The organism is Planctomycetaceae bacterium (assembly GCA_039680605.1).
Classification (GTDB): Bacteria; Planctomycetota; Phycisphaerae; order SM23-33; family SM23-33; genus JAJFUU01.
Map to the genome: position 1 here is coordinate 1 of JBDKTA010000034.1, position 114,760 is coordinate 114,760.

General features: G+C 64.7%; 103 protein-coding genes and 1 tRNA gene (1 of these 104 cut by a window edge). 62 read left to right on the plus strand and 42 right to left on the minus strand.

What is annotated here, in order from left to right:
* Positions 1-292 precede the first annotated feature (292 nt).
* Positions 293-1,222, minus strand: coding sequence for a twin-arginine translocase subunit TatC (tatC, locus tag ABFD92_10045; GenBank protein ID MEN6504870.1), 930 nt, complete (start codon positions 1,220-1,222; stop codon positions 293-295).
* Positions 1,223-1,345: 123 nt separating this feature from the next.
* Here tatC and ABFD92_10050 point away from each other — a divergent pair, with 123 nt between their 5' ends.
* From ABFD92_10050 to ABFD92_10070, 5 genes are all read left to right on the plus strand, one after another.
* Positions 1,346-1,567 (plus strand): hypothetical protein, encoded by a 222-nt coding sequence (locus tag ABFD92_10050; protein ID MEN6504871.1) that lies wholly within the window; start codon positions 1,346-1,348, stop codon positions 1,565-1,567.
* Between the two features lie 32 nt (positions 1,568-1,599).
* Positions 1,600-2,565, plus strand: coding sequence for a tyrosine recombinase XerC (gene xerC, locus ABFD92_10055; GenBank protein ID MEN6504872.1), 966 nt, complete (start codon positions 1,600-1,602; stop codon positions 2,563-2,565).
* Positions 2,566-2,699: 134 nt separating this feature from the next.
* Entirely contained in the window at positions 2,700-3,566 is an 867-nt protein-coding gene (locus ABFD92_10060) for a Rossmann-like and DUF2520 domain-containing protein (protein MEN6504873.1), read from the plus strand.
* A 1-nt stretch (position 3,567) separates the two neighbouring features.
* Positions 3,568-4,545: a bifunctional 5,10-methylenetetrahydrofolate dehydrogenase/5,10-methenyltetrahydrofolate cyclohydrolase gene (locus tag ABFD92_10065; protein ID MEN6504874.1), complete on the plus strand. Its 978-nt coding sequence runs from the start codon at positions 3,568-3,570 to the stop codon at positions 4,543-4,545.
* Positions 4,546-4,733: 188 nt separating this feature from the next.
* Positions 4,734-6,323, plus strand: a complete 1,590-nt coding sequence (locus tag ABFD92_10070; protein MEN6504875.1) for a hypothetical protein — start codon at positions 4,734-4,736, stop codon at positions 6,321-6,323.
* 86 nt (positions 6,324-6,409) lie between these two features.
* Here the strand turns inward: ABFD92_10070 and ABFD92_10075 are convergent, their stop codons facing one another.
* The 10 genes from ABFD92_10075 to ABFD92_10120 all read right to left on the minus strand — a co-directional run bounded on the left by ABFD92_10075 (position 6,410) and on the right by ABFD92_10120 (position 17,313).
* Positions 6,410-7,324 carry a methylenetetrahydrofolate reductase gene (locus ABFD92_10075; GenBank protein MEN6504876.1) on the minus strand — a complete coding sequence of 305 codons (915 nt, stop codon included), beginning with the start codon at positions 7,322-7,324 and terminating at the stop codon, positions 6,410-6,412.
* The gene (locus ABFD92_10080) at positions 7,324-8,007 is read right to left on the minus strand and encodes a methylenetetrahydrofolate reductase C-terminal domain-containing protein (GenBank protein ID MEN6504877.1); all 684 of its coding nucleotides are present in this window, start codon (positions 8,005-8,007) and stop codon (positions 7,324-7,326) included. The genes ABFD92_10075 and ABFD92_10080 overlap by 1 nt, the downstream gene beginning before the upstream one ends.
* A gap of 122 nt (positions 8,008-8,129) precedes the next feature.
* A complete protein-coding gene (locus ABFD92_10085) occupies positions 8,130-10,202 on the minus strand; it encodes an FAD-dependent oxidoreductase (protein ID MEN6504878.1) in 2,073 nt (690 codons plus the stop codon).
* A gap of 131 nt (positions 10,203-10,333) precedes the next feature.
* Complete coding sequence (locus ABFD92_10090) at positions 10,334-11,236, minus strand: tyrosine recombinase (GenBank protein MEN6504879.1); 903 nt, start codon at positions 11,234-11,236, stop codon at positions 10,334-10,336.
* 183 nt (positions 11,237-11,419) lie between these two features.
* On the minus strand, positions 11,420-11,866 hold the full coding sequence (locus ABFD92_10095) for a helix-turn-helix domain-containing protein (protein MEN6504880.1): 447 nt from the start codon (positions 11,864-11,866) through the stop codon (positions 11,420-11,422).
* 141 nt (positions 11,867-12,007) lie between these two features.
* Positions 12,008-12,808, minus strand: a complete 801-nt coding sequence (locus ABFD92_10100; GenBank protein ID MEN6504881.1) for a sugar phosphate isomerase/epimerase — start codon at positions 12,806-12,808, stop codon at positions 12,008-12,010.
* A gap of 76 nt (positions 12,809-12,884) precedes the next feature.
* Positions 12,885-14,051 carry a uroporphyrinogen decarboxylase family protein gene (locus ABFD92_10105; GenBank protein MEN6504882.1) on the minus strand — a complete coding sequence of 389 codons (1,167 nt, stop codon included), beginning with the start codon at positions 14,049-14,051 and terminating at the stop codon, positions 12,885-12,887.
* 130 nt (positions 14,052-14,181) lie between these two features.
* Positions 14,182-15,126, minus strand: coding sequence for a carbon-nitrogen hydrolase family protein (locus ABFD92_10110; GenBank protein MEN6504883.1), 945 nt, complete (start codon positions 15,124-15,126; stop codon positions 14,182-14,184).
* A gap of 211 nt (positions 15,127-15,337) precedes the next feature.
* Positions 15,338-16,390: a zinc-binding alcohol dehydrogenase gene (locus ABFD92_10115; GenBank protein MEN6504884.1), complete on the minus strand. Its 1,053-nt coding sequence runs from the start codon at positions 16,388-16,390 to the stop codon at positions 15,338-15,340.
* 179 nt (positions 16,391-16,569) lie between these two features.
* Positions 16,570-17,313 (minus strand): sugar phosphate isomerase/epimerase, encoded by a 744-nt coding sequence (locus ABFD92_10120; GenBank protein ID MEN6504885.1) that lies wholly within the window; start codon positions 17,311-17,313, stop codon positions 16,570-16,572.
* A gap of 286 nt (positions 17,314-17,599) precedes the next feature.
* On the opposite strand from ABFD92_10120, the gene gnd reads away from it, so the two are divergent.
* The 14 genes from gnd to ABFD92_10190 all read left to right on the plus strand — a co-directional run bounded on the left by gnd (position 17,600) and on the right by ABFD92_10190 (position 30,949).
* The gene (gnd, locus tag ABFD92_10125) at positions 17,600-19,051 is read left to right on the plus strand and encodes a decarboxylating NADP(+)-dependent phosphogluconate dehydrogenase (GenBank protein MEN6504886.1); all 1,452 of its coding nucleotides are present in this window, start codon (positions 17,600-17,602) and stop codon (positions 19,049-19,051) included.
* Positions 19,052-19,060: 9 nt separating this feature from the next.
* Complete coding sequence (locus ABFD92_10130; GenBank protein ID MEN6504887.1) at positions 19,061-19,882, plus strand: SDR family oxidoreductase; 822 nt, start codon at positions 19,061-19,063, stop codon at positions 19,880-19,882.
* A 157-nt stretch (positions 19,883-20,039) separates the two neighbouring features.
* Entirely contained in the window at positions 20,040-21,887 is a 1,848-nt protein-coding gene (locus ABFD92_10135) for a beta-L-arabinofuranosidase domain-containing protein (protein ID MEN6504888.1), read from the plus strand.
* Between the two features lie 223 nt (positions 21,888-22,110).
* On the plus strand, positions 22,111-22,407 hold the full coding sequence (locus ABFD92_10140) for a metalloregulator ArsR/SmtB family transcription factor (protein MEN6504889.1): 297 nt from the start codon (positions 22,111-22,113) through the stop codon (positions 22,405-22,407).
* A gap of 56 nt (positions 22,408-22,463) precedes the next feature.
* Entirely contained in the window at positions 22,464-23,999 is a 1,536-nt protein-coding gene (locus ABFD92_10145; protein MEN6504890.1) for a permease, read from the plus strand.
* Between the two features lie 10 nt (positions 24,000-24,009).
* On the plus strand, positions 24,010-24,411 hold the full coding sequence (locus ABFD92_10150; GenBank protein ID MEN6504891.1) for a putative zinc-binding protein: 402 nt from the start codon (positions 24,010-24,012) through the stop codon (positions 24,409-24,411).
* Positions 24,408-24,638 (plus strand): thioredoxin family protein, encoded by a 231-nt coding sequence (locus ABFD92_10155; GenBank protein ID MEN6504892.1) that lies wholly within the window; start codon positions 24,408-24,410, stop codon positions 24,636-24,638. The genes ABFD92_10150 and ABFD92_10155 overlap by 4 nt, the downstream gene beginning before the upstream one ends.
* 152 nt (positions 24,639-24,790) lie before the next feature.
* Positions 24,791-26,062: an organomercurial lyase gene (gene merB / locus ABFD92_10160; protein MEN6504893.1), complete on the plus strand. Its 1,272-nt coding sequence runs from the start codon at positions 24,791-24,793 to the stop codon at positions 26,060-26,062.
* Between the two features lie 19 nt (positions 26,063-26,081).
* Positions 26,082-26,546, plus strand: coding sequence for a nitrophenyl compound nitroreductase subunit ArsF family protein (locus tag ABFD92_10165; protein ID MEN6504894.1), 465 nt, complete (start codon positions 26,082-26,084; stop codon positions 26,544-26,546).
* Between the two features lie 65 nt (positions 26,547-26,611).
* A complete protein-coding gene (locus ABFD92_10170; GenBank protein ID MEN6504895.1) occupies positions 26,612-27,046 on the plus strand; it encodes a nitrophenyl compound nitroreductase subunit ArsF family protein in 435 nt (144 codons plus the stop codon).
* Positions 27,043-27,768, plus strand: coding sequence for an aromatic aminobenezylarsenical efflux permease ArsG family transporter (locus tag ABFD92_10175; protein ID MEN6504896.1), 726 nt, complete (start codon positions 27,043-27,045; stop codon positions 27,766-27,768). Before ABFD92_10170 ends, ABFD92_10175 begins: the two co-directional genes overlap by 4 nt.
* Positions 27,769-27,786: 18 nt before the next feature.
* Complete coding sequence (locus tag ABFD92_10180) at positions 27,787-28,956, plus strand: efflux RND transporter periplasmic adaptor subunit (protein ID MEN6504897.1); 1,170 nt, start codon at positions 27,787-27,789, stop codon at positions 28,954-28,956.
* The gene (locus ABFD92_10185; protein ID MEN6504898.1) at positions 28,953-30,164 is read left to right on the plus strand and encodes an ABC transporter permease; all 1,212 of its coding nucleotides are present in this window, start codon (positions 28,953-28,955) and stop codon (positions 30,162-30,164) included. The genes ABFD92_10180 and ABFD92_10185 overlap by 4 nt, the downstream gene beginning before the upstream one ends.
* Positions 30,161-30,949 (plus strand): ABC transporter ATP-binding protein, encoded by a 789-nt coding sequence (locus ABFD92_10190; GenBank protein ID MEN6504899.1) that lies wholly within the window; start codon positions 30,161-30,163, stop codon positions 30,947-30,949. The genes ABFD92_10185 and ABFD92_10190 overlap by 4 nt, the downstream gene beginning before the upstream one ends.
* Here ABFD92_10190 and ABFD92_10195 read toward each other — a convergent pair.
* The gene (locus ABFD92_10195; protein ID MEN6504900.1) at positions 30,862-31,296 is read right to left on the minus strand and encodes a DoxX family protein; all 435 of its coding nucleotides are present in this window, start codon (positions 31,294-31,296) and stop codon (positions 30,862-30,864) included. The two genes, ABFD92_10190 and ABFD92_10195, sit on opposite strands and share 88 nt — an antisense overlap.
* 373 nt (positions 31,297-31,669) lie before the next feature.
* On the opposite strand from ABFD92_10195, the gene ABFD92_10200 reads away from it, so the two are divergent.
* From ABFD92_10200 to arsM, 4 genes are read left to right on the plus strand one after another with little or no spacing between them, the layout of a single operon-like run.
* Complete coding sequence (locus tag ABFD92_10200) at positions 31,670-32,038, plus strand: metalloregulator ArsR/SmtB family transcription factor (protein MEN6504901.1); 369 nt, start codon at positions 31,670-31,672, stop codon at positions 32,036-32,038.
* Positions 32,039-32,040: 2 nt separating this feature from the next.
* Positions 32,041-32,490, plus strand: coding sequence for an arsenate reductase ArsC (locus tag ABFD92_10205; GenBank protein ID MEN6504902.1), 450 nt, complete (start codon positions 32,041-32,043; stop codon positions 32,488-32,490).
* Entirely contained in the window at positions 32,487-33,677 is a 1,191-nt protein-coding gene (arsB, locus tag ABFD92_10210) for an ACR3 family arsenite efflux transporter (GenBank protein ID MEN6504903.1), read from the plus strand. Before ABFD92_10205 ends, arsB begins: the two co-directional genes overlap by 4 nt.
* 12 nt (positions 33,678-33,689) lie before the next feature.
* Complete coding sequence (gene arsM, locus ABFD92_10215; protein ID MEN6504904.1) at positions 33,690-34,478, plus strand: arsenite methyltransferase; 789 nt, start codon at positions 33,690-33,692, stop codon at positions 34,476-34,478.
* Positions 34,479-34,487: 9 nt separating this feature from the next.
* On the opposite strand, the gene ABFD92_10220 is transcribed toward arsM, so the two are convergent.
* Positions 34,488-35,720: an MFS transporter gene (locus ABFD92_10220; protein MEN6504905.1), complete on the minus strand. Its 1,233-nt coding sequence runs from the start codon at positions 35,718-35,720 to the stop codon at positions 34,488-34,490.
* Between the two features lie 138 nt (positions 35,721-35,858).
* Positions 35,859-36,986 (minus strand): uroporphyrinogen decarboxylase family protein, encoded by a 1,128-nt coding sequence (locus ABFD92_10225; protein ID MEN6504906.1) that lies wholly within the window; start codon positions 36,984-36,986, stop codon positions 35,859-35,861.
* Positions 36,987-37,187: 201 nt separating this feature from the next.
* Between ABFD92_10225 and ABFD92_10230 the strand changes: the two genes are divergently transcribed.
* Positions 37,188-38,240: a hypothetical protein gene (locus tag ABFD92_10230; protein MEN6504907.1), complete on the plus strand. Its 1,053-nt coding sequence runs from the start codon at positions 37,188-37,190 to the stop codon at positions 38,238-38,240.
* 168 nt (positions 38,241-38,408) lie between these two features.
* Here ABFD92_10230 and nadB read toward each other — a convergent pair whose 3' ends face one another.
* Together nadB and ABFD92_10240 are read right to left on the minus strand one after the other, a co-directional pair.
* Positions 38,409-40,049 (minus strand): L-aspartate oxidase, encoded by a 1,641-nt coding sequence (gene nadB / locus ABFD92_10235; GenBank protein MEN6504908.1) that lies wholly within the window; start codon positions 40,047-40,049, stop codon positions 38,409-38,411.
* 33 nt (positions 40,050-40,082) lie between these two features.
* Positions 40,083-40,586 carry a hypothetical protein gene (locus tag ABFD92_10240; protein ID MEN6504909.1) on the minus strand — a complete coding sequence of 168 codons (504 nt, stop codon included), beginning with the start codon at positions 40,584-40,586 and terminating at the stop codon, positions 40,083-40,085.
* A 114-nt stretch (positions 40,587-40,700) separates the two neighbouring features.
* On the opposite strand from ABFD92_10240, the gene ABFD92_10245 reads away from it, so the two are divergent.
* Positions 40,701-41,084 (plus strand): response regulator, encoded by a 384-nt coding sequence (locus ABFD92_10245; GenBank protein MEN6504910.1) that lies wholly within the window; start codon positions 40,701-40,703, stop codon positions 41,082-41,084.
* A gap of 239 nt (positions 41,085-41,323) precedes the next feature.
* Here the strand turns inward: ABFD92_10245 and ABFD92_10250 are convergent, their stop codons facing one another.
* The gene (locus ABFD92_10250) at positions 41,324-43,267 is read right to left on the minus strand and encodes an ATP-binding protein (GenBank protein ID MEN6504911.1); all 1,944 of its coding nucleotides are present in this window, start codon (positions 43,265-43,267) and stop codon (positions 41,324-41,326) included.
* A 142-nt stretch (positions 43,268-43,409) separates the two neighbouring features.
* Here ABFD92_10250 and ABFD92_10255 point away from each other — a divergent pair, with 142 nt between their 5' ends.
* The 6 genes from ABFD92_10255 to mutY all read left to right on the plus strand — a co-directional run bounded on the left by ABFD92_10255 (position 43,410) and on the right by mutY (position 49,169).
* Positions 43,410-44,480, plus strand: a complete 1,071-nt coding sequence (locus ABFD92_10255) for a M42 family metallopeptidase (GenBank protein ID MEN6504912.1) — start codon at positions 43,410-43,412, stop codon at positions 44,478-44,480.
* 113 nt (positions 44,481-44,593) lie between these two features.
* Positions 44,594-44,677: transfer RNA gene (locus tag ABFD92_10260), tRNA-Leu, on the plus strand.
* Between the two features lie 87 nt (positions 44,678-44,764).
* Positions 44,765-45,661, plus strand: a complete 897-nt coding sequence (dapF, locus tag ABFD92_10265) for a diaminopimelate epimerase (protein ID MEN6504913.1) — start codon at positions 44,765-44,767, stop codon at positions 45,659-45,661.
* A gap of 91 nt (positions 45,662-45,752) precedes the next feature.
* Positions 45,753-47,399, plus strand: coding sequence for a hypothetical protein (locus ABFD92_10270; protein MEN6504914.1), 1,647 nt, complete (start codon positions 45,753-45,755; stop codon positions 47,397-47,399).
* Positions 47,399-48,022 (plus strand): class I SAM-dependent methyltransferase, encoded by a 624-nt coding sequence (locus ABFD92_10275; protein MEN6504915.1) that lies wholly within the window; start codon positions 47,399-47,401, stop codon positions 48,020-48,022. The genes ABFD92_10270 and ABFD92_10275 overlap by 1 nt, the downstream gene beginning before the upstream one ends.
* Positions 48,015-49,169 (plus strand): A/G-specific adenine glycosylase, encoded by a 1,155-nt coding sequence (gene mutY / locus ABFD92_10280; protein ID MEN6504916.1) that lies wholly within the window; start codon positions 48,015-48,017, stop codon positions 49,167-49,169. The genes ABFD92_10275 and mutY overlap by 8 nt, the downstream gene beginning before the upstream one ends.
* Here mutY and speB read toward each other — a convergent pair.
* Positions 49,163-50,038, minus strand: coding sequence for an agmatinase (speB, locus tag ABFD92_10285; protein MEN6504917.1), 876 nt, complete (start codon positions 50,036-50,038; stop codon positions 49,163-49,165). The genes mutY and speB overlap by 7 nt on opposite strands.
* Positions 50,039-50,233: 195 nt before the next feature.
* On the opposite strand from speB, the gene ABFD92_10290 reads away from it, so the two are divergent.
* On the plus strand, positions 50,234-51,043 hold the full coding sequence (locus ABFD92_10290) for an alpha/beta fold hydrolase (protein ID MEN6504918.1): 810 nt from the start codon (positions 50,234-50,236) through the stop codon (positions 51,041-51,043).
* Positions 51,044-51,152: 109 nt separating this feature from the next.
* Here the strand turns inward: ABFD92_10290 and ABFD92_10295 are convergent, their stop codons facing one another.
* The 4 genes from ABFD92_10295 to ABFD92_10310 all read right to left on the minus strand — a co-directional run bounded on the left by ABFD92_10295 (position 51,153) and on the right by ABFD92_10310 (position 54,979).
* Positions 51,153-52,268, minus strand: coding sequence for a deoxyhypusine synthase family protein (locus ABFD92_10295; GenBank protein ID MEN6504919.1), 1,116 nt, complete (start codon positions 52,266-52,268; stop codon positions 51,153-51,155).
* A 19-nt stretch (positions 52,269-52,287) separates the two neighbouring features.
* On the minus strand, positions 52,288-52,839 hold the full coding sequence (locus ABFD92_10300) for an arginine decarboxylase, pyruvoyl-dependent (protein ID MEN6504920.1): 552 nt from the start codon (positions 52,837-52,839) through the stop codon (positions 52,288-52,290).
* A 330-nt stretch (positions 52,840-53,169) separates the two neighbouring features.
* Positions 53,170-54,348: a sialate O-acetylesterase gene (locus ABFD92_10305; GenBank protein MEN6504921.1), complete on the minus strand. Its 1,179-nt coding sequence runs from the start codon at positions 54,346-54,348 to the stop codon at positions 53,170-53,172.
* A 52-nt stretch (positions 54,349-54,400) separates the two neighbouring features.
* A complete protein-coding gene (locus tag ABFD92_10310; GenBank protein MEN6504922.1) occupies positions 54,401-54,979 on the minus strand; it encodes a hydrolase in 579 nt (192 codons plus the stop codon).
* Positions 54,980-55,252: 273 nt separating this feature from the next.
* On the opposite strand from ABFD92_10310, the gene ABFD92_10315 reads away from it, so the two are divergent.
* Together ABFD92_10315 and ABFD92_10320 are read left to right on the plus strand one after the other, a co-directional pair.
* The gene (locus tag ABFD92_10315; protein MEN6504923.1) at positions 55,253-56,005 is read left to right on the plus strand and encodes an XDD4 family exosortase-dependent surface protein; all 753 of its coding nucleotides are present in this window, start codon (positions 55,253-55,255) and stop codon (positions 56,003-56,005) included.
* A 130-nt stretch (positions 56,006-56,135) separates the two neighbouring features.
* On the plus strand, positions 56,136-57,113 hold the full coding sequence (locus ABFD92_10320) for a uroporphyrinogen decarboxylase family protein (GenBank protein ID MEN6504924.1): 978 nt from the start codon (positions 56,136-56,138) through the stop codon (positions 57,111-57,113).
* Positions 57,114-57,185: 72 nt separating this feature from the next.
* Here the strand turns inward: ABFD92_10320 and ABFD92_10325 are convergent, their stop codons facing one another.
* A complete protein-coding gene (locus tag ABFD92_10325) occupies positions 57,186-58,385 on the minus strand; it encodes a squalene--hopene cyclase (protein MEN6504925.1) in 1,200 nt (399 codons plus the stop codon).
* 255 nt (positions 58,386-58,640) lie between these two features.
* Here ABFD92_10325 and ABFD92_10330 point away from each other — a divergent pair, with 255 nt between their 5' ends.
* On the plus strand, positions 58,641-60,152 hold the full coding sequence (locus ABFD92_10330; GenBank protein ID MEN6504926.1) for a Do family serine endopeptidase: 1,512 nt from the start codon (positions 58,641-58,643) through the stop codon (positions 60,150-60,152).
* Between the two features lie 175 nt (positions 60,153-60,327).
* A complete protein-coding gene (locus tag ABFD92_10335; protein MEN6504927.1) occupies positions 60,328-60,618 on the plus strand; it encodes a DUF3862 domain-containing protein in 291 nt (96 codons plus the stop codon).
* 76 nt (positions 60,619-60,694) lie between these two features.
* On the opposite strand, the gene ABFD92_10340 is transcribed toward ABFD92_10335, so the two are convergent.
* The 5 genes from ABFD92_10340 to ABFD92_10360 all read right to left on the minus strand — a co-directional run bounded on the left by ABFD92_10340 (position 60,695) and on the right by ABFD92_10360 (position 65,180).
* On the minus strand, positions 60,695-61,474 hold the full coding sequence (locus tag ABFD92_10340; GenBank protein MEN6504928.1) for an ABC transporter ATP-binding protein: 780 nt from the start codon (positions 61,472-61,474) through the stop codon (positions 60,695-60,697).
* The gene (locus ABFD92_10345; GenBank protein MEN6504929.1) at positions 61,471-62,535 is read right to left on the minus strand and encodes an iron ABC transporter permease; all 1,065 of its coding nucleotides are present in this window, start codon (positions 62,533-62,535) and stop codon (positions 61,471-61,473) included. Before ABFD92_10345 ends, ABFD92_10340 begins: the two co-directional genes overlap by 4 nt.
* Positions 62,532-63,143 (minus strand): hypothetical protein, encoded by a 612-nt coding sequence (locus ABFD92_10350; protein MEN6504930.1) that lies wholly within the window; start codon positions 63,141-63,143, stop codon positions 62,532-62,534. Before ABFD92_10350 ends, ABFD92_10345 begins: the two co-directional genes overlap by 4 nt.
* A complete protein-coding gene (locus ABFD92_10355) occupies positions 63,140-64,318 on the minus strand; it encodes an ABC transporter substrate-binding protein (protein ID MEN6504931.1) in 1,179 nt (392 codons plus the stop codon). Before ABFD92_10355 ends, ABFD92_10350 begins: the two co-directional genes overlap by 4 nt.
* Before the next feature lie 61 nt (positions 64,319-64,379).
* The gene (locus ABFD92_10360) at positions 64,380-65,180 is read right to left on the minus strand and encodes a prepilin-type N-terminal cleavage/methylation domain-containing protein (protein MEN6504932.1); all 801 of its coding nucleotides are present in this window, start codon (positions 65,178-65,180) and stop codon (positions 64,380-64,382) included.
* Positions 65,181-65,351: 171 nt separating this feature from the next.
* Here ABFD92_10360 and ABFD92_10365 point away from each other — a divergent pair, with 171 nt between their 5' ends.
* Both ABFD92_10365 and ABFD92_10370 read left to right on the plus strand, forming a co-directional pair.
* A complete protein-coding gene (locus ABFD92_10365; protein ID MEN6504933.1) occupies positions 65,352-68,165 on the plus strand; it encodes a hydantoinase/oxoprolinase family protein in 2,814 nt (937 codons plus the stop codon).
* 397 nt (positions 68,166-68,562) lie between these two features.
* Positions 68,563-72,441, plus strand: coding sequence for a HEAT repeat domain-containing protein (locus ABFD92_10370; protein ID MEN6504934.1), 3,879 nt, complete (start codon positions 68,563-68,565; stop codon positions 72,439-72,441).
* Positions 72,442-72,451: 10 nt separating this feature from the next.
* Here ABFD92_10370 and ABFD92_10375 read toward each other — a convergent pair whose 3' ends face one another.
* Positions 72,452-73,324 carry an SDR family oxidoreductase gene (locus tag ABFD92_10375; protein MEN6504935.1) on the minus strand — a complete coding sequence of 291 codons (873 nt, stop codon included), beginning with the start codon at positions 73,322-73,324 and terminating at the stop codon, positions 72,452-72,454.
* 123 nt (positions 73,325-73,447) lie between these two features.
* Here ABFD92_10375 and ABFD92_10380 point away from each other — a divergent pair, with 123 nt between their 5' ends.
* Complete coding sequence (locus ABFD92_10380; GenBank protein ID MEN6504936.1) at positions 73,448-74,074, plus strand: OmpH family outer membrane protein; 627 nt, start codon at positions 73,448-73,450, stop codon at positions 74,072-74,074.
* A 128-nt stretch (positions 74,075-74,202) separates the two neighbouring features.
* Here ABFD92_10380 and ABFD92_10385 read toward each other — a convergent pair whose 3' ends face one another.
* Positions 74,203-75,321 carry a hypothetical protein gene (locus ABFD92_10385; GenBank protein ID MEN6504937.1) on the minus strand — a complete coding sequence of 373 codons (1,119 nt, stop codon included), beginning with the start codon at positions 75,319-75,321 and terminating at the stop codon, positions 74,203-74,205.
* 172 nt (positions 75,322-75,493) lie between these two features.
* Between ABFD92_10385 and ABFD92_10390 the strand changes: the two genes are divergently transcribed.
* The 12 genes from ABFD92_10390 (at position 75,494) to ABFD92_10445 (ending at position 83,683) form a co-directional block, all read left to right on the plus strand.
* Entirely contained in the window at positions 75,494-75,631 is a 138-nt protein-coding gene (locus ABFD92_10390) for a hypothetical protein (GenBank protein ID MEN6504938.1), read from the plus strand.
* A 237-nt stretch (positions 75,632-75,868) separates the two neighbouring features.
* Positions 75,869-76,966 (plus strand): prephenate dehydratase, encoded by a 1,098-nt coding sequence (gene pheA, locus ABFD92_10395; protein MEN6504939.1) that lies wholly within the window; start codon positions 75,869-75,871, stop codon positions 76,964-76,966.
* Between the two features lie 14 nt (positions 76,967-76,980).
* Positions 76,981-77,739 (plus strand): triose-phosphate isomerase, encoded by a 759-nt coding sequence (gene tpiA, locus ABFD92_10400; GenBank protein ID MEN6504940.1) that lies wholly within the window; start codon positions 76,981-76,983, stop codon positions 77,737-77,739.
* A 29-nt stretch (positions 77,740-77,768) separates the two neighbouring features.
* On the plus strand, positions 77,769-78,332 hold the full coding sequence (gene secG / locus ABFD92_10405; protein ID MEN6504941.1) for a preprotein translocase subunit SecG: 564 nt from the start codon (positions 77,769-77,771) through the stop codon (positions 78,330-78,332).
* Positions 78,333-78,355: 23 nt separating this feature from the next.
* Positions 78,356-79,237, plus strand: a complete 882-nt coding sequence (locus tag ABFD92_10410; GenBank protein ID MEN6504942.1) for a YicC/YloC family endoribonuclease — start codon at positions 78,356-78,358, stop codon at positions 79,235-79,237.
* Positions 79,238-79,257: 20 nt separating this feature from the next.
* Positions 79,258-79,839: a guanylate kinase gene (gene gmk, locus ABFD92_10415; protein MEN6504943.1), complete on the plus strand. Its 582-nt coding sequence runs from the start codon at positions 79,258-79,260 to the stop codon at positions 79,837-79,839.
* Entirely contained in the window at positions 79,836-80,057 is a 222-nt protein-coding gene (locus ABFD92_10420) for a DNA-directed RNA polymerase subunit omega (GenBank protein MEN6504944.1), read from the plus strand. Before gmk ends, ABFD92_10420 begins: the two co-directional genes overlap by 4 nt.
* Before the next feature lie 132 nt (positions 80,058-80,189).
* The gene (locus ABFD92_10425; GenBank protein ID MEN6504945.1) at positions 80,190-80,783 is read left to right on the plus strand and encodes a flavoprotein; all 594 of its coding nucleotides are present in this window, start codon (positions 80,190-80,192) and stop codon (positions 80,781-80,783) included.
* A 15-nt stretch (positions 80,784-80,798) separates the two neighbouring features.
* The gene (locus tag ABFD92_10430) at positions 80,799-80,996 is read left to right on the plus strand and encodes a type II toxin-antitoxin system HicA family toxin (GenBank protein MEN6504946.1); all 198 of its coding nucleotides are present in this window, start codon (positions 80,799-80,801) and stop codon (positions 80,994-80,996) included.
* Entirely contained in the window at positions 80,993-81,202 is a 210-nt protein-coding gene (locus ABFD92_10435; protein MEN6504947.1) for a type II toxin-antitoxin system HicB family antitoxin, read from the plus strand. Before ABFD92_10430 ends, ABFD92_10435 begins: the two co-directional genes overlap by 4 nt.
* Positions 81,203-81,212: 10 nt before the next feature.
* A complete protein-coding gene (locus tag ABFD92_10440) occupies positions 81,213-81,848 on the plus strand; it encodes a phosphopantothenoylcysteine decarboxylase (protein ID MEN6504948.1) in 636 nt (211 codons plus the stop codon).
* A 35-nt stretch (positions 81,849-81,883) separates the two neighbouring features.
* Entirely contained in the window at positions 81,884-83,683 is a 1,800-nt protein-coding gene (locus tag ABFD92_10445; protein MEN6504949.1) for a metallophosphoesterase, read from the plus strand.
* A 145-nt stretch (positions 83,684-83,828) separates the two neighbouring features.
* On the opposite strand, the gene ABFD92_10450 is transcribed toward ABFD92_10445, so the two are convergent.
* A complete protein-coding gene (locus tag ABFD92_10450; GenBank protein ID MEN6504950.1) occupies positions 83,829-84,488 on the minus strand; it encodes a YkgJ family cysteine cluster protein in 660 nt (219 codons plus the stop codon).
* A 186-nt stretch (positions 84,489-84,674) separates the two neighbouring features.
* Here ABFD92_10450 and ABFD92_10455 point away from each other — a divergent pair, with 186 nt between their 5' ends.
* On the plus strand, positions 84,675-85,766 hold the full coding sequence (locus tag ABFD92_10455) for a Gfo/Idh/MocA family oxidoreductase (protein ID MEN6504951.1): 1,092 nt from the start codon (positions 84,675-84,677) through the stop codon (positions 85,764-85,766).
* Between the two features lie 290 nt (positions 85,767-86,056).
* The gene (locus tag ABFD92_10460) at positions 86,057-86,740 is read left to right on the plus strand and encodes a VWA domain-containing protein (protein ID MEN6504952.1); all 684 of its coding nucleotides are present in this window, start codon (positions 86,057-86,059) and stop codon (positions 86,738-86,740) included.
* A 109-nt stretch (positions 86,741-86,849) separates the two neighbouring features.
* Here ABFD92_10460 and ABFD92_10465 read toward each other — a convergent pair whose 3' ends face one another.
* From ABFD92_10465 to fba, 3 genes are all read right to left on the minus strand, one after another.
* Complete coding sequence (locus ABFD92_10465; protein MEN6504953.1) at positions 86,850-88,652, minus strand: ABC transporter ATP-binding protein; 1,803 nt, start codon at positions 88,650-88,652, stop codon at positions 86,850-86,852.
* Between the two features lie 107 nt (positions 88,653-88,759).
* On the minus strand, positions 88,760-90,646 hold the full coding sequence (locus tag ABFD92_10470) for an ABC transporter ATP-binding protein (GenBank protein ID MEN6504954.1): 1,887 nt from the start codon (positions 90,644-90,646) through the stop codon (positions 88,760-88,762).
* 111 nt (positions 90,647-90,757) lie between these two features.
* Complete coding sequence (gene fba / locus ABFD92_10475; GenBank protein ID MEN6504955.1) at positions 90,758-91,807, minus strand: class II fructose-bisphosphate aldolase; 1,050 nt, start codon at positions 91,805-91,807, stop codon at positions 90,758-90,760.
* A 316-nt stretch (positions 91,808-92,123) separates the two neighbouring features.
* On the opposite strand from fba, the gene ABFD92_10480 reads away from it, so the two are divergent.
* Together ABFD92_10480 and ABFD92_10485 are read left to right on the plus strand one after the other, a co-directional pair.
* Positions 92,124-92,594, plus strand: coding sequence for a VOC family protein (locus ABFD92_10480; GenBank protein ID MEN6504956.1), 471 nt, complete (start codon positions 92,124-92,126; stop codon positions 92,592-92,594).
* A 243-nt stretch (positions 92,595-92,837) separates the two neighbouring features.
* Positions 92,838-93,476 carry a cyclase family protein gene (locus ABFD92_10485; GenBank protein MEN6504957.1) on the plus strand — a complete coding sequence of 213 codons (639 nt, stop codon included), beginning with the start codon at positions 92,838-92,840 and terminating at the stop codon, positions 93,474-93,476.
* 164 nt (positions 93,477-93,640) lie between these two features.
* Here ABFD92_10485 and ABFD92_10490 read toward each other — a convergent pair whose 3' ends face one another.
* Positions 93,641-94,522, minus strand: coding sequence for an aldo/keto reductase (locus ABFD92_10490; protein MEN6504958.1), 882 nt, complete (start codon positions 94,520-94,522; stop codon positions 93,641-93,643).
* Between the two features lie 157 nt (positions 94,523-94,679).
* On the opposite strand from ABFD92_10490, the gene ABFD92_10495 reads away from it, so the two are divergent.
* Complete coding sequence (locus ABFD92_10495; GenBank protein MEN6504959.1) at positions 94,680-96,422, plus strand: alpha-galactosidase; 1,743 nt, start codon at positions 94,680-94,682, stop codon at positions 96,420-96,422.
* 78 nt (positions 96,423-96,500) lie between these two features.
* Here ABFD92_10495 and ABFD92_10500 read toward each other — a convergent pair whose 3' ends face one another.
* From ABFD92_10500 to ABFD92_10520, 5 genes are all read right to left on the minus strand, one after another.
* The gene (locus ABFD92_10500) at positions 96,501-97,379 is read right to left on the minus strand and encodes a hypothetical protein (protein ID MEN6504960.1); all 879 of its coding nucleotides are present in this window, start codon (positions 97,377-97,379) and stop codon (positions 96,501-96,503) included.
* A 61-nt stretch (positions 97,380-97,440) separates the two neighbouring features.
* Positions 97,441-98,625 carry a hypothetical protein gene (locus ABFD92_10505; protein ID MEN6504961.1) on the minus strand — a complete coding sequence of 395 codons (1,185 nt, stop codon included), beginning with the start codon at positions 98,623-98,625 and terminating at the stop codon, positions 97,441-97,443.
* A 480-nt stretch (positions 98,626-99,105) separates the two neighbouring features.
* On the minus strand, positions 99,106-100,413 hold the full coding sequence (locus ABFD92_10510; protein ID MEN6504962.1) for an aminoacetone oxidase family FAD-binding enzyme: 1,308 nt from the start codon (positions 100,411-100,413) through the stop codon (positions 99,106-99,108).
* A 54-nt stretch (positions 100,414-100,467) separates the two neighbouring features.
* Entirely contained in the window at positions 100,468-102,240 is a 1,773-nt protein-coding gene (locus tag ABFD92_10515) for a LamG domain-containing protein (GenBank protein MEN6504963.1), read from the minus strand.
* A 403-nt stretch (positions 102,241-102,643) separates the two neighbouring features.
* Positions 102,644-104,476 carry a hypothetical protein gene (locus tag ABFD92_10520; protein MEN6504964.1) on the minus strand — a complete coding sequence of 611 codons (1,833 nt, stop codon included), beginning with the start codon at positions 104,474-104,476 and terminating at the stop codon, positions 102,644-102,646.
* Between the two features lie 191 nt (positions 104,477-104,667).
* On the opposite strand from ABFD92_10520, the gene ABFD92_10525 reads away from it, so the two are divergent.
* Both ABFD92_10525 and ABFD92_10530 read left to right on the plus strand, forming a co-directional pair.
* Entirely contained in the window at positions 104,668-106,863 is a 2,196-nt protein-coding gene (locus tag ABFD92_10525; GenBank protein MEN6504965.1) for a GreA/GreB family elongation factor, read from the plus strand.
* Positions 106,864-107,077: 214 nt separating this feature from the next.
* A complete protein-coding gene (locus tag ABFD92_10530; GenBank protein MEN6504966.1) occupies positions 107,078-108,220 on the plus strand; it encodes a substrate-binding domain-containing protein in 1,143 nt (380 codons plus the stop codon).
* Between the two features lie 319 nt (positions 108,221-108,539).
* Here ABFD92_10530 and pgl read toward each other — a convergent pair whose 3' ends face one another.
* Positions 108,540-109,313 carry a 6-phosphogluconolactonase gene (gene pgl / locus ABFD92_10535; GenBank protein ID MEN6504967.1) on the minus strand — a complete coding sequence of 258 codons (774 nt, stop codon included), beginning with the start codon at positions 109,311-109,313 and terminating at the stop codon, positions 108,540-108,542.
* A 32-nt stretch (positions 109,314-109,345) separates the two neighbouring features.
* Positions 109,346-110,875 carry a glucose-6-phosphate dehydrogenase gene (gene zwf, locus ABFD92_10540; protein MEN6504968.1) on the minus strand — a complete coding sequence of 510 codons (1,530 nt, stop codon included), beginning with the start codon at positions 110,873-110,875 and terminating at the stop codon, positions 109,346-109,348.
* Between the two features lie 176 nt (positions 110,876-111,051).
* Here zwf and ABFD92_10545 point away from each other — a divergent pair, with 176 nt between their 5' ends.
* The 4 genes in view from ABFD92_10545 to ABFD92_10560 are tightly spaced (at most 34 nt apart) and all read left to right on the plus strand, a layout consistent with a single transcriptional unit that may run on beyond the window.
* Positions 111,052-111,519, plus strand: coding sequence for an N-acetyltransferase (locus ABFD92_10545; GenBank protein ID MEN6504969.1), 468 nt, complete (start codon positions 111,052-111,054; stop codon positions 111,517-111,519).
* Positions 111,516-112,331: an ATP-binding cassette domain-containing protein gene (locus ABFD92_10550; GenBank protein ID MEN6504970.1), complete on the plus strand. Its 816-nt coding sequence runs from the start codon at positions 111,516-111,518 to the stop codon at positions 112,329-112,331. The genes ABFD92_10545 and ABFD92_10550 overlap by 4 nt, the downstream gene beginning before the upstream one ends.
* A 10-nt stretch (positions 112,332-112,341) precedes the next feature.
* Positions 112,342-113,346 carry an MlaD family protein gene (locus ABFD92_10555; GenBank protein ID MEN6504971.1) on the plus strand — a complete coding sequence of 335 codons (1,005 nt, stop codon included), beginning with the start codon at positions 112,342-112,344 and terminating at the stop codon, positions 113,344-113,346.
* A 34-nt stretch (positions 113,347-113,380) separates the two neighbouring features.
* On the plus strand, positions 113,381-114,760 hold the 5' portion of the coding sequence (locus ABFD92_10560) for an MMPL family transporter (GenBank protein MEN6504972.1). 870 nt of this gene lie beyond the right edge of the window; only the first 1,380 of its 2,250 coding nucleotides appear in the window; its start codon is at positions 113,381-113,383; its stop codon lies beyond the right edge, outside the window.

The following is a 114,760-nucleotide window of genomic DNA, read 5'->3' on the forward strand; positions in this document are numbered from 1 at the left end:
CGTCGCACATTGCCAACACACGCTTACGTAAATCCATTGAGTATGCTTTCATTTCAAGCCTCCATGCTTGACCCAAGCATACACAACTTCTTCAGAGGGCGCTAGATGTGTTCGTGACTTGCTCTAACGTCGCCGTCGGCCTTAATCCGAAAAAACAGACTGTCCATGCGGCCCGCTTCCGTAATTTTCTGCAAGTCTTTTCCATCTAAACATATCTGCGGCCTCTGCGATCTCCGCGGTGAAATATCTGGATTAGCGGAGAACCTCATCGTAACTGCCGACGGAATCTTGACTACCCTGCTGCGATCTCTTCCCGCCTGGCTTTTCGCTCCACCAGCAGCCACGCCAGCAGCACGCCTAGTTCGTACAGGAGCTGCATGGGAATGGCCAGCATGAGCTGGTCGAGCGGGCTGGGGGACGGGGTCACGATGGCGGCCACCACCAGCACGGCTACCACCACGTGGCGGCGGTACTTGTTGAGGCTCTTCACGCTCACCAGGCCGACCTTGGCCAGCACCAGCACGGCTAGCGGAAGCTGGAAGCACAGGCCAAACACCACCATCGTCCAGGTCACAAAGTCGATGTAATCGTCCAGCCGGAGCATCATCCGAACGTTGATCTGGTCGGCGAACCAGATCAGGAATCGGTACATCGGCTCGGCCATCACGAACATGAAGAACAGGGCCCCTGTGACGAACAGCGCCGCGGAGAACGGGACCGAAAAATACACGTACCGGCGCTCGCGCTTGTACAGCCCGGCGGCGACGAACTTCCAGAGCTGCCAGCAAATCCATGGCGCCGCCAGCACCAGACCGGCCACCAGGCACACCTGGAAATAGATCGACACCGGTTCGACCAGCGTCTGGGTGATGAAGTCCGGGTCCTTGTGCAGCGAGCGCATGATGTCGTCGAAAGGCTTTCGCAGGAATGTCAGCAGCCAGTTGCCCCACCAGAGCGTGACGCCCATCGCCACGGCCAGGCCGACGATCGCCCAGATCAGGCGGCGGCGCAGCTCTTCGAGGTGCTCGCCGAGGCTCATCCGCGGACCGCCGGCCTCCTCGGGGTCGTCCTCGTCCGCCTCGTCCATGCGCGCCAGCGGGCGCGCGGGCTGCGGGTAGTCCGGCGCGTCGGCCGGCGGCGCGAGCTCGGCGGCCGGAGATGCCTCAGGCGGCTCCGGTGCGGGCTCGGGTATCAGATCGTCATGGTCGCTCAGGTCGTCCACTCTATGAGTATATCACGCCTGAATGGTCCGTGTGCAGCCACTTAAACTGCAGGTGCGCCGGTTTTCGTCCGATAACTCCTACGTGGTCAGCGGTCGCCGCTGACCTATTTCAGGAGTTGGGCGATGTCCATCAAGCGTACGTTGAGTCTGGAGAAGCAAGGCCACACCTACCTCTTCACGTACGCCCCCGGCAGCGAGAACCAGATCATCGACGAGTTGATGCGCCTGGCCGACGACGAGCAGTGTACCCTGGACTGGATGGACGCCGCGTCGCTGAGTTTCCAGGTGGCCCAGGGCGTCGTCGAGATGGCGGCGGCCTCGGCTATCATGCAGAGCAAAACCTAGCCGCCCCGTGCGGCCCGGCCATGGAAGGCCAAATGCACGATCTACCTCTCATCCGGCAGTTTCTGGACTACATCGCCAAGCAGCGCAATTTCTCCGAGCACACCGTTCGCTCGTACCTGGCTGACGTGACGCAGTTCTGCTGCTTCCTGGCCGCCCGGGCCGCCGATCCCACTGCCGTCCTGACGGCAGAGGATTTACCCGCCCCACAGGACGTGCCCCCGGCGGCGATGGGGGACCAGTTGCTGGCCGTCACGCCCGTGACGGTGCGGGCGTACCTGGCGATGCTGCGCAACAGTCAGTACTCCAAGGCCACCACCGCCCGCAAGCTCGCTTCGCTGCGGAGTTTCTACAAGTACCTCGTGCGGGGCGGGCAGTTGCAGGCCTCGCCGGTCAGCGTCGTTCGCACGCCGCGCCAGGATAAGCGTCTGCCCAAGTGCCTCGACGTGCAGCAGATCGACGCCCTGCTGACCGCCCCCGACACGCACACCTTCCTGGGCGCCCGCGACCGGGCGATTCTTGAGACGATCTACTCCTCCGGTCTGCGCATCAGCGAACTGTGCGGGCTGAACATCGAAGACCTCGATGAGTTCTCCGAAGCCTTGCGCATCCGCGGCAAAGGCAAGAAGGAGCGCCTCGTGCCGCTGGGCAGCAAGGCCATCGAGGCGATCAATGCATGGCTCAAGGCTCGCACGGGCGAGTTCGGCGCCGCCGAGCACGGGCCGCTGTTCGTCAACCGCAGCGCCCAGCGCCTGACGGACCGTTCGGTGCGTCGCAAGCTGGACAAGTACCTTCTGATCGCGGGGATTCCGCTGAACATCAGCCCCCACGCGCTGCGGCACAGTTTCGCCACGCACATGCTCAACGCCGGAGCGGACCTGCGCTGCGTGCAGGAGCTGCTCGGCCACGCGAGCCTCTCGACCACGCAGATCTACACGCACCTGACAACGACGCGTCTGAAGGAAGTCTACGACAAAGCGCACCCGCTGGCGGCGAAGTAATATGGAGTGCGGCAGCCTTAGCTGCCGCTTTGGAAGTTTCTCAATTCCAAAAACTGCGAAAGCGGCAGCTAAGGCTGCCGCACTCCAAAGGCTGCGCTTGACGCCAACGCTCTTGTGGCGATACTGGACGATTCATGGCCGAATCATTCGACATCGCAATTGTCGGCGCGGGCAAGGTCGGGACGGCGCTGAACGCACTGGCAAGCATTAGTGGTTTGCGCGTCGCGCTTGTGCGGCGGGGCGAGGCGATCCCTCCTGTGGAACTGGTTCTGCTGACGGTGAATGACGACGCCATTGAGCCACTCTGCAATCAGCTTGCCGATGCCAAAGCTTTTAAGAGTGGCGCTGTGGTAGCTCACTGCAGCGGGGCGCTGGGCAGCGATGCTCTGATTTCTGCGCGAGAGCAATGCGGCTGTCATGTCGGCTCGATGCATCCGCTGCAGACGTTTCCGACGGTCGAGGCCGCTGTTGAGACGCTGCCCAAGGCGTATTGCTTCTGCGAGGGCGACGCGCCGGCGGTCGAGGCTCTCTATGCGTTCGCCGCCCGCATCGGCAGCAAGGCGGTTGTCATGGACAGCGGCGGCAAGGCGCTATACCATGCCGCGGCCGTCATGGCCTGCAACTACCTGACGACCCTGCTGGAGTGCGGGCTGGAGCTGATGGCCGCTGCGGGGGTCGACCCCAAGCTGGCCGCAACCGCCCTGCTGCCGCTGGTTCAGGCGACGCTGGATAACAACGCTGCGATGGGACCGGCAGCCGCCCTGACGGGCCCGATCGCCCGCGGCGATGTGGCGACGGTCGCGCGGCATGTGGCGGCGCTTCGGCAGGCGGTCGTGGCTGTCGGTCCTTCGGACCTCCCGCCACGGCACCCGGGGGCGACGCTGGCGCTGTACCGCGCCGCCGGATTACGAACGATTGAACTGGCCCTGAAGAAGGGAACGATAGACGCCGCCAAGGCCGACGCCTTGCGGAAGATACTCAGCGAAGGAAAAGAGGACTGACATGCCCGCGAAGATTATTGACGGAGAACCCTTAGCCGCGAAGATGCTCGAACAGGTCGCCGCCGACGCCCAGGTCCTGACCGCCGCGGGCAACAAGCCCAAGCTGGCCGCCCTGCTCATCGGCGACAGCGCCCCCAGCAAGATGTACGCCAAGAGCCAGGCCCAGCAGTGCGCGGCCGCCGGGATCGACTACGAGCTGATCGAACTGCCCGAGAACATTTCGCAGGCCGACGCGCTGGCGCGGGTGCAGCAGATCAATGCCGACCGCTCGATCAGCGGCCTGCTGCTGCTGATGCCCTTCCCCAAGCAGATCGACGCGCGCCTGGTGCAGCAGACCATCGCCCCGTCCAAGGACGTCGAAGGCATGGGTCCGGCGAACATGGGCAAGCTCTTCTACGGCGGCGGGATCGTCTCGCCATGCACCGCCGCGGCAGCGGTCGAGCTGCTCAAGGCCACCGCCGGCAGCCTGGCCGGGCTGGAAGTGGTCGTCGTCGGACACAGCGAGATCGTCGGCAAGCCCATCGCGGCGATCCTGCTGCAGAGCCTCAGCGAAAGCCCCACCGTCACCGTCTGCCACGTCGCGACGAAGGACCTGGCGTTCCACACCCGCCGCGCGGACGTGGTCTTCGTGGCCACCGGCGTGCCGCAGGTGCGCTGGAACGCGTACAGCCGCAAGAAGAAAGCCGGCGAAAACCCGCCCCTGCCGGACCTCAAAGGCCTCATCAAGGGCGACATGCTCAAGGACGGCGCCATCGTGATCGACGTGGCGATCAACCGCATCCCCAAGGCGCTGGACGCTGAAGGCAACCCCGTCCTCAACGACAAGGGCAAGCCGGCGATGATCACTGTCGGCGATGTGGACTTCGACTCCGCCAAGGACAAAGTCGGCGCCATTACGCCGGTGCCCGGCGGCGTGGGCCCGGTGACGGTGGCGATCCTGCTGCGCAACACCATTGCCTGTGCGAAGGCAAACGCATAGTGGGGAAAAACGAACTGATAGAATGGTGGACTGCTGGCGCGGGCCGGCGTTCCGCGGCGGAACTTGTTCCGCGCGGTTTCTTCCCTGATTCCAGGATGCGCGTAAGGCAGATCGCACTGCAGAACGCGCGGGGCAAGCCCCGCCGCTAAAGGCTATACTAATTGCCCGTGCTTAAAGCAAATTACCAAATGCCGGCAAGTCTCCGCTGGTTGGCGATGGCGATCCCGGTCGCATTGGCGATAGCGGCGGCGGCGGGAGTTCTTGGCGCCACGGAACCGCGTGGCCCGGGCATCACCTCCGACAGCGTCCATTATATCAGCATCAGTCGCCAGCTCGCCTGCGGGCACGGGTTCCGATGGGGCTGCAGCGCCAACCCCTGCGCGCTGTGGCCGCCGGGATACCCCGCCGCGTTGGCGGGGGCGGCTGCATTGGGCGTGGCGCCCGACGCGGCGGCGCGATGGATCAACGCCATTGCGATGGCGGCCATCGTTTTGGTCTCGGCGGCGTTTGTCTACAGGCACTCGCGATCGATGCTCGCCGCCGTGGCTGCGGCGTGGCTGATCTACGCCTCGGCAATGCTCTTGGAGACGGCGTGCTATGCCTTGTCGGACACGGCGTTCATTCTGGCGGTCATGGTCTTCCTGTACTTTGCCGACACGCTGCTGAAAGACCTGTCGCCGGGGCCTTTGGCGGCCTTGGCGTGCGCGATCACCGCCGCGTTCATGCTGCGGTACATGAGCGTGGTGCTGCCGCTGGTGGCGGTCCTGCTGCTGCTGATCAACCGCAGGCAGCCCTGGAGCGTCAAGCTTCGCCGCGGCGGGGTCTTTCTTGCCGGCTCCTGCGCGATTCCGGCGGCATGGCTGGTACGCAATTACGTGCTGACGGGAACGCTCACAGGCCCCCGCCCGCCGGCGGCGGCGACCCTGGGCGAGAATTTTCTCGATGCCGGGGCGACGCTCGCCCGCGGTTTCCTGCCGGGCAACGGGTCATCCTATATCAGTGCCGAGGCGGCTATGGCCGTCTTCCTGGCGCTGGTGGCAGCTCTGCCCGTCGCCGGGATCCTCATGCGGCGTCGGCTCAGCGGGCCCGACGACTCTCCCGGCGCGCCGGCGTCGGTGGGCGCATCGTTGCTGCCGGCGTACTTGCTGACCATCGTCTACGTCGTCTACGTGATAGCAGCCGCCTCGCTCGCCGCGGTCGAGCCGATCTCGACTCGGTACCTGGCGCCGGTGTATCCGATCGTGATCTCCGCGACGGCGATCGCGTGCGGCCGCATGATCGCGGGCCTGGGCCTATCGCGGCGGGGTGCGGTGGCGGTGGCCGCCTTCGTCATCGCAAGCGCCGGAATGTTCCAAATCCAATCTCTTTACGCCGCCTACATCGTGAACTGGAGCCGCCAGGTGGGCTTGGGGTACAACGACCAGCGTTACCGCCAGTCGCCGCTGCTTCAGTATGCTGCCGCCCGCGCAGACGACGGAACCATGCAGGCGAGCAACTATCCCGAACTGGTCTGGCACGTGACGGGGCAACCATGCATCAACCTGCCCCGCCGCAGCGGGTACCGCTCGCGGAACGACATCCGCACCGCATCGCTTGATGATTTCGGTCACGCGCTGGATCGCTTCGGGACCCTGCGGGTGATCTGGGTGGAACCTGCGCCGGAAGATTTCATGCCGGTGGCGGAATTGGCAGGATACGTCAAATTAGATCTTCAGGCCTGCCTGAGCGACGGGGCGGTCTATCGGGCGAGCAAGCGGACACAGGCGCGTCCGAACTGACGCCTCGCCGCAGGCGATTCTCAAGCCCACGCGCGACATCGCGCTCTAATCCGTAATCCGCAATCCCAAATCCGCGATCGCGGTTGTTACGCCAGTCCCGCCTGCTGGATGATCGCCGGGACGCAGTGGTCCCATCCCAGCGTCATGAAGTGCGTGCCCTGGCACATGTCCTTCATCTCGCGGACGAGCTGGGCGCAGATCTCGATCGAGACCTTCTCGCGGTCTTCCTTGGCGCAGTCGGTGAGCTTCTGGATGATCCAGTCCGGCACGACGACGCCCGGGACCGACTTGTTCATGTACTTGCCCATGCCCGCGTTCTTGAGCATCACGATGCCCACCAGCACCGGGATCTTGAGGTGCTGAATCTTGTTCATGAACTTCTCGAACGCCGCGGGCTCGTAGACGGCCTGGGTCTGGACGAACTGCGCGCCGGCCTCGACCTTTTTCTCCAGCTTGATGATCTGCGGCTCGACCTCGTCGGCGCAGGGCGTGACGCAGCAGCCTTTGAAGAACGTCGGCACGCCGTCGAGCTTGTTGTCGTTGCCCTTCATGTCCTTGCCCAGGTCGGTGCCGGCCTCGAGCTTGCTCATGGCCATCAGCATGCCGACCGAGTCGAGGTCGTAGACGGGCTTGGACTGCGGGTGGTCGCCCATGGTGACGTGGTCGCCGGTGAGCACCAGGACGTTCCGCACGCCCAGGGTGTACGCGCCCAGGACGTCCGACAGCAGCGAGATGCGGTTGCGGTCGCGCGTGACCATCTGCAGCACCGGCTCGATGCCCTTGTCCAGCAGCAGCTTGGCCCCGGCCATCGAGCAGGCGCGCATGACGGCCGTCTGGTTGTCGGTGACGTTGACCGCCGAGACGATTCCGCTGTGGAGATACTCGACGGCCTCATGGATGACCGGCTCGATGTTGACGCCCTTGGGCGGGCCGATCTCGCCGGTGAAAACGAACTTGCCTGCCAGCAGGTCGGCCTGGAACTTGCTCACGGGTGCGGTCATTACTTGCTCTCCTGGTCGTCGGTCATCTCGGCCAGCACCATCCGGCGCACGCCGTTGCCGCGGTCTTTTCGATAATCCGGGGCTGCACGCAGCTTGCGGTACTCGTCCAGGCGCCCGGTCTCATTGAGTCGTTTGTAAATCAGCAGCCAGCCGCAGTCCATGTCGGCTTTGACTTCGCACTTGCCCTTGTTGGTCCCGCCGCAGGTGCCGTTGACGAGGCTCTTGGAGCACTTGGCCACGGGGCAGATCCCGCCCGTCCAGCCGAGCATGCAGTCGCCGCAGCCGCGGCAGTATTCTTCCCAGATGCCCTTGGCGACGTTGCTGGCCAGGAACGTGGTGTTCATGCCCGGCAGCACGGGGGTGGCCGGGGCCTGCTCGCCGCTGTACTGGATGCCCGCCCCGCACGCGATCGACAGCACCGCGTCGTAGTCGCCCAGGGGCTTCTTGAGGTTGGCGAAGAACTCCTTCTCGCACTGGCGGGTGATGCAGTCGAACTCGACGGTCATCTCCTTGCCCGCGGCCTTGGCGGCCATGCGAAGCTGCGTCGCCAGCACTTCGGCCTGGCGCTCGCCGCCGGTGAGGCAGACCGCCACGCACCCGCCGCAGCCCAGCACGAGCACCTTCTTGTACGGAAGGAGCATCTGGAGAATCTCGTCCATCGGTTTGCGTTCAGCAACGATCATTTCTAGCTCCTGAAATCGGGCCCTTTGGAGTGCGGCAGACATAGCTGCCGCTTTGGAAGTTGTTCGGTACCGAGAAACTGCCAAAGCGGCAGCTAAGGCTGCCGCACTCCATAATGGTCCTTCTATGTCTTGATCTTATCAGCCGCGGCGGCCATCGCTTCTCGCATGGCGGTGCGGCCCTGGTCGGCGGCGTCGACGACCTGCACCATGTCGGGCGACAGGCCGATGTCTTTTAGCAACTGCTGTACCTGCGCGGCGCGCTTGTGAACTCGCTCGGTCGCGCCGGGATAGCGGTCGGCCCCGCTGGTGCATGAGACCACGATCACGCCGTCGGCGCCGTTCTCGATGGCGTGGAGCATCTCGGCTGCCGAGAGGCGGCTCATGCTCGGCAGATAAATCTCCGCCACGCCGGCGATCTTGTCCTCGAGCGTGCCGGCCCAGGCGGCTGCGGGGCTGTGATGCCCGCAGACGTAGGCGACGATCTTTCGCGGCCCGCTCATCGAGGCCAGTTCGGACTTGGTGTGGTCAACCAGCGCCTGCGTGTCCCAGCCGCGTGCAATGATGGCGTTGCCCGGGCACTCGGCAATGCACATCCCGCAGGCCTGACACAGGGCCGAGCTGATCCGCGCGACGTCCGTCACCACCGGAATGTCGAACGGGCAGACGCGCAGGCACGTCAGGCAGGCGACGCACTTGTCGACCAGCACCTCGGCGCCGGCGCCGCAGGACATGCAGCGGCGGGCCTCGGCCAGGGCGGCGTCATCCGAGTAGTTGTGATCGGTCTCGGTCCAGACCTTGTTGCGAATCTCGGGCGGCTCGGTCGGCACGGGGTTGCGGGCGACCTTCTTGACTAGCGCCGCGGTTTCGGCGTCGATCTTTTCGATCGCCGGAGGCAGCGCGTCGTCGATGGCGATCGCGCGACCCGACAGGAACATATCCACGGCCTTGGCGGCCCGCTGGCCCGAGGCGCAGGCCTCGACCACCGAGCCGGGCTTGGTGACGATCTCGCCGCAGGCGAAGACGCCCTCGACGTTGGTCTGCTGAGTGGCGGGGTTGAACGTCAGCCGCCGCCCGTCGACCACATCGAGCCCGCTGCCCTGGGCAAAGCCCCAGTCCGGCGCCTGGCCGATGGCAAAGACGATCGTGTCGCACTCGAGGGTCTGCACGTCGGCATCGTCATACGCCGGGGCGAACCGCTTCTGCTCGTCGAACACCCGCGTGACGCCGCGGGTCTTCAGACCCGTGATTTTGCCGCCGCTGGTCACCACCTCGACCGGTCCGCGGCGATGTACGAACGCCACGCCCTCTTCCTCGGCCTCGCGGGCCTCCCACGAAAACGCGGGCATTTCCTCGTGCGTCTCGAGCATCACGCAGCGGACTTGGGTGGCCCCGTACCGCACGGCTGTGCGCGCGGCGTCCATCGCCACATTGCCTCCGCCGATGACGACGACGTTCTTGCCAATGTCGACGGGGCGGTCAAAGGCGGCCGCGGCCAGGAAATCCAGCACGGGCAACACGCGCGGGTTGTTCGCCCCGGGCAGCGGGAGCATGCGGCTGGTGGACAGGCCCGTCGCGACGACGACGGCCTTGAAGCCGTCCTTCATCAACTGCGCGATGGTCTTGTCCTTGCCGATGGTGCAATTCTTGACCACTTCTACGCCGTGGGCGCAGATCCAGTCGATGTCCTGCTGGAGCACGTCGCGCGGGAGGCGATACTTTGGAATCGCCGAGACGGGAATCCCTCCGGCGACAGGCTGCTTCTCGAACACTGTCGGGCGATAGCCAAGTTTGGCCAGGTCCAGCGCCGCGGCCATGCCCGCCGGTCCGCCGCCGATGACGGCGACCTTGGCGCGGTCCTGCTTGACCTTGTGGACAGTGGCGCCGGCGGCGCCCTGGCGCTCGGAGACGAACCGCTTGACCTCGCGGATGGCGACGGGCTCGTCGACTTCCGTGCGGCGGCAATTGCCTTCGCAGGGATGATGGCAGATGCGCCCGCAGACCGAGGCGAAGGGCAGGGCCTCGCGGATGACGTCGATGGCGTCCTGCCAGCGGCCCATGGCCGCCAGTTCGATATACGCCCGCACGTCGGCATGCACGGGGCAGTTGTACCGGCAGGGCGCCCACTCTCGGCGCATCAGGTCGCTGCCGGCCGCCTGGGCGGCCACGTCGGCGGATGTCAGATCACCGTCTCGCATGGAACGTCTCCAACTGCTGTGGAAAAGGCCAAACCATAGAACCTCCGCCGCAGCCTGTCAAGGGGGCCTCTATTATACGTGTAACGCCGCAGCCCGGGGGGGGAATGTGCGGGAGAATCAAGCGAAGGATGTCACGCCCGCGGATGAAACTTCTTGTGTACGGCCTTGAGGCGGGCGGCGTCGACGTGGGTGTAGATCTGCGTGGTGGAGATATCGGCGTGGCCGAGCATCTCCTGAACGCTGCGCAGGTCGGCGCCGCGCGAGAGCATGTCGGTGGCGAAGCTATGTCGCAGCGTGTGCGGGCTGACCTTGCCCCGCAGCGCCACGCGCCGCGAGTACTTGCGCATGACGTAGAACACGTCCTCGCGCGACATGCACTTGCCGCTGCGCGAGAGAAACAGCCAGTCGCCGCCGTCACGCGCCAGCGGGGCTCGCCCGCGGTCGAGATACTCCCGCACCGCCGCCAGGGCCGAAGCCGCCACCGGCACGACGCGTTCCTTGCTGCCCTTGCCGATGACGCGCAGCACCCCGACGTTGAAGTTGACGCCGGTCGTCTGGAGCGAGGCGGCTTCGCTGGCCCGCAAGCCGGCGGCGTAGAGCAGGTACAGCAGCGCCCGGTCGCGCAGGGCGAAGGCGTCCATGTCCGCGTTGGGGGAATCCAGCAGCGTCGCAACGCTGCGAGGGTCCAGGACCGTCGGCAGGCGATTCCACTTGCGCGGCGGGTCGATGCTCTCGGAGCAGTCGCGATCGACGATGCGCTGCATCGCCAGGTAGCGGCAGAACATGCGGACGGCCGCCAGCTCGCGGCAGATCGACGAAACGGCATATCCGGCGTGTCGCTGGCAGCGGAGAAATCCTTCGATCGCCGCGGTCTGCAGGTCGGCCGACCCGCAGCCGCCCCGCTCGCGCAGGTACGCCAGGAACATCGTCAGGTCGTTCTGATACGCCAGACGGGTATTGGCTGACAGACCGCACTCGGCCTGCAGATAGTCCAGGAAGGGTATCAGGTGCTCGCCCAGATCGGGACAGGCCAATCCATTCTCCTCTCAATCCGGCCATCCTGGCCGAACGGATGCTTGCCTGGATCAATATCGACCGCCCGGCAAGGGTCGCTTGAGAGGTTTCGGTGGCATCGCCATGAATGCCCGCGCACGCCCATGGCGACCCGCTGAACAACGCGTGTCGTCATGCCACCCAGCCAATGCGCCCTCTGGGGTTTACTTCTGGCCCAGGGCGCTGCGGGCTTCGCGCTTGCCCATCTGGCGGGCCTTGGCCAGCATCGCCCGCGTCTCCTTGCGGAGGCGCAGCGAGCCTTCTTTGCGTTCGTATTGATAAACCTGCTGTCCGGAAACGCCCAGCAATCTGCCGAAATCCGCCTGCGTCAGGCCGAGCTTGACGCGCAGGCGAGACATCATCTTGCCCGTCACGCGCATCCGATCGAGGCTCTTCTCATCGACCGGACCGCCCTTGGCTGCCGGAGACGTCGCGACGTGCTTGTGCAGAATGCGATTCTGGCGCTCCAAGGCCGATATCCGCCGCTTCAGCGACGCCGCGACACGCTTGAGCCGCACGGTCTCCTTCTGCAACGGCACAGCCGCCGCTTTCACCTCTTTGCGGGCCAGACGAGTGATTTCTTCCTTAAGCACTTTCAGAATGTTCGGCATTATTCCTCTTCCTATCCTCCCCTGTAAACTATGACGTAAGATACTAGCGCCCGTCACCACCGCGGTCAAGTCTTTCTGGCAAATCCCGCGTGATATCTCCGCCGCGACCGCTTTTCAAACGAGGCTGCAAATCGACCCATCTCACGCCGGCCGCTCGAAAAGCGCCCGGGCGTATTGGATGTCTTCGCCTATCTGTTCGTCGACGTGATCATGATCGCTGTACTCTGCCGTCAGACAAATATCGCCGACGAATCCGCGCTGGACCAGTTCGCGGGCGACCCAGGGCCAGTTCGCCCGGCCGGCCCGGGCGGTCGTCCAGATGCTGCGCCACAGAACCTGCCCGTTTTCATCGGGCGCTTGCCCCTGCCAGATCGCGCTCTTGAGGTTCACCACGCGCAGGTGCGACCAGACGATGTCCAGCGCCAGGTCGGGCTGTTCGCCCTCGAGGCCGTTGTGCCCGGCGTCCCAGACCGCGCAGATCTGGTGCGGGTCGTACTGGCTGATGGCGTGGTGAATCTGCATCGCGTTGGCAATGTACCGCCCGCAATGGTTCTGCACGCCGATGGCCACGCCGTAGCGCTCGAGCATCGGCATCATGGCCTCCCACTGCTTCTGCTGGGCGGCGATACCCGAGAGATAGTCCGTATCGCGGGCGATGCCCACGCAGATGCGGATGATCGGCACGCCGGCGGCCGCGCAGGCGGCGATCGTCGGCTCGTCCGTCGGTCCGGCGACGGTTCCGATGCGCACGCCGTGGTCGGCCATGATGCGCGCCGCCTCGGGCAGGGCCTTGCCCACGTTCTCGGGCGTGACGGGGTAACCGGGCCTCACCGGCATCTCGATGCCGTCAAAGCCCATCTTCTTGACGAAGGCGGCCAGTTCCGCCGGGGCCAGCTTCGGCCAGGGTTTAGTAAATACGGTAAAACTGACTTTTTCGTTCATGGCTATTCCTTCCTGTCCTGGTGGCACAGGCTTTCCAGCCTGTGGCCCCCCAGCCTGGAAAGACCGTGCCACCGGATCAGCGATTGTCTTCGATAGTCCTGAGCATGGCCAGAATGTTCTCCGGCGGCGTGCCGGGCATGATGAGGTTTGACGCTCCGACGATCACGCCGCCGCAGTCGTGCGCGACGGCCAGGCACTCCATCGTCTCGCGCTTGACGTCGCGGATGCTTCCGCGGTGGAGCACCTGCACGCGGATGGTGCCCTGGAACGTGACGCGCGGGTACCGCTGCCGCAGCCGCCGCAGGTCCATGCCCGCGCTGGCGTCGGTCTCCATCCAGCCGTCGACGCCGATGACGTCGAACATCTCGTCGGCCAACGGCCAGAAGTTCCCGTCGCTGGTGTAGAAGTAGAACATGCCGCATTCGTGGCACGCGTCGACGATCTTCTTCAGCGCCGGCGAGACGACGCGGCGAAACAGCTCGGGCGAGATCGTCGGCCCCTGCGCCGAGCAGAAGTCCATCCCGGCGATGTTGACCTCCAGCCCCGCCATCGCCATCGCCGGCACGGCCGCGGCGTACATCTTCGCCCGGGCCATCAGCAACTGCGCGTACAGGTCCGGGTAGAGGGCGGCGCACATGAGGCTGGAGGCGTTGTGCATGTCGACGTAGACCGTGCCCCCGCCGTGGCGCACCAGGTAGTCCGGATACTTCCGGATCGTCGCCTGGAGCTTCTCGTCGGGTCCCTTGGGCGGCGCATAGCTGGCGGCCTGCTCCTGGGCGGCCTGCACCTGGCGGGAAAACTCTTCTTCTGTGGGCGGCTGGACGAAGGTCCCTGGCGGCCCGGCAGCGGCGCCGCTGTCGGTGCGGGTGAACAGTTCGGTCTGGGGGTTGTAGGTCATCGTGAACGACTGCCCTTGGCCGCCGTCGAAGAGGAACGTGTCGTCGCTGAGCTTCTGGGCGGGCTTGAGGCCCCAGCGCCAGTACCCCAGGCGCAGCAAGTCCATCCCGCAGGCTTTCGTGATGGCCACCGCGTCGCTCTCGCAGCGGGCGACGAACTCGGCGTGGGCGTCGGGTCCGGCGCACAGGGCGTTCATTTCCAGCCACTGATTGTGCGCCCCGCCGATGCAGACATCCGCCCGACCGAGGATGACCGACGCGGCATGGCCGGAGAATTGCAGATGGTACACCGGAGCCTTGTCGACCGCCCGGCCGCGGATGGTATTCAGGATTCGTTCCTTGGACATCATGGCGATAGACGGAAGTAAGCAGTAATCAGTGAAAAGTAATCAGTGAAAAGTAACCAGTAAACAGCAACTCCCCGTTACTGGCTGATTACCGATTACTGCTCACTGATTACTGTTTTCTGCTTACTGATTACTGTTTCAAGGGATACGTCCCCGTCAGGGCTCGGCCGCGGTCGCGGCGAACGCGCGCCAGGTAGTCGCGCATCGGCTCAAAGTGGAACTCTTCGATCAGGTCATCGGTGCTGCGACCGGGAAGCTGCGAACGCAGCAGCAACAGGCATTCCTCGTTCAGCCACTCGGTGTACGCCGCCGTCGGACCGTACTTGGCGAACAGTTCGATCAGGCGGCCGGCGTTCTTGTCGTGGTGCAACAGGCGGCGGTCGAGGTCGAGCCTGGCCGTCGCCAGCGGTGCGCGGCCGCTCCAACTGTGGTTGCGGACCAGGCTGCTGATGGGCCGCCCGGCCAGGTCGATGAACGACGCGGCGCCACCGTAGACGCCGGCCATGTAGAACCCGAACTCGATGGACCAGCGGCTCATCATGCGCACGCCCTGCCACATCGACGACCAGATCACCAGCTCGGCCTTTTCCGCGCAGAGCCCGGCCCCCACTTCCCAATAATTCAGGTCGAAGCAGATGGTCAGTCCGACGCGGCCGAAATCCGTCTCGAACACCGGCGTCTCGGTGCCGGGGATGATCCCCATGTCGAGTTCGCCGTGGGTGGGAACGTTCTTGTGATAGACGCCGACGATCTCGCCCTGGCGGTCGATCAGCACCGAACTGTTGCGCCGCTTCGAGCCGTCCATCGTCGCCTGCGGGATGACGACGTAGATCGAATGCCGCCGGGCGGCCTTGCGCATCGCGGAGATCGTAGGCCCGTCCAGGGGTTCGAATACCCAGCACTTGGCCGTGCCCAGGTAGGCGCAGATCTCGGGAAACGCCACCAGGTCCGAACACACGATCGCCGCCTGGGCGACGTGCTCGCTCATGCGATCGAGGGTCTTGTCCAGACGGTCGCTCAGCTCGCCATTGACGGGCTCGTAGGGCACCAGCGTGATCGTTGCTTCTCGACTCACCGAGCACCTCCGGGTAAGAAACAAATCCGAATATCTAAATCCAAAATCCGAAGCAAACAACAAGGAAAGCAAATCCGAATACTCAAATCCGAAATCCGAAACAAACAACAAACAAAAAAGCAAATTGTTCTATTTTGTTTTTGTCGTTTGGTCTTTATCTTCTTGTTTCGAATTTCGGATTTCGAATTTCGAATTTCGACTTTTGCTCTCACTACATCGTGAAGACAACGCCCAGAATGCGATCCGGCTCGCTGATGATCGCGGCGATGCCCTGCTCGACATCGGCCAACGGGATCGTGTGCGTCGTCAGGGCATCGACATTGAGACGTCGCTGCGAGATCAGCCGCATGCACAGATCGAGATTCGTCCGCGTGTTCCATCGCATGTAGACGCCCGGGTACGCGGCGCCGTATTCCCACAGCTCGTCATGATAGCCAGGACCGGTGCGACCGGCCTGGCGGACCTCGGCATTGGAACTGGCGCGGAACGGCCAATCGAACGACGGATTGCCTACCACAACGATCTTGCCCATGGTGTGGCCGTCGGGCGTGACCTTGAGCGTCTGCTGCAGGCTGCGCATGACGGCGTTGCCGTCGCCGCCGAAGGCCAGCACGGCGGCATCGAGCCCGCGACCGGCGGTGAAGGCCTTGGTAGCGGCCACTTCGTCATCTTTGCCCACCGTGGCAGCCGCGTCGAAACCGACCTGCAGCGCCACCTCTGTCCGAAAGGCGATGGTGTCCCAACCGATCACGTAGTTGCCGGCAAGATGGTGCAACTGCCCGGCGAGCTGGCCGAGCAACCCCAGCCCGGCCACGGCGACATACTCGCCGAACACCGGCTCGCCGCGGCGCAGGGCGTGCATCGCCGTTGCGGCCAGCATCGCGTAGCTGCCCTGTTCAAAGGTGACATTGTCGGGAAGGGCGACGCACAGGTTGTGCGGCACGACAGCGTGGGTGGCATGCGGCGCATATCCGCCGCCGACGCACGCTACGCGGTCGCCGACTTTGAACTCCTGGGCCCCGTCCGAAACCTCCGCCACAACGCCCGCGCTGGAGTAACCAAACGTCTTGGGCTGCGCCAGGGGCTTGGGGTCCGCCTTGGCGGCCGCCAGCGACCGCCAACCGTTCAACTCGGTGCCCGGGCTGACCAGTGACGCCTTCGTCTCTACCAGCACCGAGCCAGGTTTGATCGCAGGAATATCCTGCGTCACCGTGATGATCCGCCCGTCACCCGTGACGGCCGCCATCAGACGCTGCTTGGCCATGATTCACCTGTTGGTAGCACGGCCTTTTCCAGGCTGTGCCACAAATTACATGGGGTGCCGTGGCGGGAGGGCTTCAGCCCGACAGCCACGACTGCGCCCAAGCAATCGTGGCTCTCCGGGCCTTCGGCCCTGCGCGCCACGGCACCCACTGGTCACAGGCTGGAAAGCCTGTGCCACCGCTACTTGCCCAGACCGCTGCTCTTAAGGTACTCGTAGCTCTGCTTGACGGCTTCCATCATGTCGGTGGCGCACTCGTCGAGTTCGACGATGGCGTACTCGGCATGCTTGGCGGCCGCGAACACCGGGGCGAAGTTCATCGTTCCGGCGCCGACTGCCGTCATGGGTTTGCCGGTCACGCCCGGGCCGTCCTTGATGTGCAGCAGCTTGACGCGTTGACCGAGGTCGGTGATCACGGCTGCGGGTTCGCGTTTGCCGACCATCGCCCAGTACGTGTCGATCTCGGCGACGACCTGCGGCCAGAGGCTGTCGTAGAACGCCTTGTACGCCGGCAGTCCCTGCAGGTCGTCCATCTCCCACCAGTGGTTGTGGTAGCCCAGCGTCAGGCCGTGCGGGGCGATGTTCTGGTGCGCCTGGTTCCACAGGTCGGACATCGCGCGGATCTTCTCCAGCGACGCGAAGTCGCCCGGACCGGCGCCGGAAACCACGTAACGCACGCCCAGCAGCTTGGCAGTCTCGACGGTCTCCTGCCAGCCGTCGCCGACGGGCAGCCCGCAGTGCATCATCGGCGCCTGGAGCCCGAGGTCCTTGAACAGCTTTGCCGCCTCGGCCACCGTCGTGCCGGGAAAACCCGCCGGCTCGACGTACTTGTAACCCATCTTGGCGATGGCGCGGATTGTCCCGGCGTAGTCTTTCGACAACTGATCGCGAACACTATAAAGCTGAATGCCGATCGGAATGGCCATTTATGCGCTCCTTAAAGGTACAGGCTTACAGGCTGGGAAGCATAACAACATGCCGCCGTCGCCACAATGGCAGCCGAGGAAAAGTTGTGAGTGGTGAGTTGTGAGTTGCGAGTAAGACCTTCCTGCTGCGATCTCTCACCTCTCACCTCCTCCGTCAGGTTAAGGTTAGAGGTTAGAGGTGAGAGTCGAAAGGCCGCACCGGCCCTGCTACTCACAACTCACAACTTGATTTCACCGCCCCATCCCCTATCATTTCCTGCCGGTCTCAGTGCGAAGGAGAACCTCAATGCCCCAGGCAGATATCGGACTGATCGGGTTGGCCGTCATGGGCCAGAACCTCGTGCTCAACATGGACGAGAAAGGCTTCACCGTCGCCGTGTTCAACCGCACCGTCTCGAGGGTTGACGATTTCGTCTCCGGAGCGGCCCAGGGAACCAAGGTCATCGCTGCGCACTCGCTGGAAGAGCTGGTGTCCGCCCTCAAGCCGCCGCGCCGCGTGATGCTGATGGTCAAGGCCGGTCCGCCGGTGGATGAGTTCATCGAGCATCTCCTGCCCCATTTGAGCGAAGGCGACATCATCATCGACGGCGGCAACAGCAACTTCCAGGACACCGCCCGCCGCTGCAAGTATCTCGAGAGCAAGGGCCTGCTGTACATCGGCACCGGAGTCTCCGGCGGCGAGGAAGGCGCCCGCCACGGCCCGTCCATCATGCCCGGCGGCTCGCCGGCCGCCTGGCCGCACGTCAAAAACATTTTTCAGTCCATCGCCGCAAAGGTCGACGACGACCAGCCCTGCTGCGACTGGGTCGGACAGGGCGGCGCAGGGCACTTCGTCAAGATGGTCCACAACGGCATCGAGTACGGCGACATGCAACTCATCTGCGAGGCCTACGACCTGCTCAAACGCATGGGCATGGCCCCGGCCGAAATGTCCAAGGTCTTCGCCCAGTGGAACCAGGGCGACCTCGACAGCTACCTCATCGAGATCACGCGCGACATCCTGGCCAAGACCGACGCCGAGACCGGCCAGCCGATCGTCGACCTGATCCTCGACGCCGCCGGGCAAAAGGGCACCGGCAAGTGGACGGTCATCGGCGCCCTGGACACCGGCCAGCCGCTGACGCTGATCAGCGAGGCGGTCTTCGCCCGATGCCTCTCGGCGATGAAGGAGCACCGTGTCGAGGCCTCGAAGAAACTCCGCGGGCCCAAAGGCGCCTTCAGCGGCGACCGCGCGAAGTTCATCGACGACATCCGCCAAGCCCTCTACGCCAGCAAGATCTGCTCCTATGCCCAGGGCTATCAGCTCCTGCACGCGGCGGCGGCTGAGTACGGGTGGGACCTCAACTACGGCGGGATCGCCCTGATGTGGCGCGGCGGGTGCATCATCCGCAGCCAGTTTCTCGGGCGCATCAAGGAGGCGTACTCGAAGCGCAAGGCCCCGGACAATCTGCTGCTGGCGCCGTACTTCAAGAGCGCCGTCGGCAAGGCCCAGGGCGCCTGGCGGCGCGTGGTCGCCAAGGCTGTCAAGTTGGGCGTGCCGGTGCCGGCAATGGCCTCGGCGCTGACGTACTACGACGGCTTCCGCTGCGAGCGCCTGCCAGCCAACCTGCTCCAGGCCCAGCGCGATTACTTCGGCGCCCACACCTACGAACGCGTCGACAAGCCGCGCGGCCAGTTCTTCCACACCAACTGGACCGGCACCGGCGGCTCGACGACCGCCAGCACGTATAACGCATAAGAGCCAATCATGACTAACCTGTTCGACATTCGCGGCAAAGTCGTCGTCATCACCGGCGGGGCCGGCGTGCTGGGCAAGCACATGGCCGTCCGCCTGGCGGAACTTGGCGCCAAGGTCGCCGTCGGACACTACGACGCCCCCCGCGCCCAGGCCGTCTGCGACGAGATCCGCCTCGCCGGCGGCACGGCTGCGCCCGTCGTGCTCAACGTGCTCGACAAGGCCCAGGCCGAGCAGGCGCTGGCCGGCGTGGTCGAAACGCTCGGGCCCGTTGACGTGCTCATCAACGGCGCCGGCGGCAACAAAAAGGAAGCCACCTGCGTGCCGCCGCAGTCGGAGTTCTTCGACATCCCCACCGACGCCTTCCGCGCCGTCTTCGACCTCAACTGCATCGGCACGCTGATCCCCAGCCAGGTCTTCGGGCGACACATGGCCCAGCGCGGGCGCGGCGTCATCATCAACGTCTCGTCGATGAACGCCTTCCGCCCGCTGACGCGCATCGCCGCGTACTCGGCCGCCAAGGCCGCCATCAGCAACTTCACCCAATGGCTGGCGACATACATGTGCCAGAACCACACCGCGGACATTCGCGTCAACGCCATCGCCCCGGGATTCTTCCTGACCAGGCAGAACCGCTTTCTGCTGGTCGATGAGAAGACCGGTCAGCCGACCCCCCGCGGCCAGCAGATCCTCGCCCACACGCCGATGGCCCGCTATGGCGAGCCTGACGAACTGATGGGCACACTGGTATGGCTCATTTCCGACGCCTCGAAGTTCGTCACCGGAATCGTCGTCCCCGTCGACGGCGGTTTCAGCGCGTTCTCCGGTGTGTGAAATATCCGATATGCAATATGCAATATCGGATATGGAAAACCGCAGGACGTTCGATTACTCATGTTAGCGGCGGAGCTTGCTCCGCGCGGTTTTTCCGCACCGACCGCAAACGAATGGAAGATATTGGATGTCGGATATTGCAGATAGGATATTGAGAATGAGCAAACTCCTCCCCCTGACTTTTCAACCCCTGCCCCTCGGCGCGATCCGACCGGCAGGATGGCTCGAAAGACAACTTCGCATCCAGGCCAACGGCCTCACCGGCACGCTGCATGAGTTCTGGCCGGACATCCGCGACAGCGGGTGGATCGGCGGCGACGCCGAAGGCTGGGAGCGCTGCCCGTACTGGCTCGACGGCCTGGTGCCGCTGGCGTTCCAGCTCGGCGACGAACGGCTGCTCGGCGTCGCACGGCGATACGTCGGGCACATCCTGGATCACCAGCAGGAAAGCGGATTCCTGGGCCCGCACAAGCACCGCCCGCACGAAGACCAGGACGTCTGGCCGCTGTTCATCGTCTTCAAGGTCCTCACGCAATGGCACGAGGCCACCGGCGAGCCGCGGGCCCTGACGGCCCTGCAGCGCGGGCTCAAGGCCATGATCGACGTCCTTCCCAAGCGCCCCCTGCGCGACTGGGGCAAGAGCCGCTGGGGCGACCTCGTCGTCAGCGCCCAGTGGCTCTTCGACCGAACGGGCGAGGCGTGGCTGCTGGAACTGTCCGCCCTGGCGGCCGCCCAGGGATACGACTGGCGGTCGCACTTCTCGGCGTTCCAGTTCTTCGACCGCCAGACGTGCGCCTTCAGCCAGTTCACGCACGTGGTGAACAACGCGATGGCCGTCAAGACGCCGGCCGTCTGGTACCGCCAGAGCCACGACGACGGCGACCGCCGCTCCGTCGCGCATCTGCTCGAGACGCTCGACCGCTATCACGGCCAGGCCACCGGCCTGTTCACCGGCGACGAGCACTATGCCGGCCTCAATCCCTCCCAGGGCACCGAGACCTGCGCGGTCGTCGAGTACATGTACTCGCTGGAGGTGCTGATGTCGGTGCTGGGCGAGCCGGCGCTGGCCGACCGCCTCGAGCGCATCGCCTTCAACGCGCTGCCCGCGCCGTTCACCGACGACATGGTGGCCCGCCAGTACGACCAGCAGGCCAACCAGGTGCTCATCCGCAGCCACGAGGATCGGCCCTTCGCCACCAACGGCGCCAGCGCCCACTGCTTCGGGCTGGAGACGAATTTCGGTTGCTGCACCGCCGACATGCACCAGGGCTGGCCCAAGTTCGTCAGCCACTTGTGGATGAAGACGCCCGATGGCGGCCTGGCGGCCGTGTCGTACGCCCCCTGCACCGTGCAGACGCAACTGGGCGATGCGGCCGTGAAACTCCAAGTGCAGACCGATTATCCCTTCGGCAGCGAGATCGCCCTGCACGTCGAGACGGATCGACCGGCGAAGTTCCCCCTGCTGCTGCGCGTGCCGATGTGGACGCGCGGCGCCACAATCGACGGCCAGAGCGTCCAGGGCGGAACCTATCACCGCATCGATCGCACGTGGAGCGGCCGCACGAAGATCGAGATGAAGTTCCCCGCCCAGCCGCGCCTCGAACGGCGGTTCAACAACGCCGCGGCGATCCACTACGGCCCGCTCGTGCTGACCCTGCCGGTGGGCACGTATTGGAAAGCCGGCGGCGGCATCGAAGGCCATCCCGACTACCAGCTCTTCCCGACCACGCCGTGGAACTACGCGCTGGACGTCTCCGGCGCGACGATCGAGTCCGACGTGCAGGTCACGCCGGGCAAACCCGGCGAGGTGCCTTTCGGCATCGATCATCCGCCGCTGACGGCGAAAGTTCGCGGCCGCCGCGTGCCCGAATGGGTGCTGCTGCACAACGCCGCCGACGTGCCGCCGCCCAGCCCCGCCGCCTCCGATCAGCCGCTCGAAGAACTGACGCTGGTCCCCTACGGTTGCCCGAAACTCCGCGTGACCGAAATGCCCACGCTGCGGTAACGTTTTGTTGGCGCGGTGATTTCTTCCTATCGCGTTGTTGTTTTGTTAGCGGCGGGGCTTGTCCCGCGCGTTTTCGATGCTGAACAACCGCGCGGGGCAAGCCCCGCTGCTAACGCCCAACACGATCACGTCCACGAAAATATTTATGTTGTAGTCTGAATGTCCGTGAGTATATACTCACATAGTAACAATGATGACTCGCAATGAACAACGACTGTTGCAGATGAAGGCCGACATCTTCCAGGCGATCGGGCACCCGATCCGCCTGGCGATCGTCGAACTGCTCAAGGACGGCGAGATGTGCGTCTGCGATATCGCCACGCGCGTCGGGGCCGAGCGGTCCAACGTCTCGCGGCATTTGGCGGTCCTGCTCAGCGCCGGCGTGCTGAGCGTCCGCAAGGACGGCCTCAAGATGATCTATGAACTCACCACGCCCTGCGTGCTGAACTTCCTGTCGTGCGTGACGGACCTGGTCCGCCAGAAAGTTCACAATGACGCCAAGGCGTTGGCAGACTCATGAGTTTTTTTTGATGATATTCGTGACTATCTGTTCACATAGCCACACGAAGGATATTTATGGCTGACTGGCGGTCACAATGGAAGAAGTTGCTGGTCCTGGCGGGCGTCTTTGCGCTGTTCTTCTGGCTGCCGGTTGACTGGCCGCGTTTCACGGGCGGTTTGACCGAAGCTCTCCACCTGGCCCGCTGGTACGCCCGCGAGCACGTCCTGCTGTGCCTGGTGCCGGCCTTCTTCATCGCCGGGGCCATCGGCGTCTTCATCAGCCAGGCGTCGGTCATGAAGTACCTCGGGGCGCGGGCCAACAAAGTGCTCGCCTACGGCGTGGCGGCCGTTTCGGGCTCGATCCTGGCCGTCTGCTCCTGCACCGTGCTGCCACTGTTCGCGGGCATCTGGCGGATGGGCGCCGGCCTGGGCCCCGCCAGCGCGTTCCTGTATTCCGGTCCGGCTATCAATGTCCTGGCGATCATCCTGACCGCCCGCATTCTGGGCCTCGAGATCGGCATCGCCCGGGCTGTCGGCGCAATCGGCTTCAGCATCGTCATCGGCCTGGCCATGCACTTCATCTATCGCCGCGAGGAGATCGCCAAGGCCAACGGGCAGTTGGCCATGCCCGAGCCTGAGGTTTCGCGCCCGTTGTGGAAGAACGCCGTCTTCTTTGCCGCCATGATCGGCGTCCTGGTCTTCGCCAACTGGGGGGCGCCCAACGATTTCGAGTTCGCCACCAAAGACGGCCGCCACTTCCAGGCCGCCATCCTCCGCGGTGGTGAGTTCGACAGCCCGACCCTGACGCTCAAACACACTGCCGGCGAACAATCCGGCATCGAGTTTCAGTTCGACAAGTCTCAGATCGACGTGATGGCCCCGGTTGCCGGAGTCTGGACGAACATCTGGCAGCACAAGTGGATCGTCGCAGCCGCCTTCGCCGCGGGACTGGGCCTGATCCTGGTGCTCTGGCTGGGCATTGCGTGGTGGAAGATTCTGCTGGCGGCTGTTGCCCCCGCTGTGCTGGCACTGCTGCTGCCGATGGGCGGGCTGTGGGTGCTGGTTCCCTTTACGGCGGCGGTGGCGGGCCTGGCGGTGGTCCTGGCCACGAGCAAAGGCGAAGGCGAGCAGTGGCTCGATTCGACCTGGACGTTCGCATTGCAGATTCTGCCGCTGCTGCTGATCGGCGTGCTGGTGGCGGGCTTCCTGCTGGGCCGGCCCGACCACGAAGGGTTCATCCCCAGCAAGTACGTCGAGATGCTCGTCGGCGACAGGCCCGACGCGTTCCTGACGATCAGCGGCTGGGGCGGCGGCGCGTTCGAGTCGCTGGTCCGCGCGATATGGCCGCTGTGGACGAACTTCTTCGCCAGCATCTTCGGGGCGTTCATGTACTTCGCCACGCTGACGGAGGTGCCGATCCTCCAGGGGCTCATCGGCGCGGGAATGGGCAAAGGTCCGGCCCTGGCGCTGCTGCTGGCCGGACCGGCCTTGTCGCTGCCGAGCATGCTGGTCATCGCCGGCATCCTGGGCGTGCGAAAGACCATCGTGTTTGTGACGCTGGTGGTCGTGATGGCCACGATCTCCGGCCTGATTTATGGCACGCTATTTTGAGGAGACATCCATGGCCGACTGCAACTGCTCGAAAGACAAGAAGACCGTCCTGCTGTACGCCTGCTCCGGCGGGGCCAACGTTGCCGAGGCGGCGGATCTGGCGGTGCGCGAGATGATGTTCGCCGGCGACGGCACGATGTTCTGCCTGGCCGGGATCGGCGCGGGCATCGACGGCATGCGCCAGACCGCCCGCGACGCGGATGTCAATCTCGTCGTCGACGGCTGCCCCGTCGACTGCGCCAAGAAGGTCTTCGACAAGGCCGGCATCGAAAACTACGCGTATATAAGGGTAACCGACCTGGGCATCGAGAAGACCAAGGGCGTCCGCTGCACGAGCGAACAGGTGAGCAAGATCGTCGCCAAGGCCCGCGAACTGCTGGCCGACAAGCTCAAGGGAGGATGCTGCTCATGAAGCTGCAGATACTCGGAACCGGATGCCCCAAATGTCGTAAACTGGCCGAGAACGCCGAAGCGGCGGCCAAGGCTCTCGGCGTCGACTACACCGTCGAGAAGGTCACCGACCTCAACGCGATTATGGCCATGGGCGTGATCATGACCCCTGCACTGGTGGTGGACGGGCAAGTGAAGGCCGTCGGAAAAGTGCCCGACGTCGAGGCTATCAAGGGCCTGCTGAAATGATCGAACTACTGGCCCAATGTCCGTGCAGTGGCGGCGGCTCGGGCGGTCGCATCAGTGACTGGGCCGTGCTGTCGCTTGCGGCGCTGGTCATTGGACTCTGGCAAGCGGTCAAGTGGACAAAGAAAACCTGGAATACGGAAGGAACAACAACCATGCGTAAATTCGGCAAGATCGGGATCCTCTTGGCGTTCGTCGGAGCACTGGCGGCAGTGGCCGGGTCGCAGTTCATACGCAGTTCGGTCGCGGCAGACCAGGCGGCGACCGCCCCGGCCGACTCGGGCGGCGCCCTTCCCAAGCTGCTGGACCTGGGTTCCAAAAGCTGCATCCCCTGCAAGATGATGGCCCCGATTCTCGACGAGTTGAAGAAGGACTACGCGGCGAAGTTCGCCGTGGAGTTCGTCGATGTCGGCATGAAAGAAAATCTCCCTATCGCCCGCAAGCACGGCATCCGCCTCATCCCGACGCAGATATTCCTCGACAAGGACGGGAAAGAGCTTTGGCGACATGAAGGCTTCCTGGGCAAGGACGACATCCTGGCCAAGTGGAAAGAACTCGGTTACGAGTCTGCCGGTCAGGCGACGTCGAAGATCGAACGCTGGGAGCCGGCCGCGAAGGACTCTCGCACCAAGAGCCAGATCTGCTACATGTGCGACGGCGACGTCAATGACAAGACGGCTGTGGCGGTCAAGACCGACAAGGGCGACGTGCGCCTGTGCGGGCTGCACTGCTATTTCATCATGTATTCGTGCCTGACCGAAGATAAGGCGGGCTTCGAGAAGAAAGTCGCCGTCACCGACTTGGCCACCGGAAAGATGATTCCCGCGGCAGAGGCCTCGTATCTCAGCGGGGTCGATGAAAAGACCGGCAGGCCGTGGGTGAAGGCCTTCGCCGCCCGCGACGCGGCCGTCAAGGACATGCAGACCGGCGGCGGGGGCATCGTCTCATGGGCGGCGCTGCAGGAAAATGAACTCGCCCACCGCTGCGGGTTCTGCGACCGCTCTTGCTATCCGCAGGATGCCTCCAAGGTTCTCATCGAAGGCGTGCATAGCTATGGATGCTGCGCGCATTGCGCGATGGGCGTGGCCGCCCGCACCGGCAAGAACATCGAGGTACACCAACCGGACGGCCTGACGGGCGAGAAGATCGTCGTCAAGACGCTCGACGGCAAGGTGGCATCGGTCGAGCCGTCCACGGCTGTGGCGTGGTTCGGCAAGAAGAAAGCCGCCGACGGCAAGTGGGTTTCGGCAGGCTGCTTCCATCAAGGCTTCTTCACCGCGCCGGAAAACCTGAAGAAATGGCTGGAGCGGCACCCCTACGAAACCGGCGAGATGATCACGATCCAGCAGTCGCTGGCGGACAAGATGAAGCTCTCGCCTCAGCAGATCCAGAAGGCCTGCAAGATCGGCCAGTGCGCGCCCAAGTGAGCCTCTGGGAGAACCTGACATGAAGCAATCAACACTCATAGTTGGCCTGGGCATCCTCGGCCTGATCCTCAACGGATGCGCTCAGAGCGATATCCTGTCTTCCGCCCCGGCTGCCGGGGCCGCTTCGCCGGCCGATCGGGTTGATGTTTACTACATGCACCGGACCCTCCGCTGCATCAGTTGCCTCACGATCGAGCGCAATACGCGACAAGCGCTGCAGGACACCTTTGCCGCGGAAATGCGCGACGGGCGCGTCACGTTTCACGTGGCCGACTATTGGATCAACACGGAGTTGGCCCAGCGATACAACGTCGACACGGTCTCGGTCATCGTGGTGACCGTGGTCAAAGGGAAGGAAGTCTCGCACGAGAACCTCGACAGGGTCTGGTCGCTCAAAGGCGACTCCCAGGAATTTCGAACCTACATCGTCGATGCGGTTCGAGCAGCACAGGCCAAGACCGCGACCGCGGCGTCGCGATCGTGATCGGACCGCAGTGAGGTCCAGAGAGGTTTGCCATGAAGACCAGGAACATCATCCGGAACTTGTTGATGGCATTCCTGCTAGTCAGCATCGGCGTCGCGATCGGCAAGGAGATGGCCGGTCGCGGCGGGCCGGCGGCAACCCCGCCAACGACGAACGGCCGGGAAAAAGTCATGGTGTATTACATGCACGGAATTCCCTGCGTGACATGCACGTTCATTGAAACGACCGCCCAGAAGCTTGTCCGCGAAGAGTTTGCCGGGCAAGTCGCCGCCGGCAAGATGGAGTTCGCCTCAATCAGCTATCTCGATCCGGCCAGCGCCGCCCTGGCGGACAAGTACAACGTCGGCGAGAACATGGTCATCGCCGTGCGCCTCGAGGGCGACAAGGAAACTTCCCGCGCGCGGATGGATAAGGTGATGCAACTGGCCGGCGATGAAGCACGGTTGAAAGACTATCTGCGCCAGGGCATCCGCTCGGTGCTGGAAGGAACCGCCAAATGAGCTTATTTGCCGTCATGAGCGGCGTGTTCTGGCTGGGCCTGCTCACTGCCGTCAGCCCATGCCCGCTGGCGACGAACATCGCGGCGATCTCGTTTCTGGGCCGCCACGTCGGCAGCACACGCCGCGTGCTGGGATCGGCGCTGCTGTACACGCTGGGGAGAACGCTGGTTTACGTAGTGCTGGGCGCGGGGCTGCTTTGGGGCTTCCATGCCCTGGCCGGCGGGCAGGGCGACATCAAGCAGTTCGCCAGCCCGACCTCGCGGTATCTCCAGCACTATGGCAATCTGGCGATGGGCCCGGCGCTATTGCTGGTGGGCATGATCCTGATGGGCCTGATCGAATTGAATCTCTCGACGAGCGTCAGCGGCGCCGCGCTTCAGCAGCGGTTAGCCAAGGGCGGCGTGATCTGGGCCCTGCCGCTGGGCATGCTGTTCGCGCTGGCGTTCTGCCCGCCGTCAATCGCCCTGTTCCTCAGCGCACTGGTCCTGTCGCTGGAGCACCATTCGCCGCTGCTGCCGCCGCTGGTATATGGCATCGGAACGGCCGCGCCGGTAGTCGCTTTCGCCTTCCTCATCGCCTTCGCCGGCGGATACGTCGGCAAAGCGTTCAACCGCCTGACGCAGATCGAGAAGTGGATCCGCACGGCCACCGGCATTGTCTTCATCGCGGCCGGAGTTTATTATTGCCTGACGCATATCTACGGCGTCAGGTTTGTCGGATAGGACAGAAAGGTGCAGCTCATGGCCCGTGGCGGATATGTAAGGCGAGTCTTGCGGATGGGGTGGAAAGTCGCCCTGGTGGTGCTCATTGCAGGCGCAGTGGTGTACCAGCTTCGGTTCCGTCCCGTGCCGGTGCAGGCGTTCACTGTTAAATCCGACACCGTGCAGTCGGAGGTCATGGGCACCGGTACGCTCGACGCCCGCACGAAGATCACCATCAGTTCCAAGATCACCGGGCGCATCGCCGGCCTGTCAGCCGATCAGAACGACGCCGTCGTCAAAAATCAGCTACTGGTCGCGCTGGACGACAGCGACCTTCGCCAGCAGGTGGAAATAGCCTCGGCCGCGCTGGAAGCCACCAAGGCGTCCCTGGCGCGGGTTCAGAGCGACATCACCCGCGCCCAGGCCGTCCTGGCCCAGGCGAAACTCGAGCACCAGCGCGCCTCGCAGATGTTTGCGAAACAGGCCGCCACACGCCAGGAAGTCGACAAAGCCAAGGAGGCCTTGGATGTCGCGCAGGCCGCCCTGGCCAGCAGCGCCGCCGCCAAAACCGAGGTGGAACATCAGGTCATCACCGCCGAGCAGACGCTCAACTATCAGCGGGCGCGCCTGGCCGAAGCGCAGATTCTCTGTCCGCTCGATAACGGACTGGTGACGTTCCGCTATCGCGAAGTCGGCGACATCGTCGTGCCCGGCACGGCCATCATGGACGTGGTGGGCCTGAAGGAACTGTGGGTCTCGGCGTGGGTGGACGAATCGGCCTCGGGCGCCCTGGCGGCAGGTCAGCCGGCGCGCGTCGTTTTTCGCTCGCAGCCCGACAAGAGCTACGCCGGCGAGGTCGCCCGCCTGGCCCGCCAGACCGATCGCGAGACGCGCGAGTTTTTGGTGGATGTGCGCGTCAAGGAACTGCCCCCCAACTGGTCCGTGGGCCAGCGGGCGGAGGTCTATATCGCCACCGGCTCCAAGGAAGGCGCGGCCTGTATCCCCCAGCGGTTGCTCCTGTGGCGCGAGGGCAAGGCGGGCGTTCTTGTGGATAACGGCGGCAAGGTTCGCTACCAGAACGTGGAGCTGGGCCTGCGGGGGCGCGAGGCGGTGGAGATCGTTCGCGGCCTGACGCTCGGGCAGGTCGTCGTGACAGCCCAAGACGGGGACAACAGCAGGCTCACAAACGGGCGGGCGATCCGGCGATGAATCTGGCGCTCAAGGACATCCGGCATAACTTCGGGCGTTTCGCCCTGACGGCCATCGGCATCGGCCTGCTGCTCATGCTGGTCATGGGCATGGGCGGGATCTATCGCGGGCTGGTCGACGACGCGACGCTGCTGGTCAACCGCGTCGCCGCGGACTTGTGGGTGGTGCAGAAGAACACGCGCGGACCTTTCGCGGAGGTTTCGCGCATTCCCGCCAACACAGAGGACCGGGTGCGCGCCGTGCCGGGGGTTCTTTCGTCCGATGATTTCGTCTCGCACACGATCCAGCGGGAGTATGACGGACGGCCGTTGCGAATGACGGTTCAGGGATTGTCCTGGCCGCAGGACAGGGGCGCGTGGCTTCCGCTGATCGCGGGGCGCAGGCTCGAACAGTCTCATTTTGAAATGATTGCCGACAAGTCGCTGGGCCTGCCCCTTGGGCATCGCATGACGCTGGGCAAAGACGCGTACACGATCGTCGGCCTTACGCGCAACATGGCCTCCACCAGCGGCGATTCGATGGTGTTCGTCACGTTGGCTGATTCACAGGCCATCCAATACGATCAGTCCGGCGAGACCGTGCGGCTCGAACGCCAGGCCCGCCGGTCCCGCGTGTCAGACGTCGACCCGGGCCGCACTCAGCCCGAACTGCTCAATCGCGCCGGCGGCCTGTCGTCAGGCATTGCCGTGCTGGGTCCGCCCCCCGTCAGCGCCGTGGTGGTCAAAGTCGCCCCCGGCGCTGACGCGGCGCAGGTGGCGGCCACCATCGCCTCCTGGCCGGATGTCTCCGTCCACAGCGCCGATGCGCAGCGCCAATTGCTGGTAGGCGGAATGGTGGACAAGTCGCGGCGGCAACTGGGCCTGTTCCGGGCGCTGCTCATCATTGTTTCGGCCATCATCATGGCCCTGATCCTGTACACGCTGACACTGGACAAGATCCACGACATCGCCGTGCTCAAGCTCATGGGCGCGCGGAACTTCGTGATCGTCAACCTGATCCTTCAGCAGGCACTGCTGCTGGGCATCATTGGATATGCCATCGCATACGTTGCCGGCCAGTGGGTTTTTCCGGTCTTCCCGCGGCGAGTCCTGATCGTCAACGAGGACCTGTGGATGCTCGGGGCCATCGTGCTGGGGATTTCCGTCGTCGCCAGTCTCCTGGGCATCTGGCGTGCGATGAAGGTCCAACCCAACGAGGTGATCGCATGACCTCCAGCGCGATCGACACCATGGCCGTCGAAGCCTCCGGTCTGACCAAGGTCTATGGCAGCGGCAACACCGAGGTGAACGCCCTGCGGGGCGTCGACCTGTCTCTGTCCCGCGGCGAGATCATGGCCCTGCTGGGGCCCAGCGGCGCGGGCAAGAGCACGCTGCTGGCGATTATCGGCCTCGTCACCCGCCCCACTGCCGGCGCCATCACGCTGGCGGGCCAGACCGTCGTTGAGGACGGGAGCTTTGCCGTCGACATCCGCACGTTTCGAAGGCGCCATATGGGGTTCGTCTTCCAGAAGGCCAACCTGATTCCCTTCCTGACGGCCGTCGAGAACGTCCGCGTGGCGATGGAGATCAACGACCACTCCCCCCGCCACTCGCGGCGACGGGCGATGGAGCTGCTGGACTACCTCGGCGTCGCCGACCGGGCTGATTACTATCCTAACATGCTTTCCGGCGGCCAGCAGCAACGCGTGGCGGTCGCGCGGGCCTTGGCCAATGAACCGGACCTGATCCTGGCCGACGAACCGACAGCCGCCCTGGACAGCGTTCGCGGCAGGCAGGTCATGGAGCTCTTCCGCAAGGTGGCCCACGAGCGCCGGGCCGGCGTGATTGTCGTGACGCACGACCACCGGGCACTGGACGTCTTCGACCGCTCACTCGAGATGGAAGACGGGCTGATCACCACCGCGAATCAACAATCGGGGCTGAACAACGCATCCACAGACCACGCCCCGGCGCCGACGATCAGCAAGAACAGCAGGCTCATCAACATGGAGTAATCCGTTCTTGCCGCGTCTTCCATCGCCCAGAACCCCCGCGACAGGAGGATGGGAATCTTGGTGGTGGCGATGGCCACGGTAATGTTGATCAACAACAGCAACGCGCAGGGACGGACCAGCAGCCCGATCAGCAACAGCAAGCCGCAGACAACTTCGACTACGCCCACGAAAGGCCCCATGACCTGCGGAAAGGGAATCCCGATGTGCGCGAACCGGCCCGCACCCCACTGGTCAACAAAGAGGAACTTCTTCAGCCCCTCGGCGAAGAACACGCCTCCGGCCAGCAGGCGAATCACCAGAACCGCCGCCTGGGCGCGCGTCTGAAGCAGTTTGCGGATGCATGCCATATCGAATCTCGCTGGCCAATGATAGGCGGTCCGTTGGGGGATATTCTCGCGCCCGCGCGGCTGCACCACCATTTCTCAGCCGCCCTTCCCGCGCCACGGGGTAATGCCTCAGTTACAGGGGGAAAGTCGCGGCGGAGGCACTAAATGAAAAAGTAATTCGTTTCTTTGAATTACTTTTTCATTTCAGGCGATGAACGAGGCCCACGCCAAGTATTCATCAACGCCGGCAAAACGGCATTGATGAATACTTGGTGCCTCCGCCGCGACTTTCCCCCCCCGTAACAGAGGGGATACGCCACGGGCCGCTTTTCGGTTGAACTCGCCACTGCGGGAGCATATAATTCGTTAGTTCCCAAAGTATAGGAGTATGACCATGAATGATGTCACGGCCATCGCCAAGGCAATGGCGGATGTAAACCGAACGCGGGTGCTCATGTTCCTGCGGGGTGGTGAACTCTGCGTCTGCCAGATCATGGAAATGCTGCAACTGGCGCCCTCAACGGTTTCGAGTCACTTGAACGTCCTGCACCGGGCGGGCCTGGTGCAATCGCGAAAGGAAGGGCGATGGATCTACTACCGTCTGCCCGGCCGCGAGGCCCCTGCTTGCGTCAAGGCCGCCATTCGCTGGCTCCAGGAATCTCTAGCGGACGACCTTGAAGTCGCCCAGGACGCCAGGCAGGTCAAGTCCGTCTGCAAGATGAGTCTGGATGACCTATGTTGCCGGTACAAGAGCAAGGAATAGTCATGGCCGGCAAACTCAAAGTCCTGTTCCTCTGCACCGGCAATTCCTGCCGCAGCCAGATGGCCGAGGGCTGGGCCAGGCATCTGCGCGGCGATGCCATTGAGGCCCACTCGGCCGGAATCGTAGCGCATGGACTCAACCCACAGGCCGCTGCAGTAATGGCCGAGGCGGGCGTCGACATCTCCGACCATCGCTCCAAGACGCTGGCGGAGGTAATGGACGTGCCGTTTGACTACGTCGTAACCGTCTGCGCCAACGCCAACGAAACCTGCCCGGTCTTCCCCGGCCGGGCCAAGGTGGTGCATGTAGGGTTCGACGACCCTCCGAAGCTGGCTAAAAACGCCAAGACCGAGGAGGAGGCTCTGGCCCACTATCGCCGCGTGCGCGACGAGATCCGCGCGTACGTCGAAACATTGCCGCAGTCGCTTTCACGAGGACCGGACAGACCATGAACGCCAAAGGCCTGAGCATTTTCGAGCGATATCTCACGCTGTGCATTCTGCTTTGCATCGCCGGCGGGATCGTCCTGGGCAGCGCGGCCCCGGGCTTGGCCAAGTCGCTTGACGCGATGGCTGTCTATGTCGACGGCGCCCCGGTCGTCAGCATCCCCATCGCCATCGCCCTGTTCTTCATGATGTATCCGATCATGGTGAAGATCGACTTCGCGCAGGTCATCAAGGCCGGCAAGAGCATCAAGCCCGTCGGCCTGACGCTGCTGATCAACTGGGCGATCAAGCCCTTCACCATGTACACCATCGCCGTGTTCTTCCTGGGGACGCTGTTCTACGGTTTCATCGGGCCCGATGCCGTTGACCTCGTCAAGATGCCCCTGGGAATGGACCTGCCCGTAGGCGCGACGCACGGGGCCGGAACGGTCGTTCTGCACGAGGGCGTCAAGATGCTCCAGGTGCCCCTGTGGCGAAGCTATCTCGCCGGATGCATCCTGCTGGGAATCGCCCCCTGCACCGCCATGGTCCTGGTCTGGGGATATCTGGCCAAGGGCAACGACGGCCACACGCTGGTGATGGTGGCGATCAACTCTCTGACGATGCTCTTGCTGTATGGTCCGCTGGGCGGGTTCCTGCTGGGGGTGGGGTCGCTGCCGGTGCCCTGGCAGGCCCTGCTGCTGTCGATCGCGATCTACGTCGCCCTGCCGCTGGCGGCCGGCTACGCCTCGCGCCGGTGGATCATCCAGGCCAAGGGGCGCCAGTGGTTCGAGCAGAAGTTCCTGCACGTTCTGACGCCCATCACGATCATCGCGCTGCTGGCGACGCTGGTGCTGTTGTTCTCATTCAAGGGCCGCACGATCCTGAATGACCCGCTGACGATCGTCTGGATCGCGGTGCCCCTGTTTCTCCAGACGGTGCTGATCTTCGCTTTGGGGTATGGCCTGGCCAGGCTGCTCAAGTTCAATTACGCAGACGCGGCCCCCTCGGCGATGATCGGGGCGTCCAATCACTTCGAGGTCGCCATCGCCACCGCGACGATCCTGTTTGGCCTGTCAAGCGGGGCGGCCCTGGCGACGGTGGTCGGCGTGCTGATCGAAGTGCCCGTCATGCTCATGCTCGTCAAGATATGTCTGCGAACGCAGAACTGGTTTCATAACACAACACCCACAGCCGCCCGTGCGGCTGCTTAAGGAACCCGTGCCATGACAACACCCGAAGACACTCATGAACTGGTGAAGAAGGCTTACGGCCAGGTCGCTGCGGGTCAGCAGTCATGCTGCTGCGACTCTGCGGCCGCCGATTCCGCATCCTGCTGCAGTAAGGGCGCCTACGTCGTTCCGGACCATCCGGTTCCCGAGTCGGAGTTGGGGCTTTCGTGCGGCAATCCGCTGGCGTTTGGCCACATCGGGCCCGGCGACGTGGTGCTGGACCTCGGCAGCGGAGCGGGCAAGGATGTCTTCCTGGCCGCGCAGAAAGTCGGCGACGCCGGCCGTGCGATCGGCGTGGACATGACGCCCGAGATGCTGCAGCTTGCCCGCAAAAACGCGGTGAAGTTTTTCACGACAACGGGCCTGGCCAATGTCGAATTCCGCCAGGGGCAGATCGAGGAGCTTCCGGTCGAAGATGCCTCCGTCGACGTGGTGATCTCCAACTGCGTGATCAATCTTTCGCCCGACAAACCGCAGGTGTTCCGCGAGGTCCATCGCGTGCTCAAACCCGGCGGGCGAATGATCGTCAGCGACATCGTGCTCAACAAGCCCCTGCCCCAGGCAGCCTTGGACGACGCCGGACTCTATGCCGCCTGCATCGCCGGCGCGCTGCTGCGGAAGGATTACTTGCAGGCGATCCGTGACGCGGGGTTTGACCGGGTAGAAATCCTCAGCGACCACACTTATCAGGCGTCCGGCGCCTGCGACGATCCGATAGCCGCCCCCAACGCCGATGCCCTGGCAGGCGCGGCCGCGTCGATCACAGTGCTGGCGACCAAATAGCGAGAGTCTTCATTCCGGGTCGCCGATGAAGACCTCGGCCGGCCGCTGGTCCTGCGCGGCGCCGCGTGGGCGGCGCACGAAACGCACAACGGCCGCGGCTGTTCCCAGGGCAAAAAGGGCCGCCCCCACCGCGAAGGCGATGTCCGGCGACTCCATTTTCTCCAGCAGCGACCAGATCAGCAGCGGACCGGTCGCCGAGCCGAAGTCGGCCGCCGTGGCGTAAGCGGCAAAGGCCCGCGAGCCGAATCGCCCCGCCTCGGCCGACAGAACCACATGCAGCGCCGTCGTGCATACGAAGAACAGCACCACCAGCGCCAGCAGTGCGGCGATGGACGGTCCGGTTGCCGCCGCCATCAGCACAAGCATTCCGGCGAGAAAGAAGACCACCGTGCCCAGGCGGTGTCCCATGCGGTCCTGCATGGCCCCCAGCGTGGGGGCGCCGAGAATATTGATGACATACTGCACCGCCAGCATCGCGCCGGTCACGGTAGCCACGCCGATCGCCCATGGCCCCAAGTCAAGATGCTCGCCCACGGCCTTCTTGAGCACGTGGCCCAGCGACGAGGTGATGACGCCCGAGGCCACGCAGCCGACCACGAACCCGCAGATCAGCAGCCAGAGGCTGTTGTCGGCGCGGGCGGTGTTGGCGGAGGCGTGGAACGCCGAATGCCCGTCCAGCCCCCGCCGCGCCACGACGGCCGGAACCGCCGCCGCCAGCGATAGCACTCCCAGAAGCACCATCGCCGGCGAGAAGCCCATCGCGTCGAACAGCAGCGCCCCGCCAAGCAGGCCAGCCGTCGAACCCAGGCGGCTGACGCCGTCATAGAAGCCCATGATCTTTCCCGATCGCCCCGGGGGCGAGGCATCCATCGTCGTCATGATGCCCACCTGGCGAATGCACGACCAGCACAGCCCCCACAGAATCCTCGCCGCCAGCAGCGCCGCGAAGACCGGCCAGGCTCCGTAGCTGATCGTCAGCAGCGCCCCCAGCACCAGCGCGCCGGTCAGCACCCACGTGGGGCTGAAACGTCGCGTCAGACGCTCGGCCAGATGGTTCGTCAGCAGGCGGATCCACCGATTGGCCGACAACAGGATGCCCACCTGAAACTTGCGCAACCCCAGGGAATCGAAGTACGTCGGCAGCACCGAGTACAGCGCCTGGTCGCCCAGCAGCGAGATCGCCGTGGCGACGGCCACCAGGATCACAGACCGATGCGGCCGAGGTTTTGCGTTGTCACTCATATTCAGGCGAGGTTATCAGGCGAGGGTGCCGTGGCGCGCAGTGCCACAGGCCCGGAGAGCCACGATCCCTGAACTTGCGGCCTTGCTGTCACATCGTGGCTGTCGGGCTAAAGCCCTCCCGCCACGGCACCCGATGCGCTACTTCGGAATCCCGAAGAGCTTTTCCTTCAGGTCGAGGTAGTACAGATAATCGTCGGGCTTGACGTTGGGCGGGCAGCGGTGGTCGCAGAACGGGATGTACCCGCCGCGGGCCACGTACGGGATAAGCGACTCAAGGTACTTCTTGATCGCGGCCTTGCCGTGGCCGAGCTGGATCTTGTCCACCCCGCCCATCAGGCGCAGGTCCTTGCCGTATTCGTCGAGCAGCTCGCCGGGGTGGCAGCAGCTCTGCACTTCGTACGGGAACATGCAGTTGATGCCGCCCTCCATGAACAGCTTGAGGATCGGCCGCACGTCGCCGTCACAGTCGGTGTACCACAGGTCGATCCCGTGTTTTTTCAGCTTGGCGTCGATGCGCTTGTAGCGCGGCATGACGACGTTGCGGAAGAAGTCCACCGAGACGATCGGCCCGTGATTGAAGCAGATGTCTTCCCAGCCGCTGGCGTAGTCGAAGTCGATGTGCCCGAGCACCTGGTCGAGCATGTTCTCGACAAGCTGGCATCTCACTTCGACCATGTCCTCGACCATCTCCGGATAGTCATAGCACGCGTACGCCAGGCCTTCGAAGGTCAGCATGTCGCGCACGCGGCCGATCATCGACCCGCACGAAATCCCCAGCGGGTACGTGCGGTCTTTGGGGAAGGATTTCTTGAGAGCTTCGACGTCCATCTTGCGGACCGGGTCGTCCAGGCGGAACTTCTCTTCCTTGACCTTTTTCCAATCGTCGGCCGTCTTGATCGACGAGCCGATGCAGTGCGGAATCGTGCTGTGGCCGTCCTTGGGCACTTCGCAGATGAGGCCGTTGCCGTCACGGATGACGCGTTTGTCGGCCGTCTCCTCGAGCACCTGGTACTCGAAGCCCGGATGCAGGTCACAGTGCCCGCCGATGCAGCCGATGGGGTCGAAGCTGAAGAACGCGTTGGCCTGCCCCTCGTGGGTGATGCCGTTCTTGACGAACAGGTCCCACTCGGTGTAGTTCTCCTGCCAATAACCGAACTCCATGTTGAACGAGCGGTCGAAGGGCTTGTAGTGCATCTGGGCGTTGAAGCGCTCGCGGTCGGTCATCGAGCCCTTCCATCGCGGGCGGATCGGTTTAATTTCGCTCATGGTAGTCTCCTGAGATCGAGGTCCGTCTAAAGTACCCGCCCGGCGGCGTAATTCAACTACTAATCAATAGGGTGGCATGGCGACACGCGCCAGCGGGTCGCCATGGGACGGGGAGTGCGGGTCCTTGTTGTCCCTGCCGTCCTTGAGGTCCTTTTCTGCATGCCATGGCATTGTCATCGCCGCGGGATTATCTTGTGCCTCATGAAGACATTCACCTGCCAATGCGGAGCGACCACGCAGGTCGCTGACGATCATCAGGGCGACTGGGTGCGATGCAGCGGGTGCGGGCGGCCGGTCCCCCTCAATGAGACGGTCGATCCCGTCGAGGCGCTGCGGCGGCGGCTTCGCGACGACCGCTATGACAGCCGCCTGAAATGGACCGGCCTGGTGCTGGGGGGCTTGATGCTGCTGACGGCGGTGCTGCCATTTCGGAGCGGCCAGTGGAGCAATTCGTTCATCTGGCAGGTCTTGAACGGATCGGGGTGGCTGGTGCTGCTGATCGGCACGTGGGCGGCCGCCCTGGCGGCGGTGCTGGCGGGCAAGTTGCTCAAGCCGCTTCCGCGGGCGTGGGCGTACCTGGCGCTGGGCGTCATCCTGCTGGCATTGGCAGCGGCTCCGGTCGCAGGGGCAGCGCTGAGCGGCGAGGCTGCTGTCGAAACGTCCATCGGCGATCGGGCCAATCCGCAGCCGCTGGGCCTGCTGGAATCGCTGGTGCCGTGGTCGATCTTCGTCGGCGGGCTGTGCATGCTGATCCTGATGCCCGTTGGTCACATCCGCCTTCATGTCACGCCCGGGCCGTTCATGCGGGCGGTGGAACTGGTGGCCGGTCTGGGGCTGCTGGCGGGTTTTGGATTCCTGGCGGTTCGCCTGGGGATGCTGCTGGCCGACTCGGCCGGCGCGGGCGCCCAGCAGGTCCCCGGCACGACCGTCTTCATCGACCTCCAGTCGGTGCTGACGGGCGCCATTGGCGTGATCGGGTTTGCAGCCTTGGGCGGCCTGGCAGCCGTGCTCGATGCCCTCTTCCTCCGCCGCCACGCCTCGTCGGGAATGACGATCCTGACGCCGATCTACTTCCTGCTGGTCGTGCTGGCGGGCCTGCTGCTGATCCTGCCCTGGAAACTCGCCGGAGCCGACCTGGCGCTGATCTGCACCCACGTCCTGCTGCTGGGAGTCATCCGCCCCCTGCTGGCGGTGTACGGCCTGGCGGCGGTGGTGGTGCTGACGCGATGGCGGCGGTTGGAGCGGCAGAGTTAGCGGCGGGGCTTGCCCCGCGCGTTCGAGATGGAAGAACCCGTCGAGCAAACTCGACCTCTGATATTCTTTGCCTTCTCCCCGAACAACCGCGTCGAGCAAGCTCGACCGCTAACATGGAAGCACCGGCGCACACCCCCAAAGATGGCGGTGATCATCCACCCATCCAGCTCATTCCACCACGAGCTGGTGTTCGCTGCGGCGGACGCGCTGGCGGCGGGCCCAGGACTGGTCGGTCGTCGGGAAGTCTTCGCGGTAGTGTACGCCGCGGGTTTCGGTGCGGCGCAGGGCGCACTCGCCGATGAGGTACGCGGCCGTCAGCATGTTCTGGATTTCCCACCCCGCCGGGTCCACGAACTCTTTGTCCAGCACGTAGCGGCCCCAGAAGGCGATGATCTCGAGCGTCTCGCTGAGCCGCTGCCCCTCGCGGCGGATGCCGACATTGCGCCACATCAGCGACCGTAGCGAATTGCGGATGTCCGTCAGGTCCAGTTCCGTGCGGTGCGATTCGTATTTGGGCCAAACGATGTCTTTGTAGACGATGTTCTTGCCTGAACCCGCGGCCTCGGCGGCTGCCAGTTCGCCGGCGAGCTTTCCTGAGACCAGCACCTCGATGAGGCTGTTGGACGCCAGGCGATTGGCGCCGTGGAGTCCGGTGCTGGAGGCCTCGCCGATGACCAGCAGCCCGCCGACGGACGTTCGTCCGCTGATGTCGGCCTGCACGCCGCCGATCATGTAGTGGGCGGCAGGATGCACGGGGATCACTTCGGTGGCGGGATCTATTCCGAAGGCCCGCACCTGCTGGTCGATGGAGGGAAAGTCGGCGGCGAAGGTCTTGATGTGCCGCACGTCGAGAAACACATGCGAGGCGCCGATCCGGGCACAATGGTCGACGATGGCGCGTGAGACCACGTCGCGCGGGGCCAGATCGCCCATCGGGTGGTAGTCCTTCATGAAGCGCGTCCCGTCGCGGTCGACCAGCATCCCGCCTTCGCCGCGGACGGCTTCGGAGATCAGCGACCGCGACCCGCCGGCGATGTACAGCGTCGTCGGGTGGAACTGCATCATCTCGGCGTCGGCGATGACCGCCCCGGCGCGGAACGCCAGGCCGATCGAGTCGGCCGTGGCGGTCGGCGGGTTGGACGTCTCTCGCCACAGCATGCCCGCCCCGCCGGCGGCGAGGATGACGTACCCGGCGCGGATGATCTGCAGACCGTACCGCGGGTGGTACGTCAGGGCGCCCACGCACGTGGCGCCGCTGCCGCCGCAGGGCGGGTCGGTCAGCAGGTCGATCACGAAACAGTTTTCGAAAATCTTCAGGTTGCCGCACTGCCGGGCCTTGGCGTGCAGCGTGCGGTACAGGGCCAGGCCGGTTGCGTCACCGTTGGCATGCACGATCCGGTGGGCGCGGTGCCCGCCCTCACGGCGCAACTCGAACGTCTCGCCAGCCATGTCGAACGGGCAGCCCCACTCACTCATCTGCATGACCTGGGCCCGCGCGGCGTTGACCACCTGCTCGACCACGCCGGCGTCGCAAAGCCCGCAGCCGGTGGCGAGGGTATCCTCGATGTGGTGCTGCAGGGAGTCGGCCGGATCGATCACCGCGGCCATTCCGCCCTGGGCGTGATAGGTGTTGGAGGCGGCGATATCGCCCTTGGTGGCCAGGATGACCTGGGCGGTCTGGGCGGCTTCGATGCCGGCTCGCAGACCGGCGCCGCCGGCCCCGACGATCAGCACGTCGGTGAAGATGTGCGGCAGGCGGCGCGACTCAAAGCTCAGCAGGTAGCGGCGGCGTAAATAGGCGTTATCCATGATGGTCGGCGCAGGCCCGCGCGGGCGGCAGCGCTACTCCTCCCGCTGGCGGACTTCACGAATTTTGCGGCGAAGATAATTCCGTTCCGTGGGCAGGCCGGCGCTATCCCACTCGGCGGTGATCGCCGAGGCCAGAGCGGCATTGTGGCGCTTGAGACTCTCCAGGGCTTCGTAATCGGGCGAACCCTGCGGAGCCCTGAGGAAGGCGTCGTGGCAATCGACGCTGAACAGATACCCGCCCTCGTTGGGCGTGCGGGAGATGCGCAGCTTCATGTGCGGGTACTGGCTGTTGCCCAGTCGCAGGGCGAAGGATCGCACCTGTTCCAGCGGCGCGTTGACGGGCACCGGCTCGACAACGCTTCGCGAGAGCCACTGCGGCGGGTCGAACTCCGCCGGCGGGACGAGGTCCGCCACTGCCGCCGGCGCGCTGCCGTTGTACGCGTGGGTCAGGTAGATGTCCACGGCGCGGCGGATCACGGCCGGCGGCGGAAGTTGCGGGGCGGGCGCGGCGGCCTCGTTGTCTGTGCTTTCGGGCATAAAACTATTGAACCAGCGGCTTTTGAGGGTACCCTTGCGTAATTCCAGTGGTTATACTAATCAATGTTAGCTGGCGATGCCAGCTTTTCAGGCTTGATCGGAGAAGACCAGCCCATGGTTGACCGTCCGGTTGTAATGGTTGTCGAGGACGACGAGGAGATGAACCAGCTCCAGCGCGAGTTGCTGGGGTTGTACGGCCTCGACGCGGTGGCTGCCTACACGGGCATCCAGGCCCTGGAGGTCAGCGCCCGCTGCCCCACCGACGCCGTCCTGCTCGACGTCATGCTGCCGGAAATGGACGGCTTCGAAACCTGCAAACGCCTGCGCCTGCGACAGGGCGTCAGGCTGCCAATCGTGATGGTGACGGCCCTGGACAGCGAAGACTGCCGCCGCCAAGGCCTCGAAGCCGGCGCCGACGCCTACTTCGCCAAACCCTTCGACCCCGACGAAGTCGTTCAAACCCTTCGCAATCTCATCGACCGCAGCACGGAGAAGTGATCTCGCCGACCGACGGGGACGGGGACGGGGAGTGCGGGAGTACGCGGATTTAGGGGATTAAGAGGATTAAAGCAAGGACGGGGACGGGAAGCGTTTCTTTCGTCCTCGTCGTCGTCCTCGTCGTCGGTTGTTTCTTCAGAGCCCGGGGACGCGAAGACGGGGCTTTTCTGTTTCTTTGTTTCTTTCGCCCCTTGTTTCGAATTTCGATTTTCGCATTTTGGATTTCCCGCGTGACGAAGTCACGCGGGAGTCGTCGGCCGCAGTGAACTGGCGGGGCGCTCGAGGGGAATCGTCACGGTGAAGGTGCTGCCCTGGGGGCCGGTGGTCACATGCACGTCGCCGCCGTGGAGCTCGACGAAATATTTCACGATCGTCAGGCCCAGGCCCATGCCGCGTTTCTGGTAGCCGGACTGTCCGGAGGAATGTTTCATCACGTCGCCGGTGCTGAAGAAGCTGTCAAAGATGTGCGGCAGGTCCGCCTCGGCGATGCCGGGGCCCTGGTCGGTCACCTTGATCGAGAGATACCCGCCCAGTTGCATCCCCGCCGAGACGCGCACCGCCCCGCCGTCGGGCGTGAACTTGATGGCGTTCATCACGAGGTTTTCGAGCACATCGTGCAGCTTGTCCCGGTCGGCCTGAACGACCGACACGTCGTCGCCGACCTTGATCTCCAGGGTCTGGCCGCGCTGCTCGATGAAGGGCTGGCTTTCGGCGCGGGCCTGCTCGATCAGGTCGCGCACGTCGACGTCGCTGTAGTGTACGCCCTCGCTGTAGCGCTGGCCGGGCATGATCTTGAAGATCGAGCGGATCGTCTCGTTGAGCCGCCGCGCGCGGTTGGCGATGGCGTGCAGGGCCTCCTTGATGCGCTGCGGGTCGTTGCTGTCCTGCAGCAGGCGGTCCAGCCCGATCATGTAGCTCACGGGCGTTCGCAGCTCGTGCCCGGCGATTCGGATGAAGTTGGTCTTCATCTCGTTGGCTTCGCGAAGGGCCTGGTGCGACTCTTGCACGTGCTGCACCATCCGGTTGAAATCATCCACCAGGTCGTTGATCTCGTCGGGCCCCAGCAGCCGCCGCCCGCCCGGCTCGGACGCCACGCGGTACGTCAGATCGCCCTCGGCCACGCGACGTGTGGCGGCTTCCAGGTGCCGGATGCGCCGCACGATGCTTCGGTCCGCCAGCAGATACCCCACCAGAAACAGCGCCACGATGACCAGCGTCCCCAAGGCCGCCAGCGCGACGGTCAGGCGGCTCATGCCGCCCAGAGCCTGCGACAGCGGCACCTGCGCCACCAACATCCAGCGGGGCATGAGGACCTTATCCTGCCCCACGCTGACCAGCGGTTCGACAGGCTCATACGCCTGCAGCAGCCCATTGTCGTTGACGCGCCAGCCGCCCGACTTGGCGCCGGAAAGCACCGCATCCCACTGAAGAACTTCCGGGCTGGGTCGCGGGGCGGCAGTGGCGGCCGTAATCACACCGCGTCCGCCCTCGTTGCGCACCAGGAGCATCATGGCCTCGGTCGGCTCTGCGCGGGCGATCTGGTTGAGCCAGCGGTTCACGTCGATGACCATTCTCGCCACCCCCACCACCTTCTGCCCCGAGCGGATCGGCACGGAGATGGTCACGCCGCCGATTCGCGCCAGCACGTCCGGTGCAGCGTCGCTGAAAAATACCTGCCCGTTCCCGGAATTGAAGGTTTCGCGCCACCAGGTTTCGTCGCCCTGATAAAAGTCCGTCGTCTTGCCGGTGGCGGCCACCAACTGCCCGTGCCGGTCCGTCAGAATAATTTCGACGATGCTGGGGTCGGCGTCGATGATTTCGCCCGCCGTCTTGGCGGCAGGATGCGCCAGGACTTTCTTCATCGCCGGATTATCTTCGGCAAGGCGCGGCCAGCGGTTGTCCAGTTGGGCCAGTTCCTCGTCGCGGCGTTTCGGACCGCGTGCGAGGGCATCGTTTACGCCAGAATCATGTTCGAAAATGGCCACGAGCAGCTCGACGTTCTTGCGAAGCGACAACCGCAGTTCACCCGCCGCCAGGCCGGCCGATCCCTGCATGGATCGCCCCAGGACCTGCGTCTGCAGTCGCGAGCCTCCGATGATGATCGTCAACAGCGACACCAGCAGCGGCACGAGCACCACCGTCGCCAGCAGAGCGATCATCTTGGTCCGGATTCCGAATTTCATCGAGTGCCAGGCGCCTTACGAGCCGGGTGGCCGCCGCGTCCAATGATAAAGCCGCCTGCAGACACGCCCTTGCGTGGCCGCCGCGACACGACTACCCTTGTTAACCCTATATACTACGTTAACATCACTAAAGGAATCGACCATGCGGAAGGAATCACTGGAGTTTCTTAAGCAGCTTTTGACCACGCCCTCGCCCAGCGGCTTCGAGTCGGCCATCCAGAAGATCTGGTGCGACTACGCCAGGGGCTTCGCCGACGAGGTGATCACCGACAGCTACGGCAATGCAGTGGCGGTGCTGAACGGCGACGGCGACCCGAAAGTCATGATCGACGGTCACGCCGACGAACTGGGCCTTATGATCAAGCACATCGACGACAAGGGTTTCATCTACTTCCAGCGCATCGGCGGGTTCGACACCGGCGTGCTGCGCAGCAAACGCGTGAATATCCATACCGAGAAAGGGATCGTCCGCGGCGTCATCGGCGCCACGGCCATCCACCTGCAGGAACGCGACAAGGAACCCAAGGTTCCCAAGATGCACGAGCTGTTCATCGACATCGGGGCCAAGGACGGCAAGACCGCCAAGGCGCGCGTGTCCGTGGGCGACCCGATCACCTTCATCGACGACTTCGAGATGATCAGCAAGGACCTGTGCATCGCCCGCGGGCTCGATAACCGCGTGGGGTGCTGGGCAAGCATCGAGGCCCTGCGCATCGCCAGCGCGCACAAGGGCAGCCTCAAGTGCGCCCTCTACGCCACCAGCAGCGTTCAGGAAGAGGTCGGCTGTTTCGGGGCGGCGATGACGGCTTTCAACATCAATCCGCACGTCGCCATCGCCATCGACGTCACGCACGCCACGGACACGCCGGGCATCGACGTCAAGCAGCACGGCGAGGTGAAGCTCGGCGGCGGGCCCACGGTGAGCCTGGGGCGCGAGAACCACCCGGTGCTGGTGTCGCGGTTGCGCAAGATCGCCAGGACTCACAAGATCAACCTGCAGATCGAGACGTTCTCGACCACCGGCGGGACCGACGCGATGGCGATCTTCAACAAGCAGGGCGGGATCCCCTCGGCGATCGTCGGCATCCCCAACCGCTACATGCATACCACCGTCGAACTGGTCCACCTGCCCGACCTGCTCAACGTGGCCAATCTGCTGGCGGCCTTCGCCCTGGACATTAAGTCCGGCGAGCGGTTCAAGGTGCAGATCTAGCGGATGGCTTGGATCTGGTAAGTTTTTGCCGCCGTTGCCAAAGCGGCGCGGTACAATATTTCGGGTAATGAAGCGTTGACTTTTCGGCGGCTATCATTACTCTATGCTCTCCCGCGGCCGTGGCGGAATTGGCAGACGCGCAGGCTTCAGGTGCCTGTGGCCTTATGGTCATGGAGGTTCGACTCCTCTCGGCCGCAGTGGGAAGACGGGTCCTTGGCATAATCGCCGACGGACCCGTTTTTTTTGCTGCCTTGAAAGCGCCCGGTGCGCCTATAGTGATGGTCATGAACGCCCGATTTGACTTTTTCAAACTTTCCGGCAGCGGCAACGACTTTATCTGTATCGACAACCGCACCGGTTGGCTCGATGGCGTTATCCGCGACTGCCCGCGCGCCGAGCGGTTCGCACGGGAGATGTGCAGCCGCGGGTTCGGCGTCGGCGCCGATGGGCTGGTGATCGCCATCCAGCCGGCTGTGGGTGGGGTCGCCAAGATCGGGGCGCTGTTCTTCGAGCCTGACGGATCGCAGTCGGAACTGTGCGGAAACGGCACAGGATGCTTCATCCGCTGCACCCTGGAAAACGGCTGGGCGGAGGGACCGGAGGTTTCGGTGCTGACGTCGGCCGGGGTCGTGCTGGGCAAGGCCGTCGACGACCCGTACATCCGCGTGTGCATTCCGCTGCCCGATCATACAGCCTCCGACGTGTCGGTGAAGGTGGGCGAAACGAACATCGCATGCGACGTGGCCGTCACCGGCGTGCCCCACGCGATCACCTACGTCGACGATGTCGACCTCGTGGACATGCCCCATCTGGGTCCGCTGCTGCGGCGCCACCCGGACTTCGGTCCGCGCGGCATCAACGCCAATTTCGTCCAGGTCCTCGAGCCCGGGCGCCTGGCCTTGCGGACCTGGGAATTCGGCGTCGAGGGCGAGACCCTCGCCTGCGGGACCGGCGCCGCGGCCGCGGCGATCATGGCCGTGAAGCGCTTCGGATGGGACGGTCCCATCCGCCGCGGCGAGCAGCCGGTGCTCGTCCAAAGCCGCGGCGGCGACGTGCTGCGGGTGTACAGCACCTTCAATGACGCCGGTTCAGTCGTCGACCTCTGCGTAGACACGGTTGTGCGCCAACTGTATCGCGGCCGAACCGATCCGGCGCTGGTGGCGCGGGCGATCGGAACATAAGGAAAAGTTAGCGGCGGGGCTTGCCCCGCGCGTCGCCTCCGGTCGGTCAACAACCGCGCGGAGCAAGCTCCGCCACTAACCTCCAGGAAACATGATCCCCTTCAGCATCGACCAGAACTGCCACAGCCTCTGGGACGTGATTCCCAAGCTGCAGGCGCTGTCGCGCCACGGCATGAAGGCCCGCCATTTCGTCGAGGACATCGACGTGGCCTTTGCCGCCCTGGGCGCCCACGCCGGAAGCGGGCGGCTGTTCCTGGCCCGCGAGCGATACTATCGCGGCGGCGGCGCCGACTGGGGGGCGGCGATGTTCTATCAGCCCTTCCTGGCCCCGCTGAGCGTGGACGTGCAGGCATGGGAGCCGTACACGGGCATGACGACGGCCGCCTTGGCCCGCAGGCTCCATTGCACCGTCGACGACCTCTACAACCGCCACTCGCCCGGCGGGGCATGGCAGCTCATCGGTCCCAGCTATGTCGACCCGCGCGGGCAATACCACCGCGTCATCGGCGACCTGGGCCTGGCCGAAACTCGCGACTTCCTCCACCAGCTCATGGACCAGGCCCGCCGCGACATGCACCAGACCTTTCCCGCCCGCCCCTGTCGCTGCCGGATCGATCAGTGGTTCGACGATGAGGACGCACTCGTCAACGATCTCGAACATCGCTGCAGCGGCGGAACATTGACCGATCTGTATCGGCTCTGGCTGGAGGAAAAACTCGACGGCGTCGCTGACGTCGGCGTCACATCGTCGCTGTTCGCCTGCGGCCACAACCTGCACGGGCGCGAGCTGCTGGAGCTGTTCACGACCTCGTACGAGCGTGCGGCCGATATCTACAATCGCGCCGTTCACGAGTCGCAGGTGGGTCTGCATGCCCTGCGCGTTTCGGAGGGGGAACTGCCGCTGTTCGCCTGCCTCGAACACGACCATCGCCAGGTGCGCGTCAACATGCATCTGCAGGACGGTCAACTGCTCGTCGGCGACAAACGCTGCCCCCTTGCCGCCGGCGGCCGCCTGCCGCTGGAGTCCCTGTGCGAGATGGGCGTGCAGGCGCTTGCGGGCAAGGCGGCGGTGCTGGTCTGCCAGGTCCGCGCCGGCGAAGGCGGCGGGCCGCTGGCCCTGCCCCACCAAGGATCGCTCTATATGCCCGCCGCCCACCTGCTCATGCGAAAGTTGCGGGCCGACGGGCTCTACGATCGGCCGCTGGCGCCGGTGATGCGCGTGCGACTGCGACTGCTCGACCGCATCGGCGGTCTGAATCAGCCCCTTCACCTGCCGCCCCACATGGCGGCGGCCTTTGGCGAGGATGAGATTTCCTGCCGCCAGTTCGCCCAGGGATACGGCCCGCTGGCCGATGAGGCGCGGCGGCGACTGGAATCGTTCAAGACCCCGCAAGGGCGCCAGGCATGGACGGCCGAAGCGATGCCCGAGATCGGCCGCGAGATCGAAGACATCGAGCGTCGCCGGCGCGAGTTGGCCGCTCGCGGCGCGCCGCCCGAGGAGCTTCGCCCGTTGTGGAAGACCATGAAGGAGCTCCAGGACAAGGTGCTGATCGCCCTGGTCGAGCAGATCGCCGTGGACTGGCAGGTGCGCGATGTGGGTTACTATGACTCGCGCGGCGCGATGCTGCCCTGGGCTGTCGCATTGGGCGGAATCGAGTTCTACAATAGCCTCCTGGAACAGGCGGAGATATCGCTGGAGAATGACGACGATCCTCCGCAGGGCGAGGCCTCAGGATAATGAACGGTGCTGAAAAGAAAAAACGCATCCTCTCACACTACGATCCTCGCGTGAAGGACGGGCGCGAAGGGTTTGAGGTGGCCGACTGGGCCGATGCCCGATCGCAGCATGCGCGATTTGACGTGCTGATTGCTCACGTGCCGCTGGCGGGCAAGAGCCTGCTCGACGTCGGCTGCGGCGTCGGCGACCTGTACGCCCTGCTGCAGGCGCGCGGCCTCGACGTGCGGTACGCCGGCGTCGACCTCAGCGCCAAGGTGATCGAAGCCGCTCGCGAGCGGTTCGCCGGCAAGGCCGATTTCCGCGTGGCCGACGTGTTCGACGATCCAGGAAATGCCCCCGCCGGTTACGACGTGACGTTCGCCTCGGGCACGTTCAACCTGACCCTCGGCGACAACCTCGCCTTCCTGGCCCACGCGGCCAGGCGGTTGGTGGAACTCGCCCACGAGGCCGCCGTGTTCAACTTCCTCGACGACCGCGCCACCCATCGCGTGGATTACTGCCACTACTACAACCTCGACGACGTGCAGCCGATCCTCGACGCCCTGCCCTGCCGCACGACGATCGTACGCGACTACCTGCCCCACGACACCACTGTGATCTGCTGGAAAGAGCCCCGTGGCTAAGAACCCCCTGACGATCCCCCGGTGCCATGGCGGGCGTCCCTCACCCGCCATGTCCCCGCCCGTCACGACTCTGCGCCGGCGGATCCTGGCCTGGTATGCCGCCGCGGCTCGCGACCTGCCCTGGCGCGCCACGCGCGACCCGTACCGCATCTGGGTCAGCGAGATCATGCTCCAGCAGACGCAGGTCGACACCGTCATCCCCTACTACCGCCGGTTCCTGCGGGCGTTCCCGACGCTCAAAGCCCTGGCCGCCGCGGACATCGACGACGTTTTGAAATGCTGGGAACACCTGGGCTATTACGCCCGCGCGCGAAATCTGCATAAGGCCGCCGGCGTCATCCTGCACGACCACGGCGGGCATCTGCCAATGACCGCTGAGGGTCTGGCCGCCCTGCCCGGCGTCGGGCGATACACCGCAGCCGCCATCGCCAGCATCGCCTTCGGCCAGGACGCCGCCGCACTCGACGGCAACATCCGCCGGGTGCTGTGCCGGCTCTTTCGCGTCCAGGCCAACCCGCGCGACGGCAAAACGCAGCAGCAATTATGGGCCTTGGCGGCAGACTTGCTCCCGAGCGGCCAAGCGGGCAATTTCAACCAGGCGTTGATGGACCTGGGCGCGACGATCTGCACGCCCCGCAGCCCGAGATGCGCCCGCTGCCCCGTCACGCTCCACTGCCAGGCCCGGCTGCACAAGCAGCAGAACGAACTGCCCAAAGCGGTGAAGAAGACGCCCGTCCCCCACTATCGCGTCGCCGTCGGGGTTATTCACGGCAAGGCGGCAAATGCCGGCCGCATCCTTATGGCCAAGCGCAAGGCCGACGCCCTGCTGGGCGGTCTGTGGGAGTTCCCCGGCGGCAAGATCAATCGCGGCGAATCCGCGGCCGAAGCGGCCAAGCGCGAGATCGCAGAAGAGATCGGCATTAACGTGAAGGTTGGCGAACGTGCCGCGCTGGTCCGCCACGCGTACTCGCATTTCCGCGTGACGATCGAAGCCTTCCACTGCAAGCACGTCTCGGGCAAGCCCCGCGCGATCGCATGCGACAAAATCCGCTGGCTGCGCCCGCAAGACATCCGCCGCCTGGCGATTCCCAAAGCCAGCGACAAGATTCTCGCCGCACTCAAACCATCGGCCGGATCACTTCAGTGACCATGAAGGCTGGTGTAGGCGATCAGCTTGTACGCCAGCCGTGCCGCCACGAACTCGGTAACGGGATTGCCCTCCAGCGGCGCTACCTCGACGACGTCCGCCGCCAGCACCTGGCGGTGCGTGCAAACCTCTCGCAGCAGCGCGGTGATCTGGAACCAGTTCAATCCGCCCGGCTCGGGCGTACCGGTGCCGGGGGCAAACGCCGGGTCCAGCCCGTCGATGTCGATGGTGACGTACACCTTGGGACCCAGCAGCGCCAAGGCCCGCTCGATCCAGCGCGGATCGGAATGGATGATCGCCGGCGTGATGAAGTTGGCCGCCTCGGCGGGGCACTGCTCGAACTCCTCGCGGCTGAGGCTTCGAATGCCCACCTGGCAGATGCGCGGCGTCATCTCCATCACGCGGCGCATGACCGACGCGTGCGAGTGCTTGCTGCCCTCGTAGCTGTCGCGCAAGTCCGCGTGGGCGTCGATCTGCAGCACGCTGACAGGGCCGTGCTTCTCGATCACGGCTTGGACCATCGGCGCCGTGACGCTGTGCTCGCCGCCCAGGCCCAGCAGGAACTTGCCCTCGCCCACGATCGCCGCGGCGGCGGCGTACACAGCCTTCATCTGGGCTGCCGGCGTGCGGCGGGGCGCCACCGGCGGATACGTCGCCACACCGGCGTGGAAAAACTCGGCCTTGAGCTCCTCGTCAAAGAGCTCCACCGCCGCCGAGGCGTCGATGATGGCCGCGGGGCCCTCGGCCGTCCCCGTGCCGTAGGAAACCGTGCCCTCGTACGGCACGGGCAGGACGCCATAGCGGGCGGAAGCGGGGTTGCTGTATTTGGCGGGCAGGTCCAGGAAGTTGGGGCGTTTTCGTTTGCTCATGTTTTTCTCGCAATTTCGGCCATTTTAGCCGCCGAGTCATGCAGGGCAAGATCAATCGCCCTACGATGACACAGACGGAAAGACAAAGTGCAAGCATCCTGAGGCAAGATGAAGAATTTGTGATGTTTGCATGCACTTTGCCGCCTGCGCAATCTTATGGTCCCTCCGGAGTCGGGCATATTCGGAGGTTGGACAATGTTGCGTGTCACGTTGCGGCATGTCGGGTTGTTCACGATCGCCTGCGGGCTGCTGATCGCCGGCGGGTGCGACGGTGAAGGGCTGATCGTCAGCCGCCAGCATCTCGACGAAGGACTGGTGATTGTTCTGCCCGGGATCGACGGCGGCGGGTTTCGGAATCTCGCCATCGCCGACGCTCTCAAAGAGCAAAACGTCCCGGCGGCGGTGGAGATCTGGGACTGGACCAGCCCGTTGGGACCGCTGTTCAACCAGACGGCGATGGACGCCAACCGCGCCCGTGCGGCCGACCTGGCCCGGCGCATCGCCCGATATCACAAGGAATACCCCAACGGCCAGGTGTACTTGATCGGCCACAGCGGCGGAACAGCCATTGCCGCCTGGGCGGCCGAGTGCCTCGCCGCCGAGCAGATCGCGCTGGGCGGCATTGTGATGCTCGGTTCGTCGCTGTCGCCGGGGTACGACCTGTCGACGGCCCTGCAAGCCACTCGTAGCGGCATCGTGAACTTCTACTCGCCCGGCGACGGCGTTCTGGGCGGGGCCGTCAGCATGGTCGGCACCATGGACCGCGTCAACACCGCCGGCGCCGGCAAGGTAGGCTTCGATTCGCGCGGCGACGGCGACAAGCTCGTCCAGGTTCCCTGGACCGGCGAGATGGCAGCGGCGGGCAACTACGGCGATCACTTCTCGTGCTGCAACGGAAAGTTCATCGCCTCATATGTGGCGCCGCTGATCACGCGGTGGAACCAATCGACTTTGGCGACGGCTTCGCCGGCGCCCGTTCCACAGCCGACCGTCGCAGGACAATAAAGAAAGGAGGGCCGAACTCTGGAGTGCGGCGGCCCTTAGCCACCGCTTTGGCGGGTGTTCGACTGTGAGAAACTACCCAAAGCGGCAGCTAAGGCTGCCGCACTCCATATTATTTCGTCTTCAGCGAGGCCAGCGTGTCGCCGTCCCAAGTGTACTTGAGGCGCGGCCGCGCGGGCGCGGGGAAGCGGTCGAACGCGTACGCCGCCAGCAGCGGCAGCGAGACGCTGGGCTCGACCCAGGCCATCGCGAAGTTCGCACGCCCGGCGATCTTGCCCCACGACTGCGCCTCGCCCAGCGTCGAGCTGGACAGGCCGCCATCGGCCGTCACGGCCGTCGTCACCTGCAGGGCATAATCGTGACCGCGGTCGAGGCCGAAGATGTAGCCCATCACGATCGAGTCATTGATGTAGTTCTTCGGCACGCCGCCGGCGACATAGATCGCCGCGGTCTTCTTACTCTGCACCACGATCTGCACCAGCTCGTAATTGTCGCGGATCGAGTTGATCGAGAAGGGCTGGCGCTTGCCCTGCTTGGCGCGATAGTACGCGTCGGTCAGGCCGATGCCGATGGACGAATCGTTGATCGCCGGGCAGAAGATCGGCACGCCCAGCTTGTGGCACTGGTAGACGATCGACTCTTCGTCGTCGAGCTTGGAGCCCAGGAAGTCCAGGTACGCGCGGCTGGAATACTCGCCCGCGGGCAGCTCGTCGCTGACGCGGCCGCACCACTTGTCGGTCTCCCAGAATTTTTCTTCGTCTACATAAGTGTCGTAGATGCGATCGATCAGCAGCGACCGCAGCTCGACGTCGTCAGCCGCCGGCGTGCCCTTGTAGTGACGGAAGCCCCGGGCCTGGTAGATGTCCTGGTACAGAATCGCCCCGGTCGAGACGACCACGTCGACATATCCGCCGACGACCAGGTCGCGGATCACGCGCCGCAGCCCCGCGGCGATCAGCGGACCGGCCAGGCCCAGCAGCACCGTCGGGCGGGCCTTGTCTTCATACATGCCCTTGAGCACTTCGGCGCAGCGCCCGATGTTGCGGGCCTGGATCGACATGCCGCTCATCGACTCGACCAGGTCTGCCGCACGCATCCCCTTGCCCACCTGCACCTGCTCGATGGGCTTGGCGAGGATCTTCTTTTTGGCCTTGTGCTGCGAGGACGTCAGACCCTCCACCGGCGCCTCGGCCTGGGGCTTGGACGAACTCTTCTTGCGTGACGCCATGAGCGTGAGCCCTTTCTGCCTACAGGATGAATACCGCCGCGGCCAGCACCGTCGTCCAGAGACGGTCTTCGCCGCCCTCTGCCGTCTCGACACTGTACTGCGAACGCACGATCTTGCCCGACATCTTGTAGATTTCGCGGCGTTTGTCGTATCCGGTTTCCGGGTCGAACTCGATGCCCAGCGTGGTGGCCAGCATGGTCGCAGCCATATCCTCGACGAGGTCGGCCATTTCTTTCTTGCGCATGCCCGCGCAATGGTGTTCGCTGATGTAGCCGTAGTGGTCGCGGTTGGCCGGTTGGGCCAGCCCGACGCCGGCGCCGATCAGGCGCGAGGGCTCATTGGTCGATTCCTCGGACAGCACCACAAAGGCCACCTGTCCGGGCACCAGTTGGGAGACGCCCTTGGCCTTGGTGATGATCTGGCATCGCGGCGGCAGGATGCTCGAGACTCGCACCAGGTTGCACTCGGCGATCCCCGCGTCGCGAAGCGCCAGCTCGAAGCTCTGCAGCTTGTTGCGATGTTTGCCCGTGCCTTTAGTGAAGAACACTCGTTTCGGTACCAGGAGGCTCATTGATGAGGTCTCCCTTCTGTTTGTGGACCGGTGCGTTGGCCGGTCCGGTGACTTTTCTGACCCATTACAGCCCGTTTCGATTCATTAGTACGCCGTATCCATCGAACGGTTGGCGGATTGTAAAGCAGATATCCCCGCCCTACAACACCGTGCGCAAAATCCTGTTGTGTGGCACGGGCGTCCCGCCCGTGCTCTTTCTGTGTGGCATGGGCGTCCCGCTCATGCTCCCCGTCCCTGAACAGTCAGGGACACGCACAACGGAGTTGTGCGTGGCACCCATCGGCCCGTGCCCTTCTTCTCTGCATGGGAGAGACGCCCACGCCCACAAAACTATTTCTTGCGAGTTTTGGCCGCGGCCTTGGCAAGGAACGAGCACAGCGGCATATCCGCCTTGTCGGTCAGCGTGCAGACCGGCTGAATGCCCAGGCCGTACGCCACCTGTACGTCGCTCTCAGGTTCGCGGCTGAGCAGCAGCGAAATGCTGTCATCGTCGTGCGCGGCGGCCTCGACCACGATCACCGGGTTGCGAAGCTCAGGCCGCGGGAACCGCACCACAAAGCCCGGGATATTGTGCCTGACGCTCCAGCCGCCGCTGACGCCGTCAAATCGCAAACGCAGGGCATTGCGCCCTCCGACGGCCGTGACCATCGGCTCGATACGCTTGACGACTGGACCGCCGGCGATATTGGGCAGTTCCGTCAGCTTCAGCGCCAGCCGCGCCATGCGTTTACCCAGGCGGATCAGTCCCGGCGTGTCGATGTGGATGATGTCGGCCATCGAAAGATCGACCGACGTGGTGACCGCCGTGTGCGGTACGCGTCGCGGCAGGGTGCCCAGCGCCTCGCGCACCAGGTCCCAGCTATGCCAGTTGCCCTCGCGGCCGGGGCTCTCCAGGACGCGCCCGATCTGCACCGCCACCACCGGCAGGCGGGGCATCTTCAGATCCTTGCGGACCGCCGCGATCCATGCATCGAACCGATCCGCGTATGTGCGGGCCTGGTCTGCCGAGGTCGCGTCGGAGCAGCCTTGATACCACAGAATCCCGCGCAGGTTTCCGCCAGCCTTGGCGATGCGCTGCAGCATCGCGCCGTAGAGGCTGTGCCCGCCCTTGTTCTTCAGCGCCGGGCTCCACTGGTCCAGGCTCGTGCCGCCGTGGGCGCAGGCGATCAGCCCGATAGGCCTGCCCAGCGCATCGGCCATCGCCTTGCCGAAAGACATGCCCAGCCCCGCGCCGCTCTTGCGATTGCGGTCTTCCTCTTCGGCGAGTTGCTTATTGGTCATCTTCTTCTGGTGCGGCGCCACCCACGGGCGGATCATCTCGTAGTGTACCGGCGTGAAGCTTTCCCAGAAGCGGTGCAGCGGCTCGGCCGCCACTTCCCACTTGCCCGCGCTGGTGAAGTTCCAGACGCGCTCGTCGGGCTGCTCGCACCCGTCGAGCCATCCGCAGCCCTGCATGTTCGACTGCCCAGCCAGAACCCAAACGTCAATGTCCTTCGGTCGCTTTGCCACAAGATCGCTCCTAAGTAGCACGGGCTCACCCGCAAGATTTTTTGCCAGGGGGTTATTGTCCCTTCAGTCCCAGCGCCTCTGCCGCGCCGCGCATCGCGGCGATCACGTCGGCGATCAGTTCATCCACGCCCACGCCCATCATCGCGGCGCCTTTCTCGATCACGCTGCGGTCCACCCCGGCGGCGAAGTTCTTTTCCTTCCACTTCTTCTTCACCGACTTGACCTCCAGGTCCAGGATGCTCTTGCTGGGGCGCACCAAGGCTGAGGCCGAAACCAGGCCGGTCAGTTCATCCACGGCGAAGAGCGTCTTCTCCATGTCGGTCAGCGGCTCGACGTCGCTGCACGCGCCCCACCCGTGCGAGACTGCGGCGCGAATCCACTCCGCCGGCCAGTCCCGCTGCTGGAGAATCTCGCGGGTCTTGCTGCAATGCTCTTGGGGGAACTGCTCGAAGTCCAGGTCGTGAATGAGCCCGACGATGCCCCACTGCTCCTCCTCGCCGCCGCGCTTGGCTGCCAGGTGGCGCATCACCGCCTCGACGGCCAGGGCGTGTTTGATCGCCTTGTCGGTTTTGTTGAACTGGCACAGCAGGGCAAAGGCATCGTCTCGCGTGGGCCTCACGGATGTCTCCATTACCCCCCGGGCATAGCGCCGCGTCTGGTTCCGTCGTCGCGGGGGGTGGCAAATATGCTATCCGCGCCTGGCCCGGGGTGCAACACGCACAAGTATCGATCGGCGAATTTGCCTTGGCGATTCTGAATCGTATGGTTCGTTCGGAAGACAGTGAGGACAACGCCCAGCCGCCGGCGTGACGGCAGGGCGCAACCGGAGAAGAACAGGAGTGTCGCCGCCCGACGGCTCGCGGGCGGCGAGGAGGGATTTCGAGCCCGTTGCCCAGGAGGCAATATGAAGAACTTCGCTATCCTTGTGACGTGCGGCCTGATGGGTCTGATGGTTTCCTCCGCCGACGCCAGCGTGATGCTGACGGCCTCGGGCTATTCCGCCACCGGCGATGAGGTCGCCTTCACGGCGGAGGTTTCCATTTCCGGCGACATCCTGACGGTGCAACTGTCGAACAATTCGCCCGTGGCCAGCAACAGCCGAGATGACGTGCTGAGCAGCTTCTACTTCGACATCCTCAACAGCGCCGGCCTGCGACCGAGCCTCAACTATGTCAGCGCCACCGGCGACGTGTGGATGACCAGCCGCAATTCCGCTGACGTGCTGCAGACTGCCGACGCCAACCTGCTGGCCGACAGCAGTGGCGACAATACCTGGCAGTACAAGACAATGAATGCGGCCCTGATGCCCTTCTACGGGTTCGGCATCGGCACAGTGGGCAACAGCGGCCTGGGCGTCAACGGCTTCTCCGGCAATGTCGTCGACGGCGTCGACTACTCGATCTACACCGGCGAAGTCCTGACGCAAAGCCTCAACGGCCTGCTGCTGGTCCGAGGCGGCGCCACCTTCACCTTCTCCGGCGCCACGGGCTTCAGCGACAGCGACATCAAGACCTCGGCCATCTTCGGCCTGGGCACCGGTCCCGACAGCCTGATCACCGGCGGCGGCACCAACAACATTCCCGAGCCCGCCACGGCAGCGATGCTGGTTCTGGGCGGAGTCGTCGCTCTGGCCCGTCAACGCCGGATGACCGTCTGATTCGTTCCGCGCAGACGACCATCCTCCAGCGGGCGGCCCTGAAAAGCCGCCCGCTGCTTTGCGCGCCGAAACATGGCATAATCACACTCGTGGCACGGGCGTCTCGCCCGTGCATTCCGGAGCCGTGCCGATGAACCGCAGGGACAATCTGTATCGTGCCATCACGCGCAATGGACCGCGCTGGGTCCCCTGCGGATACGAAGCCGCACAGTGGATCGGCTCGCCCGTGGTCGAACGCCCCGGCCACGCCGGGCCCGACAGCTTCGGCTGCCGGTGGAGTCTTGAGCCCGACGCCCACGGCGGGACGTTTCCCGCACACGACGGCTTTCCGCTCAAGGAGGGGCTCAACCACTGGCAGGATCACCTCGCCATCCCCGACCTCCACGCGATCGACTGGAGCGGCGTGGCCTCAGCGGCGGCCGCCGTCGACCGAAAGGAACTGCTGATCGTGGGCTGCGTCGAGTTCGGACTCTTCGAGCGATCGTACCTGCTGCTGGGGATGGAAGAGGCGCTGGTGTGCTATCTCACGCGTCCGCGGGAAATGTCTGACATGCTCGCGGCCATCGCCGATTACAAGATCGAGTTGATCCGCAAGTTACACTCGGTCGCCGCCCTGGACGTGCTGTGGTTCGGCGACGACTGGGGCACGCAGCGCGGGCTGTTCATTCCGCCGCCGGCCTGGCGGGCCGTCATCAAGCCCCACCAGAAGCGAATCTACGACGCCATCCACGACCTGGGCATTTTGATCGATCAGCATTCCTGCGGGCACATCGAGGCCGTCTTCGCCGACATGGTCGAGATCGGGGCGGACATGTGGAACCCCTGCCAGCCCTGCAACGACCTGACCGCCCTGAAGCGCCGCTTCGGGCGCCAGATCAGCTTCCACGGCGGCATCGACAGCCAGTTCGTCCTCAGCCGCTCCGGCGTGACGCCCGACCAGGTCCGCGCCGAGGTCCGCAAGCGAATCGCCGACTTGGCGCCCGGCGGCGGATACCTCGCCGCCCCGAGCCACTGCGTACCCTACGACCCCGCCCTCGTAGCCGCCATGACCGAAGAAATCCAATCGTTCGGCCGAGCCATCTATGCCAGCCCCGGCGACCATTCATAGGCATCAACATCCGACGCGCGGCTGGCCATCATAGAACAACAATGCCAGTCGTCATGCCACACCCCCGGTTCCCTATTCCTTTTCCCCCACCGGTTTGATGAGGCTTTCGATGCGCCCTTCCTGGAGGATCGGGAGGTACCGGTTGGGGATCGCCAGCGTGAAACAGCCGATGGCCGTCCCGTAAAGCTGGGCCTCCTTGTCGCGCATGCCCCAGAGGCTGGTGAGCCAGGCGCCGTTCTGCTGGGGATTGTTCGGCTCAACTTTCTGTCGCTTGACCAGCTCGTTGCGCAGGATCGTATAGCAGATTTTCCAGTCGTCGCCGCCTCGCTGATAGATCGCCTGGCTGAGGTAGTACAGCGTGTAGGCGTCGAAGGGCACGTGGTTGGGCTCGATGGCGTAGCTGCGGGTTTTCTTCGACAGGCGGTACTGGTCGTTGAACACCTTCTCGCCGGCCTGCACCGTCTTGCGGATGTACTGCATCGATGTCCCGATGCGCCAGTCGTCATACTGGCCGAACTCCTGCAGGCACACCACCCCGATGGACGTCATCGTGATGCCCGCGCGGGCCAGGTTGCCGTTGGGCTGGTAGGTAAACATCCCCGCCCGGCGCTTGATCTGCTCCAGCGGTTCCTCCCGCCGGTGCCCGCCCTCGGGCACGTAGTGGCGCCGCACGTACGCCAGCGCACGCTCGATGGACCTGGAGTCGACCTTGAACCCGCAGTCCATGGCGCTGCGCAAGGCTTTGGCCTGCATCACCGTCAGCGACAGGTCGTGACCCTCGGGTTTCGAGATCGCCACGTAGTCCCACCCGCCGTCGGAGCACTGGCTGTCCTGGATCAACCGCAGCGCCCGGTCCAGCACGCGCCCCACGCGCTTGTCGCCGGTCATGCCGTAAAGCTGACCGAGCACGAACGTCGCCAGTCCGTGGTTGTACATATCGTGGCCGCGAACGGCGATGTTCAGCAGGCCCGAGGGCTTGGCGTTGTTGAGGATGTAGTCCATCGCCATCTGCGAATTGTGCCCGTACTTGCCCCGCCCGGGCAGGTGCCCCGCCGAGAGGTACGCCAGCAGCCCCATGCTCACCAGACCGAGATTTTCATTGTCCCAGTTGCCCTTGGCGCCCTGGTTTCTGGCCAGCCACTCGATGCCGCGTTCGAGGGCGGCTTTGCTTTCGGGCGTGACCTCCCAGGCGTTGCTCTGGGCCTGGGCGGCCGCGGGCAGCACCAGCAGCAGCGCCAGCGCGGCAGATACGATCGGCGAGATTCTTTTCATGCGGACTCCGGCCCCTTTGGGGCGGCAATGATATTGTAACACCGTCGCGTCGGCGCGGGTCCGCGGCAATATGGAGTGCGGCAGCCCTAGCTGCCGCTTTAAGAGTTGTCGCGACATTAAGGGACTGCGACGCGGGAAGCGGCCAAAGCGGCAGCTAAGGCTGCCGCACTCCACATGGGCGTGCCGGCTGCGTGAATAGAATACCTGTGAACACCGCAACGGGGGCACTCACTACAACGCCGGGGGGAGGCTGTAATGCTGCAAAAGAAGCGATGGATTCCAGTGGCTGTGTTCGCGAGCATTTTCGCGTATGTCGCCATCGACGGGGCGCGGCTGATTCACAACTTCACCTTCGCCGTCACCAAGGCCAGGACCGAGGCGCTGCGCCAGCAGTTGGGTCCGCTGGCCAAGTCCGACGCGCTATCGCCGTTGTTCGCGCAGATTTCCGCGTCGATCAAACCCGCCGTCGTCGAGGTGCGGGTCGTCAAGAAGGTGCGCATGGAGTCCTCGCCGGAGATGAACGAGTTCCTGCGGCACTTCTTCGGCGACAGCGGAAGCAGCGAAACGCAGCCGAAAATGCGCGAGTTCCTCAAGCGCGGGCTGGGCAACGGCGTCGTCGTCGACGCCGGCAAGGGCTATATCCTGACCAACTACCACCTGATCGCCGAGGCCGACCTGGTCCGCATCGCCCTGCCCGACGGGCGATCGCTCAAAGTGGAATGGACCCGTAGCGATCCCCAGACCGACCTGGCGGTCGTGAAAGTCAACGCCGACAATCTCATCGACGCCCCCCTGGGCGACAGCGACGCCATCCACGTGGGCAACTGGGTGCTGGCCATCGGCTCGCCCCAGGGGCTTGAACAGACCGTCACCGCCGGAATCATCTCGGCCAAGGGACGCAACACCGGACAGACCAACACGTTTCAGAGCTTCATCCAGACAGACGCGGCCGTCAACCGCGGCAACAGCGGCGGACCGCTGGTGAACATGAAGGGCGAAGTAATCGGGATCAACACGGCGATCCTGACCGAGAGCGGCGGCAGCGAGGGGATCGGGTTCGCCGTTCCTTCGAATATGGCCATAAACATCATGAAGCAGCTCATCGACAAGGGGAAAGTGTCGCGCGGATTCCTGGGCATCACGACCCAGAGCGTCAGCCCCAACCTCGCCAGGAGCTTCAGCCTGCCCGACGCCCAAGGGGTTCTGGTGACGATGATCGACCCGGGAAGCCCCGCCGCCAAGGCGGGAATCAAGGAAGGCGACTTCATTACCGCCCTGGGCGGAAAGGGCGTCGCCGAACCCAACGAACTGCGGACGGCCACCGCCGCCCTGCCGCCGGGAAAACAGGTGGACATCGAGTACTACCGCGCGGGCAAAAAGACCTCCCTGTCGCTGACGCCCCAGGAGCAACCTGCCGCGACGGCCTCGCCCAGTGCGGTTGTGGTCCCGCGCGGTTCGGACCTGGCGCAGTTTGGAATGGTCGTTGATACCATGACGCACGAACTGGCGATGCAGTACGGTTACGACGGGGTGCCCCGCGGGGTCCTCATCACCAAGGTGCGTCCGGGTTCGGCCGCCGATGGGCAGGGGCTCACGGCGGGCATGGTCATCACGCAGGTCCAGGAGCAGGAAGTCTCCTCGACCGAGCAGCTCCACACCCTCATCCGCAACAGCGTCGCGACGCACGGGGTGCGCCTGCGCACGATGACATCTTCGGGACGCGTGTCGTTTTCGTTCCTGACCCCCGAGGAACCGGCCAACCCGTAGCGACGGAACCGGAAAATGAGCCGCTGAGGTCGCTGAGGACGCAGAGGCAAGAGTTTGTTTAGCCCTTACGATCCTCAGCGTCCTCAGCGGCTTATACCGATGGCAGTAATCGACCTTGCACTGGGCTTGGGGAAGAGCCCGCGAACGGGATCTTGATATTAGGAAGGAGTGAATCATGAACAAGTCGGTCACGATCGCCGCCGTCGCGTTGGCGGCGGCGCTGGTCCTGGCGCCGATGGCGTGCAACAGGCTCACCCACACCAACTACGATCGCATCCGGACCGGCATGACGGTCGACCAGGTCAAAGACATCCTGGGCGAGCCGCAGGAAGTCGATTCCGGCGGCGGCGAGATCCTGGGCGTCGGCGCCTCGGGAACCAGCATGGTCTGGCGATCGGGCAACAAGACCATCACCGTCGTCTTCGTCAACAACCAGGTGGTCTCCAAGTCGATGTCGAACCTGTAGTGGGTGCGTGAATCACGACATGGCGGCTGAAAGACGGTCCGTTGCGTGACGGGTTTGTTCAATCCGAAATCCGCAATCACAAATCCGCAATCGTTCTCAGCCCCAGCGGCGTGATCATGGGCAGACCGGACGCGTCGTACGTCACCGACGCGTCGATGCCGTACACCTCGGCCATCATCTCGCGCGTCAGCACGTCGGCGGGCGCGCCGGATCCGTAGATGCGTCCCTGGTGGAGCACGTAGACGGTGTCGGCGAAGCGCGCGGCGGCATTGAGGTCATGCACGGCGACGGCGACGCTCAGGTCGCGCGCCGCCCGCAGCGACGCCAGCAGCATGCAGATCTCGAACTGGCGGCGCAGGTCGAGATTCGACGTGGGCTCATCCAGCAGCAGCACCGCCGGCTCGCGCGCCAGCGCCTGGGCGATGCTCACCAGTTGGAGTTGGCCGCCGCTGAGCTGGTTGATCCCGCGCCCCGCCAGGGCGGTCACGCCGACGTCGTGCAGCACGCCCTCGACGGCCTGGATGTCGCTCTCGCTGACGTGCCATTCCAGCGTGTGCAGCCGCCCCAGCAGCACGGCCTCGAAGACCGTCAGCACCGCCTGGGTCGAGACATTCTGGGGCAGATAGCCCACGTCGCGCGCCACGTCCTTGCGCGACATCGCCCGCAAGTCGCGCCCGTTGAGCGTGACCCGCCCCTGCGGGCGCAGCAGCCCGCAAAGGCATTTGAGCAGCGTGCTCTTGCCCGCGGCGTTGGGCCCGATGACAGCCGTGATCCCGCGCTCGATGCGGATATCCACCCCTGCCAGCACGGCTGCGGCGCCGTACGAAAACTCCAGGTTGGTTCCCTCAAGAATCACCAGTAAGACTTCCTCGACGTCAGGATCATCGCTGCGAAAAACGGAACACCCAGCACCGCTGTGGCGATGCCCACCGGCAGCACCGCCCCGGGCAGCACCGCCTTGCACACCGCCGATGCCGACGTCAGCAGCACCGCTCCCAGCAGCGCCGAAAGCGGCAGCAGGTACCGCTGGTCCTCCCCCACCATCCTCCGCGCCAGGTGCGGGGCCACCAGCCCGATGAACCCGATCGCCCCGGCGAAACACACCGCCGCGGCAGTCAGCACCGACACCAGCGCCAGGGTCCGCAGGCGAAGACGCTGCACGTCGACGCCCAGGCTGCGGGCGTGGCTCTCGCCCAGGCGCAGGGCGGTCAGCCGCCAACTGCTCATCGCCAGAAGAACCATCGACGACGCCAGAACGCACGAGACGACGGCCAGTTTCTCCCACGTGGCGCCCTGGAGGCTGCCGAAGATCCAGAACACGATGGCCTGCAACTGGTTTTCCGACGCCAGGTACTGCATCAGGGCCACGCCCGAGTTGAACAGGAACAGCAACGCCACCCCGCCCAGAACGACCGTCTCAGTGCCGGCGCCGCGAAGGCGTGCCACAGCGAAGATCGCCATGCACGAGAGCATCGCAAAAACAAATGCCGACGCCGGAACTGCCACCGCCAGCGGCAGGGCCACCGGAACGATCATCGCCAGCGCCGCGCCGAAGCTCGCGGCCGCCGATACCCCCAGCGTGTACGGGCTGGCCAGCGGGTTGTTCAGGATCGTCTGCATCTGCACCCCGGCCACCGCCAGCGCCGCCCCGACTGCCGCGGCCATCAGCGCCGTGGGCATGCGGAAGGTCCACAGGATCGTGCGATGGGCAGGCTCGACGTGCTCGGGCGTACACACCGCTGCCAGGACCTGCCCCACCGAAAGCGTCGCCGGCCCGGTCATCACGTCGATCACCAGCGCCACCAGCACCGCCGCAGCCGCCGCGGCCAGAACCATCAACCGCCGCCGCCCCATCCGGCGGTACTGGCTGCCCGAGGCGGCGACAGCGGCCGCGACATGTGGCGTCCGGGAGTTCATGACATCTCAGCCAGCAAGTCGTCAAGCGTGCAGAGGCGCACGCCCGCGGCGGCGAAATCGGCCAGTATTTCCCGGCGGTACTCGTCCGTGCCGCAGCGCCCGTACCCCTTGGCGCTGGCGATGGTAACGTCCGTCACGACGCGCACGTTTTGTCCGGCCGCCAGAAGGCCCCGCACGGCGGCGTTGACGCACAGGTCGAACCCGTTCCCGAAGACGACCCATTCGCCCACGTCCAGCGCGCGGACCATTGCGACGGCGTTGGCGTTGTCTGCGAACATGTCGAACGCGCGGCAGGCATAGTTTTTTGGCGGGTCGTTGTAGGTCTTCTTGGCCAGGCAGATCAGGGCGGCTGAATCCAGCCGCCGGCGCCACTGCTGGTCGGCGGCGTCGAGGGGCACCAGCAGCACGTCATTGAGGCTTCCGGCATCGAGCATGCGTCCGGAGCAGCAGGTGGTAAACACCAGCGGCGCCTCCAGCCGGCGCGCCAGGCCGTAAATCTGCTCCAAACGCGGCGCCAGCGGCTTGACGCGCGGACGAAACTGCAGCCCATCGCCGGCGTCGGTCAATTCACGGCAGTCGACGTCGAAAAATCCCAGTCGCCGCTTCATCGATCGCTCCCGTCCAGTTCAAGCATCCACGTGCCGCTGCACTCGAAGGGCATGAACCGCTTGTGGAACTCGCCCAGCGACGCCGCCGGGTCCAGGTCCGCGAATGTTTGTGGATAGAACCACTTGGCCATCTGCTGCACGCAGGCATAGAACGTCGGATGCATCACAAATCCATGAAACACCGTGTAGACGCGGCGGTTCCTGACGGCGGACAGATGCTCCCACCCCGGCCGCCTGGTAAAACCCTCTAACAACTTGCGAGCCTCGCCGGGCGAGGTGCTGTAGCCCAGATGCATCGTGTCGGCAGCCGCCGGCCAGTTCGCCCCGGTGATCACGATCACGTCCGGGTCGCTCTTGAGGAGGTGCTCGGCGCTGATGGGCCCCATGGCCGGCGCGACGCCCAGGGCGATGTTGCGGCACGGAAGGCGCGACAGCGCCATGCCCCAGGCGGTGCTCTTGCCGCTGCTGTCGCTGCCGTACGAGTTACCGTACTGCGACGGACCCAGGTGCCCGCTCTCGATATACACCGACGGGCCGCCCGGCTTGATCGTTCCCAGCCGCGACAACACCTTCTCCAACTCCTGGTTCATGAAGGCGACAATCTCCCGCGCCCGCGACTCTTTGCCCAAGGCGCGGCCGAGCATGGCGATGCTTCGCTGGGGGCCGCTGTACGGGTCGCTGGATTGATCGGTGAAGACGATCGGCACAGCGGCCTGCTGGAGTTTTTCGATGCACTTGTACCCGCGTTCGATCATGAACACGTCGCCGACGACCAGGTCGGGCTTGAGTGCCAGGACGGCCTCGACGCTCACCGCATCGGAGAAGACCGACCCCAGCAGCGGTATCTGCCCCAGGCGCGGGTAGCGATGGAGGTACTTGGCGTAGGCGTCCTTGTCGGAGGTCTGGACGTCGGGACCCCACGCGACGATCTTCGTCTCCACTTCATCGCCCAGCAGCATCGACAGCGAGTAGATGTCGCGGCTGCGGATCAGCACGATCCGCTCGATGCGCGCCGGCAGGGTGACGCTGCGCCCGGCCAGGTCCGTCAGCGTCACCGTCGGGCCCGCCGCCGAAGGCAAGGAGGCGCGATTGAGGCTGGAGTGGGCGCGAAAGAAAACCGCCGCGGCCGCAATGGCAGCAAGAGCAGGCACGACAATCAATACAGTCTTGCGCACGGTTGCTCGTCCAATAATCCCCCAGTTGACCAGTTAACGAGGTAACCAGTCAACCCTGTCCTCAGTCGACGGTGAACAGTTCGTCGGTGGCGGGGTTTTCATCCATATCCAGGTCACCCACGTTATTCGACTTGGCCTGTTCGAGGGTGATAGCCGCCTGTCCGGTGGCGGTGTATGCGGCGCGGATCCACTTGGCTCGTTCCTCGCCGACGTGCCCGTCGACCCACAGGACGTTGCCCTTTCCGCCGTGGCGGGCGTGGAAACCCGGATAGTCCTGCGAGGGCGGGTTGAGGAACGGCGTGGTCTCCAGGAGGTTTGGGTTGCTCTTGACGTTGCGGGCGCAGTCCGCAAAGCATACTTTCGACGCCGGGCGCTGGATGCTGTGGATATTCGTCCAGTTGAAGGTCTTGGGGCCACCGCCGGCCGGAGTGCCATCATAATACGAGAAGTAGTACCAGTTGTAGCCGATGCCCATCTGCCCGTTGTTGGGCAGGCCCGACCACGCCGGGCAGGCATCCATTCGCCCGTCGCCCATGTACGGCATCAGCGGCGACATATCCGGGTGGTACTTGGTCAGGTCGCTGGCCGAGGCGGGCGGACGCTCCTGGGCGCCTGACCAGAACTTGTAGTAGACCGGATCGGTGTAGTCTCGCCCGGCCACCGCCAGGTCATTGTGATCCATCGCGTGTCGTCTCCAGGCCGCACCCAGGCTCTTGAGCGTCGTCGAGCACGCCACCGACCGCGCGCTGACCAGGGCGTTGCCGATAACCGGCACGAGGATGGCCACCAGCACCGCGATGATGGCAATCACCACCAGCAGTTCCACAAGGGTAAAGGCGTTGACTCTCGTTGTTCTTCTCATGTGCGGGGCCATTTCCTTTCGCGTCCGCAAATCATTACGCCCCCACCCCATCGACCGGGACGGAAAAATCGCGCGGCCCGCGCCGCGCCTGATATAATCCCCTTTCCCTGATGCCAACAACCCGCGGAGCAAGCTCCGCCGCTAACGGATACCTAAGGAGGCCTTGCGGCTGTGGAAAAGATCAATCGCGTTCACGTGATCGCCTGCGGCGTGCTGGCGGTCGATCTCAAGGACCTCGTCGCCAGGCTGGGCTTCGACGTCTCGCTGTCGTTCCTGCCCGGCGGGCTGCACAGCACCCCGCGAGAGCTGCGCCGCCGGCTGCAGGAAGCCGTCGACGAGGCCACCGCCCAGAAGCGCGGCGATCTGATCGCCATCGGCTACGGCGTGTGCGGGCTGGGGGCGGTGGGCATTCACGCGCGGACGATCCCGCTGGCGATTCCGCGCGTCAACGACTGCATCGCCCTGTTCCTGGGCTCCGACAGCGCGTACAAGGAGCAGTTCGCCCGCTTTCCGGGCACGTATTACATCTCGGCCGGCTGGGTCGAGGAGAAGGCCACCCCGCAATGCTCGGCCGACAAAGGGGCCGACGGCAATTTCAAAGACGCCGAGTTCCAGGATCTCCTGGCCAAACACGGGCAGGAAAACGCACACGCCATCCGCTACTTCCTCAATAGCTGGCAGAGGAACTATCAGCGCGGGGCGTTCATCGACACCGGCGCGCAAGGCCGCCGGCGCTACGCCGACATCGCCGAAGCCATGAGCAAGGAGTTCGGCTGGAAGTACGAAGAGCTCGCCGGCAGCCACGACCTGCTCAAGCGCCTGCTGACGCAGCGGTACACCAGCGATGAGATCCTGATCGTGCCGCCCCACCACGTGACAACCTTCGACGCCGTCTCTCGCGGTCTCAAGGCCGTGCCCGTGTGGGAGACTGACGGCGGCCCGTCGCGTAACAGCACGCTGGTCTTCGACGCCCCGGCCGCTGCCGGCGCCGGCGCCCGTGCGGCGCGGCTGGGCCTGGGCATCGACGCCGGCGGCACGTACACCGACGTGGCGATCTACGACTTCCAGTCCAACGCCGTGCTGTCCAAGGCCAAGGCCCTGACCACCAAGTGGGACTTCACCATCGGCATCAACAAGGCCCTGGACCAGCTCGACCACGCGATGCTCGCCGATGTGGACCTTGTGGCCATCTCGACGACGCTGGCGACCAACGCCATCGTCGAGGGGCGCGGGCAGAAGGTCGGCCTGCTGATCCTGCCGCCGTACGGCTTGTTCGACGACGCCGACATCGCCTACCGCCCCATCGCCGTGCTGACGGGCAAGCTTGAAATCGACGGGCGCGAAATTGCCCCGATCGACCCGGCCCAGGTGCGAACGATCGTGCGCGAGATGATCGACAAGCAGCAGGTCACCGCCTTCGCCGTAACCGGCTACGCCAGCCACGTCAACCCCGACCACGAGCTGCAGGTCAAGGCCATCATCCAGGAGATGACCGCCCTGCACGTCAGTTGCGGACACGAGGTGGCCAAGGGCGTGAACTACCGCCTGCGGGCCGAGACGGCCGCCCTGAACGCCCGCATCATCCCCTGCCTCGAGGCGTTCATCGCCGACGTGCAGAAGTCGCTGCACAAGCGCGGCATCGACGCGCCGCGAATGGTCGTCAAAAGCGACGGCTCGCTCATGACCATGCAGACCGCCGGCGAGAAGCCCATCGAGACGATCCTGTCGGGCCCTGCCGCCAGTGTCGCCGGGGCACGATACCTGGCCGGCGTCAAAGACGCCATCGTCGTCGACATCGGCGGCACGACGACGGATACTGCCGTCATCCGCGACGGCGTCGTCCAGACGCGCGAGGACGGCGCCACCGTCGGCGGCTGGAAGACCCTCGTCAACGCCCTGGACATGCGCACGCTGGGCCTGGGCGGCGACAGCCGGATCGCTTACGAAAAGCAGCGAACCCGCATCGGTCCTCGGCGCATCGCGCCGGTGGCCTGGCTGGCCGCGCATCATGATGGCGTCGGCCGCACCCTCGACTATCTCCAGCGGCGCCTGGACTGGTTCGACACCTCCAGCGGCGGCATGGACATGCTCGTCCTCAACGGGCGAGACCACCGCCTGGCCCTGAGCGATCACGAAGCCGCCATCCTGGATGCCCTGCACGGCGGCCCGTTGTGCCTGGACGAACTGGCCCGCCGCGTCGACTGCGTCGCCTGGGAGTTGCTGCCCCTGACGCGCCTGGAGGAGAACCACATCGTGCAACGATGCGGCCTGACGCCCACCGATCTGCTGCACGCGACCGGGCAGGTGAGCCTCTGGGACGGCGCCGCTTCGCGCCGCATGACCGAGCTTTACGGAGCACTGGCCGGGCTCGACTTTCAGCAGTTCGCCCAGGACGCTCTCGATCTGTTCGTGCGGATGCTCGCACTGGAGTTGCTCAAGAAGCAGATGGACGAGCACGTCGATGCCAACGCCCTCGATCACAGCCCCGCGGGCATGGCCCTGGTACACAACCTGCTCGCCGGCGGCGGCGAGGGCTATCGCGTGCGCGTGCAACTTAAGCGACCCATCGTCGGCATCGGGGCGCCGGTGCATTTCTTCCTGCCCCAGGCCGCCGCGCTGCTGGAAACGCAGGCCATCATCCCGCCCAACGCCGACGTGGCCAATGCCATCGGTGCCGTCACCAGCTCGGTGTTCATCCAGAAACGGGTCGAGATCGTTCCCAACGAGTTCGGCCGCTACCAACTCGAAGGCCTGCCCGGAGCGGCGACATTCGCCAATCTCGAAGACGCCCAGCAGGCCGCCATCGACCTGCTGCAGCACCATGTGCGGGAACTGGCCGCCCGCGCCGGAACCAGCCAGCGCCGAGTCGAGATCCTCCTGCACGACCAGGTGGCCGCCGTCGCCGACGGCGGGCAGCTATTCCTCGGCCGCAAACTCGAAGCCCGCCTCACCGGCCGCCCCGACCTGGCGGCGCTATCCAGCTAGCCCCTATGGAGTGCGGCAGCAGCAGCAGCCGCTTTGGCTGTTGTTGGGAAGGTTTGTGAATAAAACGCGTTTGTCTCTGCGGCCGAAAAACATCCAAAGCGGCAGCTGCTGCTGCCGCACTCCATAGTAGTCACGCCATGGGGCCGCGGATGGATGGATGGGTGGATGGATGGGGATTGGGGTGCCATGGCGGCCGTTGTTCAGCCGCCATGCTCGCGCGGAACACTCAGGGACATGGCGGCTGCGAAACGGCCGCCATGGCACCCGGTCGTCTGCGCAGCAAGATGCCCGGGGTCGCCATGGGCTCGCGAAATAATTACAATAAAGTCAGAAGAAACCGCCGTCCTCCTGCGTCATAGTTCCGGGCCGCCCGTTGGGCGGCTGCAGCAGGTGAAGAATGAAGCCATTACGGCAGGTCTGGCTGGCAACAGCCTGCGCGGCGATTACGCTCGTCGCGCAGGGGCGGGCCGATCTGCCCACAGGCGAGCCGGCATCGCGTGCGGCCAGTTCCCGCTCGGCTGGCTCGCGCCCCGCCGACGAGATCACCCGCCGGCGCGTGCAGGCGCTGATCAAGGACTTGGACTCCAAAACCCCCTTGCAATGCCTCCAAGCCGCCACGGACCTGGGCGAATATGGCTCCCACGCCCGCTCGGCCGTGCTGCCCCTGGCCAGGAAGCTCACCGATTCTGAATGCTCCGGCGCCGCCGCACGGTCGCTGGCGTATATTCTCTCCGTCGGCGGCCCGCTCGAAGCCCAGAGTCGCGCCCAGTTGATGGAGACCGTATTGGGCGGCAGCAAAGACGCTCTGGCAGGATATCTGGCCTACGTTTCCGATACGTGCCCCGAAGGCGATTCCGATTTCCCCGCCCTGGTAGCCGCTCATCTCCACGACCCGGATCGCAACGTGAGGCTTGCCTGCGTCACAGCCTGCAGGCGGTTAGGCCAAGCCGCGCGATTCAGCCGCCCGGCCCTGGTGGTCCTTCTGGACGATCCGGATGACTATGTTCGCGATGCCGCCCTGGAAGCAATCGAGAACCTCGGTCCGGCCCCGGACCTGATCGGCGTACTTCGAAAGTTGCTCAAGACTGAATCCCAACAGGCATTGGCCCTGAAGATGATCGACGATCTTGGCCCCGGCGCGCGGGCGGCATTGCCGGAACTGGTCGATGTGCTGGCTCACAACAACGACAGCGACTTGAGGCGGCCGGCCGGGGCGATTCTTCGCAAACTGGCCGGCGAGAGCTTTGAGGCGGTCTTCAAGGCCATGGTCGCGATGAAGGACACCAATGACGAAATTGACGCGCTGCTGATATGGCACAGCGACGACCCAGCGGTTCAGCAATCGCTGACGGCGGCCGCTCTCAAGTACCTCCAGCACCCCCAGCCCCTGATCCGCAAACAGGCCCTGCGGGCCCTGAAGGGGAATTATTCGCCATCGGCCATCGAGCCTGTGGCAAAGACTCTCACTGATGCCGACCCCTGGGTGCGGGTTCTGGGCGCCGAGGTGCTGGCCCGCTTTGCGGCGGGCCTGGCCGACCAGCCCATTCCAAAGACTCTGGCAGAGGCCCTGACCGCCGCTTCCCAGAGCCCGGATCGCGCCGTCCGCGCCGCGGCGGTTGCTTTCCCTGAAGGACCGCTCAACGACTTCGCGCTGAACCTCTGCATCAAGGCCGCCGCCGATCATGCCCTTGAGCCTGAGCCGCCCGAATCGCCTGGGCAGGACGACCCGCCCAAGGACAAGCCCGAGTCTCCCAAGCGGGTCAGTCTCGCTGCCCTGGAGACATTGGCCAAGCTGGCCCCAACGCAGCCCCCGGCCGCACGGGCGGTGCAGACGGCCCTGCTATGCCCCGACCCGGCCGTTCGTGCCGACGTCGTCGACGTGCTGATCCGTCGCGGCGAGGCGGAAATGCGAAACGCGCTGCTGGCCAAATCGCTGGCCGATCCGTCATCGGCCGTGCGCGGCGCAGCCGTGCAAGCCTACCTCTACTGGATTGACAATGTCCAGCGCATGACTCCATGGCACGCCAGGCGGATGGCGCCTCTCATCCTCGATGAAAGCCTTTCCACCGAACTTCGATGCGCGCTCATCCAGGGGCTGGGTAACCGTCGCGGCGCCAGACCTTTCCTGACAGCCGCCGCCGGCAGCGCCGACGGCGAGGTGCGGTCCATGGCTCTGATGGCCATGCAAGTGCCCGACCCGATAGCGATACTGCTGGCGGCATCGGCGCAAGGCCGCAGCATCGCCATCGATCTCGCACACGGTTCGCTGCCATCTGTCTCCTACGCGATTATTTCCCCGTTCCTGCCGAGCTTTCCAAGCGACGATGCGCCGGCCAAGCCCACAGGCACGCCCGCGCAAGTCGCGGGGTGGATCGTGGAAAACCTATTCTCGGAAAGTGGCTCCACGGTCCGTAAGGCCAGGGCCATCCTGCTCGGCATGAGCGATCAGGAACTGCAGATCGCCCTGAGAATGCTGGGCGAAAGACTCGGCCAGGACGGAGCCGCCGAGGCCCTGATCATGCTGGGGCCTGCTTCCATTCCTGTGCTGACAAAGGCACTGGACACAGTGCAGAAAGACGCCCGCCGTCAGGCAGCCTTCGCACTGTCGATCGTAGATCCGGATAACGCCAGGGGTGTCCTGTGCCTGGCCCAGATGGTTCAACAGGATCATGACGCCCAAGCCCTGACGCTGCTGGGCAAGTTGGGTGTTCGGGCCGCCCCGGCGACGGCGGTCTTGCTCAACGCCGCTCAAGACGATAGTCCGACCTTCGCCGCCCTGGCGGTCAATGTCCTGGCGCGGGCGGCGGCAGATGATCCTGCCGTCAAGGCCGCGCTGCGCGACGCCCTGTCCGACAGCCGCCTGTCGGTCCGCAAGGAAGCCGTCAACGCCGCCCACGCCACCGCCCTGCAGGACCCCGCCGCAGTCCGCCTTCTGGTACAGAAGCTTTACGACGAAGACCCCGACGTCGTGCGCCGGGCCATCTATGCTCTGTGCGATGCCAAACTCACCGCCGAACTCCGCAATGACTTGACGACGTTTCTCAGCCGGCAACACAGGCCGGAAATCCGCTTCCACGCCGCGCGGGCTCTCTTTCGGACGGATCCCAAGTCGCGTCTGCTCACCCAGGAATTGCTGGCGGCGGCTGAAAACACCTCCGGGATCTATTCAAGCGGGGCCAGCAGTGAGGCATTCGCGGCCCTGGCCGACAAGAAACCCCACCCGGATCTGGTCTTGCCGGTCCTGCGGCGGATGAAAGAAGGCGGCGATGAAAGAGCCGCATACGTGCTGGCCGCATACGAGCCCGTCACTACAGAACGCGTGGTTGCGTCGACATTCGCCCGCTTTGGCAGCCTGCGTATGTGGCTGCGGGAAGATCCGAACGATGTGCTGACCAGGGCCGGCGACGATGCAAAGATCCTGGCGGCAATTGTGGAAGGACTTCGCGACGCCGACAGCGAGACCGGCATGGCTATTGCCGAGGCACTGAGTTCAGGCAAGTTCAAAGCCGACTATGCCGCGGCCCACCTTCGCGCCATGCTGCTGCGGGAAGATTTCCCGCCTGATCACCGCATTGTCTATGGATTGGCCCTGCACCGCATCACCCCCGCCGACGCAACGCCGCTGCGAAAGATCGTGGAGATCATGCAGGATCCCTGGTGCCATCGGCGAACCACACATCGAGCCCTGAGTATCCTGGCGGACATGGGACCTGCGGCACAGCCGGCACTGGAGGCGATCAAGAAGCTTCCGACGTCAGGCATGGTCACCGCCTGGGCCATTCTCCGAATAGACACCCGCGACCGCCTGGGCAGGGCCCTGCTGCTGCGCGAGTTCGACCGCCGGGCCAATGAACGCCCTGCCCTGGCTCTGGCACGCATACTTGGGCCCCGGGCTGACATTGCAGGCGAGAAAATCAAAGCCCTCACGCACCGTCGTGACTTGGGAACAATGGCTGGCTTGACCCTGGCGTCCGTTCAACCGGACAATGCCGAGGCCGTGATCGCAGCGCTTGATTTCTTTATCCGATCGATCGCTACTGACAGCTACGACATCCATTCGGATTTTGTCCGTTGGGGCGAGAGTGAAGGCTCCCTTGCAAATCGCATCTACAAAGAAACCAATGCCCAAGTCATGGCATGGAGAACTCTTAGCGGAGAGCGGGCCGGCGATGTGATTCTCCCGGCGGCGATCAAGGTGCGATCGAAGCTGGCTGCACAGATCAGTTCGCAGAAGCAAGCCGCCTCGCGCCCCGCACCGGCGTCACGCGGGCAGTAGCCTCCACCGCTCACTCCACCGTCCGCACGCACTTGCCTTCGAGGCCTTGTTTGCTGTGGTGCAGTTCAAGGTCACCTTCGGGTTGGCGGCGGAGGTCGTCGGGGACGGCCCGGCCGATGGGGCCTCGGCCAATCGAGATTCCGCCGTCGACGAAGTACAGGGCGCCGGTGACGAAGCTGGCGTCGTCGCCGGCGAGGAAGGCGAAGACGCGGGCGGCTTCCTCGGGCGTTCCGCGCCGGCCCATGGGGGTGGCGTCGAGGATGTCCTGCTCCATCTGCTCGGTCATGGGGCTGACCTCGACGTCATGCCACTGCGTGTCGATGGGCCCGGGGCAAACGCAGTTGGCCCGAACGCCGTAGCGGGCCTGCTCCTGGGCGAGGCTTCGCGTGAAGGCGTGAATCCACCCCTTGGAGCCGCCGTAGGGCGCGCATCGCGGCTGACCTAGCAGCCCGGCCTCGCTGCCGGTGCAGATGACGCACCCGCGCCGGCGCCTCAGGTGCGGCAGGGCGTAATGCGTCATCAGGAACACCGAGCGAACGTTCATCCGCATCATGTAGTCGAAGTCCTCGATGGGAAAGGCGTCGACCTCGGCGACGGTCTGAAACGTGCCGGCGTTGTTGACGAGAATGTCGAGCCCCCCGAACGCCTCGACGGCGCGCTGCACGCAGCCCTGAGCATGAACGGCGTCGGATACGTCGCCGCTGTAGGCCTCGGCCTGGCCGCCGGAGTGGCGGATGGCCCGGGCCACCTCCTCGACCGGGTCGTCGGCCAGGCCGTTGACCAGCACCGACGCGCCGAGGCGGGCGAAGAGGGTGCTGACGGCCTCGCCGATCCCTGTGCCCCCGCCGGTCACGATCGCCACTTTATGCTCCAGACTGCCCATGGTCTTACCCCTCCGTGATATCCGAAGTATATCCGCATTATCATTGAAGCCGCGAACGCGGATGGACGATCAACTAAGCGGGAATAGCCCGTCCGGGCCAGTCGTCTTGTGAAAGGAAACGACATGCTGAGCAAAGTTTACTGCGGGATGGTAATCGGGGTTGTTGTGATCGCGTGCGCGGCCGGCTGCGATAAGAATGCCGGTCCCGCGAAACAACCTGGGACCGTCGCGGTGATCGATCTGGACAAGATCGCCAACGGCATCGGCGTGTTGCAGCGCATCAATGAAGCGACCAGCACCGACAGCGCCAACGCACAGCAGCAACTGGTGGGCTTGCAGAACCGCCTGCAAGCGGAACTGAACCAGGCGGTCACCAAGGCCGGCGCCACGCCCACCGATGAACAGAAGCGCAATCTCGAACAGATGCGCATCAACGGCATGGGCATGCTGGAACGGGCCCGCCGCCAGCTCAGCGAAGAAGTCGCCCGCCGTCGCGCCACGGCCCTCAACGACTTCCGCCAGCAGGTCGCCCCCATCGCAAAGAACATCGCCAAGGAAAAGGGATTCGACCTCGTCGTCATCAAGGCCGACGTGATCCTGGCCATGGACGACGAAGTGGATATCTCCGAACCGGTGCTGCAGGAAGTCAACACCCTCACCAAGGCCGGACGCTTCCGCACGTTCGTTCCCCAGCCGCCGGTGACCACCGCCCCCGCGGCCCCGCCCGCCCCCGCCGCCGGAACGCGATAACCGCTCGATACGCCCACACCCGGGCGGCCGCCGCGACTAACCCCGCGCCGGCCGCCCGTTCTATTTCGCAACTCCGGGCTGGAGCAGATACTTCCCTATTCCGGCGATGCTCATGAAAGATCTCCACCCTATCGCTTCACCATCAACTCCGCGTTGTCGACCCACATCGCGTAGTACGGCCTTTTGCTGTCGGCCCGCTGCATCAGCAGCAGGAACGGCGCGTCGAAGATCATGATGTGCCGCGGGCGAGGCTCACTGCTGCAACCGATCGACACGTGCGACTCGCTCCGCAGTCGAACGCCCTTCTCGTCCATCTCAAAGCGGATGTTCTGCACGGCCGCCAGGATCTGAAGATCTTTGGCGACCGCCGGGTCTTTCGACACCAGGTGCAGCCCGCGCAGCTCGCGAAAGTTCCGCGTCACGTCGAAGTTGAACTTGGGTACCACCAGCACGTCCGCCCAGGTCATTTTGACCGGCGGCTCCTCCAGGCGCCGCTGCACCTCCGCGATCGTTTCAGCCAACGTCGCCGCCGGGCGCACCTTGGCCAGAATCAGCCGGTCCCGCTTGTCCTTGACGGCCAGGTCCACAACAAAATCGCTCTGATTCTGGTAGTCGAAAATAGCCACCTGCTCGTACATGTGCTGGTGGCCGCTCTTGAACTCGCGCGTCCCGAAGCTCTCAACCTTGCTGCCGGCGAACACGAGCGGTTCGCTGAGTTTCTCAAAAGGCACGGGAAACTCCAGGTGCTTGAAGAGGTAGCTGTACGCCACGATATCCTGCGGGCGCGGGGTCAGGTCGAATGAGGGCTTGAAGCGCGGGCTGGCTTTGCCCTTGAAGGTCTGCGCCAGCGCCGAGTCGATCCTGCCAAATATCCCGTCGCGGACGAACCCGGCCAGTGCCACGTAGGATTCCCTGTCGAGGTCGTCTCGCGTGAAGGTTCGGTTATTCAGTGCATCCACCATCGGCGGCTGGAGAAGAAAACGCGGCGGTTCCTTGATCAGGTCGCCGATCTCGTTCCACGCCAGTTGGAACGTCCCGCACCAGATCACGTTCTTGCCCGGCCTGATCGGCTGCTGCGGCGTCGCAACTATCGTGGTGGACTTGAGGTCATAGTCCTGGGCAACCAGTGGTTTGCGGCCGCCAAAGAAGGAATCGAAGTCATGGGGTCCGCAGGAAGCGCCCACAAGCATCATCCCCAGAAGGACTACAACGATCAGAGGCCCGGCGAGCTTTCGCACAGTCTTCACGATCAAGTCTCCTATGGACCCCAAAATGTCGCCCATTTGCCGCGATGGGCAGCATGCTACCGCGCCGCAGGGGGCGGGGCAAGAAATCGGGTGCGGCTGGGGTGCCGCGCGGGAGGCGGGTGCCACGCACAAGGCCGTTGTGCGTGTCTCTGATCGCCCAGGCAGGGGGAGCATGGGCGGGACGCCCATGCCACACAGCAAGAGCATGGGCGGGACGCCCATGCCACACAGCAAGAGCATGGGCGGGACGCCCATGCTACTCACGGGCGAGACGCCCGTGCTACGCTCGTGCGGCGGCGAAAAGCCTTGACCGCCTGGGCGGTTGGGGGTAAAAGGTGCTGTTTACAACTGCAGATGCGCTAAGCGCCTGCGGTGAAGTCGAATATCGATATGGCGTTCAGGGACATGGCGGGTGGGAATCGCCCGCCATGGCACCCGGGATTGCGTTTGGTGCATGGTCCTGGTCACTGAAGTGATCAGGCCGTGGAATGTCTGTACTTGTGCGCGAACGAGGAAGAATCACAGCCTGGAAAGGCTGTGCCACGAGATGAGCGAGAACGGTCCTAACAACGTCGATCCGAAGCTGGCGGGGCTTCGGCGGGAAATCGACCAGCTCGATCAGCAGATCGTCGAGCTGCTCAATGCCCGCGCGCGCGTCGTCGTCGAGGTCGGCAAAACCAAGCAGGCCGGCAAGACCCCCGTCTACGCGCCGGACCGAGAGCACGCCATCTTCCAGCGGCTGGCCGAATTGAACAAAGGCCCCCTGCCCCAGGTCACCCTCAAGGCGATCTATCGCGAGTTGATGAGCGGATCGTTCGCCCTCGAACGCCCGCTGCGAATCGGCTATCTCGGCCCACAGGGCAGCTATTCGCAGATGGCCGCCCAGCGCAAGTTCGGCGCGTCGGTGGAGTACCTGCCGCTGGCCGACATCCGCGCGGTGTTCGAGGAAGTCTCGCGCGGGCACTGCGACCTGGGCATCGTGCCCATCGAGAACTCCGTCGGCGGCGGCGTCATCGACACGCTGGACTGCTTCATCGACGCCCACGTCTACATCTGCGGCGAGGTCATCCTCGACGTGCATCACAATCTGCTGGCCAACTGCCCCCCCGAGCAGATCGCCACCATCGCCTCAAAACCCGAGGTCTTCGCCCAGTGCCGAAACTGGCTGGGAACCTTTAAGAAGGTCGACCTGCTCCCCGTGGCCAGCAGTTCCAAGGCCGCCGAGATGGCCGTAAGCACGCCGGGCCTGGCGGCCATCGGCTCGACGATGGCGGCCGAGCACTACGGCCTGCACATCGTCTTCAACAACATCGAGGACAATCCCAACAACATGACGCGGTTTTTCGTGATATCGCCCACGCCGGCCAACCGCACCGGCAACGACAAGACGGCGATCATGTTCTCGACCGCCCACCGCGCCGGGGCGTTGGTGGCGGTGCTGAACGTGTTCTCCGCCCACGGGATCAGCCTGACCAACATCGTGACCCGCCCCAGCAAGCGGCGCAACTGGGAGTACTACTTCTTCGTCGACGCCGAGGGTCACTGCGACGACGCGAACTTTGTCCAGGCGCTGGCCGAAGCCCGCTCGCACTGCGGCGAACTGCATGTGCTGGGCAGCTTTCCCCAGGCCCGCCAGAACGTTTGAACCAAGGAGCCCCGATGCCCCGCAAGCTTTTTATCGCCGGAAACTGGAAGATGAACACCTCCTGCCAGTCCGCGGCCGCTTTGGCCAAAGCACTGGTCGAAAAGGTCGGTCAGACCACGGCCGTCGACGTCGCGGTGGCCCCGCCGTTTGTGTACCTGCCGGCGGTGTCGGCGGCGCTGGCGGGCAGCCGGATCGGTCTGTCGGGGCAGAACATGTCGTGCGAAAACGACGGCGCGTTCACCGGCGAAATCTCCGCGGCGATGCTCAAGGACGTCGGATGCCGCTTCGTGATCCTCGGGCACTCGGAGCGCCGGCACGTGATCGGCGAGACCGACGAGTTCATCAACCGAAAGGTCCGCAAGGCTTTGGCCGATGGACTTGAGGTGATCTTCTGCTGCGGCGAGTTGCTGGAAGAGCGCCGCGCTGGAGCGACGATGGACGTCGTGACGCGCCAGGTGACGGTGGGTCTCTCGCAGGTGACGGCAGCCCAGATGGCGTCGGTGACGGTGGCGTACGAGCCGGTCTGGGCGATCGGGACGGGCGAGACGGCCACCCCGGCCCAGGCGCAGGAGGTTCACGGACAGTTGCGTGCGCTGCTGGGGAGGATGTACGATGCCGCCACGGCAGAGAAGGTTCGCATCCAGTACGGCGGTTCAGTGAAGCCCTCCAATGCCCGCGAGCTGATGGCCCTGCCGGATGTCGACGGCGTGCTGGTGGGCGGGGCGTCGCTCAAGGCCGAAGATTTTGTCGCGATTGTCAATGCCGGACTCTAACGGCTAACCGGAGTTGAAAGAGAATAGACATGGATACATTCCTGGCGACCTTATTCATCCTCGTCTGCGTGCTGCTGATCATCGTGGTGCTGCTCCAGAAAGGGCGCGGCGGCGGGCTGGGCTCGGCGTTCGGCGGCCTGGGCAGCAGCGCCTTCGGGACGCGCGTCGGCGACGTGCTGACGTGGGTGACGATCATCCTGACGGCCGTCTTCCTGATCCTGGCGGTGCTGACGAGCATGCAGTTCCGCCCCAAGGCGGGCGTCGTCGTCACGCCGGAGTTCAATCCGCCCTCGGCGCGGCCTTACACGGACAACGTCTTCGTGAAGATCCGCTCGGCGACCCCCAAGGCCAAGATCCACTACACCCTTGACGGCAGCGAACCGACGGAGTCGTCGGACGAATACACCGGCAGGGACGTTAATCTGCCCATCGCCGGAACCGAAGGCGTCACCATCAAGGCCCGCGCGTTCCGCAGCGGCTGGAAACCCAGCGAGATCGCCTCGAGCTATTACGGACCGCACTGGCCGGCCACGCAGCCGGCAGCGACGCGGCCGCAGAGCCAACCGGCCACGACCGGCGCGGCTGCACGTTAGAATTACACATCGGAAACACGCGAATGATGAATTCGATGACCGGTTTTGGGGCCGCGCAGGGACAGGTCTGCGGGGCGGAGTTCAACGTCGAGGCGCGCTCCGTCAACAACCGCTACCTCAAAACGCTGCTGCGCCTTCCGGACGCCTTTTCCGCGCTTGAATCGGAAGTCGAATCGCTCCTGCGGGCCAAAATCTCCCGCGGAACCGTCCAGCTCTTCGTCGGCATGAAGCTCGCCGGCGACCAGGCGGCTTCGGCTGTCAATACCGCCGCCTTGTCCGCCTACCTCGACCAGATCAAGACCCTCGAGATCGAGGCCAACCCCACGCTCCGCATCGACCTGGGCGCCATGCTCCTGCTTCCGGGCGTGTGCCAGCCGCCCGAGTTGGACCGCCTGCGCGAGCAGTCGCGCGACGGTCTGCTCAAGCTCATCACCGCGGCGCTGGACCAGATGATGACGATGCGCCGCCGCGAGGGCGAGGCCCTCAAGGCCGACCTGCTCCGCAATTGCAGCGTCGTCGAGGCGTCGCTGGCCCAGGTGTCGGCCCGGGCGGACGTATCGGTCAAGGCCTACCAGCGCCGCCTGCTCGACCGGGTGGCGGAGCTGACGGGGCAAAGCGGCATCACCGTCGACGCCGAGGCGCTGGCCCGCGAGGTGGCGATCTTCGCCGAGCGATGCGATATCGCCGAGGAGATCTCGCGCCTGACCGCGCACCTCGACCAGTTCCGCCAGAGCATGGACACGCCCGAGCCCGTCGGGCGAAAGCTCGACTTCATCGCCCAGGAACTGCTCCGCGAGGCCAATACCATCGCCAGCAAGGCCGCCGACGCGGAGATCGCCCGAGCGGTCGTCGACATCAAGACCGCCATCGACCGCATCAAGGAACAGGTTCAGAATATCGAGTAACGTCACGGGCGCCGAAGCCTATGCCTGAGAACAAACCTGGAAAACTCGTGGTGGTGACCGGACCGGCTGGGGTCGGAAAGAGCACCATCCTGCGCAGCGTCCTGGAGACCACCGGCGCGCAGTTCAGCATCTCGGCGACCACCCGGCCGCCCCGACCGGGCGAACGCAATCATCGCGACTATCATTTCATCGACGTGCCCACCTTCGAGGGGATGCGCGACAACGGCGAACTGCTCGAATGGGCCAAGGTTTTCGACAACTACTATGGAACGCCGGCCGGGCCGATCTGCGAAGCCATCGATGCCGGGCGCAGCGTCATTCTGGACATCGACCTCCAGGGCGCCCGGCAGGTGCATGCCAAGTGCCCCCAGGGCGTGTTCGTGCTGATTCTGCCGCCCGACCACCAGACGCTGGTGGCCCGCCTGACCGGACGCGGCACCGAAGACGAGCAGCAACTTAAGATCCGCCTGGCCAAGGCGCAGCAAGAAATCGAAGCCGCCCAGGCCAGCGGGCTGTATAATCACCAGATTGTCAACGACGACCTCCAGCGAGCGGTCCGTGAACTTGTTGAAATCGTAACGCAGGGAGCACCCCAGCAATGATCGAAGCCCTCAAAAGCGAAGAAATCGTCCGTAAGGTCGGCGGCAAGTTCCGCCTGACAGCCCTGATCCAGCGCCGCTTGTCCGAGATCGTGCTGGGCTCGCGCCCGCTCGTCGAGCGCAAGCCCGGAATGACCGACATGGAAGTGGTCATCGAGGAAATCCTCCAGGACAAGATCGCCATCGACTACGAACATTCAGAAATTGCCAAGCCGCGATAGTGAGATTGCGGATTTGGGATTGCGGATTGCGGATTATCTGAGAGATCCGCATGGCGTTCAGGAGCAGGAAATCCGCAATCCGAAATCAAAAATCCGAAATTCATGCGTCGGTTCAGCGCTGCGGAGAATTCCATGGCGAAATCGAGCGACAAAACGCTATCCGGGTACGAAGTCCTGCTCTGCGTCAGCGGCGGGATCGCCTGCTACAAGACGGCCGATCTGGCCAGCAGCCTCGTGCAGGCCGGCGCCGGCGTCAATGTCGCGATGACCGACTCGGCCACGCAGTTCATCGGGCCCATCACGTTCCAGTCGCTGACGGGGCGGCGCGTCTACACCAGCATGTGGATCGCCCCGCAGGAGTATTCCGCTCAGCACATCGCCCTGACGGAACTGGCCGACCTGATGGTGATCGCCCCGGCCACCGCCGATATCCTGGCCAAGATGGCCTGCGGACTGGCGGATAATCTGGTCTCGACGCTGGCGCTGTCAGCCCACGGCGCCTGCCCGATCCTGGCCGCCCCGGCGATGAACACCCGCATGTGGACCGCCCCGGCGATGCAGGACAACATGAAGACTCTCATCTCGCGCGGGCTGGAGGTTGTCGGACCCGCCGAAGGGCGCCTCGCCTGCGGAACCATCGGCAACGGCAGAATGTCAGAACCCGACGACATCTTCCAGACCATCAGCGACCTGCTCAGGAAGAACCCGCCCAAGAATCGAAGATAGGGCTCTAAAAGGCAAATGAAAGTCCGGAATGCCATCAAGTTGATTCTTGCCGACGGATGGTATCAGGTCGCTCAACGGGGAAGCCACCGTCAGTTCAAACATCCGCACAAGCCTGGACGTGTTACAATAGCAGGCAAGCCTTCAGAAGACCTGGCGCCAGGGACCTACAATAGCATATTGAAGCAGGCCGGGCTGAAAGGATACAGACCGTGAACTATTTGGTGATTATCGAAAAAGCGGATCATAATTACTCCGCCTACGTTCCCGATCTGCCAGGGTGTGTCGCCACGGGCAAGACTCGGGCGGCCGTTCGCAAGGCTATACAAACTGCCGTCAAAATGCATCTGCAAGGAATGCGTGAAGATGGCGAGCGAATCCCCAAACCACATGCCCAGGCAGAGATGCTGGACGTAGCTTGATCGCAACTCTATGCGCATCATCGTGACAGCCGGGCCTACGCGGGAATATATCGATCCCGTGCGATTCATCACCAACGCCTCCAGCGGACAGATGGGCTATGCCGTCGCCACCGCGGCGGCCGCGGCGGGGCACCAGGTCACGCTGCTGTCAGGACCGGTCCATCTGCCGCCGCCGCCCCACTGTCGCGTCGTCCCATTCGTCAACGTAGATGACCTTCAGGCCGCACTGGCCGAGCGCTTCGCCGACTGCGACGCGCTGGTAATGGCCGCGGCTGTAGGCGACTTCCGCCCCGAACGCCCCAGCGGCCACAAGCTCTCGCGCAGCGCCGGGGCGATCGACCTGCATCTGATCCCCACGCAGGACATCGTCGCGGGCGTAGCCGCGGGCAAACGCCCCGGACAGATCGTCATCACCTTCGCCGTTGAAGACGCCCCTCCCGAGGCCGCCGCCGCCAAGGCCCGCCGCGAACTCGAGGCCAAGCACGCCGACTACGTCGTGGTAAACATGCCCGACGCGATGGGCGCCCAAAGCTCGCAGGCATGCATCCTGTCGCGCGATGGCGTCATCCTGCCCTGGGGCGCACGCCCCAAGAGCGACCTCGCCGCCGAAATTGTCTCGCTGCTGCGCCAAGCCCAGGGATTATAATCCCTGAGCCTCAACAGCACGAAGGAGCCCCCCCCATGCGCAACTGGTTGCACGCACTATCGGTCGTTCTGATCTTCTCCACCGCACTGAACGCCGCCCCGGACGTCGCGCCGCAGGAAAAGCCCCCGGAAGATCTGCCCGATACGAAAGAATCGGCAAAGCTCCCGCAGCTCATGCCGGCTACGGTCAGCGGCACGGTCACCCTTGACGGCAAGCCCGCAGCGGGCGTCCGCGTCACCGACGGGGCCGGCTTCGTCACCACCGACAAGGACGGCCGCTACTCCATCACGCTCGCGCCGGACCCGATGATCCCCTACACGCCGGCCCGCACGATCAGCGTCTGCTGGCCGGCCAACACCTGGCCGGTCAAAGACGCCAAGACCGGGCGCTGGAGCTGGTGGGTTCGCCTGAAGGACATCGCCCAGGCCGTGCCCGGCAAGCCCGCCCCGCAGGAAGCCAAAGACGTCAACTTTGCCCTCGTCAGCGTCAAGCAGACCTACCCGCTGTGCGTGAGCTTCGGCACCGACGCCCACGACAACTTCAGCCGGCCGCACAACTTCATGTGGATCGACGAGGCCGCTGAGGCCGGCAAGCACGTTGACGTGGCCGTCGACGGCGGCGACATGGGCTACATCGGTCTTGGCAACGCCAACGACGCGTACACGGCCATCAGCAAGTTCGCCGACCAGTCGCCGGTGATGATGCTGCACCTGGTGGGCAATCACGATGTGGTGGGCATCCACAGCCGCTGGTGGAAGACGCCGCATGAGCTTTCCGGCAACGGGGCCTTCACCAAGTACCTCAATCCGGTCCGCTGGTCGTTCGACATGGCGGGGGTTCACTTCGTCGGCATGGATTGGGCGCTGGAGGACGAGAAAGGCCACATCCAACTGGGCATCTCGGACTCCGCGCTGGACTGGCTGGAAAAGGACCTCGCCGCCCAGCCCAAGGGCACGCCGGTCTACCTGCTGGTTCACCAGCAGTGGAGCCCCCACCAGCGCTTCTACCAGTTGCTGGACAAGTACAACGTCAAGCTGACCCTCGGCGGGCACTCGCACCGCAACATGTATCTCAACGACGCCCCGCCCAAGCCCGGGCAGGTCCAGCACTGGACCAAGATGAGCGAGTACACGCTGCTGTACGTCCACAAGGACGGCGACTTCGAGTTCGTCGACCGCTGCATCTACGAAGGCGTCCGCAAGTACTGGGACCAGCACTGGGGCCATCACGGCAGGGCCTGTGCGCTTTATCACGAATGGCCCCAGGGCGATCCGGCGTTCAAGGGCAAGCACAACGCCGTCAAGAACGTCAAGCTGACCAATGGGAGCAAAACGATCGAGCCGGTGGGCGAAGAGACCTTCGACGTCCGCGTCGGCGCCCGGGCGACAGGCATCGATCCTGCCAAGCTCCCGCGGCCTACCACACTGGATGTTCTCCAACCGGCCTCCCGCTGGGGAGTGCGCATCACCGGCGCCGATGGCGCCGTGCAGACCGTCACGTACGACATCAAAAAGCAACGCCTGAACATGATGGGCCTGGAGACGTACTTCAACCCGATCATCCCCAAACGCGGCGGCGTCAAACCCCTCACGCCCGAAGAGACCGCCAACGAAGGCTCCGAAAGCGACTGGGTCGAGATGCGCCTGCTGGTCATGCCCGACCGCGTGCGGGTGCTGGTCAACGGGCGGCTGCACTATCAGAAGTACGTCACGGTCGGCAAGGCGGCGCAGATCGAGTATTTTTGCGAGGATGGGACGGCCGAGTTCGGCCGCGTGGACGTCTGGTCGCACCCCTGGCCCAACTACAAGCCCCGCCCCTGCGCCAACAGCGGTTAGTGCGTGTCGCGGACGTCTCGTCCGCGTAGCACGGGCGTCCCGCCCATGAGTAGCACGGGCATCTTGCCCATGCCCTGCCGAATTCTCAGCGATCGGGGACACGCACAACGGAGTTGTGCGTGGCACCCACCCATCGCGACTCTTCTCACGCCGCGCGGTCGCGCATCGCCGCGGCTACGGCGTCGGTGAATTGCTGCATCAACCATTGCTGGGTGAAGGTCTTTTCTCGACTGGCGGCGCCTTTGAGCTGCATGTACACCGCCAGCGGGAGCATGATCGCCACGGCGTCGCGGCCGGTCACTTGTCCACACAGGCGGGCGAGCACTTCGGCCATGCTGACGGCTGCCTCTTGGGGCGTCGAGGCGTCGGCGGCGTCGGCGCACTTTTTGGGGGTTCCGACGACAGAGTGCTCGCGGCAGACCAGCGGGCGGTCATCATAGATGGCACACGCGTCGTCTTTGAGGAATGGACAGGCCAGGTCGAGCGAGCGGTACCACGCGCTGAGCTGCGAGGCGTCAGCCCCGCGCGGCGCCGGGCGGCGCAGGAGCGTCAGGGCGGCCTTTTCGATTCGATCTTCGATCGCCCGCCGCAGCCGGGGCGGCATGGCCATCACGCGCGAGGCGATCACTCTGGCCTCCGGCGGCGAGACGCTGACCAGGTAATAGCAGCAGGCGCTGCAGCCTTTGCGGCACGGGCTGCGGCCTGCATCGCGCTGGGCGGCCAGCCTGTCGGCCAGCGCCCGCGCGGGAGCGACCAGATCCGACAACCGTGCTCGTGTTGTGCCGCTGCGGCGGTTTGCCATCATTCACCCACCAGCTTTATCGGCTGATCCGGGCGGCGGTTTTAGCTGCACCAAGCCCAAATGAAATTGGAAATTGCAAATTGGCAATTGGAAATTGCCCGCGGCTTCTGGTACCCTTCCGCTCTTACCAACCCCCCGGCGCGTGGCCGGGCTTAAGTTAAGTATTACCGAGCAACAGGAGCAAGACCCATGGCAGTGTCACCGATGAAGGTCGGCGTCATCGGCTGCGGCGCCATCAGCGGCGCGTATTTCGATGCAGCAAAGCGATTCCCCGTTCTCCAGATCGCCGCGGCTGCGGACCTCGATATGGAGCGGGCGGCGGCCAAGGCCAAGGACAACAATTGCCGCGCCTGCAGCGTCGCGGAAATCCTCAGCGACCCCGAAATCAAGATCATCCTCAACCTGACGATCCCCAAGGCGCACTACGAGATCGCCATGAAGTCCATCGAGGCCGGCAAGCATGTTCATGCCGAGAAGCCCCTGGCCGTCGACCGCACGCAGGGCAAGAAGATCGTCGAGGCCGCCAAGGCCAAGGGCGTCCGCGTCGGCAGCGCGCCGGACACGTTCATGGGCGCCGGCATCCAGACGTGCATCAAGCTCATTGATGACGGCTGGATCGGCACGCCGCTGGGCGCCACGGCGTTCATGACCTGCCGCGGGCACGAGAGCTGGCATCCCGATCCGGAGTTCTACTACGAAATCGGCGGCGGACCGGTGCTCGACATGGGCCCGTACTATCTGACGGCTTTGGTGGCGATGCTCGGACCGGTAAAGCGCACCGCGTCGTTCTCGAAGGCCTCCTTCGAGTACCGCACCATCACCAGCGCCAAGAAGTTCGGCAAGAAGGTCAAGGTCGAGGTGCCCACGCACGTGGCGGGCAGCCTTGACTTCGCCAACGGCGTGCTGGGCACGATCATCATGAGCTTTGATGTCGTCGGCGCGCAACTGCCCCGCATCGAGATCTTCGGCTCCGAAGGCACCATCAGCGTTCCCGACCCCAATGCCTTCAGCGGGCCCATCCACGTTCAGCGCCTTGGCGGCGAGCGCCAGCAGGTGCCGTTCAGCCACATTTACGCCGAGAACAACCGCGGTATCGGCGCCGCCGACATCGCGTACGCCGTGCAGTCCGGGCGCCCGCATCGCTGCAGCGGCGAGATGGCCTACCACGTGCTGGACGTCATGCAGGCCCTCAACGAGGGCGGCACGCAGACCATCGCCAGCACCTGCCACCGGCCCGCCCCGCTGCCCCTGGGCCTGGTCAGCGGACAGCTTGACGAGTAAGTTCGACGTTCGACATTCGAAGTGAAAAGGCCCCCGGGTTCGCCTGGGGGCCTTTTGATTTCGGATTGCGGATTTCGGATTGTTGATTTCGGATTGCGGATTGAACAACATCGTCCTTGCCCTCCAATGCCTCCCGTCTTCCCCGTCCTTATCCCTCCTCAGCGTCCTCTGCGACCTCAGCGGCTACGTTCCCGCCACGGAATCGCTCAAGCCTTTCGCCCCTGTCTTGCCGATAGGAGGGATTGTGCGCGGCGCCACAGGACGCGGGCTTTAACCTTGGGAGTGCGACGATGACCAGCTTCGTAAAGACATTGTGCGTGACGGGCGCCCTCATCTGCCTGATCGGCTGCGAGGAGCAGAAGACCATTGCCCCGCCGGCGGCCAAGGCGCCTGAAGGGCTCGTGCAGACCGCTGCCCCGACGAACGTCGCGATGACGGGCACCCGCAGCGGCATCTTCGGGCACGACGCCGCCCCCGGCGGACAGGTGGTCTATCTCATCGACCGCAGCGGCTCGATGAGCGACTCGCTGCCGATGGTCGAGCGCGAGCTGGTGGCCTCGTTCGGCTGCCTCCAGAGCGGCCAGGAGTTCCACATCATCTTCTACAACGGTCAGCCCCATGAGCTGCCCGCCGCCAGGCTGATCCCGGCGACCGACGACAACAAGTACAAAGCCTACAAGTCTGTCCAGGAAGTCAAGGCCCACGGTCTGAGCAATCCCGTGCCGGCGATGGAGCGGACGTTCCAGGTGCTGCGCCAGGGCAACGCCCAGCGCCCGCGGGTGATCCACTTCCTCAGCGACGGGGCGTTCCCGGACAATGACGAACTGCTGGCCGCCATCCGCCGCCTCAACCAGGACAAGAGCGTCCGGATCCACACCTACCTCTGCGGACAGAGCAGCCCGCTGGCGATGGCCGTCATGAAGCGAATCGCGGCCGAAAACAACGGCCGCTACGCCTACCTGACCAGCGAGTAGTCCGCCAGATCGCCCGGTTACGCGCCGACGGCGACGTTAGATGGTTTTATTTTGAGCCATTTGCTTCTCTGCGTACTCTGCGATCTCTGCGGTTCATGCAGTTTTCGGGCTAGGCCTGTCCGCTCTTGATGAACTGGCGGTAGAGACCGGCGTATTGACCGCCGAGGGTCAGGAGCTCTTCATGCGAGCCGCTTTCCACGATGCGGCCGCCGTCGAGCACCAGCACCACGTCGGCCTTGCGGACGGTGCTGAGGCGATGCGCGACGACAAAGCACGTGCGGCCTTCGAAGAGCTTTCCCAGCGAGGCCTGAATGCGGGCCTCGGTCACCGCATCGACGCTGCTGGTGGCCTCGTCGAGCAGGAGGAGTCCCGGGTCGGCCAGCATCGCCCGGCAGAAACAGATGAGCTGGCGCTGGCCAAGGCTGATCCCCGCTCCCCGCTCGCCGACGACCGTTTGCAGACCGTCAGGCATGCATTCGAGAAGGTCCAGGCAGTCCAGGCGGTTTGCGGCCGCGATGATCTGTTCCCGCGTGGCGCCGGGGCGCGCCAGGCGGATGTTGTCGGCCACCGTCCCGGTAAACAGGAAGTTTTCCTGTTGGACGATTCCCATGTGGGCGTGAAGGCTGGACGACTGCACGCGCGTCAGCGGTATCCCGTCCAGCACCACCTCGCCGCTGTCGGGCTGGTAGAACTTGGCCAGCAGACGGATGATCGTGCTCTTGCCGCAGCCGGTATGGCCGACCAGGGCGATGGTCCGCCCCGGCTCGGCGACGAAGCTGACATGGTGCAGCACCGTCCGTCCCGGTTCGTAGGCGAAGCAGACGTCGCGGAACTCGACGCGGCCTTCAATCTTGTCCAGAGCCACCGCATCGGGGGCGTCCACCCAGTCCGGGGGCGTGTCCAGCAGGCGGAAGACCCGTTCGGCGCCGGCCATAGCCGAGAGGGCGTTGTTGTACTGTCCGCCCAGTGGCCCGATGGGCTGAAAGAATATGCCCGCCAGGAAGAAGAACCGCACCAAGTCGCCCAGGTCGACGGAGTGCATCGGCGTCATTGCCAGGTAGCTGCCCAGCAGCAGGAGCATGGCGATGAAAAACTGCCCGTTGAACTCCAGCAGCGGCAGAAAGACGCCGCTGACGCGCGCCATCGCCACGCCGTGGCGCGAGTGATCGACCACCAGTTCCTGGAACAGCTCGGCGTTGAGGTCCTGCCGCACAAAGCCCTGCGTGATGCGGATGCCGCCGATCGACTCGGCCAGGCTGCTGGTCACGCGGCTGAAACTCTCCTGGATCACCCGGTGCGCGTAGCTCAGGCGCCGCGTGAATATGCGGTTGATCACCGCCAGCACCGGCGCCAGGGCCAGCACCACCAGGAACAGCCGCCAGTTCGTCCAGAGCATCAGGGCCGCGCTGACGATCATCTGCCCGCCCAGCACGAGGCTGACGAACAGCGCCTCCTGCACGCCGGTGCGCATGGCCTCGACGTCGCTGGTCAGGCGGCTGATGATCCACCCGCCCTTGATGCGGTTGAAGAAGCTCATCGTCATCGCCTGCAGGTGGTCGAAGAGGTCCTGGCGGATGTCGCGGATGACCAGTTCGCCCAGTTCCAGCGCCAGTCGGTGGCGGAAGTGCAGCGTCACCTGCGTACACGTCGCCCACAGAGCGAAAACCCCCGCCGCCCATAGCGTCCCGCCCAGGCTGCCCCCGCGGATGGGGCCCTCGATCGCCCAGCCGATCATCCACGCCAGGATCGGCAACTGGATCGACCGCGTGATCACCAGCACGACCAGCCAGTTGCGCTTGGCGCGGAAGGGCTGGGTGTATTTCGCCAGGCGGCGCACCAATCCCAGGCTCAGCGGCTTGTGAGCGTCGCTGGCGGACTGCGCGTCGATTTTGACCGGCCTGAACTTAAACATACTGCATCGTGTCGCGGGCGTCTCGCCCGCGCGTCGCGAGGGCATCCTGCCCTCGCCTAAACCGACAACTATCCTCTGTTCCGCGGATGGGACGTCCGCGGCACGAATCAGGTCATGCCCAGGATGCGCCGGCTGGTGTCGTCGGCCACCTGGTGGATGGCGGCCTGGCGGTACGGCCCCTCCTGGTTCATCAGGTCTTCATGCTTGCCCATCTGGACGATGCGTCCGCGTTCGAGCACCAGCACCAGGTCGGCGCGTTTGAGCGTGCTGAGCCGGTGGGCGATCACGAAGGTCGTGCGCCCCTTGCGCGCCGCGGTCATGGCCGAGAGTATTTCCTCTTCCGTGCGGGAGTCGATCGCGGCAGTGGGATCGTCCAGCAGCAGGATCGATGGTTCCAGCAGCAGCGCCCGGGCGATGGCCAGGCGCTGGCGCTGCCCGCCGGAGAGGTCGGCCCCGGCCTCTTGCAGCAGCGTGTCGTACCCTTGGGGCAGGGCGGCGATGAACTCGTGCGCCGCGGCGGTCTTGGCCGCCCGCTCGATCAGTTCCGGCCGGGCCTGGGGGCGACCGAACGCGATATTTTCGGCCGGCGTCGCGCTGAACAGAAAGCTCTCCTGAAAGACGATGCCGATATTCCGCCGCAGGTCGTCCAGGCTGACGTGTCGCACGTCGACGCCGTCGATGAGCACCGAACCGCCCTGGGGGTCGAAGAATCGCGGGATCAGCCCCAGCAGCGTGGTCTTGCCGGCGCCGGTAGCCCCCAGCACCGCGACCTCCTGCCCGCTGGCGACGGTGAACGTCACGTCCTGCAGAACGGGCTGGTCTTTCTGGTACCCAAACGTGACATTCCGAAACTCGACGCGCCCCGTCGCCTTGGGCAGCGGCAGCGGCCGCGGCGGGCTGGCGATCTCAAGCGGCACGTCGAGCACTTCAAAGACCCGCTTGGCGCTGATGAGGCTCTGCTGAAGGCTGTTGGTGACCGTAGCCAGCGCCTGCACCTGCCCGCTGACCTGCTGAAGCAGCCCGGCGAAGACCACCATGCCCGTCCCCAGCGCCAGACGCCCCTGAATCACCAGGTAGCCGCCAAAGCCCAGCAGCACCGCCAGGTTCAGCATCGACAGAAGCCCGATAGCCGGCGGGTATGTCGTGACGCGCCAGAAGATCCACTTCTTCTGCAGCAGCACGTGCTTCTGCTTGCGGGCGAACGTGGCCTTCTCCTGTTCCTGAAGGGCGAACCCTTTGATCACGTGGGCGCCCTGGACGTTTTCAGACACGTCCAGCACCAGGTCGTCGAACAGTTCCCGCTCGCGATGATACGCCGGCTGAACCAGCTTCGAGAACCGCCGCGCCAGCAGGTAGATCAGGGGCGTGGTGGCCAGGCAGGCGGCCGTCAGCAGCGGCTGGAGGCGCACCATGTAGACCAGGTACACGGCCATCGACACGGCCAGGATCAACACCTGCATCACGACGCCGTCGATGAACAGCCGCACGTTCTGCACGTCGCCGGTGACGCGGTTGATCAGCGACCCGGTGCTGTTGGCCTGGAAGAACCGAAGACCCAGGCGCTGGAGCTTGTCATAGACCGCCGCCCGCAGGTCGGGCACGACTTTGCCCTGGAGCAGTTGGGCCATCGCGATGCCGTACCAGCCCGTCAGGAACCCCCGCAGCAGCGCCAGCACCAGCACTCCACCGGCGATCAGCGATATCTGCAGCAGCGGCGACCAGGTCTGCGGGGGAGAGATGTCCATCGGCCAATGCGGGGGCGCTACCGTCGCCGGCGTGATGGAGTGGCGCAGAACGTCGATCCCCAGCCCGCCCAGGCCCAGCCCCGACAGCCCCATCAGCAGCAGCAGAAACTGCAGGGCCAGCACCTTGATGCACCCGCCGCGATAGCGCCAGGTCAATTCCAGAAGGCGCACAACAACCCGCCCGTCGTGGGACGAGCCTGAATCAGGCTCCTCGCTCTGCTCTGTCGTGGCCGATGCCGTGGAAGCCACGCCTGAAACCTCTTTTGAATAAGTGGTGAGTGGTGAGTTGTGGGTGGTGAGTTGTCAGAAACTCATTACTGGACTCACCACTCACCACTCACAACTCACCACTCGTTAACGCTACTTCTTGCAACCGCATTTGCAGCCGCATTTCTTCGTGTAGAAGTCGACCATTTCTTTGGTCGTCCTGGCCGGGATCTTCCCGGCCTGTCCGGCCTGGCCGAAGGCGATCATGCGCTCGCGGCAGACGACTTCCATCGCATCGCGCGCGGGAGCCATGTACTTGCGCGGGTCGAACTCGCCGGGGGTCTCGGCGAAGATCTTGCGGATCGCGCCGGTGATGGCCAGGCGGCTGTCGGTGTCGACGTTAATCTTGCGCACGCCGTGGCGGATGCCCTTCTGGATTTCTTCCAGCGGAACGCCGAAGGTCGGCTTGAGCTGCCCGCCGTACTTGTTGATGATGTCCTGCAGTTCCTGCGGAACCGACGACGACCCGTGCATCACCAGGTGCGTGTTGGGCAGGCGGCGGTGGATCTCCTCGATCAGCGACATCTTGAGCACTTCGCCTGTGGGCTTCTTCTTGAACTTGTACGCGCCGTGGCTGGTGCCGATGGCCACCGCCAGGGCGTCCACGCACGTGTCGCCCACGAACTTCTCGGCCTGCGCCGGGTCGGTCAGGTGCTGCTGGGCTTCCTCTTCGCTCAGGCCGGCGCCATGTCCGTCCTCGATGCCGCCCAGGGCGCCGATCTCGCCCTCGACGCTGACGCCGACTTTGTGCGCCGCGTCCACAACCTGGCGGGTCACCTGCACGTTGTACTCGTACGTGCTGGGCGCCTTGCCGTCGGCCTGCAGCGACCCGTCCATCATCACCGACGTGAACCCGTTCTCGATGGCCGAGAAGCAAGTCTGGGGCTTGTCGCCATGGTCGAGGTGCAGGCAGATCGGCAGCGTCGGGTTGAGCTCGACAGCCGCCAGCATCAGGTGCCTCAGATACGCGTCGTTGGTGTAGCTGCGTGCGCCGCGGGAGGCCTGGATGATCACCGGCGAATCGGTCGCCTTGGCGGCAGACATGATCGCCTGGATCTGTTCCATGTTGTTGACGTTCAGGGCAGCGACGCCATAACCGTTTTCGGCAGCGTGATCGAGCAGCACTCTCATCGGTACCAGCATGTTGACCTCTCTCCTGAAGTTCTCTAGGGTGGTGACTTCACCATCCGCCGCGGGGCGGGGAATGTGGGATTATAAGGACCGCCGCCCACAGATGGAATAGTTTTCCCGCCCGGGACCGGAGAGAGCGGGATTACGGGATTAGAAACGGATTAAGAGGATTGGGGAAAGACGCTGAAACAGACGTTAGCGGTCGGCCGGGTGGCATGACATAGAATTATTTGCCGGCTGACGGCGGTCGTCAGCGGAAAGTCATCTGGGAGATGTCAGTACAATACTAGAAGAGATACTGAGATACCGCAAGAGGAGAACCACATCTATGCCAGACATCATCATCTTTCTCACATACAATGACCGGGCCGAAGATGCAGCACGATTCTACACGTCAATCTTCCCGGACTCGCGCATTACGAGGGTGACACACTATCCGGATATCGAAGGATTACCGCCCGCAGGCAGCGTGATGACGGTGGAATTCGAGTTGATGGGTCGGCCGTTCGTCGCGCTCAATGGGGGGCCGCAGTTTTCGTTCAGTCAGGGTGTCTCCATCTCGGTGCAGTGCGACACACAACAGGAAGTGGATGAGTACTGGGCGAAATTGGCTCAAGACGGTCAGGAAGTCGCATGCGGCTGGTTGACCGACAAGTTCGGGGTGTCATGGCAAATCGATCCGAGACTGCTGATGGAAATGACCGCTGACCCTGACCCGGACAAGGCAACAAAAGCGATGCAGGCGATGATGAAGATGGTGAAAATCGACAGCGAAAGGTTGCGCAAGGCATGGGAATGAGTTCGCGCACTCGGACTGTCGCCCTGGGACCGATAGCTATCCCAAACGCGCCCCGCCCCAGACGGTGAGGGTGAGCATGCATGGTCAAGCCAGCAGCGTGGATTCCCGGTGACACCACCATATAGGTTCTTGGTTGCGATAGCCGCGGCTGTGACTTTGCGGAGAACTTCGCCAACCGTGCTACTGGCCGTCATCGAAATCCAGTATATTGGCCGCACGAAATTCAGTACGACAGGAGAAACCATGCGATACAGCGAAGTCTTCGACATCACCGCCGCGATGCGGCCGGGGATGCCTGTCTGGCCGGGCGACAAGGGCTTCGTCTTCCAGTGGTGCGGGCGGATCGAACAGGGGGCGATCGCCAACAGCTCGCGTTTGACGCTGGGCGTGCATACCGGCACGCACTTGGATGCACCCAACCACTTTATCGATAAAGGCGATAACCTCGACGCCTTCGGGCCCGAGCGGTTCGTGCTCGAGGCCTGCCTGGTCGACTGCGGAAACGTACAGGTCGTCACGGCGGAGCACGTCGCGGCCGCCGACGCTGCCGCTGGCGAGGCCGTCATCTTCAAAACCGCCAACACCGCACGGCGGCTGCTGGACAAGCAGGAGTTCACCAAGGATTACGCCTATGTCAGCGGCGAGGCGGCCCGCGCGTGCGTAGATCGCGGCTTTTCGCTGGTCGGCGTGGACTACCTCAGCACGGACATGTTCGAGGCCCCGGGATACCCGGCCCACATGGCGATGCTCGGGACGGGAATCATCCTGCTGGAGGGGCTCGTACTCAACGACGTGCCGCCGGGTCGCTACACGCTGATCGCCCTGCCGCTGAAGATCCGCGGCGCCGAGGCCTCCCCCGTGCGGGCGGTGCTGCTGCGATAAGCCAGATCATCGTGCGCTTGGCCAGGACAAATAAGCCGCAGAGGTCGCTGAGGACGCTGAGGATGTTAGGAGGTAAAACAAACTCTTCCCTCTGCGACCTCAGCGACCTCAGCGGCTCATATCATCCCTAAGAAACTCCGCCGACAACATTGATGGTCTGCGGCCTACGGATTCCACCAACAGGTGCCTTTGCCGGCCACCGCCTCGGCGGCCCGGGCGGCGATGGCGGCCGATTCGTCCGCCGACAGCGGCGTGAATGAAGCCGCCGCTTCGAAGGCGGCGTCCTGTTCGGCCGGCGTGCTCATGCCCAACAAGGCCACGTCCGGGTCGAGTGTGAGCGTGTAGTGCAGGCACTGCGTCACGCTCAGGCGGGGCAGTCCGCCGGCGCTGCCGGCTGCCAGCGGTCTGCCGTACCCGCTGGTGTCGCCCAGGAGCATGCCCGCGCCGAAGACCTTGAAGCCGATCGTGGCCACGCCCGCGGCGCGGGCCTGCGGGAGAATCTCCTGTCGGTATCGCGCATCGGCGAAGGGCCCCAGCGCGAACATGACCGCATCGCAGCGCCCGGACTCTATCGCCATGCTCAGCACATCGGGATGATGGCTGGAAATCCCGGCGAAGCGGCACTTGCCCTGGCTGATGCACTGGGCGAGCTGGTCGAACCCGCCGCCGGGGGCCGCGATCCGCTGCCAGTCCTGCACGCGAGACACCCCGTGAAAGAGCAGCAGGTCCACGCTGTCCAGGCCCAGCCGCTCGAGGCTGCCCTCGACCTGCGGGGCCACGCTCTGATCGAGCTGATCGATCTTGGTGATGACGAACATCCCCTCGCGCCGACCGGCCAGGGCGGCCCCCACCGCTTCTTCGCTGTAGCCGTCCTCATACGCCGGGGCGGTGTCGATGACGTTGAGCCCGGCGTCCATGGCCCGGCGCAGCGTGTCGGCGCATTGCTGGATCGACAGGCTCCGATCGGCCAGGTCGCCGATGCCAAGCCCAGTGGCCATGAAGCCCGTGCGCCCCAAGGCGCGTCGCGATGTGAAGAGTCGGTTCATGACCGGGCATTCTAGACGACGCGCGGCATTCCGCACAACCGCCTGCTGGACATGGGACCGCCCATCTGATATTTAGCGGTCGAGCTTGCTCGACGCGGTTGTTTAATTCACGAAACCACGTCGAGCAAGCTCGACCGCTAACGAGAACGGAGCGAACATGACCTCATCGGAGTTTCTGAAGTCCTCACCGAAGATCGTGCTGGCGGATGGTCGCGACGGCGCGGCGGCGGGCCTGCGCGTCGAGGGCGTATGGCAGGGCGATCTATGGCGTGGACGGTTGATCAACGCCGGCGGCAAGCCGCAAGCGATCAAGGAGATCGTGCTCTTTGGCGGGCAGTTGCCCGTGCCGCCGGAAACGGCGTTCTACGGCGAAGGCTATCAGAAGCTCAGCCAGTATAGCGGCACGATCGCCTTGCCCAAGTGCATCGGCGGGTACACCGACAAGGACCACTACAAGCTCCCGCAGACTCCGGGCGCGTTCACCGTCTACAGCCTCCTGCTGCTTGGTCCGGCCCAGGGACGATACATTCTGGCGGCGTTCACCTCCTGCCGGCGATTCAGCGGGGAGTTCCGCCTGTGGCCCGACGGGCGCGCCGAGATCGTGCTGGCCGCAGAGGGGATTGTCATCGAATCGGGCGAGGCGTGGGAGCTGGAAGAGTTCTTCGTGCAGGAAGGTCCTGATCGCGAGGCGCTGCTGGCGGCCGCGGGCGAGCAGATCGCCCGCAACCATCCCCCGCTGCCCTTCGCGCCGGTGCCGACGGGCTGGTGCTCGTGGTACTACTACGGCCCCAATATCACCGAGGCCGACATCCGCGAGAACCTCGACGCGATGACCGCCCGTATCCCGCAGCTCAAGTATGTGCAGATCGACGACGGCTACCAGACGCACATGGGCGACTGGCTGACACCGGCGCCGGGCTTCGGCGATGCGCTGCTGCCGCTGCTGGGCGAGATCCGCCGCCGCGGGCTCGAGCCTGCCATCTGGGTGGGGCCGTTCATCGCCTCCGAGGCCTCCGAGCTCTTCCGCACGCACCCGGAATATTTCGTTCAGGACGCCGCAGGCAAGCCGCTGAGGTCGGACACGATCTCCTTCGGCGGCTGGCGCGATGCGCCGTGGTACATGCTCGACGGGACGCACCCCGGCGCGCAGGCGTACCTCGAGCGCGTCTTCCGCACGATGCGACGCGAGTGGGGCTGCACGTACTTCAAGCTCGACGCCAACTCCTGGGGCGCGATCCCCGGCGGCGTCCACCACGACCGCAAGGCCACCAGCATCGAGGCCTACCGCCGCGGGATGGCCGCCGTTCTGCGCGGGGCCGAGGATGCCTTCGTGCTTGGCTGCAACGCCCCGATGTGGGGCTCGCTGGGCCTGGTGCATGGGATGCGCGTCACCAACGACATCGGCCGTTCGTGGGGCAGCTTCAAGGCCATCGCCACCGAGTTGTTCCACCGCAACTGGCAGCACGGGCGGCTGTGGATCAACGACCCGGACTGCGTCGTGCTGGAGAACACGCCTGGCGCGACGGCCACGGCGGACGAGTACCGCTTCCACATGACGATGATCTACGCCTGTGCGGGGATGGTGCTCTCTGGCGACAAGCTGTCGATCCTGTCGCAGGAGAGCATCGCGATTCTCAAGAAGCTGGTCCCCCCGCCGCCGGCGGCCGCCACGTTCGAAGACGCAACCTTCCGCCTGGGCGTCATCGACCTGCCCGACAAACGCATGGCCTGCCTGTTCAACTGGACGGACGAGCCGATCACGATCGACGTGCCCCTGCCCCGCGCGGCGAAGCTCCGCGATTTCTGGACGGGCGAGGATCTTGGCCGGCACGGCGGCAGCTACCGATCAGAGGCAATTGCGCCGCACGGGGCACAGCTTGTTGAATGTATGTGGACTTAGTGGACTGGAGTGGACTATGTGGACGGAAGCGACCTTATAGGTCCACAAAGTCCACAACGTCCACCCCGTCCACAACCGCTAACTGAACCACCCGCGCAGGAAGTCCGCCTCGGTCCCCTCGTACACCGCCTCAGCCAGGTGCTCGATGCCTTCCTGGTTGCCCCAGGAATAATTGATGATCGTACGCCCGCGGAACTCGACGAAGTCGATGTCCGAATTATTGAGGTTCTTCGCCGTCGCAACGCGCTCGTGCAGGCTCTTGGGCAGGCGCGGATTGATGATCTTGCGGTCTTCGTCCGAGGCCACCAGAACCGGATTGTGCGGGCTCTTCTCCCAGTGCGCCAGGTCGCGCGAGCGAACGACATACTGCTCGTACCCGCCGCCGATCGATTCGAGATAGAAGTTGTAGTACCACCCGTCGAGATACCGCAGGCAGTGCGGGGCCGTGTAGCGGTCGGGCTCGTAGCGGCACTCGTTGCTGGTCAGGTCCCAGCGCTTCAGGTCCGTCGACGTCGCGAAGCGGGCGGTGAAGGGCACGCCGCAGATGTCCTTGGGTTTGTTGATCTCGAACATCAGCACGTAATAGCCCGGGCCGCGGCACAGCGAGGTGTTGAAGATTCCGTAGCCCGAAAGGTTCAGGGCGTTCCACGTCTGCCAGGTCTTCATGTCGCGCGAGGTGAAGATATCGACGCGCTCGCCGTCCCAGATGTTCGTGCCGGTGACGATCAGCAGGTCGCCCTCGGCCCACACGTTGCCCAGATGATATCCCCGGGCGAAGGGCTCGCTCGGGGCTCCGCTGTCGTGCTCGACAAAACGGAAGTACGAATCGCCGGTGGCGTTGTCCCAGTAATTCGGGCGCACGTACTCGAAGCGGTAGAGCGCGTCCTTCCATACGACCGGCCGCACTTCCACCATGTCGCAGTCCACCGTGCCGAGCTTGATAATCCGCGGTTTCATTGCCTGCTCCTGATTAGCAGCAGCATGATACGCAAACGCCCCGGCAATGCAATGCCGGCGACTATTGCGGCAGCTTGAAGTACGCGTGCCAGAGTTCAGCGCGGTTGAGCTTTCCCCCCTCGGGGGCCCGCAGGGCTTTAGTGCTCATGATGTGGATCGTGTCGCCGTCGTCGCGCCCGCCGAAGCGCGAGGCGTTGAGCGTGTGCAGCACGTAGCCCGTCAGCGACTCGGTGCCCGGCAGCACATATTCCTTGAGCGTGGTGAACCCGCTGGCCGCATCGAGCGACCACAGGTGCAGGTCGCCGCCCAGGGCTGGGCGGGCGACCACGAACCACCGCCCCTTCGCGTCCAGCACCAGCCGCGCCGCGTCCAGGTGCAACCCCGTGGCGAAGACATCCACGCTGAGGTCCGCATGGATGCGGGCGATGTAATGTCGAACCGGCGTCTTGGCCAGCGCCTCAGCCGTGTCGGCCCCGGCGTGAATATACGACAGATACGCACAGCCATCCGGCGCGGCGATCAGGTCGTAGAGGCTCGTCGCGCCGTACGCCGGGGCGAGCCAGCGCTTGGAGACCCAGACGCCCTTGGTCAGGTCGTCGCAGCGGGCCAGGCGCACGTGCCGCCAACTGTAGTGCGGCGGCGTGGGGTTGGCCAGGGGGTCTTCCATCGACGACTGCAGCACGGCCAGCGCCTTGTTGCCGCGGACGATGACGCCGGCGTACCCGTAGCGGCCTTCGGGCGTGGGCAGTTCGCTGTAGTGCCACTTGCCAGCCGCCTGCTCCCAGAACGCCGCGACGATGGCGTTGGGCGTGCCGGCTTTCATGTTGGCGCTCTTGGCGTGCAGGAGCAGGACGTTGCCCTCCGGGCTGGCGCCGACGCCTTCGTATGAGCACGTGCCGTCGTAGACCTTCTTGAACGCTCCGGCTGAAAAGTCCGGCCCCTTGCCGCTGCGATACGTGTGCGTGTTGGTGTACCACGACGGCGCGACCGCCCAGACGGAGCCGTCAGCCCCTGCCGCCCAGGTGTAAATCCGCGGCAGGGAGCTCGCGATCTGCTGCCACTCGTCGTCGTCGCCGCGGCGAAAGACCATCCCCTTCTGCGCCGCCCAGTTGTCGGTCTTGTCATCCTCTGCCCGCGCCGCCAACGCCGAGGCGTAGAGCGACCCGTCAAGCTTGAGCAATCGGCAAGTATTCCAGCCGTGAATGGTCGCCACATCGACCTGGTCGCTGACCAGTTCAAATCGCACCGGCAAAGCCGGCAGCGCCCGCGGCTTCTTTCCCCCAGGCGCAGCACCCCCCGCCGCCGCGCAAAGCAAAACCGTGATGACCAACATCCATCGCATACAGATTAATATCGACGAATTATCGACAAAGATCATGCAGAACCTGGTGCCCTCCGCCGTCGACAGCCGATAGCTGATAGCTCACACCACAATTGTGCTTCCTTGCACTTTGTTGTACTTTTCACAGCGAATTCGCGGAGAGGGCAAACCAGCGCATTGCTCCCAAAAGACACCCCACCAAGGCAACAATTGTCTTTTCTTGTCTGTTTTCAGAGTTGATGCAGAAGCCAATTTTACACAAGTACTTTATATACGGCCACTTATGAATCCGATGCCATTGTCCGGCCCTCAGGCCAGACAACCATCGGGTGTGCAACTGCAAACATTACGGCGGAAGGCCACGGCGCGGGGGAAGAACAATCACGGGCGAGACGCCCGTGCTACTCATGGGCAAGATGCCCATGCTACGGCGGAGGTTCCGGCCAGCCAACCACTTGAGAAAGCCCACTGCAGATTGAATCCGCCGCTGGGGCCGTCCAGGTCGAGCAGTTCGCCGGCGAAGTAGAGGCCGCTCAGCAGGCGGCTTTGCAGCGTGCGTGGATCGACCTGCGAAAGCTTGACGCCGCCGCGAGTGACCATGGCCACGTCAAAGCCTTCTGTATCGACGGCCGTCAGCGGCGCGCCGGCCAGCAACTCGGCCAAAGCATCCTGCCCTGCCCGGGGCAGCATGGCCGCGGCGGTCTCTGCCGGCACCCGCGCCAGCGAGCACATCGTCTCGGCCAGCGAACCGGGCAGCCATTGTCGCAGCAAGCCGCCCATGCCGCGCCGCCCATCCGTGTGGCGGAGCCGTTCGAGGCGACCTTGCCAGACCGCCCGGTCGGCGCGGGCCTCGAGTTCGATTCGCAGAGGCACCGGTCCACGAGGCAGCAAAGCCGCCACGTCGCCGGAGAGGTCCAGCACGCACGGACCACTGAGGCCGCGATGCGTGAAGAGAATCTCGCCGGTCAGGCCGCTCTTGCTCTGGCGGGGCAGGTCGATCCAGATCCTGGCGGCCGCCAGCGAAACGCCAGCCAATTCCGCCGGCCACCTCTGGCGAGTCACCAACGGCACCAGGGCGGGCGTCGGTGGAACGATCTCGTGTCCCGCCTGCCTGGCCAGGTCGTACCCCAGATCGGTACCGCCCAGGCGGCGATAGCCCTTGCCGCCGCAGGCGAGGATCACGACGGCGGCGGCAATTTGCCGCGATGGCGGATTATCACTGGGAGCCTGCATGGGCGAGACGCCCATGCCACAAGTAACGCCGCGCAGGCGCGCGTCTTCGATCCACAGGCCCGTCACGGCCGTACCCGGCAGTGTGGTCACGTGCAGTTCGTCCAGGCGGCGATGAAGGGCATGCTGGACGTCGCCGGCTTGTCGGCTGGCGGGATAGATTCGCCACCCGTCGACGATCGTGGGGATTCCCAGTCGCTCGAGCACACTGGGCAGGCCCCCTTCTCCCAGGGCCTCGATCGCCGGCGACATGAACCGCCCCTGTCGCCCGAACCGCCCCTCGAATTGATCGGCGGGCAGCGTGTTGGCGATGTTGCAGTGCCCGCCGCCGCTGGCGAGAATCTTCAGCCCCGCGCGGTTCATCCGCTCGATCAGCACCACGCGCCGACCGCCCTGAGCCGCCGCAATGGCCGCCATCTGCCCCGCCGCGCCGGCGCCGACCACCGCCACGTCGAAGAGCGAACTATCTTCCTGAACTGTCACGACGGGGATCCTAACACAAATCGAGTCCGTCTGTCAGGAAGCCTCAGTGAAAAGTCATTTCCGCTTTGGGAAAAGAAAATATGCCAATCCCCCCAGGATTGTTAAGGTAAGCGTTGCCGGTTCGGGAATCACAGCGAACACTCCGCCGGTATCAACAACAGCCCATGCCGTATGAGTCGCGGGATCGACGCCCCAACGTCCCAGGTCGTTGCCCAGCCCGTCGAGGTTCGTGTCCTCAAACGCTCCCAACGTAAACGCTCCGCCGGCCGCCTGGCCCCAGCCCGAACTGTCCGATCGCGCAAGGAAGATATACCCGTTCTCTGCCAGCGTGTCGGCAGTGTATCCCGTAGGAATCCACAGATCGGCGGGATTGTATGTCATCGACAACACGTAGATGTTACTGCCCGTGCCGCCTACTTCCACCACGTCGCTGACCAAACCGTTCTTGCCGCCCAGGACCCCCTGAGGCGCTACCGGATTAACGCCGTCGAAAATCTCGTCGGGCGTGCGGGTGCGCCAGTTCATGCCGACGGTGGAGCCGCCGGCGTTGGTCCCAGCCAGGATGATCGCTTCGGTGGAGAGGCTGTTGACGGTTCTCGACGCCAGGCCCGCCATGCTCCCGCCGGGGGCGACGTCGGCGTAGAGCGTGTGATTGCCGGTGCCGTCAAAGGCGCCTGTTCCTGCCGTGGCGTTACCGACGGTGATAACAACACCTTGCGCGGCGGGGGACCCGTTGGCGCCGGTTCCCAGCACGACGTTGGTTGCGGCGGCCCCGGCGGTCACGGTGACGTCGCCGTAGTCCGAGCCGGTGAACGTCCCGTTGACGCCCGGGGCAGACGTGCCGGCCGCCAGGTTCGTGCCGCTGCCCGCCAGAACCAGCCCGGCCGTGCCACCGTTGTTGACGCTCCAGTTCACCGCGTCGAGATTGCTCCCGGTGGCACTGCTGAGGGTAGCCGTGACGCCGGTCGAACCGCCCTTAAGGATGTTGCTGTGGGCGACCGAGGCGCCCAGATTGATCGTGGCCGAGGACAGAGCGGTCCCGTCGCTGAAGTCCTTGATCGCGATCAGGTCGGTCGTGGTCAGAATACTGTTGTAGATGCGGATGTTGTCCAGGCCGCCCTGCCAGGCCTTGGCCGTGTCTGTGTCGTTCATGCCGATCCGCAAGTCGCCCGTGTTGGTGTCCACCGCCTGCTTGTCGATCTTCTTGGTGGCGCCGGTGAACAGGGTGTCGTTCAGGGCGGTCCCGGAGTAGAACACCACATTGTTGGGCATCCCGGCCCCGTGTTGTGTTCCGTCATACGTGACCGCCACAAACATCCAGGTGTTAAGCGAAATGTTCACGTCGGCATCGACGGCCGTGTTATCCACCATCAGCTTGGCGTTGTCATTGTTCTTGATCATAAACTCAAAGCCAGGATTGCCGTTGACCTTGGTGACGATTCGCCGATCCTGGGCGTCGTTCGTCAGGTACACCCAGGCGGTGATGGTAAACTGCGTCATCCCGTTGAGGGCGGCGCCGACGCTGGCATTGGCGAACGACACATAGTCGCTGTTGCCGTCAAAGACCGCGCCGTAGCCGGCGGTGTTGTAGGGTCCGTCGGCAGTCGAGTAGGCCGCGTTGCCCGAGAAAGTCCCCGTCACAGCGATGGAGCCGCGGTTGACGAGCGAGCTGTTGCCATCCGCGGCGTTAAAATCGATTTCGATCAGAGGAATCGGAGCACCCTGCGCCCCCGCTGTCAGCGTCAGAACTATGACCAGCCCCAGACCAACCCAGCGCAAGACCGCGCCCCGGCGGACGTCCACCCATTTCGCACTCTGGTTAAGCATATCGAATCTTCCCTTGCATAGAGATCTTGGGACAAACGCTTCACGAGGCCGTCATCAGAACTTAAAGACAGGTCGGCTACCCACAACCCACTGGCCGCTAGTTATAATAGACCTGATCTTCGATTAGCCAAATGGTTTCCAGAGCAATCTGCTTTCCACAGAACAGCATCCTGTTATCCCGCCAAGAACGACACTTACTCCACATCTTATAACACATTAACCTCTAGACTCTTACACATACTTCGCCAGGCATGTAATCGGGAACCTTTACTATGGGCTATAAGATAACTCCCCATAACAAATGCGGTAGACTTCGCAGACAATATTCAGGGTGTGGAGGGCACCAACTTATGGCCATATCGGCGCGCCGAAGGACAACGGTTCTTAAGAGCCGCGCGTCGGCTCATTCGAGCGCCGTGGCGCCTTGCGCGGGCATTGACATGCCCTCCTGGGCGTGCGGATCAGTCGCCGTCGCGGCGGTTTGGACTGTCGCGCATATCTGGCCCAGAGTTACCGCCGCCGTCAGCACGCATGGGTCGAGAGTGTCGACCCGCAATCCGCACTGCGGGCGGAGATACGGCCGCAATGCGGGGAGAAGGGCGTCGTGAGTGTGGAAAGGCGCCAGCGCCTGCTTGAGGGTCAACCGCCAGGGGCTCTTGCCCAGGGTGAATGTGGTCTGGAGCAGCCGGCCGTCGAGCGTGCGCTTTTCGCGAAGGTTTCGCGCCACATTCAGCAGCCCCATCCGGCTCAGCACGGTTTTGAGCAGCTTGTATTGCCGGGGCGGCCTCGCGGCTATCCGCTCCTCGGCACTGCAGCAGAACAGGGCTGAACCGGAAGAGTTTTTCGCGGCGGGGATGTCGCGCAAGGCCGCGGCCGGGCCTGTAAAAACCAGGTCGTGCAGGGTCTGGGTGAATAGCGATTTGCCCAGGCGCATTTGCCGGGAGAGGGAAACATAGAAATCCATCAGTTCGTAGTCCCAGCAGACCTGCCAGCGGGCGTCGAGATATTCATATAGCCGGACACTATTGACGATCACCTGCGACTGGCGGTAGGCCACGTCCCACATTTCGCACCGGGCGATGGGATCATCGCAGCCGCCGGCGGGCGCCGCGGTAAGCTCGGCGATCTTCTCTTTGAGACGCTGGGTCATCGGGCTGCCATTGGCTGCAAAATAGAAGTAATGGCGGTCGAATATCGTTTGGGCGACGCTCTTGGCCTGGCGTGTGAGTTCCTCATACTTGGTGGGCAGGATGGCGTTGTGCCCGGGAAAGAAGACCGGGGGCTGGGGCCACTTGCGACCCATCAGTTCCACCAGCGCCGGAAGATCCTGCATCTGCGGTTGGCTGGTCGCCTTGGCGGCATACGTCAGATAGTCCATTCCGAGGCGGCTGCCCATCACGTCCGCCCAGGTCTGCGGCGTGTACTCCACCATGTGCCACGGGTAATGCAGCGCCTCGGCCACCTGGCGGCTGACGCGGCATTGGATGTCGTCAGGCCGACCGTAGGTGAAGCACTCGACGTTATCGGCGCCGAGGCGCTTAAGCATGGCGACGTTCAGCCGGCTGTCCAATCCGCCCGACAGGGGTACCAGAATCGTACCGGGGTTGCTGCGGACGAACGCCCCGTACATGCGCTCGAAGATGTCCATCATCTGAGCCTTGAGTTGCTCGGGCGAGCCCTGAATCTCGCGCACAGGCAGACAGTGGTAGTATTGCGTCACGACCGCACTGCCAGCCGGAGAGGCCGCGGCGGCCTCGAGCATCGTGCCCGAAGGCAACTGCGCCAGCCCCTCCAACAGCGTGGTCCGGCCGGTGACGTAACCGCATAAGAGGAACTCATAGGCGGACAGCAGGTCGACGTTCCGCGCATGACCGCGGCGCTGGGCGGCCTCGGGCGTGTCGCAGACGATCAACTCGCCGTCGGCATCGACATAGAACAGGGGAATACTCCGCACGCGGTCGACGGCCGCCACGATCCGCCCGTCCGCCCACCTGGCCACCAGGGCCCACGCGCCATTGAGGGCCGGGATGAGTTTGACCAGGGCGTCGTGCCAAAGTCCGCCTTCCCGCCGACACGATTCCGCAACGGCCTGGGCTAGCGGTTGGTCAGTGAGTTGCGTCTGACCGAAGCGGGCATATCCGCGGATCCACAACTGCGGCTCGTCGGCGCCTGGCGATTTCGGAGAAAACCATTGAACGTGCCTGTCCTCAAGGCTCACGAAGGATGTTCTGCCCATCGCCCCAGCTCCTGGTTTGCGTGACTTGACCCTTGGCTTGAGACTATATGCCCCCAAATGGCTCTGCCCCAACCCAGATCGTGCTTTTGTTCGGGCACAACTTTTCGTGGCCTCGCGGACGCCGCTGGCGTATCCTGATGCGATTATCCGGGTGACAAGCCGTCGTCGAGGCGGCGCATAGGGAGAGTTGCGTGAACCTTAGCGACGTGAAGAGCTGGATCAAACAGAACAACCTCCGAAGCGTAGAAGACGCATGGCTCGAAGCCATCGAGACCAACGAACCGCCTGAGACCTTCTATACCGTGCTGCAGGCGCTGACCGCCGCCGGGCACGACGCCACGGCCACCACCCTGGCGACCATGGCCGTCGGCGAGTTCGTCGAGAAGCGCCCCCCCGCCGAGGCCCTCAAGGCCGTCCGCGGGTTTCTGCCCGCCGCACCGCCCAGCGACGAACTGCGCATCGCCGCCGCCGAACTCTACCGCAAGGCGTTGGCCGGAACGGAACATCTGGACGTGTTCCTGGCGGCCTCGGGGCTGGAAACCAACTGCTCCCTGCGCCGGGCGATCGCCGCGATGGACATCTGCCTTTGCGCGCGGCTGGGCTCTTACCTGGTCAACCCGCACGAGTCCGGACAAGTCCTTCGGGTCGAGCGATTCGACGCGGCAGGCAAGGTCTTTGAACTGACGGACCCCCACGGCGGGCGGATTGAACTCGATCCGCCGTCCCTGGCAGACGACTATCGCTGCACCGCCGATAACGACTTTCGCGTGCTGGCATCGTTCCGCCGGGAACAGTTGCCCGACCTGCTGGCCGGCGATCCCGGCGCGGTGCTGACGGGCATCTGCATGGCCCACGGCGGACAGATCGACGCCGGCGCCCTCAAGGACCTTCTCGTGCCGAAGTACCTGGACGCCGGCGCCTGGAGCGGATGGTGGGGCCGCGCGCGAACGGCTGTCAAAAAGAGCCACCAGCTCGTGCTGGAAGGGCGCAGCCCGGCGGTGGTGAAGTACCATCCGCACGGGCTGTCGCTGGAGGAGGAACTGGCCCCGCGCCTCGGTGAGGCGCGGACGCCGGCAGACCTCTACGCCGTGGCGCTGGAGTACCTGGCCCAGGCCCCCCACCGCGACACGCCGCTGGACAGCGGGTTCTCCCGCGGAATCATGAACACGCTGGCCGAGCAGGCCCGCCAGTTCCGCCAGCGCCGACCCACCGACGCGCTGGTGGCGACGCTGGCCATCGAGGCCCTGGTCCGCGGCGGACTGCCCCACCCGCAGTCGCAGCATCCTTCGGCCGCCGAGGCGGTCGCCGAACTATCCGACGCGGCGGCCTCCATCGCGGCGCTGAGCGACGCGGCCCTGCGCGACGCCGCCCTGGACGCTTTGGCGCTGCGCAGCGATGCGGCCGAGCAGTTCACGCGGTTGTTCCCGAGGTTGGGCGTCGAGTCGCTGGACGACCTGGCGCGGCGCGCCGGAGGATCTGTCGTCGACGCGGCGATGCGCGCGGCGCTGGCAGACCCGGTCACCCATCTCCAGACGCTGCTGTGGTTGTGGCGCGGGCCCGCCGAGGCCATCCCCAACTGCCCCCCGCCGCTGGAACTGCTGCCGCGCGTGCTCGGGGCCGGCGAGACCGTCGCCCGCGAGATCCTGGACGATCGCGACTTCCGCCGCGAGTCGTTCCATCATATCCGCTCGGCGCTGGTGGCCGACGACTGCCGCACCTTCCGAAAGGCCGCCGCGGCGATGACCGAGGGCGTCGGGGCGGCCATGAAGCGGCGCGTCGAACGCAACGACGCCCTGAGCGAGAGCACGCGACCGCGCCTGCTGGCGATCCTGCGCGAGCGGTTCTATAAGCTCTTCCTCGAGACCAAGGTCGCGCCCTGGCTGGACGAGACGGTTCTGTGGACGACCGAGGGGTCGCTGCGCAGCCAGGAAGCGGTGCTCAAGGAACTGGAGGAGATCACGCTTCCGGCCAATTCCAAACGCATCGGTGAGGCCGCCGAGAAGGGCGACCTCAGCGAGAACAGCGACTGGCTATACGCCATCGAGGAGCAGCGCCGCCTTCAGGCCAAGGTCAGCGCCCTCAAGGGCGACCTGGTCCGCTCTCGCGTGCTGCACGCTGACGACGTCCCGGCCGACACCGTCAGCGTCGGATCTCGCGTGACGCTGCGGCGCTGCAGCGACGGCAGCGAAACGGACATCTCGCTGCTGGGCCCGTGGGAAAGCGACGTTGCCACGCGCATCTTCAACTACCAGACGCCCCTGGCGTTGAGCCTGATGGGCAAGCGAATCGGGCAGCGGGCGGTGCTGAAATTAGAGGGCGCAGAAGAGGAATACGAGATCGTCGCCCTCTCGGCGGCCATCGACCCCGCCGGTCGCGTCAAGCCCTGAACCGCTCTTTCGCGCCGCCGAAAACTCTGGTCCGATTGTCGCATGCCATGTCCTGAGGCGGGAGTGCCCCCGGCTGGAATTTTGTTGCCGCCTCAAATTATTGTCTTGACGTATCTTCAACCCCTCATTGATAATACGCCGGTCCGAACGGAAGACGCCGGACACGGGAGCATGGGGAATGACGATGGTGAGCAAAAAGCGAGATGTGCCGGATATGTCCGATCTGACAACAGGGTTCCGCAAGACCGTTACGGTAGGCCCGGGGTTGAGCGTGCAGATGCTGCGGGGCATCTCCGATTTCGCGCGGGAAAATCACTGGTTGCTGAACATGGCCCCCTGGCGCAAAGACGACGCGTCCAGGCCGCTCTGGACCGGCGACGGGATCATTGCCTCTCTGCAGGCCAGGCCGGAACTCAGTGAGAACATTCGTGCCAGCGGCCTGCCGCTGGTCAACATCGCCGATCAGCCATTTGACGGCGTGACCACGATCATGCCCGACCACCGCTGGGCCGGTCGCATGGCGGCGGAGTACTTCCTGCAGCGGGGATACCACAACCTGGCCTGGGCCAGTTCAGCCCCAAGCCGCCCCTGCCAGGAAATGATGAGTGCGTTCCAGGAGGTTGTCGCCGGCGCCGACAGAGTGTTCCACAGAATCGATATCGGCCCCAACGTCCTGGCAGGCATGCCTGTTCCCCTTGGCGTTCTGGCCTGCAGCGACGCCGACGCGGTGGCGCTGGAGAACGTCGCCCTGGAGGCAGGGATCAGCATCCCCGAAGAATTGGCGATCATCGGCCCGGGCAACGAGCCTTACTGGTCCGACCTGGCGCCGGTTCCGCTCTCGCAGGTCGACGCCGACCACCAGCAAATGGGCTATCAGGCGGCCGGCGCCCTCAGGGGGCTGATGTCGGGGGCGGCGCAGGGCGGGTTCCTGCCGCCGGTGCGTCCCAAGTGCGTGTGTACGCGGCGCAGCAGCGATTGCGTGGCGATTCCGCACAGAGAAGCCGCCGCGGCAATCACGTTCATCTGGAAACATTTCCGCGACGCGATCACCCCAGGGCGCGTCGCCCGCGAGATCGGGCTGACCCGCCAGCGGCTCGACGCGGTCCTCAAGCAGCACACCGGGCGAACCCTGGCCGGTGAAATCGAGCACAAGCGGATGGAACTGGCCATGGCGATGCTCCGCGACGGGCAGGACAAGGTGCGCATCATCGCCGACCAGTGCGGTTTCACCAACAGCCTCTCGCTCAACCGCGCTTTCCGCCGCACCCTGGGAATGCCTCCCCAGCAATGGCGAGCCCAGAACTTTCATGTGGCCGCCGCCGCCGCCGAAATGGCACAAACCCCGCTGAGTATATAAAGCGGGCGGGCCCGGCAAGCCGGACCCGCCCCGGAGTCTCAGGCGGGGGGGGACCTGAGCCTCACGTTTTGTCCTACGCCTGTAATCGCAGGCGGTTCACCATTCAAGTAAAATCCGGACCACTTTTTTTTCGCCCATGCCTCGATGGTGGGGAAAAGCCGCGGCGGAGGCACCAGGTATTTATCAAAACCTTTGTGTGGCTTTGATGAATACTTGCGCCGGGCAGGGGTACACGGCACCAAATGAAAAAGTAATCCACACAACGAAGTACCTCTTCATTTAGTGCCTCCGCCGCGGCTTTTCCCCTTTAATCAGGCCGCTATTCTTGCGGCCGCAACCCCGCCATCTTTCCCGCAGCCGCGTCCAGGGCAAACGTCAGGGCGCCGTGCCTGGGATTGACCCACGCCGAGGGCAACTCGATGCGGTCACTGTCGTCGCTGAGGACGCGGGCGACGGGTTGAGCCTTGTCGTGCCCGGTCACCAGGAACACCACGTGCCGGGCCGCGTTGATCAGCGGCAGAGTGAAGGTCATGCGTTTGCGGCCGAGTTTGGGCACGTAGTCGACGGCAATCAGCTTGTGTTTTTCCGCCAGCAGCGGCGAATCGGGGAAGAGACTGGCGGTGTGTCCGTCGGTCCCCATTCCCAGCAGGATCAGGTCGAAGGACGGTTTTTTGTCGGGTCCGGCGGGCACGATCGCCCGCACCTGGGCCTCGTAGTCGGCGGCGGCGGCGTTGAGGTCTTCGGCGTCGGTGGGCATGGGGTGAACGCGTTTGGGTTCGATGGGCAGGTAGTCCAGCAAGGTCCGCTGGACCATGCCGTAGTTGCTCTCGATGTCGTCGGGCGGCACGTCGCGTTCGTCGCCGAAGAAGATCTCGACGCTGGCCCAGGGCACCTCGTCCTGGAGCAGGACGCGGGCCATCTTGAGATACAGCGCGTACGGAGTCGTTCCGCCGGCCAGCGCCAGCGTGCAGACGCCGCGGGCGTCGACGGCTTCGCGGATGCTCTGGCGGAAGATGTCCACCACCGCGTCGTTCACTTGCTCTTCCGTGGCCTTGACGACCACGGACACGTTTCGCGTACTTGCTTTTGACATGGGCAGTTTTCCCGGAGTTTTATATCACGCCTTCATGTATTTTTCCAGTGGATATACGGATCGTTAAACAGCGCCTCGGCCGAGGGCGGACCCCAACTGCCCGCCGGGTACGTCTCCAGCGGCGGGCGGGCGTTCACCCGCCATCCGGCGCGGATGCTGTCGACGATCTTCCACGAGGCCTCGACCTCGTCATTGCGGATGAACAGCGTCGGGTCGTCGCACATCACGTCCAGCAGCAGGTGCTCGTACGCCTCGGGCGAGGCCGACTCGAACGTCGAATGATAGCTGAAGTCCATCTTCACCGGTCGCAGCATCATGCGCACGCCGGGAACCTTGGCGTCGAACCGCAGGCTGATGCCTTCCTCGGGATACATCCGGATGACCAGTTCGTTGGCGTGGCGCACGTCGCACGAGGACTCGCTGAACAACTGCGTCGGTTCGCGGCGAAAGACCACCACCACCTGCGCCAGCTTGCCCGCCATGCACTTGCCCGTGCGCAGATAGAACGGCACCCCCGACCAGCGCCAGTTCTCGACGTACAGCTTGACGGCGGCGTAGGTCTCGACCTGCGAGTCGGCGGCGACGCCTTCCTCCTGGCGGTACCCGGCTTGGCCGTCGGCGGGGCCGTACTGACCGCGCGCCGTGCGGACAGCGACCTCCTCGGGCGTCAGCGGCGAGATCGCCTGGAGCACTTCGATCTTCTCGTCGCGAATGTACGTCCCCCGCATCCGGTTGGGCGGGTCCATCGCGATCAGCGTCAACAGTTGCATCATGTGGTTCTGCACCATGTCGCCCATGGCGCCGGCGGTCTCGTAGTAGGGCCCGCGCCGCCCCTCCATGCCGACGGTTTCGGCCAGCGTGATCTGCACGTGGTCGACGAACTGGCGGTTGAGCAGCGGCTCGACGATCGCGTTGGCGAAGCGGAACGCCAGGATGTTCTGGACGGCCTCTTTGCCCAGGTAATGGTCGATGCGGAAGATCTGGTCTTCGTCGAACCATTCGGCCAGCAAGGTGTTCAGCGCGCGGGCGGAGTTGAGGTCTTCGCCGAAGGGCTTCTCCACCACCAGGCGCACGAACTGGTTCCGCCGGCGCGGAGCGTTCAGGCCCGCCGCCCCGAGTTGCTTGATGATCTCGGGCAGCACCGCCGGGGGCATGGCATCGTAAAACACGCGGTTGCCGCCCGTGCCGTACTGCTCGTCCAACTCGTCCAGGCGGCGCGACAGGGCCGCGTAGTCCTGCGGCGCATCGGCCTGGGCGGTCAAGTAGAACCATCGCTGGGCCGCCCGCTGCCAGGCGGCTTCGTCGATGGGCGTCCGCGAAAACTCCCCCACCGCTTTGCGCATGGCGTTGCGGAAGTATTCGTCATCGTGGTCCTTGCGCCCCACGCCGAGCACAACGAAGTTGTCCCCGATCAGCCGCTCGCGCCACAGGTTGTACAGCGCCGGGGCGATCTTGCGGGCCGCCAGATCCCCCGTGGCCCCGAAGAGCACGAAGACGCACGGCTGGGCCGCCTGCGGCTCGGCGATACCGGCCTCAAATCGATTTCCTTCATTCGAAGACATTTCGTTCCCTTCCGGCACATTATTCTAGGCGGGCGGGAATCGCCCTGCTCTTGTATATCGAGCCGCAGGCCTCTGGTGGCACAGGCTTTCCAGCCTGTGGCCCGCTTGTGTTTCTGCGCATCATGGAAGAATGACACAGCCTAGAAAGCCTGTGCCGCCTGCGTTACAATAGCGGAATGATCTTGCGAGCGGCTATTTTGAGCGATGCGGTGGCGATCCGCGACCTGGTCGGCTATTACGCCGAACGCGGCAGGATGCTCCATCGCAGCCTTGAAAGCGTCTACGACCACCTGCGCGACTTCACCGTCGCCTGCGACGACGAGGGCAGGCTGATCGGATGCGTGGCCGTCGACGTCTCGTTCGAAGACCTCGCCGAGGTCAAGAGCCTGGCCGTGGCGCCGGATCTTCGCCGCAGCGGCGTGGGGCGGCAGCTTATCGCCGCGGCGGTTGACGATGCCCGGCGCCTTGGCGTGCGGCGCCTCTTCGCCTTGACGTACGAGGCTGACTTTTTCGCCGCGCAAGGGTTTGTCCGGATCGACCGGATGACGCTTCCGGCCAAGGTCTGGCGCGAATGCGTCGCCTGCCCGAAGGTCGACGCCTGCGATGAAATTGCGATGATCCGCTTGCTGAAAGACGTGCCATGAACGACGCCGACGCCATCATCCGGCTGCAGGAGGTACACAAGTCGTTCAACGGCGAGCCGGTGCTGCGCGGGGTGAACCTGGCGATCGAGGCGGGCAAGACCACCGTCATCATCGGCCCCTCCGGATGCGGCAAGAGCGTGCTGCTCAAGCACATGATCGCCCTGATCCGCCCTGACCGCGGCGAGGTGTTCTTCAGGAACCGCCCCATCGGCGGGCTCTGCGAGCGACAGATGGTCGACGTGCGCCGGCGGTTCGGGTTTCTCTTCCAGGGCGGCGCGCTGTTCGACTCGATGACCGTCCAGGAGAACATCGTCTTTCCGCTGGCGGAAAACCACGTCAGCGACCCGGAGCGCCAGAAGGCCCGCTGCCGCGAAGTGCTCTCGCTGGTGGGCCTGGACGGCACGCAGCAGAAGTACCCCGAGGAGCTTTCCGGCGGGCAGAAGAAGCGCGTCGCCCTGGCGCGGGCCATCGCCCTGGGACCGGAGGTCATCCTCTACGACGAGCCCACCACTGGGCTGGACCCCATCCGCGCCGACCTGATCAACGAGTTGATCATCAACCTGCAGAAGGCGCTGCAGACGACGGCCGTCGTCGTCACGCACGACATGACCTCCGCGTGCAAGATCGCCGACCGCATCGTGATGCTCTACGGCGGGGTCTTCATCGCCGACACGACGCCGGCGGGCCTGGCGACCATCGACAACGAGACCGTGCTGCGCTTCGTCCAGGGGCGCGCCAGCGCCGAGGAACTCGAACAGATTCGCGCCGGGCGATTGGCCCGGCAGCCGTTTGGCGCCCCCGCCATACCTTGAGGATCCAGCCATGAAAGAATCCGCTCGAAATGTGGCCGTGGGAATCACCGTGATCGTCGCCCTGCTGATCCTGGCGGCAATGATCCTGATCTTCGCCGGACTGCCCGTGGTCCTGCGCAGCGGGTACACGATCTCCATGCTCTTTCCCACCACCGCCGACGCCCACGAGGGCGACCCGGTCCATCTGTCGGGCCTCAAGATCGGCGAAGTGACCAAGATCGATTTCGCCGGCGGCGACAGCCGAAAGGGCGTCATGTTCACCGCGCGGATCTATTCCGACGTCCGCGTCCCCGCAAACGCCAAGGCCTTCATCTTTTCCAAGGGACTGGCCGGCGGGGCGTACATCCAGCTCCAGGGAGAAGGGCCCGCGCCGATCAACCCGCGGACCGGAAAGGCAATGGAATATCTGCCCACCGACGGGAGCCCCGTCCTGGCCGGGCAGTTGAAGACCAGCCTGCTGCCCGAGGAAGTCGAGAAAGGCTTCAACAGCATTTCCAGGCTCGCCGACAGCCTCAACGCCCTGGTGGCCCCGCAGGAAGCCTCCGGCGGCGCCGTTGCGAGCACGGGCCCCGCCGGCGGACCGGCGTCGCAGCCCGGCCTGCAGGGCACCATCGCGCGGATGAACCTGGCGCTGGACAACCTCAACGGGATGCTCGACAAGAAGAATCAGCAGCAGTTCACCGCTCTGCTGACGAACCTCTCCGACGCCTCCCTGCAGGCCAACAAGACCTTGCTGGAGATCCAGAAGACCACCGCCCAGGTCGGCGCCGACGCCGGACACATCTCCCGGGGCCTGCTCGAAGACACCGCACGCCTGTCCGCCCTGCTGGCGGAGCTGGAAACGACCGTCAGCAAGGTCAACACCGGCGAAGGCTCGATGGCCAAGCTGCTCAACGACCCGAAATTCTACAACAACCTCGTCGACACCAGCGATCAGGCCAACAAGCTCCTGGAAGAGCTGCGAGTAATGGCCAAGGACTGGAAGGACAACGGCGTCAAACTCAAAATGAAGTGAACGCCGCTGCCCGATCGCTTCAGCCGGAACATTCATGATTGCGGACATCGTTATAAAATGCCGGTGGGGGTTCATCGCCTTCTGGATCGCCCTCACCGCCGCCCTGCTGTTCTGGACGGCGCCGGTAGAGCCGGGAACCTCCGAGGTCCGCAGCTATCTGCCTGAGTCTTCCCCCTACAGCCAGGCCCTGGCCGTCACGGAGCGATACTTCCCCAGGATGGCCGCCCAGAGCGAGGCCGTCATCGTCCTCGAGCGCCGCAAGGGCGCCCTGACGCCCGCGGATCTGGCCGCCGTCGAGGCGATGGCCTCATCCATCCGCACCCGCCTGCCCCAGTACGCCGTGCGATCTCCGGGCGCCATCGCTCTGCCGCAGGGGAGCAATCCCTTGATCAGCCCCGCCGGCAGCGACGGGCAGGCGGCGCTGCTGATGGTCAATGTCCAGGCCAACTTCATCACCATCGCCGCCACGCGCGCCGTCGAGGCCATCCGGCAAGACCTCCTGGCGGCTAAGCTCCCGGCCGGGCTGACCGCTCACATTACCGGCTCGGCCGCGTTCGGGCACGACTACGGCCAGGCCTCGGGCGCCAGCAGCCACCGCACCACGCTGGTGACGCTGGCGGCGGTGTTGATCATCCTGCTGCTGGTGTACCGCGCGCCGCTGGCGGCGCTGGTTCCCCTGGCGGCGATCAGCGCCGCGGCCGTCATTTCACTGAAGATTCTCGACGTCCTCCAGACCCTGGGCATGCCCTTGGGCACGCCCGAGCGAATCTTCGTGATGGTGCTGCTGTACGGGGCCGGCACCGATTACGCGCTGCTGTACATCAGCCGCTACCGCGAGACGCTCGACGCGCACGCGGCGCCGCTGCGAGCGGCCGCCGAGGCGCTGCGGGGGACGTTCTCGGCTATCTTCGCCAGCGGCATCACCGACGCCCTGAGCATCCTGACGCTGAGCTTCGTGTCGTTCGTGATCTTCCGCAGCACCGGACCGGCGGTGGCCATCGCCCTGGTCGTGGCGATGACCGCGGCACTGACCCTGGTGCCGGCCATCGTCGCGGTGCTGGGGCGGCGACTGTTCTGGCCCGTTTCACAGACCCCCGCCGTCAGCCGCAAGGTCTGGCCCTTCGTCGCGCGGGTGGTCATCGCCCGCCCGCTGCCGATCCTGCTGGTGACGGTGGCGCTGATGGCGATCCCCGCCGCACGGGCGCTGGATATCACCTGGGTGTACGACACGCTGGCCGACCTGCGCGGCGATTATGAATCGCCCAAGGGGCTGCTGGCGGCGCAGCGCCACTGGCCGCGCGGCGAGACCGGCCCGGTCACTGCCGTCATCGAGGCCCCGGCGCCGCTGACGCGGGCGAAGTGGACCGCCCACAGCAAGACCCTGTCCGATGCCATGCTCAAGCTGACCGACGGA

Excerpts from the sequence above, each read along its gene's own strand:
- nadB (MEN6504908.1), bottom strand. The coding sequence starts at position 40,049 with ATGGATAACGCCTATTTACGCCGCCGCTACCTGCTGAGCTTTGAGTCG.
- ABFD92_10135 (MEN6504888.1), top strand. The coding sequence starts at position 20,040 with ATGAGCAAACTCCTCCCCCTGACTTTTCAACCCCTGCCCCTCGGCGCG.
- ABFD92_10240 (MEN6504909.1), bottom strand. The coding sequence starts at position 40,586 with ATGCCCGAAAGCACAGACAACGAGGCCGCCGCGCCCGCCCCGCAACTT.
- ABFD92_10445 (MEN6504949.1), top strand. The coding sequence starts at position 81,884 with ATGCGCAACTGGTTGCACGCACTATCGGTCGTTCTGATCTTCTCCACC.
- ABFD92_10330 (MEN6504926.1), top strand. The coding sequence starts at position 58,641 with ATGCTGCAAAAGAAGCGATGGATTCCAGTGGCTGTGTTCGCGAGCATT.
- ABFD92_10115 (MEN6504884.1), bottom strand. The coding sequence starts at position 16,390 with ATGGCCAAGCAGCGTCTGATGGCGGCCGTCACGGGTGACGGGCGGATC.
- ABFD92_10300 (MEN6504920.1), bottom strand. The coding sequence starts at position 52,839 with ATGAGCCTCCTGGTACCGAAACGAGTGTTCTTCACTAAAGGCACGGGC.
- ABFD92_10350 (MEN6504930.1), bottom strand. The coding sequence starts at position 63,143 with ATGAAGCGGCGACTGGGATTTTTCGACGTCGACTGCCGTGAATTGACC.
- ABFD92_10465 (MEN6504953.1), bottom strand. The coding sequence starts at position 88,652 with ATGTTTAAGTTCAGGCCGGTCAAAATCGACGCGCAGTCCGCCAGCGAC.
- ABFD92_10410 (MEN6504942.1), top strand. The coding sequence starts at position 78,356 with ATGATGAATTCGATGACCGGTTTTGGGGCCGCGCAGGGACAGGTCTGC.
- ABFD92_10190 (MEN6504899.1), top strand. The coding sequence starts at position 30,161 with ATGACCTCCAGCGCGATCGACACCATGGCCGTCGAAGCCTCCGGTCTG.
- ABFD92_10105 (MEN6504882.1), bottom strand. The coding sequence starts at position 14,051 with ATGTCCAAGGAACGAATCCTGAATACCATCCGCGGCCGGGCGGTCGAC.
- ABFD92_10060 (MEN6504873.1), top strand. The coding sequence starts at position 2,700 with ATGGCCGAATCATTCGACATCGCAATTGTCGGCGCGGGCAAGGTCGGG.
- ABFD92_10120 (MEN6504885.1), bottom strand. The coding sequence starts at position 17,313 with ATGGCCATTCCGATCGGCATTCAGCTTTATAGTGTTCGCGATCAGTTG.
- ABFD92_10360 (MEN6504932.1), bottom strand. The coding sequence starts at position 65,180 with ATGAGAAGAACAACGAGAGTCAACGCCTTTACCCTTGTGGAACTGCTG.
- ABFD92_10145 (MEN6504890.1), top strand. The coding sequence starts at position 22,464 with ATGGCTGACTGGCGGTCACAATGGAAGAAGTTGCTGGTCCTGGCGGGC.
- ABFD92_10185 (MEN6504898.1), top strand. The coding sequence starts at position 28,953 with ATGAATCTGGCGCTCAAGGACATCCGGCATAACTTCGGGCGTTTCGCC.
- ABFD92_10075 (MEN6504876.1), bottom strand. The coding sequence starts at position 7,324 with ATGACCGCACCCGTGAGCAAGTTCCAGGCCGACCTGCTGGCAGGCAAG.
- ABFD92_10140 (MEN6504889.1), top strand. The coding sequence starts at position 22,111 with ATGAAGGCCGACATCTTCCAGGCGATCGGGCACCCGATCCGCCTGGCG.
- ABFD92_10550 (MEN6504970.1), top strand. The coding sequence starts at position 111,516 with ATGAACGACGCCGACGCCATCATCCGGCTGCAGGAGGTACACAAGTCG.
- ABFD92_10175 (MEN6504896.1), top strand. The coding sequence starts at position 27,043 with ATGAGCTTATTTGCCGTCATGAGCGGCGTGTTCTGGCTGGGCCTGCTC.
- ABFD92_10370 (MEN6504934.1), top strand. The coding sequence starts at position 68,563 with ATGAAGCCATTACGGCAGGTCTGGCTGGCAACAGCCTGCGCGGCGATT.
- ABFD92_10275 (MEN6504915.1), top strand. The coding sequence starts at position 47,399 with ATGAACGGTGCTGAAAAGAAAAAACGCATCCTCTCACACTACGATCCT.
- ABFD92_10515 (MEN6504963.1), bottom strand. The coding sequence starts at position 102,240 with ATGCTTAACCAGAGTGCGAAATGGGTGGACGTCCGCCGGGGCGCGGTC.
- ABFD92_10255 (MEN6504912.1), top strand. The coding sequence starts at position 43,410 with ATGCGGAAGGAATCACTGGAGTTTCTTAAGCAGCTTTTGACCACGCCC.
- ABFD92_10375 (MEN6504935.1), bottom strand. The coding sequence starts at position 73,324 with ATGGGCAGTCTGGAGCATAAAGTGGCGATCGTGACCGGCGGGGGCACA.
- speB (MEN6504917.1), bottom strand. The coding sequence starts at position 50,038 with ATGAGCAAACGAAAACGCCCCAACTTCCTGGACCTGCCCGCCAAATAC.
- ABFD92_10555 (MEN6504971.1), top strand. The coding sequence starts at position 112,342 with ATGAAAGAATCCGCTCGAAATGTGGCCGTGGGAATCACCGTGATCGTC.
- ABFD92_10390 (MEN6504938.1), top strand. The coding sequence starts at position 75,494 with ATGGGCGGGACGCCCATGCCACACAGCAAGAGCATGGGCGGGACGCCC.
- ABFD92_10220 (MEN6504905.1), bottom strand. The coding sequence starts at position 35,720 with ATGAGTGACAACGCAAAACCTCGGCCGCATCGGTCTGTGATCCTGGTG.
- pgl (MEN6504967.1), bottom strand. The coding sequence starts at position 109,313 with ATGTCAAAAGCAAGTACGCGAAACGTGTCCGTGGTCGTCAAGGCCACG.
- dapF (MEN6504913.1), top strand. The coding sequence starts at position 44,765 with ATGAACGCCCGATTTGACTTTTTCAAACTTTCCGGCAGCGGCAACGAC.
- ABFD92_10490 (MEN6504958.1), bottom strand. The coding sequence starts at position 94,522 with ATGAACCGACTCTTCACATCGCGACGCGCCTTGGGGCGCACGGGCTTC.
- gmk (MEN6504943.1), top strand. The coding sequence starts at position 79,258 with ATGCCTGAGAACAAACCTGGAAAACTCGTGGTGGTGACCGGACCGGCT.
- ABFD92_10050 (MEN6504871.1), top strand. The coding sequence starts at position 1,346 with ATGTCCATCAAGCGTACGTTGAGTCTGGAGAAGCAAGGCCACACCTAC.
- pheA (MEN6504939.1), top strand. The coding sequence starts at position 75,869 with ATGAGCGAGAACGGTCCTAACAACGTCGATCCGAAGCTGGCGGGGCTT.
- ABFD92_10460 (MEN6504952.1), top strand. The coding sequence starts at position 86,057 with ATGACCAGCTTCGTAAAGACATTGTGCGTGACGGGCGCCCTCATCTGC.
- ABFD92_10225 (MEN6504906.1), bottom strand. The coding sequence starts at position 36,986 with ATGAGCGAAATTAAACCGATCCGCCCGCGATGGAAGGGCTCGATGACC.
- ABFD92_10070 (MEN6504875.1), top strand. The coding sequence starts at position 4,734 with ATGCCGGCAAGTCTCCGCTGGTTGGCGATGGCGATCCCGGTCGCATTG.
- ABFD92_10195 (MEN6504900.1), bottom strand. The coding sequence starts at position 31,296 with ATGGCATGCATCCGCAAACTGCTTCAGACGCGCGCCCAGGCGGCGGTT.
- ABFD92_10495 (MEN6504959.1), top strand. The coding sequence starts at position 94,680 with ATGACCTCATCGGAGTTTCTGAAGTCCTCACCGAAGATCGTGCTGGCG.
- ABFD92_10380 (MEN6504936.1), top strand. The coding sequence starts at position 73,448 with ATGCTGAGCAAAGTTTACTGCGGGATGGTAATCGGGGTTGTTGTGATC.
- ABFD92_10205 (MEN6504902.1), top strand. The coding sequence starts at position 32,041 with ATGGCCGGCAAACTCAAAGTCCTGTTCCTCTGCACCGGCAATTCCTGC.
- ABFD92_10530 (MEN6504966.1), top strand. The coding sequence starts at position 107,078 with ATGTCCGATCTGACAACAGGGTTCCGCAAGACCGTTACGGTAGGCCCG.
- ABFD92_10095 (MEN6504880.1), bottom strand. The coding sequence starts at position 11,866 with ATGCCGAACATTCTGAAAGTGCTTAAGGAAGAAATCACTCGTCTGGCC.
- ABFD92_10230 (MEN6504907.1), top strand. The coding sequence starts at position 37,188 with ATGAAGACATTCACCTGCCAATGCGGAGCGACCACGCAGGTCGCTGAC.
- ABFD92_10420 (MEN6504944.1), top strand. The coding sequence starts at position 79,836 with ATGATCGAAGCCCTCAAAAGCGAAGAAATCGTCCGTAAGGTCGGCGGC.
- fba (MEN6504955.1), bottom strand. The coding sequence starts at position 91,807 with ATGCTGGTACCGATGAGAGTGCTGCTCGATCACGCTGCCGAAAACGGT.
- ABFD92_10450 (MEN6504950.1), bottom strand. The coding sequence starts at position 84,488 with ATGATGGCAAACCGCCGCAGCGGCACAACACGAGCACGGTTGTCGGAT.
- ABFD92_10180 (MEN6504897.1), top strand. The coding sequence starts at position 27,787 with ATGGCCCGTGGCGGATATGTAAGGCGAGTCTTGCGGATGGGGTGGAAA.
- ABFD92_10430 (MEN6504946.1), top strand. The coding sequence starts at position 80,799 with ATGAAAGTCCGGAATGCCATCAAGTTGATTCTTGCCGACGGATGGTAT.
- arsM (MEN6504904.1), top strand. The coding sequence starts at position 33,690 with ATGACAACACCCGAAGACACTCATGAACTGGTGAAGAAGGCTTACGGC.
- ABFD92_10165 (MEN6504894.1), top strand. The coding sequence starts at position 26,082 with ATGAAGCAATCAACACTCATAGTTGGCCTGGGCATCCTCGGCCTGATC.
- ABFD92_10100 (MEN6504881.1), bottom strand. The coding sequence starts at position 12,808 with ATGAACGAAAAAGTCAGTTTTACCGTATTTACTAAACCCTGGCCGAAG.
- ABFD92_10500 (MEN6504960.1), bottom strand. The coding sequence starts at position 97,379 with ATGAAACCGCGGATTATCAAGCTCGGCACGGTGGACTGCGACATGGTG.
- xerC (MEN6504872.1), top strand. The coding sequence starts at position 1,600 with ATGCACGATCTACCTCTCATCCGGCAGTTTCTGGACTACATCGCCAAG.
- ABFD92_10335 (MEN6504927.1), top strand. The coding sequence starts at position 60,328 with ATGAACAAGTCGGTCACGATCGCCGCCGTCGCGTTGGCGGCGGCGCTG.
- ABFD92_10250 (MEN6504911.1), bottom strand. The coding sequence starts at position 43,267 with ATGAAATTCGGAATCCGGACCAAGATGATCGCTCTGCTGGCGACGGTG.
- zwf (MEN6504968.1), bottom strand. The coding sequence starts at position 110,875 with ATGTCTTCGAATGAAGGAAATCGATTTGAGGCCGGTATCGCCGAGCCG.
- ABFD92_10150 (MEN6504891.1), top strand. The coding sequence starts at position 24,010 with ATGGCCGACTGCAACTGCTCGAAAGACAAGAAGACCGTCCTGCTGTAC.
- ABFD92_10200 (MEN6504901.1), top strand. The coding sequence starts at position 31,670 with ATGAATGATGTCACGGCCATCGCCAAGGCAATGGCGGATGTAAACCGA.
- ABFD92_10155 (MEN6504892.1), top strand. The coding sequence starts at position 24,408 with ATGAAGCTGCAGATACTCGGAACCGGATGCCCCAAATGTCGTAAACTG.
- ABFD92_10425 (MEN6504945.1), top strand. The coding sequence starts at position 80,190 with ATGGCGAAATCGAGCGACAAAACGCTATCCGGGTACGAAGTCCTGCTC.
- ABFD92_10345 (MEN6504929.1), bottom strand. The coding sequence starts at position 62,535 with ATGAACTCCCGGACGCCACATGTCGCGGCCGCTGTCGCCGCCTCGGGC.
- ABFD92_10290 (MEN6504918.1), top strand. The coding sequence starts at position 50,234 with ATGTTGCGTGTCACGTTGCGGCATGTCGGGTTGTTCACGATCGCCTGC.
- secG (MEN6504941.1), top strand. The coding sequence starts at position 77,769 with ATGGATACATTCCTGGCGACCTTATTCATCCTCGTCTGCGTGCTGCTG.
- merB (MEN6504893.1), top strand. The coding sequence starts at position 24,791 with ATGCGTAAATTCGGCAAGATCGGGATCCTCTTGGCGTTCGTCGGAGCA.
- ABFD92_10485 (MEN6504957.1), top strand. The coding sequence starts at position 92,838 with ATGCGATACAGCGAAGTCTTCGACATCACCGCCGCGATGCGGCCGGGG.
- ABFD92_10130 (MEN6504887.1), top strand. The coding sequence starts at position 19,061 with ATGACTAACCTGTTCGACATTCGCGGCAAAGTCGTCGTCATCACCGGC.
- ABFD92_10520 (MEN6504964.1), bottom strand. The coding sequence starts at position 104,476 with ATGGGCAGAACATCCTTCGTGAGCCTTGAGGACAGGCACGTTCAATGG.
- ABFD92_10170 (MEN6504895.1), top strand. The coding sequence starts at position 26,612 with ATGGCATTCCTGCTAGTCAGCATCGGCGTCGCGATCGGCAAGGAGATG.
- ABFD92_10270 (MEN6504914.1), top strand. The coding sequence starts at position 45,753 with ATGATCCCCTTCAGCATCGACCAGAACTGCCACAGCCTCTGGGACGTG.
- ABFD92_10245 (MEN6504910.1), top strand. The coding sequence starts at position 40,701 with ATGGTTGACCGTCCGGTTGTAATGGTTGTCGAGGACGACGAGGAGATG.
- ABFD92_10080 (MEN6504877.1), bottom strand. The coding sequence starts at position 8,007 with ATGATCGTTGCTGAACGCAAACCGATGGACGAGATTCTCCAGATGCTC.
- ABFD92_10440 (MEN6504948.1), top strand. The coding sequence starts at position 81,213 with ATGCGCATCATCGTGACAGCCGGGCCTACGCGGGAATATATCGATCCC.
- arsB (MEN6504903.1), top strand. The coding sequence starts at position 32,487 with ATGAACGCCAAAGGCCTGAGCATTTTCGAGCGATATCTCACGCTGTGC.
- ABFD92_10455 (MEN6504951.1), top strand. The coding sequence starts at position 84,675 with ATGGCAGTGTCACCGATGAAGGTCGGCGTCATCGGCTGCGGCGCCATC.
- ABFD92_10480 (MEN6504956.1), top strand. The coding sequence starts at position 92,124 with ATGCCAGACATCATCATCTTTCTCACATACAATGACCGGGCCGAAGAT.
- ABFD92_10325 (MEN6504925.1), bottom strand. The coding sequence starts at position 58,385 with ATGAAAAGAATCTCGCCGATCGTATCTGCCGCGCTGGCGCTGCTGCTG.
- ABFD92_10315 (MEN6504923.1), top strand. The coding sequence starts at position 55,253 with ATGAAGAACTTCGCTATCCTTGTGACGTGCGGCCTGATGGGTCTGATG.
- ABFD92_10295 (MEN6504919.1), bottom strand. The coding sequence starts at position 52,268 with ATGGCGTCACGCAAGAAGAGTTCGTCCAAGCCCCAGGCCGAGGCGCCG.
- ABFD92_10310 (MEN6504922.1), bottom strand. The coding sequence starts at position 54,979 with ATGGAGACATCCGTGAGGCCCACGCGAGACGATGCCTTTGCCCTGCTG.
- ABFD92_10320 (MEN6504924.1), top strand. The coding sequence starts at position 56,136 with ATGAACCGCAGGGACAATCTGTATCGTGCCATCACGCGCAATGGACCG.
- ABFD92_10545 (MEN6504969.1), top strand. The coding sequence starts at position 111,052 with ATGATCTTGCGAGCGGCTATTTTGAGCGATGCGGTGGCGATCCGCGAC.
- ABFD92_10085 (MEN6504878.1), bottom strand. The coding sequence starts at position 10,202 with ATGCGAGACGGTGATCTGACATCCGCCGACGTGGCCGCCCAGGCGGCC.
- ABFD92_10065 (MEN6504874.1), top strand. The coding sequence starts at position 3,568 with ATGCCCGCGAAGATTATTGACGGAGAACCCTTAGCCGCGAAGATGCTC.
- tpiA (MEN6504940.1), top strand. The coding sequence starts at position 76,981 with ATGCCCCGCAAGCTTTTTATCGCCGGAAACTGGAAGATGAACACCTCC.
- gnd (MEN6504886.1), top strand. The coding sequence starts at position 17,600 with ATGCCCCAGGCAGATATCGGACTGATCGGGTTGGCCGTCATGGGCCAG.